Here is a 115,343-nt window from a genome sequence, read left to right on the forward strand (position 1 = left end):
TTTGCTACAAGAGGATTTGATGTGACATTAGATGTGATTTTCAGAATGTTCCAGAAAGAAGGGTTTATACCAACTATTGGTAAGAAATCTCAAGAAATAGAGAATAGATTTAGTTATAGTAGAAATCCAGAAGGAACACTTAGAAATAGTGGAGTATACTTACTACAGTATGATACAGACTTAAATGTAAAGGTGCTTAACTAATGATAGATAATGAAAAGTACTTAGTAGAACTCGCTCATACTAAAATGCCTTATGGCAAATATGAAGGAAGGTATTTGATTGATTTACCAGAACATTATATCGTTTGGTATCATAATAAAGGCTTCCCAAAGGGTAAACTAGGAGAACAATTAGGTCTAATCTATGAGTTAAAATTAAATGGATTAGAACCCTTAATACGAAATATTAGAAATAATTTTAAATAATCATTGATTATTACATAGTGAAAAGGCAAGTTGTGAATAACAGCTTGCCTTTTTTCATAAGCGTATACTTAGTAAAATTATAAAGTTCAGGTATTTGTCAAAAACGTATGAAAATTATTAAAATAATGTAATTGTTAGTTTTTTAGCATTAGAAGTAAAAGTTCTATAATTAGCGTAACTCAAATTATCAAATCAATAAAAATAGGGCTTTAAATCTTCTTTTGTCTTAAATTAGAACATAGATTAAGGGAAATTTAGAAAACTGAAATTTTTATCAATGCGAATTAATTATTGTAAATTTGCATTGTAAAAATCGAGTGATTATGATGAATATTCCTACTTCAAAGCGCCCACGTGTTGTTATTATTGGTGGAGGTTTTGGGGGTTTAGCACTTGCTAAAAAACTAAAGAACAAAAATTTTCAAGTTGTGCTTTTAGATAAGCATAATTATCATACGTTTCAACCACTGTTGTATCAAGTAGCGACAGGAGGATTGGAGTCAGGATCTATTGCATATCCTATTCGTAAAGTTGTACAAAATTATGAAGAGATTTACTTTAGATTAGCTAATGTTCAACGTATAGATACTGAAAATAAGAAGGTAGTTGCTGATATTGGTACGATTTTTTATGACTATGTTGTAATTGCTACAGGATCTAAGACAAATTTCTTTGGTAATGAAAACATTACTAAGAATAGTATGGCAATGAAGACTATCCCTGAATCATTAGATATCCGTAGTTTAGTATTAGAGAACTTTGAAGAGGCTTTACAGACTACAGATGATCAAGAGCAGAAAGCATTAATGAATTTTGTGATCGTTGGAGCAGGACCTACTGGGGTTGAACTTGCAGGTGCTTTAGCAGAAATGAAGAAGCATGTATTGCCTAAGGATTACCCGGACTTAGACTTTAATAAGATGGAAATCAACGTGATTCAAGGTGCTAATAAAGTACTTGATGCAATGAGTGAGAAATCATCTAGAAAAGCACAGGAATTCTTAGAGAACCTAGGTGTGAAAGTATACTTAGGTGAAATAGTAACAGATTATAAAGGTAAGAAAGTATATACAAAATCAGGTAAAGAGTTCACAGCAGAAACGGTGATTTGGACAGCAGGAGTAATGGGAGCTACTGTAGATGGTTTTGATGCCACTGTTATTCAAAGAGGAAATAGAATAAAAGTAAATGAATACAATCAAGTGGAAGGCTTTACAGATATCTTTGCTATCGGTGATGTCGCTACTATGATGACAGATAAGACTCCTATGGGACACCCTATGATGGCTCAGCCTGCTATACAGCAAGGAGAATTATTAGCGAATAACTTGATTAGATTAAGAGATGGTCAACCTTTAAAATCATTTGTATATAATGATAAAGGATCTATGGCAACCATTGGACGTAATAAAGCTGTGGTGGACTTACCTAAGTTCCAATTTAGCGGTTTCTTTGCTTGGTTTGTATGGATGTTTGTTCATTTGATGTCTTTAATTGGATTTAGAAACAAATTAGTTGTATTCTGGAACTGGATGTATAACTATATGATGTTTGACAGACAAGCTCGTTTAATCATTCGACCATTTAAAAACAAAGTGGATGAAAGAGAATAAAGTCTTATAGAATAGGATTTTTTAAATCATAATTTATCAGAAGGTCTACAAACTTATTATAAGATTGTAGGCCTTCTTTTTGATTATTAAGTTTTAAGAAGCCATTATAAAATACCTTAAAGAAAGAATCCGTGATATTCTTATACTCACTCCAGAATATAATATTCTCGTTTAGGTTATCTTTCACTCCTAGATGTATTGTCTCAAATAAAGCTTTGACTTCTACCGATTCTTTGTCATTGATATTGGATACACAGTATCTTAGGGCATAGATAATAGCTGCATATTGATAAGCAGTATCTTTTTGATTATATGCTGCCATAAAGCCTATAAAGTTAGCGTCACTTTCTTTTGCAAATCCTAACTGATGAGACATTTCATGAGATGCTGTGACAATCATGGTAAGGGTAGGTATTTTATTGTTTACCTGTGCTTCTAGTGTAAAAGGATTAATGTATCCAGAGAATCCCATATAAGTCAAAGGAAGGCTAAATAAAGACTCTTTGATAGTTAGTGATTGTGTATTATCTATCTGGTGTAAGAAAGTTATTTGTTCAATTCCTTTTTTAGCATCTACTAATATTGTATTGATATCTTGTTTTAGTTGTACAGCTGTTATACTATCATTAGTAATAGCTAGTTGTAATAAATTAGCTCTTTGTATTAATCTGGTCGTTAGATTTATTAATTTCTCCTGATCATAGCCACGTTCTATTCCTAATTGGCTTTCTAGAGTTGGTCTGAAGTTATTTAATCCCCAACCTATATTAAATAGAATATAAAAGATCACAACACATTTAAAAGCTAATGCCGCACAAGCCATTGTGATTTTCTTCCATCCTTTGTGTTTTTTAAAAATTTGGTAAAACTTATAGATAAGAAATAACCCTATAATCGTATATAGTATATCTCCTACAGAAAAAGGGAATAGACTGGTTATCGTATTGAAAACATTACATAAATAGAAATAAAAACCATTTGTATAAAAGGTTTCAATAGCATCAGGAAAACGTGTAACAATATTAAAAGTAAGAATAGAACAAACAAATAATATCAACCAATATCTTAATTTCATAAAAGTGTGCTAAATTTTATTTAGTTAATTTAGAATAGATAAAAATAAATATATTTGTATCAAATACTAAAACTATGAGTAAAGTTAAGAAAGGTGAGAGAACTATCTTCGTTTGTGATGGAAAAAAATGCTGTAGATATAATGAAGAGACTAAAAGTTGTTTTAAAGCTTTATTAGAAGAGAGTGGGCTTTCTAACGATTACTCTTTGTGTAAGATGAAATGTCAAGGAATGTGTAAGAGCGCTCCTGTAGTGTATATCTCCTCTCATGACAAGTACAAAAAAGAAGTAGGAGTAAAGAAAGCAAAGAAGATTTTTCAAGAATATATAATCGCTTAGATCTAGACACTATTGCTATTTATTTTATTACCGTAATATAAAGCGTGTCAGATCCAAACAAGAACAAGGCTATTTAGTATACTAAGTAGCCTTGTTTTTTTATATGCTTGATAGTAAATTGAATTTAAAATGTCTATGTTTGGAGCCAACTAATTAATTTATATTTATGAAGCGTGTTTTATTTACCCTTGTGATTTGTCTAATGACTATTACTTCTTTTGCACAGAAGACTATAGATAATCCTAAGAAATTCTTAGCGTCTCTCGCTGCTCACTGTGGAAAAGCATATGCAGGTCAAATCGTGTCTCCTAACGTACCTGCTGATTTTAAAGATAAAGAGTTATTGATGAAGGTAATCTCTTGTAAAGAGGAAGAGGTGAAGATTTCATTCTTTGTAGGTGAAGATTTATCTCGTACTTGGGTATTTACACTAGAGAATGGACTAGTAAAGCTAAAGCACGATCATAGACATCAAGATGGAACACCAGATGATATCACGATGTATGGAGGTACTGCTACCAATACAGGATTTGCTGATATGCAATTTTTTCCATCAGATCAAGAGACAGTAGATATGATGAGCACAATAGCAGGGAATGTATGGTGGGTGACAATTAAGGATAATACATATACTTATAATCTAAAGAGAGTAGATAGTACAGGCTATTTCAGTGCTTCTTTTGACCTGTCTAACGAGGTAAAAACAGATAAAATGCCATGGTAATACCACTGTGAATATCTTCTGTACTAATTGCTGATTTTCTTATTCGATTTTCTATCTTGCAGGCTCAATAAGGCTTTGAGGGAATCAAAGTAACAAGATAAGCATAGATGAAAATAAATAGAATAGCAAAAAGAGGATTATTTGAATATCAAAAAGACCGCAACGAAGAAGGGTTAATGTTATATGACTTTCTAGAAGAGCGAGTTATTCGCTTTGCAGATTATAAAGAATGGCGTATTAATGCCATTTCTCCAGACGGAAAGTATATCGCTATAAATAAAATATCAGAGACGACTAGAGCGTTTAAAACAGATTTTGCTATCCTACGTGTAGATACACAAGAACAAGTGTTTTTTACGAATACTTATTTTATATATGATGCAGAGTTCAGTTTAGACTCTGATAAAGTACTAATTGTTGCTCATAATAAAAAACCTTTTTGTTTAGACTTAGTGACCAAAGAGATTATAGCAGAGATGCCTAAAAATATCCGTACTTATCAAGGGAGTTTTAATAAAGAGAAGAATCAATTCATTGCTCCTTCAGAGACTTTTAAGGATACGCTTTATCTATTTGACTTTGCCTCAGGCGAAACAGAGAAGATAAAAACTAGCCTAAAAGAAAAGATAGGTAAGGTAGAGTATACTAATGATAGTCAACATTTAATTGCGTTGACAGAAAGTAGTATTGTTTATTGCCTTGATTTATCATATAGGGTGATTTGGTCTGTTGATTTTAATACGTTACTAGAATCATCTGTACGTATTAATTCGTCAAGTATGTTACTGTCAGAAGATAATCAATATCTAATGTTAGAAGCATCCTCTACTGAGACCAATAATTGGGGAGCAGAGTTTGTCTTGAATGTAAAAACAGGAGTACTGGTAAATACCATAGAAGGATACCAATATCGAGGTAGAATACAAGATGCGCTCTTTGGTAATGAAGTACTATTATATACTTATCATACCTTAGATATGTTGACAGGAGAGGTAAAGGAACTAGAATTAAAGAGATAAAATAAAAAAAGCCTCATTAGACATTCGTCTTTTGAGGCTTTTTTCTCATAGCAATTTAATTTATTTTCAATTGTGGGGCAATATATATTCAATTTAGGATAGATCTTTATTACCAACTTGTGTTTCGAACAAAGAAAATAAAGCTTTTTTATCGTTAAAAGCAGTGCAAATGTATGTGTATCTCATAATATATGCAATCCAATAGGAGCGGTATTAACATAAAGTATACCTTTAGTATACTAGTGAAAGTCAGGATACTAACAATAATAAAGATGTAATATTGTATTTTAGAGGATATAAGTGTCTTGTATTTAATTAGATAGTTGTTTTAAAGAGATATTGCGAGCTTGTTGTTGTGTAAATCGTATATTGGATTGTGTTTTTTATAAATGTTAAAATTTATTATTATGTTAAGGGTTACTTGTGCCATCATTGAGTTTAATCAGAAGGTTTTGATAGCTCAGCGAAATCAGAATATGCTATTACCTTATAAATGGGAGTTTCCTGGAGGTAAGGTTGAAAGAGGGGAGCAAGATGAAGTATGTATTGTAAGGGAGGTAAAAGAAGAACTCAATCTAAATATCGAAGTACAATCAAGGCTAACACCTGTAACTCATCACTATGATACATTTTCTCTAGAATTGTTTCCTTTTATTTGTAGTACAACTTCAAGAGAGTTTGAATTAAAAGAACACGCTCAAGTTTTATGGGTTGATTCTCAGGATTTATTAAACTACGATTGGGCTGAAGCTGATATTCCTATTGTGAAAGAATATTTGGAATTAAAGTTAGAGGAATAGGAAGTATATAAACGATAAGAGGCTGCCTAATAAGACAGCCTCTCCGAGGTCAACTACGATATGCATTATATAAGAATAGTGAAGAAGTTGAAAATAATACATACCTCATTGACCTATTGAAACATAATTATTTGATGGTCTATTTAATAATCTTGACAGGAGAATGTCCTTTGTTTATCGTTGTTTCCTCTTGTGGAACATCTCCTTTTTTGTTCTTTCCACCGAAATTATAAGTTATTCCTAATTTGAATACTCTCATATCATTCTTTACAGTGAAGTTGGTCAGTTGATCAGGATGTTCTAAAATTGTTGTTCTAATACCTCCTGTTTTGAACAGATCACTTACTGCAAGTGTAGCTGTAAATTTCTCATTTAAGAATTTCTTACTGACTCCCAAGTTTACTTCTCCTAATGAACGATATCTAAAGTTAGACTCTATTCCTCTGTTTTGGTACCAAGCAGTAAGCTCGATATTCATATTATAAGGCAACTTAAAGTTGTTATAGGTAAATACCCCAACACTATTTTTATTCTCATTGATTAAGTTATTGTCAAATCGAGTATTAAAAAAGTAAACTCCATGGTAGTTTTCCCACCAGTTGATACCTGGTATAGAAGCAGATAACGAAGCATACCATTCACTTCTACTTTTGCCATTAATACTTGTGAAATAGGACTTGTTTATTCCTTCGTTGAAATAGCTGTATAGCATAGGGGCTGTAATGCGACTATATCCGATAGATAAATCTATGAAACCTAAGAACTGCTGATCTAATTCTATATTATTAGAATATTCAGGTTGTAGATTAGGATTACCCATTGATGTTGTTGTACTATTTAGATAACGAATAGCAGGGTTTAATTTATCGAATTCAGGTTTTTCTATTCTTCTAGAATAAGAAGCCATTACAGAATAGTAATCACTAGCTGTATACGTTAGTTGTACAGTAGGGAATAATGAGAAATAATCTTGTTTTACTAACTTTTTATGAGCTAAGGTATCTCCATTGATATGTGTATATTCACCTCTTAAGCCTGCTGTTATAGCCCATTTATCGAATGTCATATCTACTGCACCATAGAAAGCATGTACACCCGTTTTATACTCAAATTGACTTTTGTGCAAAGAATTAATATTGTTTCCATTGGAGATGAATGTATATAAACGTTCATCTGTTTTCAGAATAGAATAATTACTCTTTACGCCAAACTCTACTTTTGCAGTTGTGTTTTCTTCATCCCACAGTTGTTTCTGATAATCAGATTTAAAATTGAACTCTTTTCTATCTGTAGGATATTTATTCTGCTGTTTGGTCAGTAAGGCGTGTGGTAGTAATAGTTGTCCATTATTACCATAGATTACATCATTGATATCTGATTTGACATACATGGTACCAATGGAAGTAGTCCAACTTTCCTTTTCTGCTATTTTCATTTTATAGATTACATCAGCTTTAAAACTAGTCAATTTACTCTTGCTTTCATTCTTCTGTACACTGTGATAGAGATCGTTATTGTTTCCTAACGCTGTGTTGGTATGTACTGTACTAGGAGTATCGTTATAATCCATAGACGTTTTTAAGCTTAGTATATGACCATTCTGGAATGTTCTATCTATATCTAGTCTGACTAAGTGAGATTTACTATTAAGAACCGAGAACTGAGACTGATTTGACCATGTATGATCTAATGAAGCCAGATCTTTTTTATCATATCTCTCTCTTAATCTATCAGGAGAATAGCTAAATGAATACAAGAAGTTATAGTTCCAATTGTCATTGCCATACCCTAAGTTTAAGGAGTGATCTGTGCTTACTTTATTACTAATACCGACTGTTGAATTAACTGTTCCATAAAAGCCCTGAACTAGCTTTTTCTTAGAGATAATATTAATTACTCCACCTGTACCAGAAGCATCTATATTAGCAGATGGTATATTCATAATTTCTATAGACTCTAAAGTAGAGCCAGGAGTCCCTTTAAGTATGGTCTTTAATTGTTCTGCAGATAGCTGAGTAGGCTGTCCGTCCATTAATACCGTGACACCTGATTTGCCTTTTATTTTTAACTCTCCGTTTTGACTAATAGTAACCCCAGGGAGTGTCTTTAGTACATCATAGGCAGACTGTGTTTGTGCTAAGTTACTCTGCTCTATATTTAATGTAGCTTTGCCAGGAGTTACTTTAAGAGCCTTTCTATGGCTGGTGATCATTACCTCATCTAAGATGTTTTCGTCACTTTGTATGATTAGATTGATCGGTGTTGTATGATCATTTATAGTGATAGTAGAGACTGTATCTTTATACCCTATAAAGCTAGCAGTTAGTTTAAAACTTCCTTTTGATTTTATATCTGTGAAAACAAAAGTTCCATCTTCCTCACTTGTGATAAAGTATTCCTCTTTAGGATTGTCCGTTGCTTGCAAGATTACAGTTGCCCATCCGATAGGATTGGCCTGTGTGTCTTTTATTACCCCTTTTAATTGAGATTGAGCCCATGATGGTAAACTAATTACCCCTAATAGAATTAATAATAGTTGCTTCATAATTAAAACGATCTTAGCATTTATTTCTGAGGCAAATGTATTAGGATGTTTTATGGCTTATTGGAACTTTTACATTAACTAACTCATTTCTATACTAAAGCCACCGAAACGATGATTATAGTGCAATTAAGCTTAAACCCACATTACGCATTAGCCAAATACTACAAAGCAATTCTACTTCATAGTTCTTTCATTAGCTCTAAAACCATACTATAGTATGCTTTAATCACTAATTCAGACCTATTTTGTATAATTACTTTTCGTTTATATGTCTATTGCATAATCTGGGTTAAATAGAAGTGAATAGGTTATTCAAGAGCAAAAAATGTCAATTGATGTATCTATACCCTATAAGAGCTGAATACCCCTGTATTTTTGTGTAAGAATAATTAGAGAAGATGAGAATAAATAGATATTTGGGCAGGGGATACCGCAGTACTGCTGCTCATGTTTTGCAACAGGCTTTTAATGAAAAACTAAAAGGAATACTAGGGGCAGAGGAAGAAATACATCAAGTTATTTTAGCATCTCTAGATGCTAAGCATATTATCGTGGCACGTTCTAGTGAAGGAGAATTAATAGGTGTAGCAGCTTATCAACACAATGGTCAATGTACTTTGAATATTTCTCTGAGTATTATGATTAAGGTATATGGGCTGATAAGAGGACTTTATAAGATGATGCAGCTCTCATTATGTACTTTCCTTCTAAGAGAGATAAGGATGTGGTCTATGTAGATGCTATTGCGGTAGATGAGAATTTTAGAGGATTAGGAGTCGGAAAAATGCTATTAGAAGAAGTAGAAAAGTTAGCTTTAGAACATCATGCAAGATATGTAAGTTTAGATGTAATTAAAGAGAACCCTCGTGCAAAAAAACTATATGAGCAAATAGGTTTTGTAGAAGTGAAATACAACGAATTAGACGAACGAACAAGTGATAAACTTGGCTTTTCAGGGTATTATTATATGATGAAAGTAATAGGTTAAATGCTATTCTGGTATTGTAATTGAGAGCTATTTCTTAACTTAAGACTAAGGAAGACAAGTTCAGTTATAAAAAATGTAAAACGAGCTTTGTTTTTTGTTACTTTAGGTATATAATCGAAAAAATCAGGAAAGAATAGCATAATTTTAATCTGTAATGAAAACACAAAAGCAAAAGAGGAGTAAGAAAGAATGGAGGTATAGAGTAGCTTTAACGCTCTTAGTAGCGTTGTTTTTTATTTTTTCGTTGTACATTATTAGTACTGCAGATCAGTATCAGATAGTTTCTTTTGAGAGTGGATATACCTTTACGGCAGATGTGATTTGGTTTATAGCTATCAGTTGGATTGTGACTACCCTAGGTATTTATCTGTCAGACCGATTGCCGATAAAGACGTATTCTATAAAAGAAGTAATTCGGTTTGGAGTATTGCATGTGATTATTTGTGTTGTAGTCTTCTTATTTTTAGTTATTGTGACAGATTACTATTTAATAGATCAAGATCATACAGCACGAGAAGACTGGTTAGGCGCTAGACAGATGTTTTTTATAGGCTTATGCCTTACTGTCTTTGTTATTGTTGTACACAATGGAAGAAAGCTAGTAAAGATGTGGAAAGAGTCTGTTTATGAAAATGCACAGATGAAAGAAATAGTATTACAGAGCCAACTAGCATCTTTAAAAGCTCAATTAGACCCACACTTTATGTTTAATAATTACAGTGTACTAAGAAGCCTAATCCAAGAAGATAAAGAGAAAGCAAGTGAATTCTTAGAGCGATTGTCTGATGTGCAACGCTATCTATTGGTAAACCTAGAGCATGACTTAGTCAGTCTAGCCAAGGAGATACAGTTCTTGATTGATTATTTATACTTGATTAAGATTCGCTTTGGCGAAAGTATACAAGTAGAGATCAATGTCAGACCAGAGCTGTTAGGAATGAAGATTCCACCCATGACTTTACAATTGTTATTAGAAAACGCAATAAAACACAATAAAGCAACCAAAAAAAGTCCCCTCTTTGTGAATATTTATGGGGAAGAAGAATATTTAATTATTGAGAATAACCTCCAATTATTGAACACTCTTCCTCATTCTTCTAAGTTAGGACTGACGAATATAAAGAAGAGATACTTACTGATCGAAGACAGAGAGGTCGTGATAGAACAGACCGTATCCGTTTTTAGAGTTAAAATCCCATTGTTATAAGCTATGATAAAAGTATTGATAGTAGAAGACGAACAGTATAATGCACAGCATCTGACTACCTTACTTCAGGATATAAAAGAAGATATTCAGGTCGTACAGGTTATAGAAGGTGTAGAGGACTGTATAGAATGGCTAGAACAGCATGATGATATTGACCTAATCTTTATGGATATAAGATTAGGAGATGGAGTATGCTTCGAAATATTTGATGCTATAGAAGTAAATGTACCGATTGTTTTTACGACAGCTTATGATCAGTATGCCTTACAAGTATTTCAGGTTAACAGTATAGATTATTTATTAAAACCAATCAAAAAATCTGCCTTAGAACAAAGCATAGCGAAGTATAAAAAACTGCATCAATTACAGGTCTTAGATAAAGAAATCTTAAGTAATCTAACCGAAGTTATACACGGAAAGAAACAGAGTTATAGAACACGTTTTTTACTGAGTAATAACGATAGGTATAAAGTTGTACAGACAAGTGATATTGCCTATATCTATACGGAATTTCGTTTGTCTAAAGCAGTTATGTTTGATAAATCTGTTCACGTATTACCATTCACTATGGAAGAACTAGAATCAGAATTAGATCCTAATCGATTCTTTAGAATATCTAGACAATATCTAATAAGCTACGAGAGCATCACTGCTATTCAGAATAATCTAAACAGTAAGGTAAGTGTAGTATTACAGGGTGATGTAGAGGTAGATCTAAGTAGAGAAAGAACACGAGCGATAAAGCAATGGCTTGACACATAGTCCTTAGGAGGTTAACGGTTCACAGTAATTAGTTTACAGTCTTGCCCTACGGGCTTAATACAGTTTACTCTAATATTATAGACTAAATGATTTTACTAGTTGTTGATATAGTGTAAGTTAAAAAAAGGGAACCTTATATTGAGGTTCCCTTTTTTAACATATATGATTACTCTTTTAGCTGTATTGCTAATAAGGCTTTACTACTTGTGCTGTCGCAGATATTTAATTCGTGGTGTGTATGCACCTCTATAATGTACTTAGAGGGTGTGATATACTATACATGGACAGCATAGACCAATCGATTTCACACCATCGCGATTTTATAAAAAAACGACATCACAAAAATACAAACCCTTACTCTTTTAATTGGATAGCTAAGATTTCACCCGTAGCACAGATTATTCCATTAGCCTCTAGGGTTAGATCTACCCATACCTTTCTGCCCTCTATGCTTCTTAGTTTACCCTTTAGCACTAGTTCTTCTCCCATAGGAGTAGAGGCTTTAAAATCAACTTTAAGAGAAGCTGTTACACATCTCACAGGTATAGTGTCTTCTAGTGGGATATTATTGTGCTTACACAAAAATGCCGCTGCTGATCCTGTACCATGACAGTCTAGTAGAGAAGCGATTAAACCACCATATACGCTTCCTGGTATAGCAGTGTATTTAGTATCTGGAGTAAAACGAGCGATTGTTTCTTCTCCGTCAAGATATGTTTTTAGTTGATGTCCATTAGGATTGTTTTTTCCACAGCCATAGCAGTGCGCTAAGCTCTCAGGATATAGATCTTGGATTGCTTGTGTCATAATATTTGTTTTGGTTGTTATTCGATAGAGGAATCCCTCTATTACAAATAAAGTTATTTTTATTGAAGTACAAAAATTTAACCTGATTAGAGTATGGATTATAACTGCTAAAAATGTAAAAAATTTTTTATCATTTGATAAAAAAAACCTTTTTCTATATCCTAATCTTTGTATCCCAAAAATAGCGTGATAAGGCTATATCATTATTAAATAATAATTTAATCAATACAAGTAAAATGGAAAATAGAGGACCTATTTCTCAATTTATGGCGCATAATTATCGCCACTTTAACTCAGCAACTGTAGTAGATGCTGCTCAAGGGTATGAAAAGTTTTTAGATGAAGGAGGGAAGATGCTTATTTCTCTTGCAGGTGCGATGAGTACTGCTGAGCTAGGAATCTCATTAGCAGAGATGATTAGACAGGACAAAGTAGCTATTATCTCATGTACAGGGGCTAACTTGGAAGAGGATATTATGAACTTAGTAGCGCATTCTCATTATAAAAGAATTCCTAACTATAGAGACTTAACTCCTGAGGATGAGTTGGCTCTGTTAGAGAATAAATATAACCGTGTTACGGATACGTGTATCCCTGAAGAGGAGGCATTTAGAAGAATACAAGGGCATATCGAGAAAATATGGAAAGATAGCGAAGCAGCAGGTGAGAGTTATTTTCCACATGAGTATATGTATAAGTTACTATTAAGCGGTGTGTTAGAAGAGCATTATGAGATAGATCCTAAAAACTCATGGATGCTAGCTGCTGCAGAAAAAAACTTACCAATCGTAGTACCAGGATGGGAAGACTCTACGATGGGGAATATCTTCGCTTCTTATGTAATCAAGGGGGAATTGAAGTCTAGAACAGTGAACAGTGGAATAGACTATATGGTGTGGTTAGCAGATTGGTATAAAAAGAATGCTGTAGATCAAGGAGTTGGTTTCTTCCAGATAGGGGGAGGTATTGCTGGAGATTTCGCTATGTGTGTAGCACCTATGTGGGCACAGGATTTAGAGGATGATTCAGTATTGAGATGGAGATACTACTGTCAGATTACAGATTCTACTACTTCTTTTGGATCTTACTCAGGATGTATTCCAAACGAGAAGATTACTTGGGGTAAACTAGACGTAGATACACCTAGTTATGTAATCGAATCAGATGCTACTATTGTAGCCCCATTGATTTTCTCATGGGTATTGAAACAATAAATTAGAAAGAGCCTTCGGGTAGTCATGGTCGGAAGATTAATCTTCCGACCATGACTAGTTTTAGAACCTCTTTTTTTATGTTTACAAATGTAGATATTTAAATTATTACATTAATTTAGATCTAAATAAAGTTTAGATTTAAGTGATGAAAAGATTAATACTATTGTTTGTTCTGCTTGTTTTGTATGGATGTACAGATAAAAGCGGTATTAATTTAGACAAGCATTTTTTGGAAAAATTAGCATTTGATTATCCGCTACAAGTAACTGATGATAGAGATACTCTACCATCAAATTATAATTTTATAAATCTATACGCTAGATGCTCTGAAAAACAAGTTACTGTAATTCGTTTGACTAGTTTAATGAGGCTTTATGATCAGTCTAGTAAATCGGTTACATTCTATGAGTTTATTGAAAAAACACTAAATCAACAGAGAGTATTGGATAATTCAAAAGAAACTTCTTGTTTTGATTTAGTAGATAGTGTAACAGGAGAATATGAGAGATTGAGTTTTGATGAATTTATTGATTTGTATTTTTCAAAATCTTTATCTGATCAATATATTTTAAAGCAGGATGTAGATCCTAAAACAATAGATACTATTGCTTACTATTGTTTTATAAATAATTACTTAGTAGAATTTGATTGTTATATTGGTTTATACCATTTATATAAGATTAGTGATATAATTGAGTAAACGATGAGTATATGTGGGTGGTGGATTATGTTTATCTTTTTTTAGCTCCTATTTTAAGAATCTATTTTTTAATATTTAGAGAATTATAATTTAACCTAGACACAGGAAAAATAATAGAGTGAAGAAGAATATTATAGTTAAAATAATCGTGGTAATTAGTGAAAAAAGAGCCTTCGGGCTCTTTTTTTTGTCTTAGAATAAAGGACTAAAAGCAACGTTCCTTTTCTTAGGAATGAAATGAAAGAATGGTGTAATCAAAGTTTTTCTATGGTATTATTAATTGATTATTAGACTGTTCAATAGATACTAAAGCCTATTAAAATTCTAAATATGAGAATATTTTAACCAATCTAAAATCTAAAAACAGGACAAATCACAGCTGTTAAAAATATTAACATTTAAGTGTTTTTTAGTGATTTACAGCACGCGATAAAGCCAGTGATATCAAGGCTTTTGGGAAGGTTGTTTGAGCGTTGTTCGGGAGTTCTTTGCAAAATGTTTGGAAAAAGGGGGTGTTTTCCGAACACCTTCCGAACAAATAGCAACTGAGACCGCATGAATACTCGATTTATGGCGAATTCATAATGTTAAAAAACTTGTTAAAATTTTAAAATTGAGATTTTGAAAGCTGTGGTTTGTGCTTTCTTTTTGGTGAGACGTACCAGACTTTGAATAGAAGAATATTCTCAATAATAACCATTGAGTCAAAGCCTTTACTGTAGGCAAAGGTAATAAAAAAATAGATAGGAGAAAAGAGGGTGTAGGAAGTAGGGTAGGAAAATTAATTGAGTATTGTAGAGAATTAAGCAATGGGAATTGTTTTATATAACTGTTTGAATTGTTGTATTTTGGTTTTATTATTTTGATTAATTTTATTCAAAGTGTGAGGAAATACTATTCATGTATTAATCCCCTTATAGTAGCGAATGATTTACCTAAATTTAAAAAAGTACTGCTTTATCCAGAACGATAATGTAGTTGTATAGTATAATGTAGATGTAATAATTAGATGAAACAATGAAGTTAGTGGACTTAGTGAAATATTTCAGAAAAGGAGGGACTTATCAGGACTTTTGTAAGTTGTATTCCCTAAATGTTGATTCAGAGGTTATCGAAATATACATGGAGACACCTTTTCAAATAGATAACGAACTTTTTTTTTTGAAATAGAACAGACAGAAGGAGTGTTAGAGTTTGAAGTTAATAATATAGTGTTGTCAAGTTTATTTGACTTCTATGTTTTTCTTGACATGATTGAAGACTCGAATCAAGAAAACTATGAGAATGTAAGCGATCTAGATATTGCTAAAAGGCTTTTTAGTTATGGTTTAAATAATGCTTGAGGAAAGCAATACTTAATAGATGTTATTTTTATGAGACAGGATATATGGGGAATATTTGTGATAAAAGGAAGATTAAGATGAATAAATAAAATGAGAGAAATTAGTGAAGAACAATTGTATAGCTATTTTTTAGAAACTCTTAATTGTTGTGGTACTTTTCTTCTAGATCGTAATGATGATGAAATAGAATATTTGATTTTTGAAGTATTCGATATTAATGTTCGTACATTTTTTTATTGTGATACGCTTATAAAGTTACTTACTAAAAAAAGAATATCAATAGAAATGTATGAAAAAGCAGAGAGGGTTAGATGCCTATATTTGAGTACTGAGGGGATGGACTTATGGAGTATTAAAGGTATAAGAGAAAGTGATATATGGAAAGAGATTTTTAATCTATGTGATGATATGAGAAGAAATGTAATTATAAAGGAATGAATAAGATACCGTTATTTGGGAATCCCAGTAAGGATATATTGTCAAGAGATGTGTTATCTGTATAGTATTAAAACATTTTTTCTAACATATAGGTAACTATAATTTAACTTGGGCTTATAGACTAAATATTTCAATACCTTTATTTTTACGCATTTTATAAGCTATAATAGTGCCGATGCGTTGGTTTTTTATATTTTTTCTGTTTTCTTGCCTTTCTTGGGGGCAAAGTGTCCACTTTAAAACAATCACTACAAAAGAAGGACTTTCTAATAATTCTATTAATTGTATAGCAAATCACCCTGATGGGGCAGTCTGGATAGGAACATGGGATGGGCTAAACCTATTCGATGGCAAACAAGTAAAGGTCTATAAACACGACCCTAAGAATCCTAATTCTATTGGAGGTAATGATATTTATGCATTACTAAGGGATAGAGAAGATCGCTTGTGGATCTTATCTGATGGGAAACAGATAAGTTTATGGATAAAGGATGATGTTTTTCAGAATTATAGTTTTTCTAGTGAACCTCGTGTACTGAGTTTAGATGAACAAGGCAATATTCTCGTACAGCTAGAATCAAAAAAGTGGTTCACTTTTAGAGGAGGTCAGTTTGTATCTGTAGATGCTCGTTATATTGGTGATATGGCAGACCACTTAGTAGAGGATGCTAGAAAGAAGTCTCCTCAGTATTATGTGCAAGCTAGTTTACTAGAGAATATACGAGAGCAATTTCCGGAGTTCATTATCAATGCTATTGCAACAGAGACTAATGGGAATACATGGATCGGTACTAAAAGCCAAGGTGTTTTTCTATTAAGAGCAATAGAGGGGGAATATAAGATTATCGAAAACCATAAAGTAGATCCACAGCATCCTTATAGCTTACTCAGTAATGAGGTGATGGTACTGCATATAGATAAGTTTGACAATATATGGGTAGGGACTAAAGATGGTGGAGTCTCTATTCTACCGACGAATAAGGCAAGTCTTGATTATGTGTTTTCTCATTCAGAGAGACAACCTCATCTACCACATGAGACCATTCGCGCTATTGCGGTAGATAAGCTAGGAGGTAGATGGATAGGATATTATACACAAGGGGTTTTTTATCAAAAGAAGCGTAATGAACCTTTTGTACCAGTTGTTATAGAAAAATACAAAGAGAATAAGGATTGGAACAGAATACGCAGTTTATACTCGGACTCTCATGGTAATATCTGGATAGGAACCTATGCAGGAGTAGTAAAGATAGAAGAGGGTAAACAAGAGTTTTTTCAAGAGGGAATTACCAAGCATTTTATCAGTAATAGAACGTATGCCTTTGCAGAAGATATCAATCATTATCTATGGATGGGTAGCTGGGGAGGTGTGAGCAAGTATAATGCACTGACTAAAAAGTTTGAACCTTTTATCAATCAAGATAAATTAAAGCAATACCATATTCGTCATATTTCTATTCAAGATAATTTATTGATTTTAGCTACTGAAGAACATGGGGTGGTATTCTACGATTGTCGATCTGGGGAGATTAATATCATTAATCAAGAAAAAGGATTGCTAGGCAATAGTGTATTCTCTACTTATGCAGATGCTTTTACAGGTGATCTATGGGTGGCTACTTTAGGAGGGATATCAGTATTTGATACTGACTATGAACTTAAGAAGCAAATTAGAGAAGAAGATGGTCTTCCTAGTCATTTGGTGTATAGTCTTACTCCTTCTCAGGATGATGTTTGGATTAGTACTACTAAAGGAATAGCTTCAATAGATAAACATACTTATAACGTCTTAAACTTTAGTAATTATATTGGTTGGCAAGGACTAGAATTTTCTGAAGGAGCATATAGTCAGAGTAAAAAAGGCTTTTTGCTTTATGGAGGAAATAAAGGCTTAAATATCATAGATCCAGGACATCTCAGAAATGATCAAAAAGCCCCAGAATTTAGAGTCTTACTCAATGAACGTATAGCAGAAGAGGGAAAGGTTAGTTTTTTTGAACCAGATGAGAATAAATTGCGTCTTACTTTATATCCTATAGGTTTTAATCAATATCCGATTAATCAATTTGAATATAGAATAGTAGGTCTTTTTGATGACTGGAGGGTTCTTCCTCAAAAAGAAGTTAATTTAGATGATTTAGACCATAAACGCTATCAGATAGAGATACGTGATACAGTACAAAAAGACAAGCGTATAGTATATATGATTGCTTTTGAAATCGAAAAGCCTTTTTTCTTACAGCCTTACTTTGTTATTTTATTTGTCATCGCTGGAGGGGTAATTGTTTTATGGCGTGTACGTATCAAGCAAAGAAAGATGAGAAAGAGAGAGATCGAGCTTAAAAAACAGGTAAGAGATCGAACAAAGGAAGTGGAAGCACAAAAGAGACATCTCGCTAATAAAAATGAACAACTTAGTATTTTAAATCAAGAAATAGAACAACAGAAAGGAGAATTACTGAATCTACATAGCAAATTAAAGAATGACGATATAGAGATGGAGAATTTCAGAATCTTCTTGTTATCTCGAATTAAGAAACCTATTGTTAATACATTGGGAATACTAGAAGAATTAAATGTTGAAGCAGCACAAAAAGAGGAACTAATTAAAGTTTATGATATGGTTCGGGAGTGGAACTATATAGAGCAAGTTAAGGATTTTGACACTATAGAATTAGTAAGTGTAGAGATGACTTCTTTTATAGAGCACCTAAAAGAGGAGTGGGGAGCGATAAAAGAGAAGTATGGCGTAGAGATAGTAGTGTGTAATGAAGTAGATGCTCAGTGGGTAGAAGTAGATTTATTGCGTTTTAAACTGTGTTTGCGTTATCTGCTATACGAATGTTATAAATACTTAGAAGATAATCAGCAGATAACGGTTCGCTTCTATATGAAGAACAATGTTTTACATATTGATTTAGACTCAGAGAGTCATACTTTATTTGCGTTTTGGAATGACAACAGAAATTTTAGTCCTTACTACAGAGCTTTTGAGACTTTATTACAGAATCTAAATGGTATACTGATCATTAATAGTGAGTCAGTGTTCTCTCTTGGCATATCTATTCCTCTAGTCCCATTAGAAGAAAATAGGAGAGTAGAGAAGGGGAATTGGGATGAATTCTTAGAAGAGCTACAAGTGCTCCCAAAGGATAAAACCAATATTCTAGTGTATGCTAAAGAAGAGGATAAAGCAATTGTCAAACAGTTATTAGCAGGACAAGAAGATACTAATTTGGTCTATAATCACAGTGTGAGTAGAGTGGTAGGGAATATAGAGCATTATAAGTATGATGCTTTAGTACTTTATAATATTGAGATGTCTGATCGCACCTTATCTCTATTTGCACAGATTAAAAAACTGGCTCAGAAACAAAGGTTACTTATCTTTTATATCGCAGAGACAGTAGATTATTTTGTACAAGAGCAATTGAGTCAATTGGGGGTTAGTGATTTTATTCACTTACCAGTTGGTAAAACTACATTAGATAATATGGTTTTTAAGCGTATTCGCTATGATAAAGAAAACAAGGAAAGCAATACACTCCTTTGGAAGACGAATCTAACAGAGGATGTTATAGTGAATCTCTCACCTAATGAGCGCTTGTTTAGAAAGGGAATGGAAATGATGAATGCAAGATTTAGTGATGCCTCTTTTGGTGTAGATCAATTGACAGTAGAATTAGGTATTTCTAAGATGAAGTGCTATCGTTTATTTAAAGAGTTTGTAGAGCAATCTCCTTTAGAAATATTAATTGAAATGCGCTTACAAAAAGCAAAAGTATTGATCGAGAAAGGTGACCTAACGATTTCAGAAGTCTGTTTTGAATGTGGTTTTAACGATCCAAAGTACTTCAGTAAATCTTTTAAAAAACGCTTTGAACACAGTCCTTCACACTTTAAAAATGACTAGAAGAACGTGTAGAATAGATTATCCTAGTGTTAACTAAAGGTTATTGTCCAAATAGTACACTACTCTGATATAGAATTAGCCTTTTACTGAAAGATTATTACACTTGACTGAAAGAAAATTACCCCTGTATTATACAAAGCAGAAGTACTTTCGAAAGTGAAATATCAATGTAATCAATCTTATGAAAAGACATTTCTTAGTATGGCTGTTATGTATAGGAGGTAGTACTTTCTTACATGCACAAGTGATAGTAAAAGGAAAGGTAGCAGGCAAAAGTGATGGCCTACCTGTTTCTTTTGCTACAGTAATCGCTAATAAGGATAATTCTACTTGGGTAACTACGGATGCCGATGGGAATTTTACGCTAGAATTAGCCAAAGAAGCGGGTACTCTTTCTGTGGAGTATTTAGGATACAAAACGAAAACGATCAACTATCAAGGCGCTCAATTAGTAAGTATCCTTTTAGAACAAGACAGCAATATCTTAGATGAGGTTGTTCTAATTGGATATGGAGCTTCAAAGAAAAAAGATATTACCACTTCGATTGCAACAGTGGACAATATTAAACAAGTTGCTTCTAGACCAGTGTCTAATTTAAGTGATTTCTTACAAGGACAAGTTGCTGGGGTAACTGTAACGCAGCAAGGAGGAGATCCTTCTGAGAGCAGTAAGATGGTTATTCGTGGTTCAGGTTCATTAGCTAATGAGGCTCCACTTACTGTAGTAGACGGTGTGCCTTATTACGGACCAGCAATTAGCCCAAATGATATTGAATCTGTATCTATCTTAAAAGATGCGGCTGCAGCTGCAATCTACGGAGCTCAAGCTGCTTCAGGAGTAATTGTAATTACAACTAAAAAAGGAGTAAAGGGAGATCCTAGTGTTTCTTTAAATGTGTATACAGGTTTTTCAAAAGCTACAAATCTACCAACACCATTAGATGCACAAGGGCAAGCTTCTGTATATAATATGGCAGCAGATAATGCAGGAGTTCCTAGACAGTCTGCGCATGATGCTCTACTTAATCCGTGGGGACAAGTGAATAGAACAAATTGGATGGATGAAATCTTTAGAACAGCAGCTATGCACAATGTAGATGCTAGTATCTCTGGAGCTTCTGACCATACGAATTATTTTGCTTCTCTTGGGTATAATAAAAAAGAAGGAACTTTAATAGGAACATTTTCTGAACGTTATAACTTTAGATTAAAGGCAGATACTAAGCTGACTGATAAAGTTACTATTGGAGAGAATGTATACTACTCAAATACAAATGCTATTGGTACTAATACTACAAGTTCTTATTCAGGAAGTGTTATCAGTGCTTTATATATGCCTTCTGCAGCGCCTGTATACGATGCTGATGGTAAATTTGGAGGAGTAGTCCCTCATGATTTAGCACAGTTTGCTGGAGCGTATGGAGATGTATATAACCCAGTAGCATTACTGCTAAGACCTACAACATCTAATCCAACGAATTTCTTAAATGCCAATGTGTATTTAAACTATGATATCGTTGATGGGTTATCCTTCAAGACTTCTTATAGTTATGATTATACAAGTAATAAGTATAAGAAATTTACGCCTAAGGCACCAGAGTTAGGAAGAACAAACTTAAATAACTACCTATTAGAAAATAACTACGAAAAAACCCATTGGATATGGGATAACCAGTTGACTTATCACAAGACATTTGGTAAGCATGATGTTAATTTAACAGCTATTCATTCAGCGCAAAAAACAAATTACGACTATATTTCTGTACAAGGAGAAGGTTTTGGAAGTGAAGAATCATTTAACCAATATATGGGTAATGCTTCTATCATCAGAAAGCCAGTTACAGAGGTGTATGAAGATGCCTTAACTTCTTTGATAGGACGTGTGATGTATAACTTCGATGATCGATATTTCGTATCGGGAAGTTTGCGTAAGGACACTACTTCACGTCTAGCTAAGAATAACCAATCAGAAGTATTCCCTTCTGCGTCTGTGGGATGGAGAATATCACAAGAGAACTTCTTTAATGTAAATGCAATAAGTGAATTAAAATTAAGAGCTTCTTGGGGGCAAATAGGAAACATTAATTCTGTAGGCTATTATTCTTTTGATGTACCACTTAGCAATAGTGATATTATTATGGGAGAGGATGGTATGCTTACAGGTAAAGGGACTTATGTAAACCGTCAGTCTAACCCTAACTTAAAATGGGAAACATCAGAATCTTTTGATATTGGGCTAGATGCTGCTTTCTTTAATGGACGTTTAAACGTAGTGGCTGATTACTTTAGTAAGCGTACTAAAGGGATGATCATTCCAGGATTAGAAGATGCTCACCATGGTACAGCAGCAGCAGATGTAAATGGTGGTGAAGTACTGAATAAAGGTATCGAATTGTCATTGAGTTACAATGATCATATAGGAGACTTAAACTATAAGATCTTTGGGAATGCAAGTTTCTTAGAAAATGAACTAGTAAACTTAAATGGATATAACCAAAGTGGAATAGATTATATCGCTCATGGAGATAATGTTCGTGGGGTGCTTTCTCCATATAGATCTGTAGTGGGTAGACCGCTTTATTCTACTTATTTAGTTCCTTATTTAGGAATCTTCCAGTCGCAATCAGAGATTGATGCGCACCGTTCTAATGAGGGTAAATTAATACAACCTAATGCTAAACCTGGTGACTTTAAGTTTGAAGATAGCAATGGAGATGGTAAGATAGATAATAATGATAAGCAGTTTATGAACGCTTACTTACCTAAGATTACTTATAGTTTTGGTTTAAACTTAGAATATAAAAACTTTGACCTAAGTATGTTCTTCCAAGGAGTAGGTGATGTGAAAGTATTCAACGGATATAAGTTCACAGCTTACAATGCTTCTTTACAAGGATATAATTTAGATAGTCGTGTGATGGGAGCATGGACTCCTGATAACCCGAATGCTAGTCTTCCTAGATTATCTACTAAGGATGATAATCAAAACTACGGAACGACTTCTAGTTGGTACTTAGAAGATGCTTCTTATTTACGATTAAAGAACTTAACAATCGGATATACTATGCCTAAGAGTGTAATGAATAGTCTATCCCCTAAATCTAGCTTAAGAATATTCATGTCTGGAGATAATTTATTTACGATTACTGGATATGATGGTATAGATCCAGAAGTAGGAGGTGTAGGAATGGACGTAGCAAGATATCCTGTGTCAAGAACAATATCAGGAGGTTTCTTATTTACTTTTTAATCACTTATAATTATGAAAAAATATAGTTTATCTAAATATAGCTTAGTATTAGGTTTATCAGCAATCTTATCACTAGGAGCTTGTAGTTCTGATTTTACAGAGTTAGATCCAAAAGGAAATACATCTTATGAGAACTTCTGGAAAACAGAACAGGATGCTACAGAGGCGGCTAATAGCTTGTATCAGATGATGATGGAAGATGAAATGTTCGGGAGAGGGTTCTTTTGGTATATTAATGCTTCTGACGATATGGTAACAGGACGTCTTAATGCAACAGCAGATAACATTAAAAACTTTAACCTAAATGGGGATGAGGGCTATATCAATGGTATTTATCAAAATGCTTATAAAGTAATCCGAAGAGCTAATGATATCATTGTTAATGTTCCTGGAATGAAAATCAGTGAATCATTAAAGAAGAGAGTACTAGGAGAGGCTTATTTTATGCGTGGTTTCTTCTATTTCTGGCTAGCGCATACGTATGGAGATAATGGAAATAATGGTGGTGTGCCTATTATTACAGAGGCTAATATGTCTCAACCAGCAGGAAGTTATACAAGACCAAAAAGCGTGATTGAGAACTATGACCATATCGTTCAGGATTTGACAAAAGCATCAGAGTTATTACCTCTTTTTACTTCTTATTCAGCTGATAATTATGGTAGAGCACATAAAGATGCTGCTTTAGCCTATATCGCAAAGACTTATTTATATTGGGCACAATATGACTCTTCTAAGTTTAATGAAGTAATTAAGTATGCAGACGCAGTTACAAATTCTGGATCAGGAAGAGCACTTGTCAATACAGGTAATCCTTCTAAAGATTACAGAGAATTACACAGTGCTTTAAACAACTGGAAGAGTGAGTATATCTGGTCTGTAAACTCTGGAATAGAAGGAGGAAGTATTCTTCCAGGCTGTATGTTAGAGAACAAAGGATGGGGAGCTTATAACGGATGGGGGTATTTTACACCTACTGAGGGGTTATACCAAGAGTTCGAAAAAGGGGATGCACGTAGAGCAGTAACGCTATTAGTCTTTGGAGATGAGTTCAGCTACTTTGGACAGACCAAAAGATACTCTTCAGAGAATTCGATGTCTGGACTTCAGTTTAACAAGTATATGTATGAGTATAGTACAGAAGATGCTTTAGGGAAGTTTATCAATATGAATGGAGATAAACCTACAACGAATTACAATGTTCCTCTAATGCGCTATGCTGAGATTTTACTAATGAAGGCAGAAGCTCAAATCATGTTAGGGCAGAATGGTGATCAGGCATTAAATCAGGTGCGTAAGCGCGCTGGATTAGCACCTAAGAATGGGGCGACAATGGCAGACTTAAAACATGAGAGAAGAGTAGAGTTAGCTGGAGAATTTGCAAATAGACATTTTGACTTAGTAAGATGGGGAGATGCAAAAGAGGCTTATGGAAAACCTCTTTATGGAAGAATTCATGAAGATCGTTCTAACCCTGATTCTCCTTATAAGGTATCAGAGGTATGGAAAGCTAGAAACTTTGATTCAAGTTATATGCATGTATGGCCAATACCAAATAGGGCTGTACAATCATCAGGAATACAACAAAACGTAGGATGGTAATTTAATTTCAAAACCAATTGAGGGCTACCTTTTTGGGGCTAGCCCTCTTTTTATGCAACACAATGAAACGACTTTTTTTATCTATAGCCTTTATTTCGAGTGTTTTAATGGCTAATGCTCAATCAAAAAATTATAAAATACACTCTCATAATGATTATCATCAATCTACTCCTTTCTGGACGGCTTACTCTAATGGAGCAGAGTCCATAGAGATAGATTTAGTCATAGAACAAGGCAAGTTATATGTAGCACACGAAGTAAGTTCTGTACAAGTAAATAGAACGATAGAAAGCTTGTATTTGGAATCATTAGAAAAAGCTATTCAATTAGGTATCGGTAAGGCAAAGGGACTTAGTTTTTTAATTGATTTAAAATCAAATGCAAATCAGTCTATGGAGCTATTATTACCAGTACTGAAGAAGTATGAACGATTAATTAAAGAACAAGATATCACTTTTGTTATTTCTGGGAATAAGCCAGATACAAAAGTTTTTGAACAATATCCAACCTATGTAAAATTAGATCACCAGAGTTTAACTCCTTTAAAAAATGCAACGCTATGGGAACGAGTAACCATGGTAAGTCTTAATTTTAAAGATTACTCTGTCTGGAATGGTAAGGGGCGCATGGTAGAAGAAGAAAGACAAAAGCTTCAAGAGGTAATAGACTTAGTCCACAAACAAGGTAAACAAGTTCGTTTTTGGGGAACTCCTGATGGGAAAACAGCATTTAAAGCATTTTATGATATGGGTATTGATGTTATCAATACTGATAATCCTTATCTAGCACAGACATACTTAAAAAACTTAGATCGTGCTGTATATCATAATAAAACAGTATCTGAGGTCTATAAGCCAACATTTGCAAATGACGATAAGGATTTACCCATTAAGAATGTTATTCTCTTAATAGGGGATGGAAATGGCTTGACACAGATATCTTCTGCTGCTTTAGCAAATGGAGGTGACTTAAGTTTACTTCAGCTGAAGAGTGTAGGCTTTATCAAAACGCAAGCAGGAGATGATTTTACAACAGACTCTGCAGCAGCAGGAACTGCTTTAGCAACAGGTCAGAAAACCTATAATCGCTCTATTGGGATGGGAATGGATAGAATGCCTTTAAAGAATATGACAGAGTACTTAGCGCCGTTTAATTATAAAACAGGAGTAATTACCACAGATGAGTTAACAGGGGCTACGCCTTCTGCTTTTTATGCACATCAAAAAGATAGAGATGATAGCTCACTAATAGCTCAAGATTTATTAAAAAGTCAACTTTCTCTCTTTGTAGGTGGAGGAAAGAAGTCTTTTAACAATGTGAATCTAAAGCAAGAGTTTACTTTACTAGAGCAAGTAGAACAGCTTAGTACCAGTAAGGATGCTCGTGTTGGTTATTTCTTAGGAGAAGGAGGATTAAAAGGTGTGATAGAAGGAAGAACAGACGTTTTAGCCCAATCTACTAAACACAGTTTAGACTTTTTGTCAAAAGGAAATCAACCTTTCTTTTTAATGGTAGAAGGAGCTAAAATAGATTCTTATGGTCATTTTAATAATACAGGGGGGATTGTAACAGAGGGAATTGACTTCGATAAAGCGATAACAGAAGCTTTAAAATTTGCAGATAAAGACGGGCAAACCTTAGTTATTATAACAGCAGATCACGAGACAGGTGGTTTTGCAATTCCACAAGGAGATGTAAAACAAGGTATTATTGAAGGGGATTTCATCTCTCATGATCATACAGGAACTATGGTGCCTATTTTTGCCTATGGACCTAAATCGGGTGAGTTTAGAGGAACTTATGAGAATAATGAAGTATACCATAAGATTATAAAACTCTTAAATCTAGATAACTAATGAAGCGCTTATTAGTAGGTATAAGTCTTATTATAACGAGTGGAGCTTGGGCACAACAGACACAAGTAAAAGGTAGAGTTTTTGAAGATAGCAATCAAAATAGGCAATACGATAAAGGAGAACCTCTGTTGAAAGATGTTTTGATCAGTAATGGCAAGGATTTAGTTGTGACTAATGCTAAAGGTGAATATAAGATCAACAGTTTAGAGCAAGGTCAAATCTTTTTAATCAAGCCTTCAGGATATCAGTCTCCTTTGTCAAAGTCTAATAAAGTTGAGTTTTATATCCCCTTTGGAGAAGAATATAAGAGTTATGATTTTCCTGTGTATAAGCAAGAGGAGGATAAATCTCTAAAGGCTGTTTTATTGGGAGATTTGCAGTCGGATGTAATGGATGATATTCATCACGTAGAAAAACTCGTGGTAAGCGAATTAGTTACCACACCTCCAGATTTAATCTTTCCGCTTGGAGATTTAGCTTTTGATCGTTTAGAAGTATTTGAGCCTTTATCACAAGCATTAGGTGTAATTGGTAGTCCTATATATTATGTAGTTGGAAATCATGATTTAAACTTTGGATCAGGTCTAACACTTCAAGATAGAGATAGTAGTTATAAGAAAGCTTTTGGCCCTTCTTATTATGCATTAGAATATGGAGAGGAGTTTATTTTAGTACTTAATAATATACTTCCTGTAAATGACAAAGAATATATAGGAACAATAGATGAGGTACAAAAAGCTTTTATACAAAATGTACTAGCTCGTTATGCTCTAAAGTATGATAAAGTAAAAGTGATGATGCATATTCCTATTGAGTTTATGGAAGATAAGCAGGAGTTTCTAGACTTGTTTAAGGACTATAAAGAAGTCTTTGTAGCTGTAGGACATACACATACACAGTATCATCAGTACTTTGAAAGAGATAATAAAAAACCTGTACATCAATTAGTAGCTGGAGCTGTTTGTGGTGCGTGGTGGCAAGGGCCTCATGATATCGAAGGTATCCCTTTTGCTATGATGTATGATGGTACTTGGAAGGGATACTGGACACTAGAGACACAAAAAGGAGATTATAACTTATCCTATAAAGTATCTGGTAGAGCTGAGGATAAACAGATTCAGATTTGGACTCCAGAAGTACAAGAGTGGGATAAGAGTTTAGAACACTTAAACGATGGATATGTTTATGCAAATGTATTTGCGGCAGATCTAAATACAGATGTTGAAATAAGCTTCGATGGTGTAAGTTGGCAAAAGATGGAGTACTATGAAGGAGTAGACCCTCATTATACCCGTTTAATAGAGCTACAGAATCAAGGGCGATATAAAAATATGAAAACCTCTCCTTTAGTAGACGCTAAAAGGAAGAGTAAACATTTATGGCGTATGCCAATACCTATGGGCTTAAAAGAAGGACCTCAGTTAATTAGAGTAAAAGCTATTGATCCTAGATACGGTCTTAATCATGTGGAGAATCGTGTCTTGTGGACCCCAAAATAGTTTTGTTGTAAGAAGTTGTTGTTTCAACTTTTTAGATTAGTAGTGTTTGTATTGGAAGGTGGCCTGGCGAGGTCACCTTTCTTTTTTTGAACCCTATTTAAAAGCACAAAGTAGGTTGTTTTAAAAAAGATTGTTTTTTTAACTTTTATAAAATAATAAAAATGAGAATTAGCTGTTATAATATACATACTAGTAAAAGTTGCGTAGGTATATGCTTAACTTTATCTTTGTATGCTTAGGAAATAAAGAGATTTGCATAAATTGCTTTTGGAATAATGTTTTAAAATGCTATAAATTCTTTATTTTAGATAATTTAATTGAGAACAGGAATGATAAAAAAAGGTTTATTATTAATTGCCTTATTATTGAGTAGTTCTTTTGTATTAGGACAGAAGAAATATTCGGAGTTGACGAAAGAAGATTATTTAAATGATTTTGATATACTTATTAATATTATAAAAAAGCAACATCCTAATCCATTTCGAACTATTAGTGAAAAGGACTTGGATACAAAAGTTGCAGAAATAAGAAAAAAACTAGAAGAGAATCCTTCTTATGCTAATTTCTTGTTATCTAATCCGATTCCTCTAATTCACGATGCTCATTCCTCTTTGAGTACAGATAGTACCGTTTTTGAGGATTTTACAAAGGAAACTTCTTTTTTCCCAATTAATACCATTGTTTATGATGGAAAGGTGTTTGTGAATCAACACAACCCTACTATACCTGTAGGAAGTATTATTACAAAAGTAAATGATGTAAAATCAGAAGATTACTTAAAGCGTATTAATGTAACAACGGATGGAAGTATAGAGGCTGATGATGCTAAAGACTTTTCGTTCTATGTGTCTTTAATGAGTCCTGAGCAAGAGTATAAAATCACTTATCTTGATAGTCTAAATGCTGTAGAGAGTAAAGAAGCTACACTAAAGGCAGTTAACTATGCACGAAACTATTACAATGTACAGAAAGCTATATTGCCAGTAGATATCATTAGTTATTCTTATGGAATCTATGGACAGAAGGTCAATGACGATACATACTGCCTAACGATTAAGACTTTTGCTTTTTCAGAAGAGTTCGCCTACCAGAAGTTAAGTTCTTTCTTTGAGAAGATTAATGAAGAAGGAGTGAAGAATTTAATTATTGATATCAGAGGTAATGGAGGAGGGTATCTAAGTAATATTCCTTTGTTTTACTCTTTTATATCACAAGAAAAAGTGTTTAAGAACAATTACAGATATGCAACTAAGGTAATAGACATCAATGTACGTGAGAATCTTATAGATGCTAGTGGTAGACAGTATTCTGATATGGATATTAAGAATATGAATAACTTTATGTTCCAGCGATATGATAAGAGTGAGGTAGAAGGAGATGAGTACTACTATGGTAATAATCGATTAGACGAGTCTTATGTAGAGAACTATCCTCGTGATCGTTATTTCTTTGAAGGGAATACGATGTTATTAATAGATAATAATACAGTGTCTGCAGCAGCGTATTTTGCTTCTTTATTTAAAGAGAATAAGAGAGGAATTATCATAGGACAAGAGACACGTACATGTAGTAACTTCACTACTGCATCATGGTTTATTAATTATAAACTACCTAATACTCAGACAATAGTTGATTTGCCTCGATCGGAAGTGTTTTTTAATAATTCAATTAGTACAGAGAAAGGCTGTAGAGGAGTATTACCAGATTATACTGTAGATGAAAAAGCCTTTTATAGAAGTATATTGAATGAAGAAGACCCTGAACTTACATTTGCTTTAGATCTACTAAAGAGACAAGCTCAGAATGAAGAACAGTAATTAAGAATACTCTAAATAAATATAGATATAAGATGTAGAAGGATGACTCAAGCAGTCATCCTTTTTATTATATGTTTTTTGTAAGTTTGATTATTAATAATATAAATGGAGAACCATGTTAGATCTAGTGATCGGAATGTCTATTACACAACTAGTCCTTTTTAGTATAGTATTGAATATACTGTTCTATGGTGTATCTATTGGTTTGTATTTGACTCTAAACAGATGTAAGAAGGGAGAGTATATTCAAGAAATAAAACAAGAGATTACTAGAAGAGATTTAATATTATCATTTGTTGTTTTACTGTGTAATGCAGGCGTTTTTGTATTAGGAGTAGGGTTGTATAATTATGGATATATTCATGTATTAGAAGGTAGCTCTATCACTGTTATAGCTCTACAAACATTAGGACTAGTGATTGGTATGGACTTTCTAATGTATGTATTTCACAGATTAGCTCATATCCCGATTTTTTATTCATTAGCGCATCTAAGACATCATGAGCACAACAGTGTTAATGCGATAAGTTTATTTGTATTACATCCACTAGAGGCTATTGGTTTTGGGCTACTGTTTATCTTGTTGTTGTGTATATATCCTTTTGACACTTTTTCGATAGGACTTTATTTACTTATTAATCTTATTTGGGGAACTATAGGTCATATAGACAAGGATGTGTTTAAGAATACTTACTTTGAACGTTGGACACGAGATATACTGTGTCTTACCTTGTTTCACAATATTCATCATCAAGATCCGAACTGTAATTATGGTTTTTACACTTTATTATGGGACAAACTTTTTAAAACGTATCGAAAAGTATAGTATATGCCTTGTAAACGTTTGAATATTAGTAGGGTACTAATTTTTTTGCTATCATTATAATGATGTGATTTACTTGTTTCTATTTGTAAGGTGTTGATATATAATGGTGTCTATATCTATATAGTGGTTTATAACTATCTATTTAATTGTTTTTGGAAACGTAATTTTATTTTTTTGTCATTTGAAATTTGTAAATTTGATATTCATGGTTTTAGACAAGGAGTTTAGGATTATGCATACTATGTTATTTAAAAAGAAAAATATGAAAAAGGGTATTGTATTATTGGCACTAAGTATAGGAGGAGTACTATATGCGCAAGATCATACTACAGTGACAGATTCTATACATAGAGATACTCTTAAGTTGAAGGATATTAGTTATCTAGTAGAGACTTCTACTGTTAATGATAGTTTGAAAGTTGTAGAGAAGACAGCATCATATCCTAATACATTATCTATGTTAACGGATCGATTAAAGTTTATTTCACTTTATGATCAGCAAGCTAAGGCATATATAGAGGTAGAGAATAAACAAGATACAATACAAGTAAATTCTATATATCAAGATGGGAAGATATATGAAGGATTATTAGTAGAAGAGAATGTCTCTAATGATCTTGATATTGTTTATTATGAAGATGCTATTCCGAGATATCGTTATACTACAGATCATGATTATCATTACTATACACTATTATCTAGTGAGTTAGATAAGAACGATTCTATACGTGGGCAGTTCTATGATTTACATGAAGGGAGCCTATTACCTTTAAAGCAAGACTATGTAGATGGACAATGGGTAACAACATGGCAGAAAGACTTAAAAAAAGAAGAAGTAGCTTTAAATGGATTAGCTACTCCTGCTACCTTGTACTCTTCATTAGATGATAAAAAAGAGCGCATGGTATGGAAAATCGAAAATGAAAATAAGGAGTTACATTATATATTCTTACAAAGAGAGGGAAATATGATTCTAATCTATGAACAAGCTTGCCCTGTAGTAGAAGGAGAAGAGGTGTATCTAAATGTTGCCTCAATGATAAACGTTGGTTTTGATAAAAAAAGGGTAACTGCTAGGACCAATAATAAGGAATCTATCTCAGATGTTTACTTTGAAAACTTTGGTAAGCGCGATTGGAAAAAGCCTAATCAGTATGTTTTTGATTATTATAGAAGATCTGATAAGAAGCTTGTACGAGCACGTGCTGTACTAGATCCAACAGTTATGAGTAATAAGGTGTTTTCAGACTTTATAATCGCTTTAGTGAATAATCCAGAGTTGTTTAGAAGAGACGTTCATTTAAAACACTTTTCTTTTGAAGATGTATTGAGTAGACAAATTCTACGATTAAATCCTACGATTAAGCCAACTCATATTTTAGACGAACAGAAATAAAATAAGAGAAGCCAACTAAATGTTGGCTTTTTTTGTGTTTAATAGTTTAAAAATTAAGCTACTATCTACAGAAGTAAAAACTATTCTAATTTAACAGATTTATCTTTTTGTAGTACTCGTCATTTTGTACCTTTAGCTTGAAAAATTTATTATCGTAATGACATATTTAGAAAAATTATCGAAGATACGTTCACTGATGAAGGAGAGAGGAATTGATGGATACATTATCCCTTCTTCAGATCCACATATCAGTGAATATTTACCAGATTATTATAAGTGTATAGTTTGGACATCTGGTTTTAGTGGTTCAGCAGGAACATTAGTGATTACACAAGACTTTGCTGGATTATGGACTGACTCTCGTTATTTTGTACAAGGACCAGCACAGTTAAAAGGATCTGGTTTTGAGTTAGTAAAATTAAAAGTTCAACATGCACCTGAGTATGTGTCATGGTTAGGAGATAAATTACAAGCAGGTAATACAGTTGCCTTTGATGGTAATTTAGCTTCATTAGCAGTAGCGAATGCTGTAAATACTATATTAGGACCTTTAAATATCAAGGTAGATGGTCATGTAGACTTATTAGATGTAATATGGAATGATAGACCAGCATTGCCAACAGAGCCAGCTTATACATTACCTATTTCTATTACAGGACAATCTACTCCAGATAAGATAGCAGCTGTACGCAAAGTTTTAAAACAAAAAAGAGCGACATGTCACCTAATTTCATCTTTAGATGATTTAGCTTGGATATTGAATATAAGAGGTACAGATGTAAAATGTAATCCTGTTACACTTGGTTTTGTATTTATCAGCCAGGATAAATCTATCTTATTCATTGATTCTAAGAAATTAGATAAAGGTACAGCTGAGGAGTTACAAGGATATGGTATCTTAATCAAACCTTATGAGGAAGTAAGAAATTACTTAAAATCACTAGGAACAAGCGAAACTATCTTATTAGATCCTAAGCGTACTTGTTTTGCTACTTATGATTCTGTTCCTGAGGGGGTAACTATCTTAGAGGATATGAATCCGTCTACTATGCTAAAAGCAGTGAAGAATGAAGTAGAGTTAAATCATGAGCGACATGCCATGATTAATGATGGTGTAGCACTGACCAAATTCTTTAAATGGATAGAAGAAAATGTAGCTTCAGGCGAATTATCTGAGATGAGTATTGCAGATCATTTAAGAGGATTACGCGCAGAACAGCCAGGTTTTAAAGATATTAGTTTTGACACTATTGCTGGATATAAAGATCACGGAGCTTTACCACACTATAAGGCAGAATTGGATAGCAACTATAAATTAGAGGCTAAAGGATTGCTATTAGTAGATTCTGGTGGACAATACGAGACAGGAACTACAGATATTACACGTGTGGTATCTTTAGGACAGTTGACTCAAGAAGAAAAAGAAGATTACACTATTGTTTTAAAAGGAACGATAGAAGGATCTATGGCTATCTTCACTAAAGGTACTAGAGGATATCAAATCGATGCTATAACACGTCGTCCTATCTGGGCTACTATGCGTAACTATGGACATGGTACAGGTCATGGAGTAGGATTCTTCTTGAACGTACACGAGGGGCCTCATACTTTTAATGGTGCTGCAGTAGATATTGCGATAGAGCCAGGAATGATCAGTTCTATAGAACCAGGATTATACAGAGAAGGTAAGCATGGTATCCGTATTGAAAACTTAGTAGTATCTAAGGATTTAGCTTCTAATCAATTCGGTGATTTTATGGATTTCGAAACAATCACCATCTGTTATATCGCAACAGATTTAGTAGAGAAGTCACTATTAGATCAAGTACATATTGATTGGTTAAATAACTATAATCAATGGGTGTATGAATCTTTAGAATCAAAATTATCAGCAGAAGAAGCTGCTTGGTTAAAAGAAAAGACAAAAGCAATTTAAGTTACATATAAAAAGGTTGATTCAAATGAATCAACCTTTTTTACTTTTATTACGCTTGTAATATGTTTGAGTAGCGAATAATAGGATTATATCCGTTACTTTCAAATTTTTTGTACTTTGTGATCAATGACTCAGTAGAGTTAAAACCACATACATCAGCAATCTCCTCGAATGAATTCTTTGTAAAGAATACAAGTTCTAAACTCTGTAAGTACTTTCTCTTATCATAAAAGGTAAGGTACCCTTCTCCAAAGAAATAGATAAAATCATTATTAAAGTCTACACTAGAGATATTCTTTTTATCTAGTACTTCTTTTAGAGCCTGTGGTGTGGTTACTTTACTTAATGCTAATTCTCTATACAGCTTTATATATTTAGCCTTGTCTTTCATATAGAAATCTACTTCTAATAAAGAATCAATACGTTCATTACGAATGTTTAAGTAGAATAAGTTTAGTATAAATTCTCCTGTCTTAGAATCTTTAAATAAAGTTCCTCCTAAGCCACATAATCTATTTTCTCTATTTAGACAGTTAAATCTAATGTAGTGATAAGTGTCTTCGCTTAACCCTTTATTTAAAAAAGGAAGATCACCTAGTACTACTTTTAAAATCTGCTGTTGAACTTTAGGTTCAAACTTGTCAAAGTTAATATCTCTTAGTGGTTTAAAATTTTTATCCAATACTAATGAGAAAGCTTCTGCATATTGAACATTGTCTTTCTCTTGTTGTATAGTCGCATAGTTTAAGTGAACTAATGACTTATACAGCGTAGTTGTCATTGAATCAAAATAGTTGTAGTGGAATCGTTGCCAAGCTAGAGAATGCTTGTTTGCTTTAATGTTGAGGTTAGTAAATTTCTCTACGAATACCCCCAGAACATCTGAGAGTTCTTCAAATAATTCAAGTGTCATAATAAGTTGTTTGATTAGTTAGGTTTTGTTAAGGACAATTTATATAATTTTTCTATAAAAACAAACAAGAATATTTTAATTTAAGCGTTTATTCTTGTGTTAAAATTATAAATAGCTAAATGTTTATGGTATACTATTGCATTATAGTTAATAGTGTGATATCGCTTAATGTCTGTATAACCGTGGTGTTTAGAAGATTTTAGTATGGAAATATAAAGTAAGAAAAACAGGTTATGAGGAATCTATATAAATTGACTTTAAATACTTAAATGGCTTAAAAAGAACTGTTTTTTCTTCTTTGAAAACTATATTTATCTATAAAAGCAGTGTTTTGTACTGCTATGAATGTATTCATCTTGCTTAAAGATGTCTTTTAAGTTTAATAAAATGTGATTTCTGTACAGAAAATAACCTTTATCAGCAGTAGTAAAGATGAAAATTAGAATCGAGCTGATCCCTGTTATCTATAAACTCAATTTTGACTGTAGGTAAGATTGCTTATAGGAGAGTAATTGTAAAAGAATAGAAGCAATATTATAAGACTGTACAGTACTAAGTAGGATTGTGAACTATAGTTGTACAGTTATAGAAGGACTAGACATTCGAGTCCTTAGTGAGTCCGTTAAAACAAATATTATAACGGAGTCACTAAGGAAATAATCTGTTGCAAATTTAGATCGACTAGCAACTTTGTCACTAGAAAATAGAAATATATATAATAGCTATCGTAAGTGGTTACTTTTTAGTATAGTCCATTTGTTTACTAAACCATTGTTCTCCATTTGGTAGATCAAAACTTCTCATAGGAACATCAGCAAAGGTAAAGCCTATTTTTTCATAACATTTAATAGCTCCAATATTCCAATCAAATACATTAAGGATAACAGAATCACTTTGGATATCATTTAGACAATAATCTACAAAGGCTTGCATCATCTTTTGTCCATAACCTTTTCCTCTATTATTTCGATCACCTACCACTATACGAGCTAGTTTAGTAGCATTATTCTCCATCAAAATAATTTCGCCAACTCCAATTACGGTGTCATTATCAGTGTCAATTGCTTTAAAGAATAAAGAGTTTTCTACTTTCATGAAAGCCAAGACTTGATCCTCTGTAAGAGGATGTGTAAATGCAGTTCCTCCAAACTGTAGTAGTTCTTCTTCTGTAAAATTCCAATCTATAATTATTGGGGCATCCGTTTTGGTAAATGGTTTTAGTATAATCATTTGTTTTATTTTGAATTACAAATATATCGATATCTGCTTAAAAAAGGAAGTGGTTAGGGAATATAGAAGGACTTTGGGAGTAAATAAGGTAAGGTCTAGAAAGTAACTTTGTCAAAAAATATCTAGAATAACAAGGTGCAAAACTTAGAAAAGTGGTAAACTTGTATAAAATACATGAATATGGCAGGTAATACTTATGGCAATAGATTTAGAGTAACTACTTTCGGTGAATCTCATGGAGTAGCGATCGGTGGTATTATAGACGGTTGTCCAGCAGGAATAGAGTTAGATTTAGAACAAATTCAGTTGGAATTAGACAGACGTAAACCAGGTCAATCTAAGATAGTTACACAGCGAAAAGAAGCGGATGAAGTAAAGTTTCTTTCAGGAATATTTGAAGGGAAGACAACAGGTACTCCTATAGGTTTTGTAATTGAAAATACAAATTCAAAATCAAAGGATTATGATCATATCAAAGATATTTATCGTCCGAGTCATGCAGATTATGTATATGATGAAAAATATGGACATCGTGACCACAGAGGAGGTGGGCGTAGTTCTGCTCGTGAGACTGCCAGTAGAGTAGTAGCGGGAGCAATAGCAAAGCAAGTATTAAAAGAAATAAAAATAACAGCTTATGTGTCTTCAGTAGGAGATATTGCTGTTGAGAAAAAATACAGTGAATTAGATTTTAACGAGATAGAGAACAATCCTGTTCGTTGTGCTGATCCTATTAAAGCAGTAGAAATGGAGACTTTAATTAAGGAAGTTAAAAAAGATGGGGATTCTATAGGAGGAACTATTATCTGCGTGGTACAGAACGTGCCTGTAGGATTAGGAGAACCTGTATTTGATCGACTTGATGCTGATTTGGCTAAAGCTATGCTTGGGATCAATGCTGTTAAAGGAGTAGAGTTTGGTCGTGGTTTTGAAGGGACAAAGATGAGAGGTAGTCAGCATAATGATTCTATCCTTCCTGATGGCTCTACAACAACCAATAATGCAGGAGGAATAGTAGGCGGTATAAGTAATGGAATGGATATTTACTTTAAAGTTGCTTTTAAACCAACTGCTACCTTAATGAAAGACCAACAGTCTATTAATACAGCACATGAGGTGGTGACTGTACAAGGGAAGGGGAGACACGATGCATGTGTATTACCACGTGCAGTGCCTATTGTGGAAGCTATGACCGCAATCACGATTCTAGATTTTTATATCGAACAGTTTGGTTTCAAAAGAAAATAGACTTTAAAAAATTAAAGAAATAACTGTTCCTTGTTCTAACTGAGAAGTAATATCAAATTGAATACGATGTTGCTCAAAGATGATAGTAGCAAGGGACAGTCCTATACCACTACCTTTAATTTCGCCTACATTCTTTCCTCTATAGAATGTTTGTTTTATAAAAGTAAGTTCTTCTTCTGAGATACCTTTTCCATGGTCTTTTACCTTTAGCTGTAGCCTATTGTTATATAGAGATAGCTCTACTGAAACAGGTTTACTATTAGAATATTTTACAGCATTTTCGATAATATTGTATAATGCTAGATGGATTAGAGTTTCGTTACCTTTATACTCTAGTTTAGTGAAGTCATCTACATTTATATTTATCTCTAAGGTAGTCTGTAGTTCTGTTAGCTTATCCTGTAATGCTTCATATATAGTCCAGATTATCTCATCTATTCTAAATAGACTAGCATCTTTCTCTGTGTTTTTTAATCCTGATAATAAAAGAAGATTACTTAAGATATTCTCTATTTTGTACACATTTTTTAAAGCCTCCTTGACGACTTGATTATATTCTTCTGGAGAACGTTCTTTCTGAGCAAAAACTTCTAGGTTACCACTGATAGCAGTAAGGGGAGTTTTAAACTCATGAGAGACATAGTTAATAAAGTTCTTTTGAATCAAGAATGTTTCAGATAGTCTGATTAGTAGGTTGTTATAAGTAGAGATTAATTCTTCTAATTCATCATTTGTTTTCGGTACTTCTATCCCGTTTTCTAGATTAGAGTAGTTTACCTCATTTACCTGCTGCACAATATTCTTAAGGGGCTTATAGGCGATATTAGAGATGTACTTACTTAAAAAATAAATAGCTAGTAAACCTCCTACAAGTACAATGCATAGGATAAGAATAAGGCTTTTCATCTGATTCATAAAGTCAGCTGTAGACTCTCTCGTATATACTACGAAGTCCCCTTGGTTATCAGGGTAGTATATTCCGTAATAAAAAAAGTCATTTGCTTTAAATCGATGTGATTTATCTGTTCTTGTTTTGTTTAAAATAGCATTTGTCAGTACAGGGTCATTAACTAGAGCTCCATAGGATAACTGATTACTAAAGTTATATACAGCTACATTTTTAGACTGAATAGTGGCTCTAAACTCTTCTTTTACAACAGAATGCTCTGTATGAGATAGCTCGTCTTGTTCTAAGTAATATATTGCAGATAGGAGGGTAGTATTCTTCAGATTGTTAAACACAGACTCTTGTGTCTTAGAGAAGTAAGCTAAGAATATAATAAGTGATGCAATAAAAAATACTATACCGAATACTATAGTACTGTAGGTGGTAAGACGAGTGCGTAAATTCATATCATTCTTGTAGCATATAGCCAGTTCCTTTTATGGTGTGTATTATTTTTCCTTTAGAATCATCTATTTTACTTCTTAGATAAGAAATATAGACATCTACTACATTGGTATTGGTATCAAATTGTATTCCCCATACTCGTTCTAGAATCTGCATCCTAGAGACTACGCGATCTTTATTTTCTAATAAGAAAAGTAATAATTTGTATTCTCTAGGTGACAGATCTATTGTTTTATCTCCTTGTGTGACTAGATGTTTTTCAGGGTCTAGTTTTAAATCACCACAGATATAGATATGGTCTTTTTTTTCGTAATTAAATTTAGTTCGTCTTGTTAAGGCATTAATTCTCGATAGTAATTCACTAAAGTGAAAAGGCTTTGTTAAGTAGTCATCAGCACCACTGTCTAGAGCAGATATCTTATCAGTGGTTTCGCTTAGAGCGCTTAACATCAGTATAGGGGTATAGTTCTTTTTAAAACGAATCATTTTGGTTAACTGAATACCATCTATACCTGGAAGCATTATATCCATTAAGATAAGATCCCAATCAGCACTGAGAATAAGATCTCTAGCTTCTTCTCCAGAAGCAGCAAGTTGTACTTGCATACCATTTTCCTTTAAACCTTTGACGATAAAGTCACTGATGCGAGAATCGTCTTCTACAAGTAATATATTCAAGACTAAATTTTTTCTGTATTTGATTTGATAAAATCTGTTACTAAATAAGTGATTAACTTCCCTACAAGATGACTGTTCTGCTCGAAATCTAAAGAAGGAGCCCCTTCACAGATGTGAATATATCCAACATTCTTAGATTTAGCAAAGTAGTGTATGAACTGTCTCAACCTCTCAGCAGAGAACCCTGTAGGCGTGATAGCACTACTAGCTACTAGTGGTACAGCATCTAAGTCTATTTCGATACCATAAGTATTGTTTTCAATATGTCGTTGAGCAGTTAGTAATTCGGTGTCAAAAGATTTCTCTTTGCGAATGCGTATTTGCTCATAAGTATTATACTTAACGCGGTCTGCATGAAGTTTTATATCCCCAAAAACAGTCTTAGAAGTATAGTTCTCATGAAGACCGAAGATAAAATAGTTCTTTAAAAAACCTTCTTCGAATGCATAAGAAAACCCGTTACCACTATGTCTTCCTTCTAGTGGTCTAAAATCTGTATGCGCATCAAAGTTGATTACATTAATGGCTTTGCCCTTGGCTAAGGCAAGTCCTTTAATATTACCATAAGCATTATTATGTCCACCACCTATAACAATAGGTATTTTGCCTGCCTTTACAATTTTAGCGATGGTATGTGATACTTCTTTATCTATACGAGACACTAATTCGAAGAGTCTTTTGCGATCTTCTCTATTATTGGGGTCTAGTTGTTCTGCTTCTTTTTGTTCTTCACTGAAATCTAAATGGCCAATTAACGTAGTCCAGCTTCCTTTACAGAATCTGTTGTGTTGAATATTTAAAAGGCTGTTTAAGAAATTTTGCCAAGCAGAAGAAGTACCTGTACGGCCTAGATTAGCTTTTACACCTATATCTTCAGGAATACCAATAATAGCATATTTAGCGTCTGTAGCGGCTAATTCATTATGCCAATTCTCTTCTGATTCTAAAGTGTGAACTCTTTCACCAAATTTGATTTCCCCACTTCTGAATTTGGTCAAGGCAACCAAATCAGTTTTCTTAAATAACACTAGTTTTTGTTTGTTCATAGCGATGTTGTTGTGATGCAATTGATACTAGGGTATCTTTTATTTTTGTATTTGTCCATTTAGAATTACCTGATCTATAAGGTTAGAACCAAAAGCATAAGGTAATTCATAAAATGAATTTAGTGGTTTTGTGATAATTAAACTAGCTTTTTTACCTTTTGTTATACTACCGTACTCTTGTTGTAGTCCCATTGCATAAGCTCCATTTATTGTAGCTGCATTAATCGCTTCTTCAGGAGTCATTTTCATTTTGATGCATGCTGTAGCTACGACAAAGTTCATATTCCCAGACGGTGTAGTACCAGGGTTAGAGTCAGAAGCTAAAGCTAGTGGTAAACCTGCTTCTAACATCTTTCTAGCAGGAGTATAAGGAATAGAGATAAAGAAAGAACATGTAGGTAAGGCTACAGGCATCGTTTTACTTCCTTTTAGAATTTCGATATCTTCGTCTGTTACTATTTCTAGATGATCTACTGATAGAGCACCGTTTTTTACACAAGTTTCGATTCCTCCAATAGCAGTAAACTGGTTAACATGTACTTTAGCAATAAGCCCGTGTTCTTGTCCTGCTTTAATGATACGCTCTGTCTCTTCACAAGAGAAATAACCTGTCTCTAAGAAAGCGTCTACATACTCAGCTAAGTTTTCTTTAGCAATAGCTGGAATCATTTCATTGACTATAAGGTCGATATATCCCTGGTGGTTATCTTTATATTCAGTAGGGAAGGCGTGAGCCCCTAAGAAAGTAGCTTTAATGGCTATAGGGTAGTTTTCTTTTAGTTTTTTAATCACGCGTAGCATCTTAAGCTCAGCTTCTACTGTTAATCCGTATCCTGATTTTATTTCAACAGCTCCAGTACCTTGACTGATTACTTCTTCTAAACGTTTGCGAGACTGTTCATATAAATCTTCTTCTGAAGTTTCTTGTAGCTTTTTTGCAGAGTTTAAGATTCCACCTCCTCTGTTGAAGATTTCTTCATAACTAAGCCCATTGATGCGGTCTACGAACTCTAATTCTCTATTACCAGCATAGACTAAGTGTGTGTGACTATCTACCCATGTAGGTAAGATGGTTTTCCCAGTAGCATCTATTACTTGATCCATTTCACTTTCATTAGGACAAGTATCCATCGTACCATAATCCGCTATCAAGTCGTGTTCTATAATTAGATATGCATTGTCTAGCTTAGGTAAAGTTGCCATATCAGCTCCAGATACTTTCTCTATAGCTTCATTTCTAACTTGTAGTATTTCTTTTATATTCTTAATTAGTGTTTTCATATTTGTTTGAGTTGTTTTTTTAGGCTTATAAATGAGATAAAAGTCTAAAAACTTTTATCTTTAAGCAAATTTACAAAATGTGAGACGAGTTAAATATAAGAAAACTAGAAAACTTCAGCCAAATTCTCTAGAATATGCAGGTTCTTTTCCAGAGGTACCTATTTCTATGCAATTGTTTATCTACGATGAGAATACATTCGAGGAGTACAATGATTTAAGTTTGAAGGAAATAGAAGAGATATTATTAGCAGCATCTCCTAATTCTATAAAGTGGTTTAATCTACATGGACTACATGATATAGATTTATTAAAAGAAGTTGGAAGTTTTTTTCATATAGAATCTTATATCATGGCAGAGATTCTAAATTTCTCTAGAAGAACAAGAGTAGAGGAGTTAGATAATACACTGTTCTTTAGTGTTAAGGCCATTTTGCCGTCTTCTAATGAAGATATTCTAGTAGGGATAGAACAGATAAGCTTTATCCTCCAAGAGAATGTACTGTTGTCATTTCAAGAGAAAAGAGGAGCCTTCTTTAATTTGATCAGAGAGCGTATTAGAACCAAAACAGGACAAATAAGAAGAAAAGATTCGGGCTATCTATTGTATGGCTTATTAGATTCTTTAATGGAGAGTTATTTTGTAACCTTAGACTTGATAGAAGATAATGTAGAACAGATTCTTTTAGAGGCTAGAACTAAATATCACAAGCAAATTCTGGTAAGTATAGAAGAATATACTCAACAACTACAAGAGGTAAAACGAGCTATTATACCGCTAAGAGAAGTGCTATACAACCTAAAAACACAGCATGATAAAAAGAATGTAGAGAGTCAAATCAGTAGAAATAGTATTGTTTTCTTTGACCGATTACAGTATAAAAGCTATGAAATGCTCGATCAGATAGATTATAATCTAAACAAACTAGATAGTGCTACCAACTATTATTTCTCTTCTCAGAGCAATCGAATGAATGAAATCATGAAGGTATTGACTATTGTATCTGTAGTCTTTATTCCGCTAACATTTATTGTTGGAGTGTATGGAATGAACTTTGAGAATATGCCAGAATTAAAAACAGAGAATGGTTATTTCTATACTTTATGGGTAATGTTAGGCTTGGTTGTTCTCATGATAAGTTATTTTAAATGGAGAAAATGGTTCTAATCAACTTCTAGTTATATTAGATTGACTGTAAAAGTCGAGAAGGAAAGTTTAACCCAGATTAAGCATTAGCCAAAGACTGCAAAGCAATTCTACTTCATATCTTTTTCATTTCTTCTAAAACCATACTACAGTATGCTTTTTTCTTAAATTCAGAGCTATTTTGTATAATTACTTTTCGTTTCTATGTCTATCGCTTAATCTGGGTTTAAAACAATATTTTTTTTTATGATGGATAGCAAAGAAATATTAAACTAATCTTGATAGAGTATTTGGTAGAGCTTTCAATATTTTAAGAGTTGAAGAAAGAAATAGTTGTTTAGCTATTTCTTTCGAAGAAAAAGTGCTTACTTCCACTTTTTTCCATTTTCTTCCATTCTTTTCCAAATATTTCTCAATATTTCCAAAAAAGTCTATTTATTTCCATTTATTAAATCATAAATACCTCATTACCAGTATTTATGAGTTTTTGATACACCCATTTATTCGGAAGCTCTTCGGAAGAGTTCAGTATTTGTTCGGACTGAGGGGCAGTTTTCCGAAGAGCATCCAAAGACTGCCCAATAAACTCCCGAAGAACATGCACTTAGTTTTCTAATTTTTAATGATCTTTAAGGATATATTACTTATTGATAATCAAAGTAATTTTGCTGTTTTAGTAACGTTTAAAAATTACTATAGGATACAATAAAAAAAAGCTCTATCAACAACAATAGAGCTTTCATAATAGGAAACAACATTATAACTTAAATAGAACGTTATGTTCTATGATAGTTCTTATTTAGCATTCAGCTTTATTGAAAAATAATAAAATACTGAATGATAGTGTCTTAATCAGATAAGACGTAAGATTTACTTGTAATAAGTAAGGAGTATTAAAGAATCTAGTATTTATACTTCTAAAACTTATTATTATCAATCTTGTAGGACAAAAGTATAAAAAAAGCACAGTATAATTTCCTAATTTGACGCTAAAACTTACTAAAAGTGTCCTTTTTGCGAATAAAACTTTTTGATTGTTAATCTATATCTCTTACAACTTCAAATTATACTAAAAGAGATTAAGTTCTTTAATTAAATGTAGAAAACTGTAATACTTTTATGTTTGAACAAGCTGTTTTTTTAACTTAAAATGCCTTTTTGGTCATTTTCTTTGAATAATATTAAGCTTTTATACAGGGCTAGAGCATTATTGACAATATCTGGCTGTGCATATCTTAATATAGATTAAGTATAATCCATATTAATAGGAGTAATTTTATAGTATAATAAAAAATGATAAAGATGGAAATAGGAATTAGCATGTTTGGGGATTTAAAATTCGACAAACAAAACAATAGTTATCAGTCAAGTACACAACGTATAAATGAGATTATAGAGGAAGTTAAGTTAATGGATGAAGTAGGATTGGATGTTTTCGGTATAGGAGAACATCACCGTAAAGATTACGCAGTCTCTACTCCAGATATTATATTAGCTGGTGCAGCTACAGTAACTAAGAATATCAAGTTGACGAGTGCTGTTACTGTATTGAGCTCTAATGATCCTGTACGTGTATATCAATCGTTCTCTACTATAAACGCTATGTCTAATGGTAGAGCAGAAATTACAGTAGGACGTGGAAGTTTTATAGAGTCATTCCCTTTGTTTGGATATGATCTTAATGATTACAATGAGTTGTTTACAGAAAAACTTAATTTATTGTTGAATATCAATGCAATAGATGGTCCATTGACCTGGACAGGAAAACACAGAGCTTCTCTAAAAGAACAGCAGGTTTTCCCAAGAAGTGAACAGCCAATGGATGTATGGATTGCAGCAGGAGGAACACCAGAGTCTGTATTAAGAGCGGCTAAATTAGGATTGCCACTTGTGTTCGCTATTATCGGTGGAATGCCAGAACAGTATAAACCATTCTTTGACTACTATAAACAAGAGTATATTAATGCAGGTCATGATATTAGTAAAATGCAGATCGCTACGCACTCACATGGATTAGTAGGATTAGACGGAAATGCTTTAGCTAAAGATTATTTCCCTGTATATAAAGAACAGATGGATAGAATAGGGGCATCACGTGGATGGCAACCTTACACTTATGAGCAGTATGAAGGAGGAAGAAGTAGAGACGGTGCTTTATTCATAGGAGATGTGGATCAAGTAGTAGATAAGATTTTATATCATCAAGAGATGTTTGGGTTAACACGTTGGTTAATGCACAGTGATTTAGGAGCGCCTGATCACTTAACACAGATGAAAAACATAGAGCTATTAGGTACTAAAATTGCTCCTGCAGTTAAAAAAGCATTGCGTAAATAATACCAATGATTATAACAAAAATAAATTCCTTTAGTAAAGTCTTTACTAAAGGAATTTATTTTTGTTATAAATGTCTTTTTAAGCATAGTATAGCTTCTTCTATTTGTCGTTCTGACAATGATCCAAAACTAAACCGTATTCCTTGTAACTTATCACTATAGGAGAACCTTTCAGGCCCCATAAAAGCAATTTTATCTAGGTCTAGTTTCTTTTTGAGTTTGTCCCAATCTGTATCTTTTTTAGGAACTAACCATATTGCTAACCCTCCATCAGCGATTGTATAATTTACTTGTTCTTTAAGGTTTTTATCTAGTAAATCGGCAGTTATATCTCTCTTGCTTTTATAGTAGTTATGTGCTTTTTTTAAATGTTTTCTTATGGTCCCGTCATCCATTAATTGTAAGATAGCTTGTTCCATGATATTGTCACCTTGTACATCGATGATACTTCTAAGTTCACCTATTTTTTGAATCAGATCATTGTTAGTCGCTATATAACCGATACGTAGAGAAGGAGCTACGACTTTACTTAATGTTCCTATATATACGTAGTTTAGTACATTCGGAAGACTACTAATCGGCATAACGGGTCTATGTCCGTAATGAAATTCATAGTCGTAATCATCTTCTATAATAGTAAAGTTATACAAGTTAGAGAGCTCTATCAGCTTATATCTCCTCTGTAAACTAAGGGTTGCTGTAGTTGGGTATTGGTGGTGAGGAGTAATATAAATAGCTTTAATTCTTTTGTTTTCTTTTAAAAGACTTTCGACTTGATTGATATCAATTCCTTGTTCATCTACATTAGCATATAACAATTTTGCTCCAGCATGCTCAAATGTGTGCCATGCTTTTCTATATCCAGGATGTTCTACTATAATATAGTCATCTTTCTTTAGTAGTACTTGAGCGATAAGGTACATTGCCATTTGACTTCCTCTAGAAATACATATTTCTTCGGCAGTTACTTGCATACCTCGCCAATGATTTAGCATTTTACTAATATGTTCTCTAAACTCAAATAATCCTAGAGGAGATGAGTATCCCATCATCTGCCACTTTCCTTTTCGCTTAAATATTTGGCGATAAGCTCTTGCTAATTCTTCAACAGGAGCAATAGAAGTATCAGGGTTTCCATCATCAACGGTGATATTGTATTGAATAGTTGATTTACTTTCTTTTTTTATAGGAATTTTATTGAGAGGAGTTATATTTATGTCAGCAAGTTTAGAGACGTAAGTTCCACTACGCGATTTGGACATAATCCAACCTTCACTTAATAAGACATCATAGGCTTCTATAACTGTATTTCTATTTACTCCTAAGATTTCTGCTAACTTTCTACTTCCTGGTAGGGCTTCTTCCTCTTTTAGTTGACCTGTTTTTATAGCTTCTATAATAGCGTCAGCTATTTGGAGATAGATAGCTTTTTTTTCAGTATTAATAATTTGAATTTGTAAGGGCCAAGGTCTAAGCATATTAATAAAGTGTATGAAATAAGTAAATGAATTTAAATCAATCTAAGGCTATTTAATACAAAATAGAGATTAGATATAAAATCAAATCAAAGGTACAATGAAAAAGAGAATTTTGTTTCTTTATTTATTAAAGTGAATGTAACCCATTAATCACTTTTCATCCAGATTCCTCATTAGCCAAATACTACAAAGCACTTCACTTCATATCTATTTCATTAGTTCTAAAACTATGCTTTACTCTCTAATTTAGCCCTATTTTGTATAATTACTTTTCATTTATATGTCTATGGTAGAATCTGAGTTTAATTTTTCTTCTTTATTAATTTTATACATGAGGGTTGTTTTTCTAGGCAAGAGGTCCCGTCTGAAGAAGGATAGCAGATAGGGCTATTATTAGGTATAATACAGTTATTACTACTGTATATAAGATACTCACCTTCTACACGTGGTATAGAAACTAAATGAGCAAGAGAAATAAGAGTATAATCCTTACTATTAGAAATAAAATAGTATAGATTATTATGCTTCAAGATAGTTAGTATAGGAGAAGTAATCTTTGAAAAATGAGGAGTAAAGTACTCTTCTATTTCAGCTTTAAGAGCTTTAGGTTTGATTAGGAATTGATAAGATTCATTACCTAAAGAATCTTTAATAATTCTAACAATATTTTTTTCTTGTAGAGTTTTCTTTTGATAGGCAGTGATTGTAGTCTTTTTATTCTGACCCAAACAGTAAAAAGAATATAGAAAAAAAATAAGTAAAAGTCTCATTATTAAAAATTGTATGTGTTTAATAATGAATGCACAAACACTATTCCAGTTTTAAGATAAGGTATGTGTAAAAGGTTAGTAAGGTGTGAAGATCTGTTATCTATAAAACAAGTTAAAACTGGATTAAAAAATATTTTATTCTCCTCTTTTTAAAGAGGAAGTAATTGTACCTATATTTATATATAGGAATGATGACAAAGCCTTTTTCTTTTAGTTTTTTCGATATAGAAGTCGGTAAATTCTTTATAATACATGAGTTCTTTCCTTTTATAGCAGATTCTTTTAGTTGATTTATTATTTTTTTGTATTGATCATTAAGAGCATTTTCTGCAATAATATTTAGTTCTTCCGCTGTCATTAGATTCTTAATTAAATATATTGTATCGCTGTAAAATTATACAAATGATTAAAATAATTCGCAAAAGGTGTTTTTTTTATATTATTTTCATTGATTGTAAGGGATTTTTTATTGAATTCATTATTTAGAAGTATAACTACTAATAATGTTTCTTTTTTGAAAGCGAAATCGATAACAATGACTTTGTAAATTAACAATAAGTGACAACTATGGTGTAATATTTGAGTTTTTTAATCTAAATTAGAATAAATAATGAAATTGTATTTTGTATACTCATTTATTGTTAGGTAAAAAGCAAAAACAAAACATATTGCTCTAAATAAAACAACTATAATGTTAAAAATTATAAAATAAAGTGTAGTTTTGTGTAAGGAGAATAATAATGTTTATTAGTCTATACTAGAATGATATGAAAAAATTACAATTAATAACTTTAGGACTTTCTTTATTTAGTTTTATTTCTGTATCTGCTCAGAAAATAGAGGGTAAGGTATTTGATAAAAAAACAAATAATCCGATAGGAGAAGGAGAAGTAACATTCTTTAATTCATCAGGAGATAGAATAGCTACAGTATATACTTCTGCAGATGGAGCTTATGTTTTCGAACCTAAAAGGATGACAGATATTCATAAGGTATCTACAGCTGCAAAGAATTATAGTAAAGCAGAGGTTCTTTTGAATCAAATGGATAATGGTGTAGTTGCTAATTTTGGATTAACAAGTGTAGTAAGTGAATCTCAAAATAGAGGTAATACAATAGCAAGTGGCGATTATAATACAACTAGAACTTCTAACGTAAACTATGATAGCTCTACATTGCCATCTTTTTATTACGATTTTAATAGTTCTTATTTAAATACAGATAATAAAGCATCAGTGGATGAGATAGTAGCTTATATGTATAATAATCCAGAAGCTAGAGTGAGAGTTCACGTTTATTTTGATACGAGAGGTAATGCTAAATATGATGAGTGGTTAGCTGATAGACGAGCAGATAGAGTTATTAATTATATGGTCATGAAAGGAATTTCTCCGTCTAGATTATTAAAATTAGTTGAAACTGTGTATCAGAATGTGCCTCCTAAAGAAGGTAGTTATAGAAGTGGAGGATCAGAAAGTAGAAGATGTGATTTCGACCTTATTTAAGGGATAAGTATAAATATAAAAGCTGGAAGTATTCATTACTTCCAGCTTTTTTTATGTTGTTTAGTTTTAGACATAGCTACTATAAATAAAGTTTCTGAAAAATCGTTGGAGTTGGGACATTTGTCTTATTTTTGAGCTTTAATAACAACACTAACACACAATGACATTAAAGTATCAAGGAAAGACTAAAGATGTATATAGTCTATCAAACAATCAAGTTCTTTTAAAGTTTAAAGATGATGTAACAGGAGAAGATGGTGTATTCGATCCAGGTGCAAATACAGTAGGTTTAACTATCGATGGAGCAGGTAAGAGTGGATTGAAAATGACAAAACACTTCTTCGAAGTTTTAGCACAAAAGAATGTTCCTACACATTATGTTTCGGCTGATATAGAAGATGTATCGATGATTGTAAAAGAAGCTATACCATTTGGTAAAGGATTAGAAGTAATCTGTCGTTACAGAGCAGTAGGAAGTTTCTTTAGAAGATATGGCGCTTATTGTACAGAAGGACAACAACTAGATAGCTTCGTAGAAGTAACCATTAAAGATGATGAAAGAGCTGATCCAACTATTTCTGACGATGCATTAGAAATGTTAGGTATATTGTCAAAAGAAGAATATGCAATTTTAAAATCTCGTACTAAAGAGATTTGCCAAATTATAAAGGATGAATTAGCTACTAAGAATCTAGAGTTATATGATATCAAATTAGAGTTTGGAAGAGATAAAGCTACTAATGATATTATCTTAATAGACGAGATTTCTGGTGGTAATATGAGAGTGTATAAGGACAATGTCTACATCGCTCCATTAGATTTAGAAAAAGAGTTTTTAAAATAAGAGAAAATAAAAGAGGGATATTATTATAATATCCCTCTTTCTGCTTAAAACCTTTATTTAATAGGTTCATTTGTCGATTCAACATTGCTTTTTTGCTCTTGAGCATTCTCATTTGCAATAGCATTAGTTGTATTTGTTTCTCTTGTAGCTTGTTTGAATTCTTTAATTCCTGTTCCAAGTCCCTTCATTAATTCTGGAATTTTCTTTCCACCAAAAAGTAATAAAGCTATTGCAACAACAACTATTAATTCAGATGGAGCTACTCCGCCTAATGGTATAATTGTTGAAACCATATTGTAAAGATGTTTTGATTGAGGAAAACAAATGTAATTAAGAGAATTCTTAATAAATTTTTTTTAACACGAATTTAATTTAAGAATAATGGAATTACTCCTTGGTGATTACTCTTTTATCAACATAATTAGAATTCATAATTCTAAGAATTCCCATATAGCTCATATGAAATGAGATTGTGTCACCCACTTTTAAGTTCTCTGGGTTATCTCCTAGGTCCATGACCATCATATCAGAACTAGACCCAACGAATTGCTGTTTAGCATTGATAGGTGTAATGTGGTCTTCTTCTATATCTAATAATCCTAAGTCTATAATCGCTCTATAATTCACACTATTTTCCCATTCTGGTGCTAACTCTACTTTCTCTCCTGTCATTTTCAATCCGATTTCTCCTTCAGGCATCATCGGCTTTTCATATAGCTCAATAATTTCTGCATGAAGCATAAAGATATTTTGTTCAAAATCAGAATAAGCTACATTGTCATAGGCATTGGTTCCCATAAATAAGGTCTCTCCAATTCTAAAGTGATTAATAGCTGTAGGGATCGTGTCATTTAAGATTAAAGGAAGCGTTACAGATGCACCACCAGATAGATAGGGGATCCTTTTTTTAAATTTGAGTTCCAGGAGGTCTCTAAATAGCGTTAGCTGTATTAGTTTATCATTATTAGGCAATACGCCGTACATGCAGGTAAGATTAGTACCTAGCCCAATAATATCTATGTTAGGTAGTTCAAAGACTTGGCTGTAGAAGTCTATTAGTTCTTCTCTCAGAACACCTTCTCTTAGCTCTCCAAGTTCTACCATAATAACAATTTTATGTACAATATTTTGACGCTTGGCTTCTTCAGAAAGAAGTTTTATCGTCTCTAGCTCTGTATTAAAACTGATATCTGCGTACTCAATAATCTCTTCAATACTACCGTTAGGGGCAGGTTTTATATAAATGGTTTCAACTGTAGGATCAATTTGTTTGATCATTCTTAAGTTAGAAACTCTAGAATCACATATTTGTTGAGGGTTTAATGCTAAAACCTCTCTGAGGAAGGTCTCATCACCACAAAGTAATTTACCTACAACAGCCCAGTGTATTTCTTTCTCCTGAAATAGAGCATCTAGCTTGTTGTAATTATGTTTTAACTTACTTTGATTTAATGTTATATAAGCCATCTTCCTATTTTGTTAATCTCATTTCTATATATTTTTTCTCAAAGCCTTTTCGTTCATATAAGTTTTGAGCAGGATTATCTTTATCTACATGTAGTGCAATAGAGCCATGAGCTTCCTGTTTTAATCTATCTATTAATTGTCCGCCTAGACCTTGACCACGTACACTAGAGTCTATCGCGATATAAACAAGAATATGTTCAGGGATAAATCCTCCCATTAAGGTGTCTAATAAGACTGTAATACCAACAATCTTTTCTTCTTGATTTTTGGCAACTAATACAAATCCTCCTGGTTTATTGTCATAAGAAAGAGCGTAGTGAATTGCTTTTTCTATATCTTGTTTCTCGTCTCCATATTGTTCTAAATGAAGGTATAGAAAATCAACATATTCTTTGATTTGTGATTCGTTTGTAGAGGTGTGTTTGTCTATTTTATGAATTGAAAGCATAAAAAAATGTTTATATGCTTATTTAGGCTTTACAGAAAAGATGAAGACAAAATAGAAAAGGTAAAAACCTTTGATTTGAAAGTAAAAAAATAGAAACAAATATTGTGTTTCTATGGAATATCTCTTTTAATAAAATAGCTAAATAAGCTTGATTAAATAAATTTGATTTTTGTAAAAATACAAAAAGTTTGATGTTTTGACAAGTTTAAATAGAGTTTGTTGAGAAAAAGTAATTTTAATTGAATGTAATTGCGCTTTGTTTTTATAAATAAAAGTAGGGGCAATACCTTTATTATAAAGGGTTTAGTAATGATTTAGTAAGAGAGATAAATAATAAAACAAATGATGCTGATTATCAGACGATTTTAAAGTTAATTAATAAAAAAAGACTAATAGTGAGTTCTATTAGCCTTGTATATTTATTGAATATCTAGTCGATATGTTTTGCGTTCTTTGTGAATCTCTGGGTTTAACTGTTTCCAAAGTTGTTGAATTTTATTGTTTTCAACCAATAGAGGATTAGTCTCGACAAATGTGATATTGTGTTTTGAAAAACACTTGTATATCTCTTCAAAAATTATTGCAGTAACTCCTTTATTTCTATATTCAGGATCTACACCAATTAAATAAAACTCTGCGTGACTGTTTTTCTTAATAGCTTGTAACAGATGCCAAAAACCAAAAGGGAAGAGTTTTCCGTTAGCCTTTTGGAATGCTCTAGAGAAAGAAGGCATTGTAATGGCAAAAGCAATCATTTTATTATTTTCATCCATAATACAAGAGATATAGTCTGGATGAATAAACTGTAGGTATTTCTTTTTATAGTGCTCTACTTGAAAAGGCTCTATAGGTACAAAGCTTTGTAAGTCTGCATAAGTCTTGTTTAATAGAGCAAACATTTCATCAACATAAGGCATTAGTTCTTTAATCGTTTTGAACTCTAGTACTTTTACATTGTATCTCGTTTTTATAAGAGAAGACATTTTGTCTATTTTCGGTTTATCAAATTTAGAGATATCGAGTTTGTATTCAATCCATTCAGCCTCAGGTTTAAAACCAAGTTGTTGCATATGTTGTGGATAATACTCGAAGTTGTATAATCCTATCATGGTTGCTATATAATCAAACCCTTTAGTCAGCATTCCTGCTTTATCCATATTAGAGAATCCCATAGGGCCTTCTATATATTCCATATTTTGGCTTTTACCGAATGCGATAACAGTGTCTATTAAAGCTTTTGTCACTTCAATATCATCAATCATTTCTAACCATCCGAAGCGCACTTTAGGCTTGTGTAAATCTTTTACTTCTGTCCAATTGATACAGCAAGCAACTCGTCCTACAATTTCATTGTTTTTATAAGCTAGGTAAAAGTGAACGTCTACAGTCTTGAAGATATCATTGTTTCTATCAAAACTTTTGATCTCTTCTTTAATCATAGAAGGAACCCAGTACTTATTGTCTTTATATAGTTTAAAAGGGAACTTAACGAATTCTTTAATTTCTTGATTCGTTTTAGCTTCTCTAATTTCAATCATTTTGTTTCGTTTTTTAAACTCAGGATTACAAAGATACTTATTTGTAATATTAGAAAAACAAGGTTTGTCTAATTAAAAGTACAGTTGTTATAGTAGTTTCTTGATAGTAAGGAGTTCGTTATACTTTTGTTGTTTAGGATAAGACCGAATAGAATAGTTTTCTTTAGGAAATAAAGTGTAAAAATGCTCATTACGAGTCTCATCTTCTTTTGTCAGTACTATGGTATTGAATAATATGAAACCTTTTGGGTTTAGTAATTCTTGTAGCCTCTCAACAAAATAACGTTCAAATAAGAAGTCGGGCATTCTTGCATCTTGGAAGATATCTATGATGATTAGATCATACTGTTCTTTAGAACGCAAGACAAATTCAAAAGCATCTATGTTGTGAATAACGTGGTTAGTGTTGTACTTTTCGATATCAAAGTACTTTTTACCAATAAATAGAATAGCTTCATCTAGCTCAACACTATCAATGGCATTTTGGTATTTTACTTCATCTCTTAATGTTTTGAGAACTCCACCTGCTCCAAGACCAAGGATAAGCACCTTGTTCATTTTTTTGATTTTCTCAAAACCTATAAAACTAAGCCCATTCTTTAGTACTTTTTCTAGATTACCGTAAGAGTAGTTGGTGTGTTTAGTATCTACTACTAGATGTCCATCAATCCAAGTTACTTCTAATTGTTGACTAACTTTTGAGGGAATTTTCTTTTCTATAACTGGGGTAAAATAACTTAGGATTTTCTTTATCATTTTTTTCTAGCTCAACTTTCCTTCAAAGATAAATCAAATATTAGATACCTAAAACGGCAATTTTTACTAGGTGATATGGATTAGAATTATCGCGGTTTAAATTGACTAAATGTTCCATCTTTATAAAAAATAATCACCTGTTCAATCTCTCCTTTATTAGATCCTAAAGCAAAATGAGGGAGAATATTTTCAGTACTATTTTCTTCTTTTTGGTCGTGAATAGAGGTGGTTTTTTCCGTTGTTATTTCTTCTTTTTTCTCTACAAAACTTGGAGCTAATTCTTCTTCTTTTTCAGCCGAAAAAAGATCAGTTGAGTAAGGAGTGGTCATTGGAGTAGAAGGAGGAGTTTGGATAATTTTAGTGATAGTAGTGGTATTGTCTTTCTCTAAATAGTTACCCGTTCCTTTGATTAACCATTCCAAACTTAGCTCAGGAAAAGCTTCGTTTACTTTTAAAATAAAGTCTAAACTAGGTTTATTTCTACCTGACAAAAGGTGAGATAAACTAGACCTTTGAACACCAACTTTGTCTGCAAAAGAAGAGGCAGAGTAGTCATAGTTGTGAAGTATAAATTCAAGTCTGTTTACAAAGTTATCCATAGCATTTTGTTTATAGAAGTAAATAGTTATAGTGTTTACAAATGTAATATTGTTTATAATATTACAAATGTATACATATTTAGAATTGTAAACAACACTAAAGTTTATGTTTAAGTAATAATATATAAAGTACTTATAAATAATTAAGTAGCTAGCATTGTTTAATTTTGTAAACTTCTAAAGTGTTGCTGATGGTAGTTATGGTTTAAGTATGTTACTTTTGTAAACAAAGAGTTACTTTAAATTGTTTACAGATGTAAAAGATAAGTTATTTACATTTGTAACATCATATAATAATAGAGGGATGAACTATAACTTTTTAGTAGATAACTATACCAATAAATGTGTGTCAGGTAGATATGTGACAGCTGACATGATTGTTGATTTTTTAAATGACTTAAACCTAAACTTCAAGGTTGAGGAGAAAGGAAAATCAGTAGAAGGAAGATTGATAAAAACGATAACATGGGGTGTTGGTAGCACGCGTATTTTTATGTGGTCTCAGATGCACGGAAATGAATCTACAACAACAAAAGCAGTATTAGATTTTCTTCTTTTACTCCATCAAGAAAAAGAGAGTTTCATTAAAGAATGGTATGCTAAATTTACCTTTTATATAGTGCCTATTCTGAACCCTGATGGAGCACATTATTATACTCGAGTAAATGCAAATCAGGTAGACCTTAATAGAGACTCTATTGACCTTAGTCAACCAGAAAGTAAATTGCTTAGAACTTTATTAGAAGAGTATAAACCAGACTATGCATTTAACCTACATGATCAGCGAACAATATTTGGGGTAGGAGAGACTGGGAAACCTGCTACAGTTTCTTTTTTAGCTCCTTCTTATAATATGGAAAGAGAGATTAACGATAATCGCTTAAAAGCAATTAAATTAATCGTGTCAATGAACAAAGAACTTCAAAAGGTAATTCCAGGACAAGTAGGAAGGTTTGATGATGGGTTTAATATAAATTGTATTGGAGATTATTGTCAATCACTAGGTATACCAACCATATTATTTGAAGCAGGACATTATCCTGAGGATTATATAAGAGAAGAAAGCAGAAAGATTATATTTAGAAGCTTACTAGTGGTAGTTTCTGAGATATTTTCTTCAAATTATGAGAATAATACAGTAGATTCCTATTTTAGTATTCCAGAAAACAGTAAAAACTTCAATGATATAGCTATTGAATTTGTCAAACTTAAAGAAACTGACGAGGATTATATTGTGAAAATCCAATATTTAGAGCAATTAGAAGAAGATAATGTTAAACTTTATCCTATAATTGTTGATATTATTAAAAAAGAGAGTAAATTTGTCCATCATCGTATAAAAGAAAATCTCTTTTTTAAAGAAAGTATTGAAAATATTGATGAAGTACTAGATAAAAGATTAACTGAGGTTATTGATTTAAAGGCTGAAGAGGTTAATTATTTATTAAAAAAATAATAAAATTTATTTTTTTTTCAGAAAATCCAAATTTTATTTAGTATTATTGTACAGAATTATAGATTATAATAAGATAAATAATTGATTTATGAGTAAATTTCGTTTAGATGAAATCGATCACCAAATCCTAGATATGTTGATTGACAATACGAGAGTTCCTTTTGCAGATATAGCAAAAAAACTATTAATCTCTGCAGGTACTGTTCACGTTCGTGTTAAGAAAATGGAAGATGCAGGAATTATCCAAGGTTCTTCTTTAACATTAGATTATGAAAAATTAGGATATGCTTTCATCGCATATATTGGAATCTTCTTACATAACACGTCACAAACTAAGTTTGTATTAGAGCGTATTAATGAAATTCCTTTCGTAACTGTAGCGCACGTAACTACAGGTAAGTTTAACGTGTTCTGCAAAATTAGAGCGAAAAACACACGTCATGCAAAAGAAGTTATTTACATGATTGATGATATCGAAGGAGTTTACAGAACTGAATCAATGATTTCTCTAGAAGAAAGCATCAATGATAAAAAACGTTTAATGCATACAATCTTTAAAGAACTTTAAGATTAGAATGTATATCACATATAAAAGAGAGTATCTACTAGATACTCTCTTTTTTTGTATTTATATGGGATAGAGAGTATAAAAATGTCAAGCTGTGATTAGGTTTATAGGGTATCTTTTCTTTTTATTTGTATTTTTGAAAAAAAACCATGGACTCATTAACACAAATCATACTAGGTGGTGCGGTTGGAAATGCTATTGTAGGTCGTAAGATAGGCAATAGGGCAATTCTTTATGGAGCAATAGCAGGTACTATACCTGATTTAGATATTTTGTCTGTTTTTTTTACTGATCCTATCACAGCTGTAGAAGTACATCGTGGGTTCACACATTCTATTCTATTTGCTTTTTTGGGAGCTATTTTGTTCGGTTATTTACTCTATTTTATAGAGAAAAAGAATAAAGTAACTTACGAAGAGGGGTTTTGGCTTTTCTTTTGGGGGTTCTTTACACATGCTCTCTTAGATATGTTTACCACATGGGGCACTAGGCTGTTTTGGCCTCTTGATTACTCTTTTGCATTCAAGTCTATCTTTGTGATAGATCCTTTATACACTTTACCGTTTGCATACTTTTTGGTGCGTTCAATGCGAGAGAAGTCAAATTTAGACAAAAGAATGTTTTATAATAGAATGGGGTTCTATGTAAGTTCATTCTATCTATTTATTACATTAATGCTTAAGGCATTCGCTTTTTACAGTTTTACCGACGCATTAGATCGCCAAGGAATTAAGTACACAGAAATGTCTGTAAAACCTACAGTGATGAATACTATCCTTTGGAATGCTATTGTAGAAACAAAAGATTCTTTTTTAATAGGAGAGTACTCTTTCTTTGATAAGTCTCCTATTACCTTTCAGGAGTTTCCTAAAAACCACACTCTTATAAAGTCTTTAGAGAGTCACCCACTAATTGTACGCTTAGTAAAGATTAGTGAAGGATATTATACTTTTTCTGAAAAGAAAGATGAAGTCTATTTCAATGATTTGCGCTTTGGTCTGTTGAAAAATGAAGGAGAAGAAGTGCAGTTTGCTTTTAGTTATAGATTCTACTTAGATGATAAAGGAGAGCTACAAGTAGAAGAAGTGAAAAAAGAGAGAAAAGATGGTTTTAAATTATTGAAAAAGCTATGGTTTAGACTCCAAGGAGTATAACTAAATGATAAAAACTTATTATTCTTTTACCTATGTCAGCTTATCAAAAACATTTTATTCATATTATTTCAGAACAACTGCCGGAGGGAATAAAGCTAGTTGATTTTATCTCTGAGCTAATTCATTTAGGTAAGGAAGCTTGTTATAGAAGAATCAGAGGAGAAGTGGAGTTTACCTTGACAGAGGTAGTTACGATAGCAAAAGCAATGAACATTAATCTTACTTCTTTAATTATTAGAGAAGGAGGAGATAAGATTACTTGTAACTTAAGAGTATTAAAGGAGGATACTTTAGAACAAGTTTACATCAGGATGATAGAGGCTGAATTAAACGTTTTAGAGGGGTTTGAACAAAAAAGTAGACATACACTTCACATGGTGTGTAAAGAGCTTCCAGAGCTTCTGTATTTAGCTTCAGATAACCTGATGAAGTTGCGTTTAATGAAAATAGAATTAAACCAAGGGGTTTTAATACCGACAGCGTTTAAAAAAATTGAGATAACCTCAGCTATCAAAAGAATTCAACAACGATATTGGCAAGCTTTACATGACTTTAAACTCACTGTGTACTTAGGTCCTGATATATTAAATACATTGGTATACGATATCTTGTATTTTTATAAGATCAATACACTAACAGAAGAGGATAAAACACTAATACAAAATGAACTTAATGAAGTAATAGATCTACTTAGCTTGATAGGAAGCACAGGGAAGTATAAGAATAAAGAGATAGAGCTTTATCTGTCTTATTTAGGATTAGATATTTCTCATAACTATTTAAAATCTGATGGATTAGAAGCAAGTGTAGTACATCTAAGTAGTCCAAATAGTATTTTATCATTTGATCCTGCATTTAATAACGCACAAGAACATCGCATTAACATGATAAAACGGACTTCTACTTTGATTAGTTTGTCAGGAGAACCCGAGAAAGTAGCTTATCTAAACAAGCAGAGAGAGGTTTTAAAAAATATAAAGAGCAAGTAATTGCTCTTTTTTTGTGGGAATAGACATAGATGTTATTCTTTGTTTCGCTATTAGACACAGATTGAAAAGTTCCTTTTCATTTATAGTTGTTATTTGCAGCTAATAAAAATGATGGATCAATGGCAAATAAAGATTTTAAACCAGGCATAGAACAAGCGAAAGCACTTGATAAGGCAGATGTATTATATAGATTTAGAGAAAGATTCTTCCCTTTAGCAGATAATAAGATCTATATGGATGGTAATTCTCTAGGGTTAGCGTCTAAGGATGCAGAGCAAGCTTTGTTACAAGTGATGGAGGTATGGAAAAGTGAAGGTATTCTAATTTGGAATGTAGAGAGTGGACATTACTTTAACTATGGTAAGAATCTAGGAAATAGAGTAGGTCGTTTGATTAATGCACAGGAGAATGAGGTAATGATTACAGCTAATACAACGCTTAATATACACCAGGTTATAGCGACATTCTGGAAACCTACTAAGCAGCGTTATAAGATACTTGTAGATGATTTAAACTTCCCGACAGATAGATATGCTGTAGATAGTCAGATAGCATTAAAGGGGATGAAGGTAGAAGAAGTTTTAAAAGTAGTAGAGAGTAGTGATGGAGTGTTCATTGATGAGGATGCGGTGATAGAGGCGATGACCCCAGATGTAGCAGTGATTTTATTGCCTTCTGTATTGTACAGAAGTGCTCAACTCCTAGATATGCAACGCCTAACGAATGAAGCGCATAAACGCGGTATATACATTGGTTTTGACTTATGTCACTCTATTGGAGCAGTAGCACATGATTTTGACTTAATTAATCCAGATTTTGCTATCTGGTGCAATTATAAGTATCTATCAGCAGGTCCTGGTTCTACAGCAGGTCTTTATATCAATAAAAAACATTTTAATAAATCAGTGGGACTTGCAGGTTGGTTTGGAAATAAAGACGAAACACAGTTCCAACTAAAGCATGAGTTCGAACAAGCTTCTGATATAACAGCCTTTCAGACAGGTACACCGAATATCTTCTCGATGGCTCCTCTGGAAGGAGTATTAAATATATATGAAGAAGCGGGAATGGAGCATATTAGAGCAAAGTCATTAAACTTGACAGCTTATATGATGTATCTCATCGATACCCGACTAAGACTGTATGGATATTCGTATAACAATGAAACAGAGGATTATAAGCGTGGAGGACATGTGGCATTAGTCCATGATGAAGCTTATAGAATTTGTTTAGCCTTAAAACATCATAATATTATTCCTGATTATAGAGAGCCTAATGTTATTCGTCTTGCTCCTATAGCATTGTATAATTCTTATCAGGAAGTCTATAAGTTAATCGAAGTATTAGAAGTAATTGGTCAAGAACAGCAATGGAATAATTTTAGCAATCAAAGAGCAATAGTTATTTAATTTAATATAAAGAAAGACGTTTCAATAGTATTTGGAGCGTCTTTTCTTTTTACTTTTACAATAGAATTAGAAATTGTTTACTGAATGATTATTGATATTAATCAACATAAAATCTCTATTGGGAGTCATTATGACATATTTATTGATGGAGAAAAGATGTATTATGGAAAGCAAAAGCTTTTTAAGTTGTTTGCAGAAGTGAATTTGTTTGCAGAAACAACCAATGAACAAGCCTTTAAGGTCAAAAAGAAGTTCTTTCTGTTGTATCCTACCTATGTATTAACTGATAGTCAAGGAAAAGAAGCTACATTAGAGATGAAGTCCTATTGGAAGACTCATTATCAATGTACTTACCAACATAAAGTATATGATATCTATGCACATCGAGGGCGCAAGTGTTCTGTTTTTATAAATGGAAAGCAAGTAGCATGGTGGGATAAGCAGGCAGTGTCTTGGTTTGATGGAGATAATTATCAAATTATAGCGGATGATGATGTGAATGCAGAAGTGCTGATTGCTTGTTGTTTAGCTTATGATAACTATACTTATAAATCTCAAGATAAAGGTGTGTTTAATTATGATCTAGGTAACTTAATCTTTCAAAACAGAAGTTTTGATAAACAGTGGAAACCTAACAATAAAAATAAATAAAGCATTTTAGGATAAAAAGGCTCTTTAACACTAGTGTTGAGAGCCTTTTTATCTTTAGTTTTATAGAGTCAAACACAAAGATGAATAATGGTTATAGAAGTAGATCAATTGATAGATTACCATTTGATTAAGTACAAAGGGTTTATCAATAAAGAGAAAAGGTTTTATGCAGAACAGAATGCAGATAGCGATTTTGTAGATATTAATTTGTTTTCGACGAGTAGTGATATTCCTGTTTTTAATATTAGAAGAGGAGAAGGTACAGGTCTATTTAAGCCTGCAAAATATGTTTTAACAGATCAGTATGGGAATACAGCAAGGTTAGAAATGCTTTCTTTTTGGAAAACTCACTATCAATGTCATTATAACTATAAGGTATATGATATTTATGCTCATCGTGGACTAAAGTGCTCTATTTTTGAAAACAGGAAACAAATCGCTTGGTGGGATAAGGAAAGAATAAGTATTAGTTATGCTGATAATTATTTTATGATTGCCAATAATGATGTTAATCAAGAATTACTTATTGCTTTTTGTCTAGCGTATGATGATTATCATTTTGAACCAGCAGAATATAGAAGGCATTTCATAAGAGATAAAATAAAACTAAGTATAGGAAATATCTTTTTTGAGAAAAGAAAATTTGATAAAAACTGGAAGGCAAATAAATATTGAGTAAAATAAAATCCAATAGATAATATTATCTAAATTTATAAAGAGAACAAGAACCTTAAAAATATACAGAAATGAGTATTCTAAAAGCAACACAACAAGAACAAGATAACTTCTTTTGGAAGATTATAGATGAATCTAATGATGTAAAAGATTTTGATTGGGAGGAATATGATCAAGATCAACACATTGATCAAATGATTGATTTATTAAGTAAAACAGACAAAGATCATTTAATCGTTTTCGAGAAAGTAATGCAACAACAATTACATAGATTGTACACTGCGGAGATAGCAGAGCTGTACATCGTCTTGAATAATGATTTTGATGTAGAAGACGATGTGATAGACTTTGATGATACGATTTCTGATGATGCATTTATCTATTTCAGATGTTGGTTATTACTTAAAGGTAAAGATTTTGTAGAAGAAATTAGTAGTGATATTCAGAACTTTGTAAATGGAGAATATAGTTTTGATATCGGAGAGTGTGATGCAGAAGAGTTATTGTATGTAGCAGACTTAGCTAATGAAGAGATGACGGGTATCGAAGAGTCAGAAGAAATAAGAGATGCTATTTATGAGTCTTTTCCAGACGTAGTGAACTATGATGATGTAGATGTGAAGATGAATAGAGAGGTAAAAGGAGGAACAGCGCTACAAAAGGCTTACCCAGAATTGGTAGAAGAAATATGTGATGTACGCTCTGACGTAGAAGAATAAGATAAAAAGAAGTTTAAAGCATCTATGCTCTAAACTTCTTTTTTTAATCCAGATTACGATAGACATCTAAACGAAAAGTAATTATATAAAAATAGGCCTGAGTAAGTGAGTATAGCATACTATAGTATGGTTTTAGAGCTAATGAAAGAGCTACGAAGTAGAATTGCTTTGTAGTATTTGGCTAATGCGGAATCTGGGTTTAAATACTAAAAGGTAAATATGAAAGGAAAGACATTGTTTAGGAGTTTGTTGATAGCAGGTTTGTTATTTGTAGCTACAGAAGCACAAGCTCAAAAAATAGAGAAAAATTATAGAGAAGATTGGACTTACTCACATAATAGATATGATGCTCAGTTAGAAAAATCCTTCTTTGGAGGTTTAGATTTCTCAGATAATAATAGAAATAAATTAGAATTTTCAAAAGAGTACCTAAACTTAGAATATAGCGGGATTCTGGAGGATGACGAGTTGCAGCAGTTGTTCTTAATGGACTTAGTTAAGAAGTATAAGTATACTAATCGTTATACAGCAACTTATGAGGTGGATATGTTTGGAAAAGTGACGATAAAAGATAACCAAGGAAACAGGATTGAGTACGGTACAGATTTGTTTGGGAATAAAATTTATGAAGACAAGAAAAGAGGGATTAAGTATTCTATTGGAAAAGATTTAATGGGAGACTATAACTATAAGTCTGGTAGAGAAAGCGCTAGTTTAAAGAAAGATATCTTTGACAGATGGAAGTATACAGATAGTTTTGGTAATAAATTAGAGATAGGACAAGAGACTTGGGGACGCTGGATTACACAGTTTAGAGACGAAGAGGGAGTATTATTTTATTTGATAACCGTATTCTTTAGACCAAATGACAACATTATGTATAGATAAGAAGGAAGATATCATCATTCCTTTTATTAGAATAGGTGATCCTTTATGGGAAGATAAGACTAGGCTGATCATTGAGTCCTTAGCTGATAATTGGTCAAATGATTTAGCTGATCCCAAATCAGAAGAGGAAATACGACTATTAGAAGCAAGAATAGCAACAAGTTTACCAAATTCTTTAAAGGAATTCTATAAAGTGTTTGGGGTAGCTGATATAGGCGAACAGTTAATCAGCTTTGATGAAATAGATTATCTTGGTAAAATATGGGAACCTCACCCAGAATACGGTCCTAGCTTCACACAAGAGGACTTATCAGTGTTACCTTACTTAATTACTTTTAGTGATTATCTAGGTAATGGTAATATGTTCTGTTTTCATAAAGAGACTAAAGAAATCTATTATTTTGACCACGATAGTCAGCCTTATTTGACGAAGATGTTTAGTCATTTTGATGATTATTTAAAAGGGTGTTTGGTTTTTGCACAAGCAGATTTGTTTGGAGAGGTAGGCCAGGATCAAGTTGATCAATGGACAGAACAAATAGTTGATGAGCTGATAGGAGAAGACCTAGTTCGTAAATGGAGATATTAAAATAAAACAATTGGAATGATAGAAATAGCTAATTGGAAAACTTTCGAAAAACAGTATAACTTCGAAGAGTCTGTATATAATTATGTAAGAAAATCACTTGAACTAATCAGCCAATCTACTTTAAAAGAAGAAGTGTTTTGTTCTTTTGCTTTTAACTGTAGTGCATATAATGGATATGTATTATTGAGTTTAGACACCGATATGCTGAATAGAGAGAGAAAGTATTACCCACCAGATTGGACTTATGAAGTTGTAGAAGATTATGTTTTAGAACTTAGAAGCCTTGGTAGTCGCCTTTATGAACCTATAGAAGATGCATATCACAATATTGTAAAGGATTTAGAAGATCAGTATAAGTTCGATGATTTTACTAATGGCTTTTTGACTAGTTTGAGAAGAGTAATGGTAAGGATAGAAAGAGAGAATCTACTATCACAGTATTTAAAAGTAACACCTGAGCTATGGACATTGGTTACTGAAATAGATGCCGATGAAGAGGAAGAAGAAAGCTTGTTACAAGAAGAGCGTACTCGCAGTATGGAAGTATAAAACTAAACAAGGGAAGTAAGTTACTTCCCTTGTTTAGTTTTATAAAGTTCGTTTGCGTACTAACTTATTAACTCTACTCATTAAGATAATACTAATAGTAGATACAACAACAAGTACATAAGCTACGATATTGTAATTAACAAGTGGGCTGTTATCATGCTCTTGGTAGACAATTAGTCCCGCGATAGCAGCAGCAATACCTCCTGATATCTGTTGAAGTGAAGAAGTAATACTCATATAAGCTCCTCTGTCAGCTGTATCAGGCACAGCACTGTTTAAGGCTGATGAAGGAACCATACGACTCATGATACCGATCATCATTAAGATATTTGTTCCAACTACTAGAGCAAAAGGGATTTGAGAAAAATTAGTATAGACCACACTAACTATCATTAACCAAATAGATGCAATGGTAAATAATTTGTATTTACTCACTCTATCACTTAAACGACCTATAAAAGGCATTAATGTTAATGAGGTAACTCCAGATATCATAAATAGGATAGGTAACTGATCTGGATGAACACCTAAGTTATTCACAGCAAAGATAGTTCCGAATGGCATCATCATAAATCCTCCTACAGATAGCATGGTGATAGACATAAATCCTATTCTATAATCCTTGTTTTTCACAGTATTCCACAGATGCGTAAGTACCTTTTTTTGAGGTTGTAGACTTAAGTGATCTCTGACAGGTTTTAAATAGAACCCAATAGCAATAGCGATAAGTATTGACAATCCTACAATCATAAAGAAAGGAGCTTCCCAAAACCATTTGTTAGCAATATATAAGCCTATAGGAATACCAAGTACCTGGCTTGCTCCAAATCCCATTTGTATAAACCCCATTACTCTTCCTCGTTGTTTTAGTGAAAAGATATCCGTGATAATAGCCATAGAGATAGAGCCTATTACTCCTCCAAATAGTCCTGTAAAGATGCGAGCAAATACGAGTGTCTCATAAGAGTTTGCTAAACCACAGAATAGGGTTCCAATGATAAAGCCAATGTAGAAGAACAATAATAGTTTCTTTCTATCAAACTTATCTGCAAAGCCTGCTGTGAGTAGTCCTGCAGCTCCTGCGCTAAATGCATAAGCAGATACAGCTATCCCAAAATCCTGTGTAGACATAGATAAGCTTTTTAGTAAGAGATCTCCTAGTGGAGCCATAACCATAAAGTCTAAGATAACAGTGAATTGTGTGATGGCTAATATGAAAATAACGAATTTCTCGTATTTGGTAAACTTTTGATCTAGCGTCTGTGTCATAGTAATATATAGAGATATCTCTTTAATTTACATCTAAATAAATTGAAAAGAGTGAAATGCAAATATAAGTCATTATTCTTTTCTTTATCTTTAGCTAGTGAGTACTAAAATAATTAACTTTATTAGTTAGATATTTACTGTATATAGTATCTACTATATTACTTGTTTATAGTGTTTTTAATTCTCTACGATGAATAAGAATAGTTTTAGTATCTAAGTTTTATCAAGTAGTACAAATAGAGAACTTTAGTGACTTAATCGTGAAAGAGGTGTCCTAAGAGAATGTTCTTGTGGAGCATATATAAAAGTATATAATATATAAAAGAGGATAGACGTAATTAAAAAGGTGATGAGTATAAGTTTATATAAAAAAAAGTACAATGAACTTTCTAAAATGTTTAGAGAGAGTTATAGCATTAAGGACTTAGCGTCTGATTTATTTGATTTATTGTATGCATTGCAAGCAGATGAACAAACGAGTGAGAATTTATTGTTGCAGAGTCATATTTATGCATTATTAGAGTATTGGGAGACTGCATATAGATTGTTACTTGAAGTAGAAAGTAGTAAAACTCATAAAATCCAAGATAAGCTTTTTGTTTTTTCAGAGAAAGCAAAGACTCATAAAGATATTTTTGGTGTAAAAGATCTTCGAAAGTTAAGAGAAAGAAAGACAATAGACCTTCTGTTTCCAGAAGATATCACCCTTGTAGAGGGGACTAATAATCAATATGGTATAAAAGAGAAGAGAGTAGTTATTTTTAATAAGTACTGTCCACTTGATCGGTTTTTGATTATTAGCGATATTCCTTTTGATAGCAGAGCACAGTCTAAGGTGATAGATTATCTATATTGGCTTACAGACTTGCGTGAAGAGCTAATAGGATTCTATAATAGTGAGAATAACGCTTTCCTTCCTTTCTTAGACGGAAAAGCAGATGATGATTGGTATGATACCTTAGATGTATATAGTGTTACAATCTGTTTACATAATTTAGCACATATTACAGCGTCTATTGCGATAGGAGACGAGCTTATCGCTGATCATATTATAGATATAGAAATTTCTAATAAAGAATGTATCGAAATGAGTATAGATGGATAATAGAATATCTTGACTCTTTCTATGTATATGAAGCCTGTATGAGTTAGAAGTGTGTTCTAATAAATACAGGCTTCTTGTTTATAGATGATGAAGTGGTCTAACGTCAGATAGTTGTTTATATTCTTCTACTAACTTATCTAAGAATGTATATAAGGCTTGATTCATTGTAGTATAGTCGTATTTCATTAGTTGTTGAGCAGACTGTACAAAGCGATGATTAGCATATCTCACTAAGCTTTCTTGGTCATTAGCAATAATTAATTCTATTACTTCTGGTGTAAATTCCATATGACACTGCAATCCATACACTAGATTAGAATATTCTATTATTTGTCTAGGACATCCTTCGCTAGTAGCTAGTACTATAGCATCTGGTGTAAGTCCTGGCATATCATTGTGCCAGTGGCCTACTGGAAGTTCATTTTCTATATGTTTAAACTTTGGATGGGTCTTTCCTTCATCAGTAAGGTGAATAGGCCATACACCAAACTCTTTTTCTGGGCTGTGACTATAAGCGTTACACAGAGCTTCTCCTATAAGTTGTGCCCCTAGACAAACACCAATAACCGCTTTATGAGCAAGTATACACTTTAGTATCAATTCTTTTTCTTTTTGTGCATCAAAATAAGGGCATTCATCTGTTGTCGTAATAGGATCTTGAGGTCCTCCTAATACGATTAGTAAATCAATGTGTTCTGCTGAGGTAGGCAAAATATTGTTTTCATATAGTTTAGTCATACTTACACTATAATTATGATTTTTTACCCAATCTAAAAAGGCACCAGGTCCTTCATACTCCTCGTGAATTACAAAATGTATATGCATTATATCTATTGTTTGATTAGCAACAAAGGTAAATGCCTAGATAATGAAGGGGATAGTCCAGAATAATCAAAAGCTTCCTAGTCCAAGTAAATAAGGCGAAATTAGAAAGTATGGGGTATATGGTTGCTTATATTTTATTAAAATATACTAAATAGTTATGGTTTGTTTGTTTTTGTTGTTTTTAAAATAATTTTTAATATATAAATAGTTGTAAAGTAGTTGTTATGTGGTATTATTGTAGGCGTAACCTCTGTTTTGTTGTGTTTTTGACAATACTTAATGTAGTTTTGTATTAGGTGATTAACCCCACATTCCCAATCTAACGTATGAGAAAACAATTACTAAAAACAGGTTTATTAAGTATTGCTTTATTTGCGCTAAGTACTAGTGTACAAGCTCAGCGTGTAGCTGAGAAGAAAGCCGACAAAGAGTATGAAAAACTAGCTTATATAGATGCTATAAAAATCTATGAACGCATGGCTAAAAAAGGGTATATTAATGGAGATATATTAATGAAATTAGCTGATTCATATTATTTTAATGGGAAGCTACTTGATGCTAATAAATGGTATACAGAGCTGTTTAATGGAGAGTATGATGATAAGGATACAGTGAAGATTCCTTCAGAGTACTACTATCGCTATGCACAAACCTTAAAAGCTGCTGAACAATATGATGCTTCTAAGAAGGTAATGGAGCAGTTCGTTGTATTAGAAAAGGAAGACTCTAGGGCAAAATTATACCTAGCGAATAAGGACTATTTAAAAACAATAGAGGAAGGTACAGCTCGTTATGAATTGACACATACATCTATTAATACTCCTTATTCTGATTATGGAGCAGCAGTGATAGGAGATCAACTTATTTTTACTTCTGCACGTCCTTCTAGTGAATTATCAAGTAAGAAATTACACGAGTGGACGAATGAGAGTTTTACTACACTATACAGTAGTACGATCTTAGCAGATGGTAAGTTAGGAGAGCCTGTTGTTTACGCTCCTGAGTTGAGTTCTAAGGTTAATGATGCTACTGCTGTATTTACGAAGGATGGAAAGACCATGTTCTTTACTCGTAATAATTCTAATTTAAAAGGAAAGCGTAAAAACAATAAGAAAAACTCGTCTCTATTAAAGATATTTAGTGCTACTAAACAAGCTAATGGTACTTGGGGAGATATAAAAGAATTACCAATCAACTCAGATAACTTTAATACTGCGCACCCAGCGTTGACACCAGATAATGAATGGTTATATTTCTCTTCTGATAGAGAGGGAAGCGAAGGGCAGTCAGATATTTTTAGAGTAGCTTTATATCCTAATGATGTGTATGGAGGTGTAGAGAATATCGGGAAGAAAGTAAATACAGCAGGGCGTGAGACATTCCCATTTATTTCTTCTGATAATTATTTATTCTTTGCCTCTGATGGTCATCCAGGTTTAGGAGGATTAGATATCTTTTCGGCTAAGTTAGAGAAAAATGGAGTGATAGGAGAAGTAGTTAATTTAGGAGCGCCTATTAATAGTCCGTTTGATGATTTTTCTATTTATATCAATAGAGACACAAATGCAGGATATGTGAGTTCAAACCGACCAGAAGGGTTAGGAGGAGATGATATCTATTCTTTTATTCAGAAAGCATGTCTACAGCATATAATAGGTACTGTATATGATATTAAAACAAAGAAAGGTATTCCTAATGCAACTGTTGTGATATCAGATGGATTATATGAAAAGTCTAAAACCATTCAGACAGATGAGCAAGGTAAGTATAGTTCTGAGACATTAGATTGTAGTGAGAAGTATCGTATTAAGGCAGAAGCACCAGAGTATAGTACAGTAGAGTTAGTATTTGCTGCAGCTGATGTGGCAGGTGATAAAGAAGTGAATATCGGTTTAGATAAGGCATATGAGACAGTAGGTATAAACGATGATTTATTTAAGAAGCTAAAATTACAACCTATCTATTTTGACTTTGATCAATCATTTATCCGTAGAGATGCATCGATAGAGTTGATGAAAGTTGTTGAGGTAATGAGAGAGTACCCAGCTATGATCATAGATGTGCGTTCACATACAGATAGTAGAGGAAATGACAATTATAATTTAGCCTTATCAGATAGACGTGTGAAAGCAACTATTAAATGGATGATTTCGCAAGGTATAGAACCAAATCGTCTGACAGGTAGAGGATATGGAGAAAGTCAACTACAGAACAGATGTTCTAATGGAGTACCATGTAGTGAAGCGGATCATCAGCTAAACAGAAGAAGTGAATTTATCATTATAAAAATGTAACAAAAAAGAGGCGAGAGCCTCTTTTTTTAATTAGGAATTAGGAGTTAAGAATTAGGAATTATCTGCCTTGCGGGCAATATGCACACACAGAGTATCAATGTAGAGATGCAATATTTTGCGTGTCACACAATACATACATATACATACATACCATTTTCGTCTCCACACAGTAGTCATAAGTCATCTCCATAATCGTAGGGACTATTTCATACATCTGTACATCGTAACCACAAACTTTGTCTAGTTATAGAAATAGTCTTTTAATGTTTGAATACTATATATTTATCTAAATTATAAGTTTTAAAATTGTTATGCTGATTTTAAATATATTAAGATGAAAAAGATAGTACTTTTTATGAGTCTATTACTTATAATAGCTTGTAGTAGTGACGATGAATTTAGTCCAACAGTTGTTGATACTAATTATAGCATCATGTTAAAGGATATTAAAGGACATAATCTATTAGACCCTACGTATGAGGGATCCTTTTCTCATCAAAAAATAGTATTATATGAAGCAGATACAAATGGTCAAAACACATCTATTATTTATAGAAAAGGATCAGAAATAATAAAGTCTGTATCTATTGAAGGAAAGACGGAATATTATCTAGAAATACAAGGAGGTTCTTATATTGCACCTGATAGATATATTGTGTATTTATCTTTGCCAAATGGGGATTTAGATAAACTGGAAATGAAGTTTAAGAAGAAAGGTCATAGTACATTGAAATATGAAGTGTACTATAACTCTAAATTAATATGGCGTGAGGGAGATATTGATTTAGGGTTTGTTATCATTAAATAGATAAATATAAATAGTTGATAATTCTATCTTTTAGAATACCAACTATTTATATTATCGGTTTATAATTTCTCTATTTTCTGTGTTTTAAAGACGTATTTATCTCCCTACAGTAATCATAAGTATGTCATCATAAGATGAAATACTTCTCACACACTCTGCTTTTACTGACTTTCTTAGGAGGACATAGTATGAGTAAGTCCATTGTTTAATGTAGAGATGTCAATATTTTGCGTCTCCACACAATACATACACAACGTTTGTGGACGCGATATATGTACATATTGTCCGTAGGCAAAAGATGCCCTACGGACAATATGTACATACCGTACCACAATCATTATCCGCAATTGTAGGGATGTATTACATACATCCACATAAAACATCAAATGATGTTTTCCTACATGCAGGTATAACGTATTGGGTTATACAGAATATTTACGTCTCCATCAACGTATATCACGCCCTATTTTAATTAGGAATTACCTGCTCTGCGGGTAATAGGTACACACAGAGTATTAATGTAGAGACGTCAATATTTTGCGTGTCACACCATACATACACAATATGTGTAGATGTGTAGTGTGGTTACGGTGTGTAGACAGAAGATGTTCCGTCTGTACCTTATATTTGTTGTGTTCTTTTTGCAAAGACTTATCACATAATTATCCCCTAATGCCTGAAAGACAACAATTCTAAATTCCTAATTGAATTATAGTATTTCTCTTCTCAGATCTTCTGCAGACTTAGGAGATAATGCACCTAGAGGAATATCATATACAGTCATAGCACCAGCTTCTCCCTTTTGAGCTAATTTATATACAGCACGCGAGAAGGCTACTAATACACTAGCAGTAAACTCAGGGTTACTCTCAAGAGTTAGTCCAAATTCTATATTTTGTTTAGTGTCTGTACCTGTGATACCAGATCTAAACACTTTACCACCATGAGGCATAGCAGAGTGGTTTGCTTTAAGTTCTTCCTCAGATATAAAGTGTACTGTAGTGTTATAATCAGCGAAGTAGTTAGGCATTGTTTTGATAGTATGTTCTATGATAGAAGTATCAGCTCCATCTTCTGCTACTACATAACAGATACGCTCATGCTTCTCAGCTGTAGTTAACACAGGATTCTCACCTTGGCGAACTCTATCTAAAGCACTTTCTATAGGGATAGTATATTGTACACCACCTTTAACTCCAGAGATACGTCTAATCGCATCAGAGTGTCCTTGGCTTAGTCCTTTTCCCCAGAATGTATATGTTTCCCCTTGAGGTAAGATACTTTCCCCTAATAATCTAAGCATAGAGAACAGCCCTGGATCCCATCCTGTAGAGATAAGGCTCAACTTATTGTGATCTTTAGCTGCTTTGTTTACCGTATTAAAGAATTCAGGAATCTTAGCATGGGTATCAAAGCTATCAACTGTATTAAACCACTGTGCGATATAAGGCACTTGTTCTGGCAGGTCAGTAGAAGACCCACCACAGATAATCATTACATCGATGATATCTCTATATTCTGTGATTTGATCGATATGTATCGCTTTGGCTTCAGTAGGAATGCTTTGAGGATCTCTTCTAGTGAAGACAGCTACTAATTCTAAATCAGTATTTTGACGAATAGCAAGTTCTACACCTTTTCCTAAGTTACCATAACCTACAATACCTATTTTGATAGGCTGATTAGAAGTATTCATATTTTTATTTTAAAAGTCTGTACAGTCCCTTTAGTTGTAGGGAGTTTCGTTTATAAGGGAGCTAATTTAGCTAAAACTTTAGACTTACTGTACACTAAATAGATTATCATTAGTTGTTTCCACGTATCTTTCCTTGGTTCACTATGAGTAAAATAAGCTCTTTAAGTCATTTCCTTATTAGCTAGAAGGGATTTGATATGTAATCTCAAAAGGAGTTAAAGTTTTTTTGTATATTTGCAGAGTATTTTGCTTTAAATCAGAACCTTGTCTGAATACTTTTTAACTTGAAAGTATATAAATCAAAGCAAAAATACTTCTTCGTTTAGTTTTAAAAAGTACTATATTTTTTAAGGCTAAAAACTCTCATTTAGTACTATCGGTTTAAAATTACTAAAAAACACTTGTCACTTTTTTCGAGTGTTTATGCGGTATTCATCGGTGTTTCTTCGGAAAAGCCCCCTTTTTTGCAATACTTTTCCGAACAACTTCCAAACCATGCCCGAACAAAGTGCTTTTTTTAGCTGTTAAACCCTTGGTGTTATTGGGGTTGGGCGTAGTTCGATAACTTCAGAACTAACATTTTGAGAATAAGTGTAGGTGCATTATGAGAACGGTAAAAAGTACTATTTGTGTTTCAATAGCAACCTAAGTATTGAGGGGAGTTATATAAATAAAATAATTTATAATCAAGATTGAGTGTTCAGCAATATGTTTTATACACTAGATAAAATATAAATTCCCTAATTTTAGCCTTGAAAAATAAAAATAGTATGGAAGAGGCACAAGTGGTAATAGATCGTATATATAGTTATCTAGACAGGTATGGTTTAAAAACGAATACAGATACTGTAGAGGATTTGATTGCTTTTATAGAGGCGCAATGGAACTTAGCTGATGAAAGTAAGTATTGTATATATGATGCCTCTATCATTATAGGACGTATGACTACTGAATATATAAGATTAAGAGAGTTTGAGAAGATGATGTTTTGGCTTGATGAAGGTGATAAGCATAGTAATAAAGATAGAAATCCTGAGTATGTACGCAATTATTATAAAGGAGAGTGTTGTTTAGAGTGTGGAAATGAAGAAGCTGCTCTGCATTATTTAAATTTGTGTTATGCTGTAGAGCCAGAGTATATCTTCACAAGAGCTCCTTTCTGCTATGAGTTTTTTAATCAACATTTAGAAAATCCTGTACAGTTGTCAGAGCCTATAGAAGGGGATGAGGTAGAAATAGAAATGGAGCTAGAATTGCCTTTGTGGAAAGCCTTTTTTAAGATGGAAGAAGCTATCCGATGTGAAGTACTACTAGATTATATAGAAGATGAGGTAGATGAGAAGGAAGCAACAGAATTAATGAATCGAATAGTAAAGGACGTTCAAGAGAATGAACAGACTATTCTAGAAGAGTTATTGAGTAAGCTAGTTTCTAAATACGAGAAGTGGCAAGTGCAGTATGGATATAAAGGAGAGGATAAAGAAACTTTTATGCCTGATATTGTAGATAAGAATCAGTTCGGAATGTTGATTACACCGATGACTATCTATATTATACCAGAATCATGGACAGAACCTCCTCATATAGGATATCTCTTTGATTGTTCATGGGATAGAGAACATGCATTAGGATTCATGACTTATGACCATAAGGTAGAGCATATTGGTGGAGCAGATAGTGCTTTTTGTTTGTAGAGGAGTTGAATTATGTAAATTAATACACACCCTTCAAGGTATATACCTTGAAGGGTTTTTTGTTGTTAATCTATATTTATCCAAAAGGATTAGGTTCTATCATTGTGAAAAGTTAATAAACAAAACAGATTGTTAGTCATAGCTTATTTTTTGTTTGATTTTTTAATTAATTATTAACATTTTAGTAATTGATGCGTAATGTTAAGGTTAACTAGTGAAGGTAGCTTTGCCTCAACAAAAAATGATAAACTAATGAAAATTAACTACAAATTACCAACTTGGATTTTAGGTCTAGTTATGACTGCGTCTGTAGTAGGGTGCCATGATGATAATAATTCAGGTAGTGGCGAAGGGGAAAACAATGGCGACAAAATTGTTTTAAAGAATCATTCAAAAACACTAGCTTTTGTTTACGCGATGCCTGGTTTTGAAAAATTAGAGATTTTTTCTCTTATTTCGAGTGAAGATAAATTAAGTGAATCTCCTGATTTCGTGTTTGGAGGACAACCTGATGGGGCTGGTTTTATGAAAGATCCTAAAGGAGATGGATATTTGATGATTACAAATCATGAGATTATGAAATCTGTTTCTCGTGTTTATTTAGATAAAACATTTAAACCTGTTAAAGGAGAGTATATTGTAGATGGAATAGGAGGGATTACAAGGCTTTGTTCTGCTACTTTAGCAAAACCAGAGATACATGGTTTTGGACCTGTATTCTTGACAGCTGGAGAGTCGGGAGAAGAAAGTATGGTACATGCTATTGATCCTATGGGATCTACTGATCTTAAATCTAATCGAGATAGAGTATTGCCAGCGTTGGGTAAAGCAAGTATGGAGAATGCAGTTCCTCTTCCTTTGGATGTTTCTAATGGGAAAACGATTGTTTTAATTGGGGAAGATCAAGGGTATTCTTCTAATCATCAAAGTGCAGGGCAATTAATCATGTATGTTGGAAATAAAGGTGATCTTCAAGGAGGAAAATTATATGCATTAAAACGTAAGTCAGGAGGATATACTGAGATGGATATGAAAAAAGGAATGGAGTATGATGTAGAGTTTGTAGAGATACCAGGCGCTAAAGATATGACTGGAGCTCAGATTAATCAAAAGAATATGGAGCTAGGAGTTATTCGCTTTTCTCGAGTAGAAGATGTTGATTATAGAAAAGGTGCAGGAAAAGGAAATGAAATTTACTTTACTGCAACAGGGCAAGCAAGCGGAGGTAATCCTGTAAATGGTTTTACGATGTGGGGAAGAGTATATAAACTAGTATTAGATAAAAACGGTATGATGACAGGTAAATTATCTGTTGCTGCAGAGGGAGATAGTGATCCTGGTAAGAACCTAATCAATCCTGATAACCTATGTGTGACTGAGAATTATGTATATATTCAAGAAGATGGAGATTCTTATTATGCCGATGCAAAACATGATTCTTATATCTGGCAATATAAAATAGCTGATGGTTCTTATAAACCATGGTTGAATATGAAGCACAATAGAGAAGATGCGGAGTGGCAAAAGAATTATAATCAATCTGGAAATCTTCAGAAATTTGGTTCTTGGGAGTTTGGAGCAATGGAAGATATCTCTGAGTTGATAGGTGTTCCAAATACTTTTTCTGTTAATATTCACTCGCATACTTGGCAAAAAAATGAATTTGTTGATGCAGATAAAGCGGGTGTGAACAAGAATAAAGAAGGAGGTCAGGTAGTGATTATTCGCAACGTAGAAAAATAGTTTAAGTTCTAATGTTTTGTAACCTCTAGTAGTATCTTATTTACTACTAGAGGTCTTTTTTTAGATTTTATGAAAACAATTAAATACACTTTTTTGATTGTTTTGGTTTGTTGTTTATTTAGTTGTTCTAACAAAACCAAAATATATGAAAATATTACTTATAATAACTATTTATTGACTCAAGTAGATAGTTTAGAAACGACAATAAATAATTTAGTAGATGCAGTAGAACAAGGTAAAGATAGTACTGTTGTTAGAAATGCGTTCGTAGAGAGTAGAAAGGCTTATAAAAAAATAGAGTGGGCAGTTGCCTATTTTTTACCTCATACAAGTAAATCAATTAATGGACCTGCACTAGATCAACTAGATTTAGATGAGAATAAATATGTACCTGCAGAAGGGTATCAGGTTGTAGAAGAATATCTATATCCTGTCTATGATCTAGAAAATTATGGCGAACTACTTATTGATACAAAGAGGTTAAAAAACTTTGTACTGAGTATACGCAAGAATTTTGAAGTAATTACCATTTCGGAAGATGTAGTTTTAGAGGCATTAAAGATGGAGTTGTTTCAGATTACAGCTTTAGGGATTACAGGTTTTGATACTCCAGCAAGTAAATTGTTATTTGTGGAAGCTGCAGCTAGTCTATCAGGAGTTAAACAAGTATTGGAGTTATCGAAGAATTGGCAGAATACAGCTTCTTATCCAGAAGTGAAATTATTATTAGATAAAGCTATAACTATCTGTCAAAAAAATCCTAACAAGGACAGTTTTGATTATCTAGATTTTATTACTTCGTATTTAGATCCCATAGCAAAAGGAATTGTAAGGATACAAAGGGACTTAGAGATTCCTTTTAAGGATGGTAATCAAGTGGTAAAAGGTAGTGTGAACTCACTTTTTGATAAGGATTTGATTAATTTAAATGCTTTTTTACCAGATTCTACTTACTATTTAACGCCAGCAAAGGTTGCTCTAGGTAAAGAATTGTTTTTTGATAAAAAGCTTTCTAAAGATAGTTTTAGAAGTTGTGCTGATTGTCATCATCCAGATAAAGCGTTTAGTGAGCCTTTTAAAACAGCATTAGGCCTAAAAGGTCAACCACTTCTGCGCAATACGCCTTCTCTGAATTACTCAGCATATTATCACGGGCAGTTTTGGGATATGCGAAGTGTTACTTTAGAGAGTCAGTCTTCTGATGTAATCACAAATAAAGATGAGATGCATGGAGATTTAAAACAAATAGTAGCTCATCTTAACGAAGAAGAAAAATACAAAAAACAGTTTAAAACAGTATACCAAACGGAAAAGGAAATAGAAGTATGGCAATTAGAAAATGTGTTAGCTTCTTATATTCGTTCTCTTTCTGTTTTTAACTCTCGTTTTGATCAGTATATGAGAGGTAATAAACAAGCTTTAACTTCTCGTGAAAAGAAAGGGTTCAATTTATTTGTAGGTAAAGCACAATGTGCAACTTGTCATTTTATGCCGGTGTTTAATGGGACAGTTCCTCCGTTTTTTGTGAATTCGGAACAAGAAGTATTAGGAGTACCAGCAGATAAACAAGGTAAGGTCTTAGATGGTGATTTAGGGAGATATGTATTTAATACAGATCTACCACAATTAAAACATTCGTTTAAGACACCTACTGTTAGGAATATAGGAGAAAGCGGTCCTTATATGCATAATGGTGTGTATGAGACTTTAGAAGAAGTAATGGATTTTTACAATAAAGGAGGAGGATTAGGTATGGGACTAGAAGTAGAAAGCCAAACCTTACCAGAAGACCCTTTACAGTTAACAGAGAGTGAAATTTCTGATATAGTATTATTTATGAAGGCATTAAGTGACCAATAATAAAAGTTAAATTCGTTTTAAAGCTCATGGTGTAGAACAATACATTGTGAGCTTTTTTAGTTATAGAAGTAGAGTAGAAGAGTTTCTTGTGATTTATTGAAAAAAGAGTACTTTTAGCACTCAAGTTTAAAAGAAATGTTATGGGGTTTTTTGATAAATTATTTGGGAAAGGCGTTAAGGAGGCAAATACTGTTGAATTAGAGACACAATATCAACAGTTTTGGGATTGGTTTATTGCTAATGAATCGAAATTCTATAAGACAATAGAAAATCATGAACGTGTAGTGGAGGATTTTATTGACATTGTCAGCCCTAAGTTAAAGGCTATTAATCCAGACTTTAATATGCTAACAGGGATGGGAAAAGATGGGATAGGAGAACTAATTATTTCTCCTGATGGTAGACTAAAGTCATTGCCTTTTGTAGATGATTTTATTGAAGCAGCTCCAGAGCATGAAAGATGGCGTTTTATCAGTTGTAAACCGAGTGTAAAAGGGATAGGGTTAAATATGAATGGTTTTTTACTAGATGAAGAGACAGTTTCATTTGTACCTATTCACGACGATGAGTATCCAGATTATATTCATTTACGTTTTATAATTAAAGAATGTACTCCTGAGAATGAAGAAGAAATAGGGAATGCTCTTTATATGTTTTTAGACAATTACCTAGGTGAGATTAAGACAATGACTATGATAGATTACTTAGAGGTAAAAGGAGAGGAAGGTGTTGAGGGAGAGTTGATTACTGTGTCTAAGTTAAGTGATTATTTAAGTTATAGGGAAACGGAGTTTGTGGAGAAGTATGATAGTGTGATTCGCAATAGTGAGGAGGATACTTATTCTATATTAGAAAGTAATACTGATCATGAGCCCTTAATAGTGGTAGTGAATACTAGTTTTTTAAACTGGGACCAGAAGATGTCTTACCCATGGGTAGTGAAGGTATCTATAAAGTATAAAGGACGTGAGGATGGGCTACCAAATAAACAAGATGTCACGACAATGGATGAGATAGAAGATCTAATTCTCGAATCAGGAATCTTGCATAGTGTGGCCAGAGAGACAGGTTCTGGAGAACGCACTTTATTCTTTGCAACAAAAGATTATAGAAGCGCATCTAGAGATGTATTCAAAACAATCGGCTTATTTACAGATCGCTTTGATATTGACTATACTATTTATAGAGATAAATATTGGATGGGGCTAGAAGTCTATACAAGAGCGATTAATAGAGGATAATGAATGCAAAGCAATGTATGCGACAGTTATATTTTTTATTTAAATCATTTTAGTTATTATCTATTTAGTAATGAGAATGATTAGTTGGAATTTAGGGATTTATTTAGTTGATAAAGCTGTTAGAAAAAGTGTTAAAACAAGGATAAAACCTAAAAACACAGGGATAGTAAATATGAAAATCTAAATAGTTATCCTATATTTGGGATGCTAAAAAAAGAAATCATGAAAATTTTAATATCGCCTGCTAAGAGTTTAGATTATACAACAGCGGTGCCTGTAGAAAAAGCTACAAAAGCTTCATTCATCAAAGAATCAAAAGTAATCAATGAAGTTTTACAATCTAAAACTCCTATGGACTTAGAGGCTCTAATGAAGATATCTAACAATCTAGCAGAACTAAATTGGAAGAGAAATCAAGAGAGAGCTTTTGTGAAGAAAGCTGGAAGGGAAAAAGATTTTAGACAAGCAGTTTTTGCTTTTAATGGAGATGTATACGCTGGTTTAGACCCTTATAGTCTAACAGCAGAGAAAATAGAGATATTACAAGATAAATTAAGAATATTATCAGGTCTTTATGGCTTGTTAAAACCTTTAGATGAAATAGAACCGTATCGCTTAGAAATGGGAACTAAAATGGCTGTAGGAGCAAATGCAAACTTATATGAGTTTTGGAAACCAATTTTAGCAGAAGCTTTAAATAAAGAAATGAAACAAGGTGAGTTACTAATTAACTTAGCTAGTAATGAATATTTTAGTGCTATTGATAAAAAAGCGATTAAAGGAACTCTTGTTACTCCAGATTTTAAAGAATTGAGAGAGGGAAAACTGAAGACAATCAGTTTCTATGCTAAAAAAGCAAGAGGAATGATGGTGCGTTATATCATAGATAATAATGTCAATGATATAGAGGGTTTAAAAAAGTTTAATGTAGATGGGTATGCATGGAGTGAAGCTGATTCTAAGGGTAATAATTTAGTGTTTACAAGATAAAATTTTATATACCACCAATATACAAATATGGAATTAGTACATTATATTACTTCAGATGTATTTACAATCGAGAAGTTAAATGAGATTTTAACTCAAGGTCAAAAAATACAGCTTTCTGAAGAGGCAAGAGCGAATATTGTGAATTGTCGTATGTATTTAGACGATAAAATGGCTAAACAAGCAGATCCTATTTATGGGATTAATACAGGGTTTGGTTCATTGTGTAACGTCAAAATAGACAGTGATAACTTATCTCAATTGCAAGAAAACTTAATGATGTCTCACGCTTGTGGAACAGGAGAGATTGTTCCTGAAGAGATCGTTAAGATTATGTTGTTGTTAAAAGTGAAGTCTCTTAGTTACGGTAACTCAGGGGTTCAGTTAGAAACAGTAGAGAGATTAATTGATTTCTTTAATAATGATATTCTTCCTGTAGTTTATAACCAAGGGTCTTTAGGGGCTTCAGGGGATTTATCTCCACTAGCACACTTGACATTGCCATTAATCGGTGAAGGAGAAGTGTTCTGTGATGGATTTAGACAACCGGCCAATAAAGTGCTAGCTAATCACAATTGGCAGCCTATAAAATTAAAATCAAAAGAAGGATTAGCCTTGTTGAATGGAACTCAGTTTATGAGTGCTTATGGGTGCTATATTCTTTTGAAATCAAAGAAATTATCTTATTTAGCTGATGTTATAGGGGCTATTTCTTTAGAAGGTTTTGATGGTAGAATTGAACCGTTTAATGAATTAATTCATTATGTAAGACCTCATAAAGGACAGATAGAGACAGCACAGTTCTTTAATGAAATTTTAGAAGGGTCTGAATTGATTAGTCGTCCAAAAGAGCACGTTCAAGATCCATACTCATTCAGATGTATTCCACAGGTACATGGAGCATCAAAAGACGCTATCGATTATGTGAATCGCGTGTTTAAAACAGAGATTAACTCTGTAACAGATAACCCAAATGTGTTTTATAAAGACGATATTATCGTTTCTGGAGGTAATTTCCATGGACAACCATTGGCATTAGCGTTAGATTTCTTAGGAATTGCTTTAGCTGAATTGGGAAGTATATCAGAACGTAGAACTTATCAATTGATTTCAGGGCTAAGAGGCTTACCAGCATTCTTGGTTTCTAATCCAGGTTTAAACTCAGGGTTTATGATTCCTCAATATACAGCTGCGAGTATTGTAAGTCAGAACAAACAATTAGCAACTCCTGCGAGTGTGGATAGTATCGTGTCAAGTAATGGACAAGAAGATCACGTAAGTATGGGGGCTAATGGGGCTACGAAGACGCTACGCATAGTAGATAATTTAGAGCGCATTCTAGCTATAGAATTGATGAATGCAGCACAAGCATTAGAGTTCAGAAGACCTGCGAAATCAAGTGAGTTCATTGAATCTTTCTTGAAAATTTATAGAGAAGAGGTTTCTTTTGTAGATGTTGATCGCATTTTACATTATGATATAGAAAAGTCAATAGCATTCTTAAATTCATTTCAGATAGATTTAGAAGCTTAAGACTTATAAAATTATAGAAATATTAGGATTAACCGCATCTTTCTTTCTAAAAGGGGTGCGGTTTTTTTAATATATATGCTATATTTGTATACGTTTATAAAAATGATTCTCATTGGCCAACATTAATAAACTTAAAATCCTAAATGATCCTATTTATGGATTCATTTCTATACCAAACTCTTTGGTATATGACTTAATTGAACACCCTTATTTTCAACGATTGAGAAGAATCTCTCAAATGGGAGTATCTTATCTAGTATACCCTGGTGCTCATCACACTCGTTTTCATCATGCTTTAGGCTGTATGCATTTAATGCAAAAAGCGGTACAAGTTTTGCGCTTTAAGAATGTAGAGATTTCTGAAGAAGAAGAAAATGCTTTATACGTAGCTATTTTACTTCATGATATAGGGCATGGACCTTTCTCTCATGCGATGGAAGAAAGTATCGTAGAGGGAGTTCATCACGAAGAGATTTCAATCTTGTTTATGAATCGTTTAAATAAAGAGTTTGAAGGGAAGTTAGACTTAGCAATCAAGATATTTAAAGGTGAATATCACCGTAAGTTTATGTTACAATTGATCTCAGGTCAGTTAGACATGGATCGTATGGATTATCTAAAGAGAGATAGTTTCTATAGTGGAGTAGCAGAAGGTAATATTAACTCAGAGCGATTAATTCAGATGTTGAATGTAGTGAATGATGAGTTAGTCGTGGAAAAGAAGGGGATTTACTCTGTAGAGATGTTTTTGATCGCACGTAGATTAATGTATTGGCAAGCATATCTACACAAGACAAGTGTATGTGCAGAATTAATTTTAGTGCGTGTATTAAAACGAGCAAAAGAATTAACTCATAAAGGAGTAGAGTTATGGTGTAGTGAGTCTTTACAATTCTTTCTAAAGAATCAGATAGAAGAAGGAGATTTCGATCAAGTAGGGTTAGAGAAATTCGCTTTATTAGACGATTCAGATATTCTAGGAGCTCTTAAATCATGGCAATTCCATAATGACTTTATTTTGTCAGAATTGAGTAAAATGATTATTAATCGCGAGCTATTACGCATTGAATTTGTCTCAGATAAAGAGGAAACAAAGTTAAAGTTAAATAATATGCTTGATAAAGTATCTAAGAAATATTCTATTTCTAATGAGGCTTCAAAATACTTTGTATTTAAAGGAAAAATGGAGAATCAAGCGTATAGTAAAGATAAAGAGCCTATTATGATACTTAAAAAAGATGGGACAACAAAAGATGTGTTATCGGTATCAGATGAACTAAACCTTAAATCATTGACGAAAGTGGTGACAAAGTATTTTGTTTGTTATCCAAAAAACGTTTTTGAAAGTTAAATTTCAATTATATTTTATATTTTTGCCTCGATGAAAATAGCAGCAGAACAAATAGCGTCAGTATTAGAAGGAGAAATTGTAGGGAATCCTATGATAGAAGTAAGTACATTGGCTAAGATAGAGGAAGGAACAGCAGGTTCGATTTCTTTTTTAGCGAATCCTAAATACGTACACCATATATATACAACAAATGCCTCTGTGGTTATCGTAAATAAAACTTTCGAACCAGAGCATCCAATAACAGCAACTTTAATTAAAGTAGATGATGCGTATAAAGCATTCTCTAAATTATTAGAGTATTACAATCAAGTGAAATTAATGAAATCTGGAATCGAACAGCCTTCAGTTTTATCAGAAGGGGTAGAGTACGGAGATGATTTATATTTAGGTAGTTTTGCCTATATTGGTAAAAATGTTAAAATAGGAAATAACGTAAAAATATACCCTAATACATTCGTAGGAGACAATGTACGTATTGGGGATAATACAGTTTTATTTGCAGGAGTTCGTATTTACTCAGAATCTGTAATAGGAGCTAATTGTACTTTTCATGCAGGAGTAATTATTGGATCTGATGGATTTGGTTTTGCACCTAATCCTGATGGGACATTTAATAAAGTTCCTCAGATAGGTAATGTTATCATTGAGGATAATGTAGAAATAGGTGCAGCGTCTACTATAGATAGAGCTACCTTAGGATCTACAATTATTCGCAAAGGAGTAAAGTTAGATAATCAAATTCAGATAGCTCACAATGTGGAGATAGGAGAGAATACAGTAATCGCTTCTCAAACAGGAGTGGCGGGATCTACAAAGATTGGAAAAAACTGTATGATAGGAGGGCAAGTAGGTATAGTAGGACATTTGACAATAGGTGATAATGTTCGTATTCAGGCTCAGTCAGGAGTAACTAAGAATTTAGAGAATGGTGCGGCAGTACAAGGTAGTCCAGCATTACCTCATAGTGATTTTTTAAAGTCATATAGTTACTTTAAAAACTTTTCTAAGATTGTTAGTGACATAGAGTCAATTAAAAAGAATATAAAATAAGAGCCTTTCAAAATATTTAAAGAGATTTAATTATGGTTAAACAAAAAACCATCCAAAGCGAAGTAACACTTAGTGGTGTAGGTTTACATACAGGTCAATTGGTGACAATGACTTTAAAACCTGCTCCAATCAATAATGGTTTTACTTTTGTACGTATGGATTTAGAGGGACATCCAATTATAGAAGCGGATGCTAATTATGTTGTAAATACACAACGTGGTACAAACCTTGAAAAAAAGGGAGTAAAAATACAAACAACAGAGCATGTATTAGCAGCTTTTGTAGGATGTGATTTAGATAATGTTATCATTGAGTTAAACGCATCTGAGCCTCCTATTATGGATGGGTCTTCTAAATACTTTGTTGAAGCAGTTGAAAAAGCAGGTATTGTAGAACAAGATGCTGAACGTGAGGAGTACATCGTAAAAGAAGTTATTTCTTTTGTAGATGAACAAACGGGAAGTGAGATAATCGTTATGCCTTCTGATAGTTACCAAGTGACTGCAATGGTTGATTTTGGTACTAAAGTATTGGGTACACAGAATGCTACATTGAAATCAATGTCTGACTTTAAAGAAGAGATTTCTGAAGCACGTACTTTTAGTTTCTTACACGAGCTAGAAGCATTACTTGCTAACGGATTGATTAAAGGAGGAGATTTAAATAATGCTATTGTTTATGTAGATAAGGATATATCTCCAGAAACAATGGAACACCTTAAAAAAGCATTTGGCAAAGAAGAGATTGCTGTTAAGCCAAATGGGGTTTTAGATAACTTAACATTACATTATCCTAATGAAGCTGCACGTCATAAATTACTTGATGTAATCGGAGATTTAGCTTTAATAGGAACAAGAATTAGAGGTAAAGTTATTGCAAATAAACCAGGACATTCAGTGAATACTAATTTTGCTAAGAAAATGTCTAAGATTATTCGCAATGAAAAGCGTAACCAAGTTCCATCTTATGATTTACATGCAGAACCATTAATGGATGTAAATAAAATTATGGCTTTATTACCTCACAGACCTCCATTCTTATTAGTAGATAAGATTTTAGAGATGTCTGATAAGCACGTAGTAGGACTTAAGAATGTAACGATGAATGAACCATTCTTCGTTGGACACTTCCCTGGTGCACCAGTTATGCCAGGAGTTCTTATCTGTGAAGCAATGGCTCAATCAGGAGGAATTCTTATCTTGAGTACTGTACCAGATCCAGAAAACTATCTTACTTATTTTATGAAAATGGATAATGTGAAGTTTAAAAACAAAGTACACCCTGGTGATACTTTAGTTTTTAAATTAGAGCTTATTACACCAATAAGAAGAGGGATATGTCATATGCAGGGATATGCGTATGCCAATGGAAAATTAGTAGCTGAGGCTGAATTAATGGCTCAGATTTCAAAAATAACAAATAACTAAGAATATGAATCAGCCTTTAGCATATGTACATCCTGGAGCTAAAATAGCTAGAAATGTTGTCATAGAACCTTTTACAACCATTCATAATAATGTTGAAATAGGGGAAGGAACATGGATAGGATCAAATGTTACTATCATGGAAGGAGCTCGCATCGGAAAGAATTGTAAGATTTTTCCTGGAGCAGTTATTTCAGCAGAACCACAAGATTTAAAATTCGAAGGAGAAGTTACAACAGTAGAGATAGGGGATAATACAACTATTAGAGAATGTGTAACAATCAATAGAGGAACAAAAGATAGATATAAAACTGTTATCGGTGATAACTGTTTAATTCAGGCGTATAGTCATATTGCACACGATTGTATCGTTGGTAATAACTGTATTTTTTCTAACTCTAGTACTTTAGCTGGACACGTTACTATAGGAGATTATGTTGTATTAGCAGGATTAGTTGCTGTACATCAATTCTGTACTATCGGATCACATTCATTTGTGACTGGAGGTACATTAGTACGTAAAGACGTTCCTCCTTATATTAAGGCAGCACGTGAACCTATTTCTTATGCTGGTATTAACTCAGTAGGATTGAGAAGAAGAGGATATTCTCCAGAAAAAATCAGAGAGATTCAAGAGATCTATCGTATTTTATATCAAAAGAACTATAATACAAGTCAAGCACTTGAAATTATAGAGGCAGATATGGAAGCAACTCCAGAAAGAGATGAAGTTTTAATGTTTATCCGTAATTCATCAAGAGGAATTATGAGAGGATATTCAGGAATATATTAGTAATACTAAATAAAATAAAAGAATGGCAACAACAGCTGATATTAGAAATGGTTTATGTATCCAATACAACAATGATATTTATAAAATTGTTGAGTTTTTACACGTTAAACCTGGAAAAGGGCCTGCATTTGTTAGAACTAAAATGAGAAGCGTTACTAATGGAAGAGTATTAGAGAATACTTTTTCTGCTGGTCACAAAATCGATACTGTAAGAGTAGAAACACATAAATTCCAATATTTATACCCAGAGGGAGATCAGTTCCACTTTATGAATGTTGAGACTTATGAGCAAATTACGCTTTTAAAAGACGTATTAGATGCTCCAGGCTTATTAAAAGAAGGAGAAACTGTAATGGTTCAAATTAATTCAGAGACTGAATTACCGTTAGCAGTAGATATGCCTGCTTCTGTAATTCTAGAAGTAACTTATACTGAGCCAGGAGTAAAAGGAAATACAGCTACAAATGCTACAAAACCTGCTACTGTTGAAACAGGTGCTATTGTCAATGTACCTTTATTCATCAACGAAGGTGATAAAATCAAGATTGATACATCAAACAGCGCTTATATGGAGCGTATCAAGGAGTAATCACTTTTTAGAAGAAGAGAGATGCGTTTTGCAAAAGTTCAAGATTTACAGACTATAGCAGAGATTATTGGATGTAAGTTTGTAGGTGATGCTAATTTTCCAGTTTATGGAATGAACGAAATTCACGTTGTACAAGAAGGTGAAATCGTTTTTGTGGATCATCCTAAATATTATGATAAAGCGTTAAACTCTAATGCGACAATCATTTTAATTAATAAAGATGTAGAGTGCCCAGAGGGTAAGGCTTTATTAATATCTGATGATCCGTTTAGAGATTTTAATAAATTATCTAAGTTCTTTAACCCGTTTAAACCAGCAACTGAGGTACAAGCTAAAGATGCTATTATCGGGGAAGGAACAATCATTCAACCTAATGTATTCATTGGTCATAATGTAGTGATTGGTAAAAATTGTGTTATTCACCCTAATGTAGTTTTATATGATGGAACTATTATAGGGGATAATGTAGTTATTCATGCTGGAGCTATACTAGGTGCTGATGCGTTCTACTATAAAAAGAGACCAGAAGGATTTGATCCATTAGTATCTTGTGGTAGAGTAGTTATCGAAGATAACGTAGGTATCGGTGCTGCATGTACTATAGATAGAGGTGTGACAGGAGATACTACTATTAAAGAGGGAGCTAAAATAGATAATCAAGTTCATATCGGACATGATACTGTGGTAGGTGTACGTTCTTTAATTGCGGCTCAATGTGGTATAGCTGGTTGTGTGGTCATAGAAGATGAAGTAACGCTATGGGGACAAGTAGGTACTACAAGTGGTATTACTATTGGAACTAAAGCTGTTGTTTTAGCTCAATCTGGAGTATCTAAATCGTTAGTTGGAGGTAAAGTTTATTTTGGGTATCCTGCAGAGGAATCAAGAGATAAATTAAAGCAATTAGCTAGTATTAAGAGAATACCAGAATTAGTAGAGAAAACTAAGCATTTATAGTATTTGACATTCGTGTCTGACATAAATCAGGTTTCTTGAGATTGAAAACAAAGAATGTTATTAATTAATCAATTAATCTTACTTATAAGGGGGTAAAAAGTTTTAATAGTAATTAGAATTGTTTATTTTTGTGTAAGTAAGTTTAAATAAATAAAAACAAGATCATGAGTGTTTTAGTAAATAAAGATTCAAAAATAATCGTTCAGGGGTTTACTGGAAGTGAAGGTACATTCCACGCTTCACAAATGATTGAGTACGGAACAAACGTAGTAGGTGGTGTAACTCCAGGAAAAGGGGGAACTACTCACTTAGATCGTCCAGTATTCAACACAGTTTCAGAAGCTGTAGAAAAAGCAGGTGCTGATACATCTATTATTTTCGTACCACCAGCATTTGCTGCTGACGCTATAATGGAAGCTGCTGATGCAGGTATCAAAGTTATTATTTGTATTACAGAAGGTATTCCAGTAGCTGAAATGATCAAAGCTTACGACTACATCAAAGGTAGAGATTGTAGATTAGTTGGACCTAACTGTCCAGGAGTAATCACTCCAGGTGAAGCTAAAGTTGGTATTATGCCAGGTTTCGTTTTCAAAAAAGGAACAGTTGGAATCGTTTCTAAATCAGGAACTTTAACTTATGAGGCTGCTGATCAAGTTGTAAAACAAGGTTTAGGTATTACAACAGCTATCGGAATTGGTGGAGACCCAATCATTGGAACAACTACTAAAGAAGCTGTACAATTATTAATGGCTGATCCAGAAACTGAAGCAATCATTATGATTGGTGAGATTGGTGGTCAATTAGAAGCTGATGCTGCTCGTTGGATTAAAGAAAATGGTAATAAAAAACCTGTTATCGGATTCATCGCTGGAGAGACTGCTCCTAAAGGAAGAACAATGGGACACGCTGGTGCTATCGTAGGTGGAGCTGATGATACAGCTGCTGCTAAGAAACGTATCATGAGCGAATGTGGAATCCATGTTGTTGATTCTCCTGCTGAGATCGGTAAAAAAGTAAAAGAAGTTTTAGGATAATTCTATTCTAAAATAAAACAAATAAGGAAGGCCTATACATCATGTATAGGCCTTTTTGTTTAAAAATATTTTTGCTGTATTTTCAATATTCTTGATTACTCATCAGCTTTTTTTAAATATCGCTTTTATAAGAGATCTTCTGTTTAGTATATTTAGGTTTGATATCATAATTTATACTTAATTGAAGGTTAAAAATTAAGTATGTTCTTAATGAATAATTTATTAGCTTGTGTTTAATAATGGAAATTAACAGAATAAAAAAATAATCCATTTTAATGATAGGAGTATTTGTGCTAATAAAAATCTTATGTATATTGTAATGCACTTACAAAATAAGTAATAGTTATGTCTTTTTACTAGTAAGTATTGATTTAGAACCCTAACCAAACTATAACTATAGCAATTGAAAAATTGTTTTATTTCAAAAAGAGACTCTTTATTAAGAGTCTCTTTTTTTATTCTTTATCTAATAAGTATAAGTAAGCAGGAGGTAAGTGGTGTGACATTATATTTTCAGGTTTATGAAACTTGATTTGATATTCTGTATCCTTGAGTCCATCTAATATAATTGGGTTACTACATCTCGCATAGTTACTATTTAGAACATATTTAGGCTCTACTAATTCTGGTAATTGTTTTTGAATTAGGTTAAAGACAAAGGAACCTAGATATTTGTTATATTTCTTGACACTTTTTTCGGTAGGCTTTTTTATACCATTAAAAATACTAGTAGCAACCATTCTCTTAGGCCAAGTTACTTTTTTTAATGCTTTTTTTACCTCGTGATCTGCTAAAGGGCTAATTTCGTTAAAGTCTCTAAAAGTCTGTGTTGTTGGTGGAAGTTCAGGAACCCAGTCTTGGGTATTAATAACAGAGTAACTCCAACTTTTAGCTAGTTTCTCATATTGATAACTAAAGTAAAGATTTCCAGGTTTAGGAGGAGCAATTGCATAAGTCTTAAACTGTAAATCTTTAGGTAATTTTCCTTCTAGTTGTTGATTCATTAGATTAGCTGTTATTAGATAAGCTATAGCAGCACCTTGACTATGTCCAGAGATAATAAAATCTTTATGATTTTTCTGGACTAGACTATCCAACTTAGGTTTAATATCTTCCATTAAATATAGAGATGCTATAGTCCATCCTGCATGAACAGTTGCTCGTTCATCTTGAGATAGTTTGTAACTAACTTTTTTAGTATTATCTAATTGTATTTCTCCTGATGAAGGAATCATAGCTGCATAGTAATTAGCTAACCAACTAGCTCCCTTGTTTACAGATCCTCTAATAACTATTTCTACAGTATTTGTTTTATCATTGTGGTATAATGCCCACATATTGGTTAACCCCATTTCTGGTGATCTATACGTATTCTTATAACCAGTAAGATTATAAAGTGAATCTGTGGGGAAAGCTTTGTGTATATCAGTAGCTAGTTGTAAGCTATTGTATATTTCTTGTTTATCAGCTATAGGCTTTAAGTTTTGTGCAAAACTGATAGAAGTAGAACAAAGTAAAAGGAGATAAATTCTTTTTATCATAGAAAAGGACTTTACTAGTGTTATTTAGTTAAATATTTACACGATTCAAATCAAAGTTACACTTTTAAATTTTTGAATGCCGTTAAAAATGTATAAATTAGATGTAAACTTTAAAAAAAGAGATATGGCTAATTCATTTGTAAAAACTGTAAAAGATCGAATTAAGAACTGGTATATACCTGTAATCATTGGTATACTTTTTATAATAGGAGGAATATATATGTTTAGTACTCCTATTACAGCATATGCTTCACTAACTATTATCTTTAGTTGTATGTTTTTAATTGCTGGTATTTCAGAGATTATCTTTGCTTTTTCTAATCATGATCAACTTGATGGTTGGGGATGGTTGCTTTTTTCAGGAATTATAGATGTGGTATTAGGTGTTATTTTAATTGGAACGCCTACGTTATCGGCAGTAGTTCTTCCTATTTATGTTGGTTTTGGATTAATGTTTAGATCTATTAGAGGAATGGGAACAGCTTTTGACCTTAAAAACTACGGTGTAAAATCATGGACTAGCTTATTTGTTTTTGCTTTACTTGGGTTAGTATTTTCATTCTGTATGTTATGGAATCTTGAGTTTGGTGCATTTACCATTGTATATTGGACAGCATTCTCATTCATATTATTAGGAGTTTACAGTTTATTGTTTGGTTTCTTCTTGAGAAGGATAAAAAAATATTCAGGAAAGGTTGATCAAGAGCTGTTAGAGCAATATGAAAGGATTCAAGAAGAAGTTCGAAAGAGATTACACGATAAATAAGTATAATTATTTGATAAAGTTTATTGGGTGTTGTAAAAAATGCATATTTTGCAAGTAATAAATAAAAGAGATTATGAAAAAAATTGCAATGCTATTTGCCTTTGTAGCTACATCACTATTAGTTGGGTGTGAAGGGTCTACTGGACCACAAGGGCCTCCAGGACCAACTATGTATCCTTATGTAGAAGAAATTAAATTAAGTTTTACAAAAGACTTGACTAGTACTATTCAAGGACAACTTATTAAACATCCAAACGGATTTGTAGATGGTGACTTGGTGTTCGTGTTTATAGCTGATAAATTTAGTAATGATGGTAAGCCTCTTTTTTCACCTTTACCTACCAGATACTTTGTAGATGTAGATAAAGTAGAAAAAGAACTTGAATATAGTTATAATTATTCTCCATATGATACAGAAATCGTTGCAAGAGCTAATGCTCCTCTAGGTTTTTTTAATGGAGATGGAGATAAACATGAAGGCTTTATAAAGAATATGATTTTTAGAATAGTATACATTCCTGGAAGTACACCTGTAATAGGTACTAAGTCTGATAATAGTAAAGAAAGTGAGAAGACTAGTTTATCATACGAAGAAGTTGTACGCAAGTATAACTTAGAAGATGTAAAAGTAGTTAAGAAGTACTAGATAATAATATTTAAAAGGTAGAGGCGCTAAGTTTCTACCTTTTTTTGTTTCTATAGGTAAAAATATAAGGGGGGGAGTGCTCTTGAATATACTTTTTTAAAAAATATTACAAAAATATAGGGGGTGTGTGTTGTTTTTAATGACTTTTATTTAAATTTGTACTCATAAAACAGGGGGTGTCCCTTCAAAAACTATTAATTATGTCAACATTTCGTTTTCGAGCAATTGAAAAAGCAGCATCTAGAGAAGCTGTAAAGGTAGAAGAACTGGGTAGAAAATCATTGATCTTTGGTGATCACGTATTTAATGACAAGTCAATGCGACAATTTTTAACTCCAGAAGCTTATCAGGCTGTTAAGAATGCACAACTAGGAATTAAAATAGATCGTCGATTAGCTGAGTACATTGCATTGGGAATGAAAGAATGGGCGCTATCGAAAGGAGTAAGTCACTATACGCACTGGTTTCAACCACTGACAGGAACGACAGCAGAGAAGCATGATGCTTTCTTTGAGACGTCTTTTGATGGTGATCCTGTTGAAAAATTTAATGGTAGTCAATTAGTACAACAAGAGTCAGATGCATCTAGTTTCCCTAACGGAGGAATTAGAAATACATTTGAAGCAAGAGGGTACACAGCTTGGGATCCTACATCTCCTGCCTTTATCTTTGGTTCTACATTATGTATTCCTACTGTATTTATCTCTTATACTGGTGAGGCTTTAGATAATAAAACTCCTTTATTAAAAGCGCTTAATGCAATAGATGATGCTGCAACTGAAGTAGCTAAATTCTTTGATAAAAATGTAAAGAAAGTAACGACTACTTTAGGGTGGGAGCAAGAGTACTTTTTAGTAGATAGTGCTTTAGCTGCTTCTAGACCTGATATTCTTACTACAGGAAGAACATTATTAGGGCATACAGCTGCTAAAGGACAACAATTAGATGACCACTATTTCGGTTCTATTCCAACTAGAGTACTGAATTATATGCATGATTTAGAGAATCACTGTATCTTATTAGGTATTCCTGTTAAGACTAGACATAATGAAGTAGCTCCTAATCAGTTTGAATTAGCACCTATATTTGAGGAAGCTAATTTAGCAGTGGATCACAACTCTTTATTAATGGATGTAATGAAAAAGGTAGCTGAGAAGCATCACTTTAAAGTATTATTCCATGAGAAACCATTTAAAGGAGTTAATGGTTCTGGTAAACACAATAACTGGTCATTGGCTACTGATACTGGTGTGAACTTGTTGAGTCCTAGTAAAACACCTAAGAGTAATTTACAGTTCTTAACTTTCTTTATCAATACGATTAAAGCTGTAAATGATAATGAAGAGCTTTTAAGATCAGCTATTGCTTCTGCAAGTAATGATCACCGTCTTGGAGCGAATGAAGCACCACCGGCAATTATGTCTGTATTTATTGGACAACAATTGACTAAGGTTCTTAATGAATTGAAAGAGGTAACAGATGGAAAGTTGTCACCAGAAGAAAAAACAGATCTTAAATTAAATGTAGTTGGAAAAATTCCAGATGTATTATTAGATAATACAGATAGAAATAGAACTTCTCCATTCGCTTTTACAGGTAATAAATGGGAATTTAGAGCAGTAGGATCTACAGCTAACTGTGCTGGACCGATGACTGTATTAAATACAATAGTAGCTAAACAGCTTAGAGACTTTAAAAATGAAGTGGATGCACTAGTAGAAAAAGACGGATTAAAAAGAGATGAGGCAATCTTCAATGTATTAAGAGAATATATTAAAGATAGCGAGAGAATTCTTTTTGAAGGTGATGGATACGGTGATGAATGGGAAAAAGAAGCAGTAAAAAGAGGATTGAGTAATAATAAGACAACTCCTTCTGCTTTAAGAATTAAGAAAGACCCTAAAGTGATTTCAATCTTTGAAGAGATGGGAGTGATGACTAGTATAGAGATGCATGCTAGATATGAGATCGAGCTAGAAGAATATGTAAAACGTATTCAGATAGAAGGACGTGTGTTAGGAGATATCGCAAGAAATCATGTAATACCAACGGCTATCAAGTATCAAAACTTAGTAATTGATAATGTGAAAGGTCTTAAAGAGATATTCGGTGCTGAAGATTTCGGAACGATTGCAGCAGAGCAATTACAAATGATTAAAAAGATATCTCATCATATAGAGCAAATTAATGCTAAGGTTACTGAGATGACAAATGAGCGTAAAAAAGCGAATCTAATAGAGGATGTTGAACAACAAGCTCATGCATACTGTGATGTTGTAAAACCTTATTTTGATATTATCCGTTACCACAGTGATAAATTAGAATTAATGGTAGATAATGAGCTTTGGACATTAACGAAGTACAGAGAATTGTTATTTACGAACTAAAAATAGTGATAAATTGAAAAAAAGACGACTTATGCTTCTTAGCTAAGTCGTCTTTTTGTTGGTATATATAAAGAGTTTTATGGTATTATGTATAGTATTACCGCTATTTGAGGATGGTGTTTATTGTATTTTTTGTGATTAAAGTATATTTTATTTATTTTGTTAATTAGTATGTAAAAATATATTACTTTAGAAAATTCTTAAGAATTACGAAATTGACAGTTGTTGTGAAAAAGTAGAGTAGGAATGCTCTATTTTGGAAGACATAATTGTGACACTATGGAACAAAATACATCAATAAAATTATCAGTACAGAAGTATAGTTACTTCAATTATACTTTTTGTATTCAGAAATATCACTTTATACAACGTATCCTAATAGATAATCTAGAAGAAAGTTATGAAGGGGTTAAAGTTCACATCTCATCGCAACTAGGTTTTTTTGAGGATAATGTTGTGCCTATTGAACGCTTAGAGTCTAATACGGCTTATACCATAACGAAGTTTGATTTTAAATATAATCTACATTTTATACGTAATGTAGTAGAGAAAGATATTGATACGGTTCAGATAGCTTTAAAGTTAGATGACGAAGTATTAGCAGAGACTTTCTTCCAAATAGAGGTGTTACCTATAGATTACTTTGGAGGAGTGGAGCTTTTTCCACAATTACTAGCGTCGTATATCTTACCTAATCATGATGCTATTTACCCTATTAAGTCTAATGCTGTTAGAATATTAGAGAAGAATAAACTAGTTCCTTCCTTCGAAGGATATCAGTCAGGTAGTCGTGAACGCGTATTACAGATGGTATCTGCTATTTATCGATCTATACAAAGTATGGATTTAGTATATAGTGCTTTGCCACCAAGTTATGAGCGAACAGGCCAGCGTATTCGATTATTAGATCAAGTGATAGAGACCAAGTTTGGTAACTGTATGGATATAACATTGCTCTTTGCAGCATGTTTAGAAGCAATAGATTTAAATCCTATTCTTATTCTGACACGAGGGCATATATTTGTCGGTGTTTGGTTAGTAGATGATAGATTTGATTCTATGGTTAATTATGACCAGACAGCGATTACTAAACGTGCAGCAACGAGTATCAGCGAACTTATCGTTATAGAATCTACCATGGTCTGTAAGGGGGCTACTTTTACACTTAAAGAAGCAATGGCATCTGCAGAAACTCAGCTGTTACAAGCTTCTGATTTTATCTTGTCTATTGACGTTAAGACTGCTCGTATCAATAATGTATTACCTTTACCAGTATATAGAAAGAGTAGTGGAGAGTTTATTGAGAACCACGATTTTGAAATTAGTAGAAAAAAAGATAGTATAGATAAGCGATTTGCTCAGTCTAATGCTTTTAGTGATTTAGAACTAGGAGAAGGAACTGTTTTATCTAAACAACGTATTTGGGAGAGGAAGCTATTAGATTTATCCCTTAGAAACAATCTTTTAAACACTCGATTTACTAAGAGTATTCTACAGTTAATCGATGTAAATGTAAGTGATTTAGAAGATTCTTTAGCGGAAGGTAAAGCGTATACTATACAAGGAAGTAGCCAGCAAGAGATATTAAATAAGTACAATCTATATTATCCACCATTACATTCATCAGAAGAGCTATTCGAAGTAGTAAATTCAGAGTTTAAGAATAATAGACTATATAGTTACTACAATGAGTATGACTTAGATAATATCTTAGTTAATCTATATCGAAATTCTAAACTAGCTGAAGAAGAAAATGGTAAGAGTACCCTATATCTAGGGATAGGATTGCTTAAGTGGTATGAACCCAAATCTGAGAAAACAGTAAGATATGCCCCTATATTATTAGTGCCTGTGGAGCTTAATAGGAGGTCTATTAACTCTAAGTTTGTACTAAGAGGGAGAGACGAGGAGACGATGATTAATATCACGTTGTTAGAGTATTTACGTCAAGAGTTTAAACTTGATATGACTGCCCTAGAAGATTTGCCGATGGATGATTTAGGTGTCGATGTACCTAAGGTTCTTGCCTTAGTTAGAAAGACGATAATAGATTTAAAAGGTTGGGATGTATTAGATCAGATTATCTTAGGGACTTTTTCGTTTAATAAATTGATTTTATGGCAAGATATTTCTAAGTATGCAGATGAGATTCAAAAGAGCTCTATTGTTAATAGTTTATTGAATGGTAGCTTGTCAGAATCAATAGAAGTACTCGATAGTAATGATGATGAGTTAGAACAATTGACATCATCAGAATTGACATTACCTATCTCTACTGATAATTCTCAATTAGAAGCAGTTAGAAATGCACATGCTAATAAAAGTTTTGTTTTACACGGGCCTCCAGGTACTGGTAAGTCTCAGACGATCACTAATATCATTGCAGATGCATTAGCAAATGGTAAAAAGGTCTTATTTGTAGCAGCTAAAAAAGCTGCACTAGATGTAGTACACCATCGATTAGAAAAGATAGGACTAGGACCATTCTGTTTGGAATTGCATTCTAATAAAACACGTAAATCTGATGTATTAGCGCAGTTCGAAGCTACATTAGAAGTGCCAAAATATAAGGGAAACTATGACTTCAAGGAAGCTTCGAATAGAATAGATCAACGCAAAGCAGAGTTGAGAAAGTATATAACTCAGCTACATCAACGTTTTAGTATTGGATGGAGTTTATATGATACCATAGCCTATTTAGAGCTTAACCATGTGGCTGTTAATAGCGATTTACTTGTAGATATTGATTTAAATGAGATTACACAGTCTACTTATACAAGTTGGAAGGATTGGATAGTACAATTTGCCTCTATATGTCAGCGCATAGAGAGCCCTTTGTCACATCCTTTGCGTTCTTTAACGATAAAAGAACATAAATACGATATCCAGAGTACGGTTAAGACCGTACTGTCTGATTATAAATATACAGCTCGTGAATATGAGCAAATCAGTGCAGAGTTTAACTTTAAACTTCTATCTGATAAAAGGATCGATGCTAATAGTTTACAGACGATGTTTGAATTATTAGCTAAGAGCAATTTGTCTTATGAATTAATCGATTTATACTTTGATGCTAATCAATTCTCTCTGTTACACAAGTGGATGGAGTTACATCAGAAATGCATACGTATAGAGGATTCAATTACTCAACAATTTAATAAGAAAATACTTGAAGTAGATCTATCACTTCAAGAACAAGAGTGGAATAAATCTAAACATCTTTGGTTCTTGCCTAAATGGCTTAAGCAGAGAAAAGTAAAGTCTTTCTTGAATGGATATTCTAAAGCAAAGATCAAATCAGAGCATGATGTTAATCTTCTGTTTAATCAATTAGATGACTTCAAGAGGTTAAAACTAAGCTGTGAGGACTCTAATTACAGGGATATTAATAGACTGTCTAAAATCTACTATACTAATGATAGATTAGACTTTGAAGCTATTTATACAGAAATAGAGAACCTAAGCGGACTTTCTAAACTGGCTCAACAGCATGGTTATTATGGAATAGATAAATGGTTATTAGATTTTTATAGAAACCAAAATGTAAGAAGAGGAATCTCCGAGATTACGACATTCTTAAAGACATTTATGGTAAAATACCACGATGTTCAGGCATTCTCTTCGACAACACCTTTAAGTGATGAAGTTGACGGTATCTTAGCTAACCTTGATAAGTTAAGTGATTGGATTAACTATAATGTCTATAGAGAAGAGGGAACTAAGCTTGAACTAGATTGGTTTATTGACTTATTAGAACAAGGTAGAATAGAAAAAGACAATCTAGAAGTAGAGCTAGAGCGAATATTGCACATCAATTTATTTATTAAAACAGTAAGTAACTCTTTTGCACTTAGTGGTTTTGATGCTAAGATATATGAGACTCTAATCAAACAGTATCACGATATTCACAATGAGTATACCGAATTAAATAAGAGTCAATTAGTATTAAAATTAAGTAGTCGTATTCCGAGATCATTCTTTGACTCTATTCAGAGTTCCGAATTAGGAATGCTAAAACGTGCTATTCGCAGTAGAGGACGAGGGTTGAGTTTGAGAAAACTATTCGATCAGATGCCTAATTTACTTTCTCGCTTAAAGCCGTGTATGCTGATGAGTCCTATTTCGGTAGCACAGTACTTTGATGTTAGTACAGAGCATTTCGACTTGGTTATTTTTGATGAGGCTTCTCAGTTACCTACAGCCGAGGCTATTAGTGCCTTAGCTAGAGCTAAGCAGGCTATTATCGTAGGAGATCCTAAGCAGATGCCTCCGACTAGTTTCTTTGCTTCTAATAAGGTAGATGAAGATAATTTAGAATTAGAAGATTTAGAAAGTATTCTAGATGATTGTTTGGCTCTGTCATTGCCGTCTAAGTATTTGTTAAGACACTATAGAAGTAAGCACGAGAGTTTGATATCGTTTAGTAATGCTAATTTCTATGACAATAAGTTATTGACTTTCCCGTCTAAGGATGACTTGGATAAGAAAGTAACTTTTGAATTTATAGAAGGGGGGATGTATGAGAAAGGAAAGTCTCGTACAAATAAAAAAGAAGCTATAGCTATCGTCGAATATATAAAACAGCACTATAGTCAAATAAAACCTAAGTCTCTAGGTGTAGTGACTTTTAGTCAAACTCAACAGACCTTGATAGAAGATATGTTGTCGGATATGCTGATAAAGAATCCTGCTGTAGAGGAGAAAATGCTAGGAGCTTCAGAATCGCTTTTTATCAAAAACTTAGAGAATGTACAAGGAGATGAGCGTGATATTATATTGTTTTCTATAGGGTATGGCCCTGATGAAGAAGGTAAGGTATCAATGAATTTCGGACCGTTAAATAGAGATGGAGGATGGAGACGTCTTAATGTAGCTGTGACTAGAGCGAGGTATGAGATGAAGATATTCTCTTCGCTTAGAGGGGATCAGATAGATCTTAGACGTACTAATGCAGAAGGAGTGAAGGGATTGAAGAATTTCTTAGACTTTGCAGAAAAAGGATATGTAAATATTGCTGAGAGTGAATCTGTTAAACAAAGTGATAAATTGATTCAATCCATTGCTACTTATCTTAAAGAGAATGGATTTGATGTTAAAACGAATATTGGTACTTCTAGTTATCGATTAGATATAGGTGTCGTTGATAAGAATAATCCGAATGAGTATGTAATGGGAATCCTAGTAGATGGATTAAATTACTACAACGCAAAAACAACCAATGATAGAGAATTATTAATTCCTGGTGTATTAAAAGGACTTGGATGGAATATATACCGCATATGGACGATTGATTGGTTTAAGAATAAGGAGTTAATTCTACAAGATTTACAAGCTAAGATAGATGAGACCTATCAGAAGGCTGAAGAAGTGGAGATGGAGACAGGATCAAGTGATTTTATTAGCAAACATTTAATCGAAGTGACTGATAAGGCGGCTGTATCTAGACAAAGGCCTTATGAATCTGCTAACTTTAATGCTATAGCGGATGGTAACTCTGAGACAATATACCTTCAAAACAATAGAAATCTAGTACAGAATCAATTGTATCAAATTATTCAGACGGAAGGACCTATTAGTCAGAACTACTTGTTAAAAAAAATGATGACTATATGGAATATTTCTCGTACTGGTACGAAGTTGCAGGCATATTTAGTCGAATTGATTAATGAGATTCCTAATTGTACTAGTGTGCTCTCTTATCAAGAGTTTTATTGGAATGAAGATCTTTATAAAAGAGGGTTGACTCATTATAGAGAAAATACTATAGAAAAGAGAAATATAGAAGACATCTGTCCTGAGGAGATAGAGGTAGCGATAATAGAGTTACTAGAAACTAACTTTAGTGTGCCACATGAAGATTTAACTAAAGCTATCGGAAGAGTTTTTGATTTTACTAAATTAGGAAGTCAGATGGATCAAGTGATTCAACATGTGATTCAGAAGATGATGGTAGAGGACAAAATTATTAATCAATTTGGCAAAATAATATTAAAAGAATAATCACATGATAGAGAGAGTTTATAGGATATGCCTTGATAGTTCTTATAAATTCTCCTATTTTTACGTAATCAATTAAATTAGGAAGAAGATGAAGACATTAGAAGTAGGGCAAAAAGCTCCAGTGTTTAAAGCATTAGACCAATCAGGAAAAGTACATCAGTTAAGTGATTATAAAGGAAAGAAATTAGTAGTATTCTTCTACCCAAAAGCAAGTACACCAGGATGTACTTGGGAAGCTTGTAACTTGCGTGACAATTACGCAGAGTTAAAAGCAAAGGGATTTGAATTACTAGGTGTTAGTGCTGACTCAGCTGCTAAACAACAGAAATTTATTGAGAAGAATAACTTGCCATTTCCATTACTGGCTGATGAAGAGAAAGAAGTATTAAATGCTTTCGGTGTATGGGGACCTAAGAAATTTATGGGACGCACGTATGACGGTATTCATAGAATGACGTTTGTGATTAATGAAGAGGGAGTTATATCTGATGTGATTAGTAAAGTGAAAACTAAAGATCACGCTGCTCAGATTCTAGAGACAGTATAAGTTTTTAAAAGAAATTATAAAAAAGACAGTATCTAATCGGTTAGATACTGTCTTTTTTTCGTTTTCGACTTAGAATACCATGTGATAGTATCTCCCTTTTTTCAGCTAATCTATGAGCAATCTAGGGTGTATTCTAAGGTGAAGTAATACAACTTTCAATAAATTGTATTACGTTTGAGAAAATAAAAAAGAAGCATGAAAGAAAAGATTGATAAGGGAGATTTATATCTTCTAAAAGAGCATAGCTCACTCTCAGATTCTCAGTTAGGAGAATTGTTAGAGCAGAAGAGTTATGCTAATATCACAGATTGGCAGAAGTTTGTCAAGTATTTGACACTAGCCTTAGGAGCAGGGTTTTTACTGTCAGGTATAGTATTTTTCTTTGCATACAATTGGGCAGATCTACATAAAAACATCAAGTTTTTACTTGTATTCATTCTTTTAACTATCAGTGTTATAGGAGCCGTGTACCCTAAATTGAATACTGTGGTAAGACAAGTTAGTTTGTTAAGTGCGAGTATATTAGTGGGGGTGTTATTCGCTGTATATGGTCAAGTGTATCAGACAGGAGCTAATGCTTACGATCTCTTCTTTATGTGGGTATTAGCTATTACACTATGGACAGTATTGAGCAGATTCTCTCCTCAGTGGTTATTTTATGCTGTACTAGCTAACACAACTTTGATTCTTTATTTCTTACAAGTAACGAGTGATGATCTATTGTTCTATAGTGGATTATTTCTTTTACTATTGAATGTAGTATTATATTTAACACCTATATATTTAGCCAAAAAAACGAATTATAAATTGGATAGATATTATACGGGACTACTTTCTTTAGCCTGTTTTTCAGTTGCAACTAGTGGTATTATTACTTTTATTTTTGTAAGTACAGACCGCTATATTAAAGCTGATTTAAGAGGGTTATATATGCTAGTAATAGCTTCTATCGCTTGGTTTATTGGAAGTTTCTTATGGAGTAGAAAAGCTAAGGATTTATTGTTGTATAGTTATTTTTTACTTTCTGTATTTGCTATTGTATTTGCTTTAATTATCAAGATTGCTGATATCAATGAGGCTTCGTTATTATTATATGCATTATACTGTATAGGAGGAACTTTTGGAATTGTGAAGTTGATTATAAACCAGAAAAAAGTGTGGAGCAATGAACAGTAATCAATTTAAAGATATAGTTACTTCTTTAATCCAAAAAGGAGTAGAAGTAGAGCAAGATGCCCTACAAGTGGCACAAAGCAAATTAGCGCTTAAGTCAATTATAATTAGAGTAATATCAGTAATAGGAAGTCTTATAGGTTTAGGACTATTTATGGGGTTTATTGCTTTGATATCGAGTGATTTGTTTTCTAATAATACCTTTTTAAGTATTATGGGATTACTGTTTTTAGTAGGCTCATTTGCATTGAATAGAAGTAAAGACAGCGCTGTAACAGATAGTATTGCTGTTTCTTTATTTATTATAGGATATGCTTTTTTAGTCTTTGGACTAGCAGAAGCTACAGATTTAGCAGGTCTGATTATGTTAATTACTGGCGGAATCACATTGCTACTTTATAATAATCAGATTATAGCATTTTTGAGTAGCTTATGTGTATTAGTCTCTATTCACGTAATATTATTTCAATTAGAAATAGAAACTTTCTATCATATTTATTTAGCTATTGTACTATTGTTCACTGTTTATTTATTTTGGCAAGAACAAGGATTAAGAACAATAAATAAACTGATAAGAGATAGATATTTAGCTGTTTTTACTGCTTCTTTTTGCTATACACTTGTAATGGGGATTATTGCTTCTACTATGAAGTATGGTTATTATTATTTTAGTGAATATAGAGGAGTTCACCTTTTTTTAGTTATTACCATATTAGCCCTAGTAGTAGCAACGGTTTATTTAGTACTAAATAAAATGAAAGTAACTCAAGTCAGCATTAAAGTGATGGCTTATGGCTTAGTCCTTATCTTTAATGTACTAGTAGCATTTAATTATCCAGCATTTGGTATTGCATTTTTATTGATGCTTTGGAGCTTTAAAAGGCAATATAAAGTAGGTTTTGCTTTAAGTATTGCAACTCTAATTTGGGCAATGGGCATGTTTTATTATGACTTAGGCATCTCTTTATTAGAGAAATCTCTATCTATGATGGGCATAGGAGTGTTATTCTTAGGTATCTATTATTTAATTCAAAAAGGTGAGGGACAGACAAATGAAAAATAAGAAGAACATAATTATCCTAGTTGTATTTGTACTTATTGGTATCTTCTTTGTAAAAGCAGTATTACAAAAGGAAAAGACAATAAAAGAGGGGCAATTCGTATTGCTAGAATTAGCTCCTGTAGATCCTAGATCCTTAATGCAAGGAGATTATATGAGTCTTAACTATGCGATATCAACTAGAACAAGTACTTTTGATCAAAGTATTCTAGATTCAATAACACCTGTTAGTGAGAATGAGATTCTTACAACTACAGAAGAAGAACTATCAGCTAGAGCTGTGAACGATATTGAGGAGGCTGTAGAAAAGAGCAAATTGAATAAGCGTGGATATGTCTTACTGTCTTTAGATAAGGATAATGTAGGGAGTCTGGTGAAGATGGTCAATGAATTGGGAGAGAAGAAAGCTAATCAAGTTTACATCAAATACTTTAACTATGAAGGCTGGAGATTTAATATTGGGGCAGAGAGTTTCTTCTTTCAAGAGGGGGATGCAGAGAAGTATGAACAAGCTAAATATGGTGGACTACGCGTAGATGAAGACGGGAATAGCGTTTTGGTAGGGATGTACGATAAAGACCGCAAATTAATTGGGAATTAGGAATTTAAAATTAAGAATTATTTGCCTACGGCATTTAGTATAAACAAACAGGGAGTTTATCCTGATGATAACCTCCCTGTTTGTTTTACCTATTTCGCTTCGAAAGTTAGCGTATGTGTTTCTTCTGAAATTTCTTCTAAATAATTGTAATTACTACTGATGGTAATCTCAGTAAAACCAACAGCTCTTAAGGCTAGTTTAAATTCTTTTACTCCCCAAAAGCGAAGGGAGAACAAATCTATTTCAGAGTTAACTAATCCTTTCTCATTATCCCAATGCTCATACCTCAATTGAGATATAGTAGTCTGCTTAAGATAAGATGTTTCTACTCTAGATTCTGTTAGTGTAAGCATTCCATTTTCTACATTCCACTGTCTAGCTAGCATAGGAGCTTCTGCTAATGCAGATAAAGGAGATAAGTCTATTATTAATCGGCCACCTTCTTTTAGAGCTGATTTAAAGCGTCTTAATACCTCAATAGCTTCATCAGTATCCGTTATAAGCTGAAATGACCCTGCAGGGATTATAATTGCTTCATAAGAGGTAGTAGAGGTGAAGGTATTAAACATTTCTTGTCTAAAGATACCATTGAGACCTCTTTGTTTACATTCTTGCTCACAGTAAGAAAGCATTGCTGCAGAAGCGTCAAACCCTTCTATTTTTAATCCTTTTTCTAATAGAGGGATTAGTATTCTTCCATTTCCAGATGCAGGTTCTAGGATTACTCCTTCTGTGTTTTTTAATCTTTCACTATAGTATTCTACATCTCCAAAGGATCTTCCAATAGGTTTATCGATATGATACACCCATGAAGCTAGTGATCCATATCTATTTGTTAATTCTTTATTACTCATATTTTTTGATTATAGGACTGTAAACATAGAATAAAAAAAACTTTTAATCTGATTTTGATTAAAGAAAAGACAGTTTTGTTCTGACCTGCTAGAGGATTGCTTGAGGGGTTCTTGCACCTTTCTTCGAGAAAACCACCTTCTAGGCAAGCAAAGTGCTAGAAAACTGCAAGGAATCCCCTAGAAAGTGCAAGCTACGTACAGGTACTTACATCATTCTAAAACAACATTATTATACAATTAGGTATAAGACCTTTTTAGTCAAACAGCCTTTTTTAATAAAAATATCGTTCAAATAATTGTTTAAAACTAAAAGTAGATATACATTTGCATCAGTATTAACGAATAATAGTCTAAATGTACACAACTAAGTAAAGATTGGTTATATATAACCAATAGATAAAAGGACAAACTTCAGTCCGACGAGTGGTTATCATCTTTATAAATTGACAACAGTCTTGTGTTGTCATAATACTTAGTATCGTGTAAATACATATTTTTTGACCGTGAGGAGTGGTGTACGGGCCACGTATGGATTATTCACAGCAGTAAACCAAGAATCAGCCTCAGCCAAATACTATAAAGCAGTTCTACTTCATAGCTCTTTCATTAGTTCTAAAACCATACTACAGTATGATTGTATCGCTAATTCAGACCTATTTTGTATACTTACTTTTCGTTTATTGGTCTATTACTTATTCTGGGTTAAATTTTAAAAGACTATGAGCATAGTTATATCAAATTTATCTTATTATCACGCAGATAAGACACCTTTATTTACAAATATTAGTTTATCTATTAATGCAGGAGAGAAGGTTAGTATCATCGGTCAAAATGGTACTGGCAAAACAACATTACTTAAACTAATCGCTAGAGAATTAGAGTTAGCGGAACCTGCTATTCATATTAATGGGACAGTATTCTACTTGCCACAAAATAAACAATTAGTTGAATCTCAAACTATTTATGAAGCAGTAGGGGTAGTTGATAAGGTTAGGGCACTCCGTGCTATACTAGCGGGTTCTGTAGAAGAACAGGACTACGAAGTACTTAATGATCAATGGGACATAGAAGAACAGATCGCTAAGGTATTAGCGTATTGGGGATTAGAGACGATATCACCAGATACTACGATGGATTGTCTGAGTGGAGGACAGCAGACGAAGGTTTTATTTGCGAAGATGATGCTAAGTCAGGCAGACACACTGTTATTAGACGAACCTACTAATCACTTAGACTTAGAAACCAAGGAATTATTCTATAAGTATATACAAGAGTTTAAAGGTACTATCGTTATTGTCAGCCATGATAGGGTATTACTTGAGTTAATGCCTATTACTTTTGAGCTAACACCTAATGGAGTGTTTAAGTATGGAGGGAATTACAGCCTATACAAAGAACAAAAAGAACTGCGTCTACAAGGTATCCAGAGTAAAGTAGATCATCTGTCTAAAGAAATGAAAGATGCTAAAAAAGCGGATATTAAACGTACAGAGCAAATAAGTAAAGATAAGGCTCAGAACAAAAAAGCAGAGAAAAAAGCAGGTCTTCCAAAGATTGTTATTAATGCGATGCGCAATAAAACAGAGAACAGCGTAGCTAAGCTACAGGATGTTCACCAACAAAAGAAAGAGGGAATACAATCTGAATTATTAGAATTAAGAACCCAATTAGAACGAGATAAACTGTTTGCTATTCGTTTTCCCCAATCTACTTTGCATAAAGGGAAGTTGTTATGGGAAGCTAAAGAAATGAACTATCGTTATTCTCCTGCATTTGCTCCAATATTTAAGACGAATCTTGACTTTAAAATCATGAGCGGAGATAGAATCTTGCTCAAAGGAAAGAATGGTTCTGGTAAGTCTACGCTGTTTAAATTGTTACAAGGAATTTATCTACCTACTACAGGAGAATTATACCGTGCAGATGCTAAGGTGGTCTATTTGGATCAATTTTACTCTTTACTAGATCATAGTTTAACGCCTATAGATCAGTTAGAACTGGCTAATAAAGGGAAACACTCTCTGGCGGATCTTCGCAATCTATTATTTCAGTACGGAATAGGGGTAGGCTTATGGACAAATAAGATAAGTACATTTAGTGGAGGAGAGAAACTGAAGCTCGTGTTGTGTTATCTGACTATTTTAGCTTCAGAGATAGATGTGTTACTATTAGATGAACCTACGAATAACTTAGATATTATTAGTATTGAGAGTTTAACTAAAGCTTTAAGTGAGTTTAATGGAACCTTAGTAGTTGTTAGCCATGATGAGAGTTTTATTAAGGAATTGGGAATAGTAGACGTGATAAATTTAAATTAAGTCAAAAGTAAAGCTTGTTTTTGACTTAATTCTAACAAATATTAATTTTAGATTTCACTAAAAAAGATTTAAATTGCGAGAACAAAAACAATACAAAAACAATTATAATGTCGAACAAAATGACTTCAGCTCATGCTATTGAGCTAGAAAATAAATACGGAGCACATAATTACCACCCACTACCAGTAGTATTATCTAAAGGAGAAGGAGTATATGTATGGGACGTAGAAGGTAAGAAATATTATGATTTTTTATCAGCATATTCTGCTGTAAACCAAGGACACTGCCACCCAGCTATCGTTAAAGCGATCGCTGATCAAGCGGGTACACTAGCATTGACTTCTAGAGCATTCTACAATGATAAATTAGGATTATACGAAGAGAAAATCACTAAGCTTTTTGGTTTTGATAAAGTTCTTCCGATGAACTCTGGGGCAGAAGCTGTAGAGACTGCTTTAAAAATCTGTAGAAAATGGGCTTATGAAGTAAAAGGTATTGCTGAGAATCAAGCGAAAATCATCGTATGTGAGAACAACTTCCACGGAAGAACGACTACGATTATTTCTTTCTCTAACGATCCTGATGCTCGTAAAAACTACGGACCTTATACAGACGGATTTATCCGTGTAGCTTATAATGATGTAGAAGCTTTAAAAGCAGCTTTAGAAGCTAACAAAGGAACTATTGCAGGTTTCTTAGTTGAGCCTATTCAAGGTGAGGCTGGAGTTTATGTACCAGACGCAGGTTATTTAACTGCTGCTAAAGCGTTATGTGAGGAGCACAATGCTTTATTCATTGCAGATGAAGTACAAACAGGTATCGCTCGTACAGGTAAAATGTTAGCTATCGACCACGAAAATATCAAAGCTGATATCATCGTATTAGGTAAAGCATTATCAGGAGGAGCATATCCTATCTCTGCTGTGTTAGCAAATGATGAGATTATGAATGTAATCAAACCTGGACAACACGGTTCTACTTTTGGAGGTAACCCTACTGCTGCTGCTGTAGCTATGGCTGCTCTAGATGTAGTATTAGACGAGAAATTAGCGGATAACGCTGAGAAACTTGGACAATTATTCAGAGCGGAGCTTAACAAGTATATTGCTACTAGTAATATCTGTACTTTAGTACGTGGTAAAGGTTTATTAAACGCTATTATCATCAACGATACTGAAGAAAGTGATACAGCTTGGAACATCTGTCTTAAATTAAGAGACAACGGATTATTAGCAAAACCAACGCATGGTAACATCATCCGTTTCGCTCCGCCATTAGTAATGAACGAAGAGCAGTTATTAGACTGTGTAAGTATTATTACTAAAACATTAAAAGAATTCGAGAAATAGTATATCTCTTTATAAATATAAAAGCTCACGTTAATTCGTGGGCTTTTTTTAGTTTAGGAAGGTTGTAAATAGATTGAGACAATTTGTGATTTATTTATAAGAATAAGGCTATTTTTGTTGTTGAGAACAATAGATTCTCCGATGTGATTTTTAAGAAAGTAAGTATGAAAAGAGTTTTGTGTATTTTATTTATTTCAGTTTTATTCATAAACTGTGCTAAAAAAGAAGTTCATATCAATGATCTTCAAGAGCGTAATGGCTTGATGTATGAAGTGAATTCAAAAGAGGTATTTACAGGAAGTGCAAAGAGCTATTATGCCAATGGAGAAGTAGATTTAGAAGAAAACTATACGCAAGGAAAGTTAGATGGGATAACTAAACGCTATTATGAGGATGGACGCGTAAAAGCGGAGGCAAACTATAAGAATGGAGTATTGGATGGCAGTTTTAAGGAATATTATAAAAGTGGAAAGCTAGAGCTAGAGAAAACGTATAAGGATGGAAAGCTAGAGGGAAGTAAGAGAAGCTATTTTGAGGATGGACAAGCTGCAATTGAAATGACGTATAAGCATGGGAAGCTGGAGGGAATGACTAAGAAGTATTATGAAGATGGGCAACTAGAGATAGAAATGACGTATAAGAATGGGGTAGAACACGGTATTACCAAAGGATACTATGAGCATGGTCAAGTAAAAGTAGAAGCGAGTTATAAGAATGGAGAATTGGATGGAGTGAGTAAGGAGTATTATAAAAACGGACAATTACAAGGCGAAACAAGCTATAAGGATGGTGTCTTAGACGGAGCGATGAAAGGATATTATGAGGATGGAAGATTAAAAGGAGAGGTAAATTATAAAAATGGAGTAATAGACGGAGAAATAAAGAGGTATTAATCAAGAGGGGTATCTTAAATCTTCTTTATTTGAAGTTATTTAATACTGAGACTATCTTCTAGATATTTATTCTATACTAGAAGAAGAGTTCATGACTTTTTAGAGTTAAGATATTATAAAAAATAAAACATGTTAAAAGACACTGCTACATTAGAAGCAAAGTATAAGAGATTTCTAAAGAGAATCTGTGAGACCGAAATAATCTATGCTTTAAAAGAACCTCGTGGTTTTGCTTTCTTATATTCTAATGATTTTGAAGACGAAGAGGGGGAAGAGGCTTTATTATTATGCTTTTGGTCGGCGAATGCTTATGCAAATGCATGTAGACAAGAAGGATGGGCTAATCATGAAATAGTCGAAATACCATTAGATTTATTCTTAAAGAATTGGGCGATAGGTATGAAAAGAGACTCTAATTATGCAGGAATAGAATGCGATAGTAACCTATTTTGTATTGAGAAAGATCCTATTCGGTTAGCCCTAGATATCTTAGATGAATTGGTTAACCAAGAGAAACTAGAAGGATTTGTTGAATATACCAAAATGTATAATGAATACTTATCTTAAAGATTAGGATAAAATAAAATGTCTGCCGATATCGGCAGACATTTTATTTTATTCAATACAGAGGTCAGACTCTTATTCTTAGTTCGATGAAGTTTCTTGACTTTGAGGTATTCGAAGTGCTTAATGAAAAAGCCCGTCTGTGAAGATGGGCTTTTTCTTGTTTTTGAGGGTAGTAAGAAAAGTGGTATATTTAAAATCAATGTATTAGGTGATTTAGGTAACAACTATGTGGCTATGAATAACTATAAGATGAATAACTATCAACAAAGGGGATCTATACGCTTAAAAGGGTATGATTATGCATCTGAGGGATTATACTTTATCACGCTATGTGTACAGGATAGGGAGAATATCTTCGGATCTATCCAAGACGGGGTGTTAACATTGAATGAGATAGGTGAGATTGCAAGGGATGAATGGCTGAATACAGCAAATGTGAGAGATAATGTGATTTTGCATGAGTTTATCATTATGCCTAATCATATGCATGCGATAATCGAGATTGCGAAGAATAAAACAAAGGCAGGTGATAATAAAGGGTTTAAATCTCCGTCTCAAACGATCGGGGCTATCGTCAGAGGTTATAAAATAGCCACAATAAAAAGAATAAAGGCAGCGACGAATTGTAATTCGTTTTGTGTGGGCGAATTGCAATTCGCCCCAACGCCCCCAACCGCCCGTACCATCTGGCAGAGAAATTACTATGAGCATATTATAAGAGACGAGAGAAGTTATCAGTATATATCGAATTATATCATTACCAATCCTGAACGATGGCACGATGATAAATTTCACAGGTAGGGGCGAATTGCAATTCGCCCGTTTATAATTGGAAAAATAATATACCATATAATGTTTGGGACAAACAATTCACGATGTGGGTATTCGTTGTGTGGGCGAATTGCAATTCGCCCCTACGACGCACAATTGGTAATACGTTGTGTCTGTAAATTACCTGATATTGGGGTGGGCATTCACGCTGTGGGCGAATTGCAATTCGTTTTGTGTGGTTTTTTCTGTTTTACTTAATTATTCGTAGCCTTTATGGTTTTCCTCTTGTATGGTCAAGGGGGAGGTGGTATATTTACAGTTACTTACCAAATTTAGTATGAATAAAAAAGCTTTATCAGAAAGAAAAGGAGATATTAGATGTTGTCTCTAAGAAAGAGAATAAAAACTTCGTTATGGCTATAAATAACTTGTTACAGATCTATAGTTTGCCTTTCATTAATAAGGAGACTGATAAAATAGAGTTGTTTAATACTGTATTGAAGATTTATGCAGACTTAAAAACAACTAATGTTGATTTTGTGTATCAAGCAATGAAAGATTGGAAGATTAAGCAAGCTGGTTTTAAGTCAAAAACAGAGAAGTTTAGCAAGGAAGATACAGAGAAGATGATAGAATTATTACTTAATAAAGGAGTGATAAAATAGATAATAGCAAAGCCCACTCATCGAGTGGGCTTTTTCATTTATAATTCTAGATATAGGAAATTTCTCATATCTGGTGAAATCTGCTAAGGAGCAGACATTTTTACCTCAACACAAAGATTAGAAAGAAGTTAATCACTAAACATTTTAAGGATAGGAAGGTAAAGGATTGTATTGAGAACTTTCTATTAATCATGGTTGCTACTACTAAGACTGGTAGGATAAATAAGGCATATAGCATCGGGGTATATGCTTCTTCATAGATCCATTGGAAGGTCTCAGAAGTATTCGTCCTGATAACGTATAAGCCACGCATGATCCATAGAATCAGATTAATGGTGCACAATAGAAATAAACTTATATCTATAGTTTTGATCCAAATCATTTTCATATCTAAAAGAGATTTAGCGTTATATTTAGTCTAAACGAGGTTTGTGCTCTGCATTTAGAATAGTCCACGCTGTAGCAAAAGCTAATTGTGTACGCTTTTTCATTAATTCAAACTCTATTTTGTCATAGGTATCCGTAGGTTGATGATAGTCAGCATGTGTTCCATTAAAGTAGAACATAGCAGGAATATTGTGCTTTGCGAAACTGTAATGGTCAGAACGATAGTAAATTTGTTCAGGATGATTGACATCATTATAAGTATAATCAAGATCGATATTGACTGAGTTTGCATTTGATTGCTCAGACATTTGATGTAATTCTTTACTTAACCTATCAGCGCCTACTACATAAATATAGTCCCCATCTTTCTTATATTTATCACTTGTACGCCCGATCATATCAATATTAATATTCGCTACGATATTTTCTAATGGTATAATAGGGTTTTGAACATAGTACTCAGATCCAAATAGTCCAAATTCTTCTCCTGTTACATGTAAGAAAAGAATAGATCTTTTAGGTTTTATTCCTTTGCTTTCAAGGTCTTTAAATACACGAGCTAACTCCATTACAGCTACTGTGCCAGAGCCATTGTCATCAGCACCATAGTAGATTTTGTCAAGCAATATTCCCATATGGTCAAAGTGAGCTGAGATGACTAGTACTTCTTCAGGTTTTTCACTTCCTTCTATAAAAGCCATAATATTCTCGCTATCCTTTAATCTCATCATGCTATTTCTCATAAAAGCACTAGGAACAGGTTGTAGGTAGCCATCTGCTTGTTTAGGATACGCTATATTTCTCTTCTTATAGAAGTTGGTAATATATTCAGTCGCTTTTTTTTGTCCAGGTTCTCCCGTTCTTCTTCCTTCAAATTCTTCTGAGGCTAATACTTTTAGGTTTACAGCCATAGAGTCAGCAGATATTTCTTGCCAATAAGTAGAAGAAACTGTATGGTTGTTAGAAATAGAACTAGTTGTTTTACAGCTAGTCATTGACATACTAAGTGCTAATAGGCTAGCAGCTAATATAATTTTATTCATGAGTGAGTCTTAATGTGTTTGGGGTAAAGATAAGAAGAATTAGTATGTTTTGCTTGGTTGACGGTTTATAGGGAACAGGGAACAGGGAACGGGGAACGGGGAACGGGGAACGGGGAACGGGGAACGGGGAACAGGAAACGGGGAACAGGAAACGGGGAACGGGAAACGGGGAACAGGGAACAGGAACAGGGAACAGGGAACAGGGAACAGGGAACAGGGAACAGGAGGTGTGGTGGTTCTTGGGAAAATAGAAAAAGAAAACAACAAAGTGACAGTAAGCATTCTTCATTGAATATTTTTATCTTTGTTCTAAATCAAGAAATACAATGAGTAAAATCGTTTTTATTACAGGAGGATCTTCTGGTATAGGTAGGAGTGTAGGAGAATATTTGACACAGCATGGGTGTAAAGTATATGGAACAAGTAGAAATCCTGAGAGAGTAGTAGATTCAACAATTCCTTTAGTACGCTTAGATGTACGCGATACGGCTAGTATTCAATCTGCTATAGAAGAAGTCATTGCGATAGAAGGAAAAATAGATGTATTAATCAATAATGCTGGTGTAGGAATCACGGGACCAATTGAAGAAATCCCTGCTGATCAAATCTTAAATAACTTCCAAACGAATGTATTCGGACCGATTGAAGTTATGAAGGCTGTATTACCTCATATGCGTGCTAGAAAAGAAGGTTTAATCATTAATGTTACTTCGATAGCAGGATATATGGGATTGCCCTTTAGAGGGATCTATTCTTCTTCTAAAGGTGCTCTTGAGTTAATTACAGAAGCTATGCGAATGGAGTTAAAGCCCTTTAATGTAGAAGTGACTAATGTAGCACCAGGTGATTTTGCAACCAATATTGCGGCAGGGCGCTATCATGCTCCTGTATTAGACCATTCGGCTTATAAAGAAGTTTACCAAATGTCATTAGACATGATGGATGAGCATGTAGACAGTGGTGGAGATCCAATAGAGATGGCTAAAGCTATTCACAAAGTGATCAATACATCTAAGCCAAAAGTGAGGTATAAAGTAGGGGAGCCTTTGCAGAAGTTCTCATTAATCCTCAAAAAAATACTACCTGGGAAGGTGTATGAGAAGATGCTGATGAATCACTACAAGATTAAAGGCTAATAAAGGGGAAAAATCATTACTATTTGGGACTCAGTGAATAGGGATTAGAGGTGTAAGTATTGTTATAAAAACTCTCTAAGAATCGCTCTAGTGATGAATATATATCGTACTTTTGGGTTACAACATAACATAATATAATAATATAGATTATGAAGTTTTTTATTGACACAGCTAATTTGGATCAAATTAGAGAAGCTGAGGCACTGGGGGTATTAGATGGTGTTACCACTAACCCTTCTTTAATGGCTAAAGAAGGAATCACAGGAGCTGAAAACATTTTAAATCACTACAAAGCTATCTGTGAGATAGTAGAAGGTGATGTAAGTGCAGAGGTTATTTCTGTAGATTACGAAGGGATGATTAAAGAAGGTGAGCAACTAGCTGCACTTAATCCTCAGATCGTAGTAAAATTACCAATGACTAAAGAAGGAGTAAAAGCATGTAAGTACTTTTCTTCTAAAGGAATCAAAACTAATGTAACATTAGTATTCTCTGCAGGGCAAGCTTTATTAGCGGCTAAAGCAGGTGCTACTTATGTATCTCCATTCATTGGAAGATTAGATGATATCTCTACTGATGGTCTAACATTAATCGAAGATATCCGTCTTATCTATGATAACTACGGATTTGAAACACAAATCTTAGCTGCGTCTGTACGCCATACTATGCACATCGTAAACTGTGCTAAGTTAGGTGCGGATGTAATGACAGGACCTTTAAGTGCTATCACAGGTCTTTTAAAACACCCATTAACTGATAATGGATTAGCTCAGTTCTTAGCTGACTACGCTAAAGGAAATAAATAAGAAGAAAATTCTTATACACATATTACAAACTACAAACAAAGAAAAAGGTTACCGTAAGGTAGCCTTTTTTGATTCAATCAAGTAAGTCTTCTTCTATTCTAGTAAATATAAAACAATAGTTATGCTATAGGAATTGAAAAACATCCCCACTAATAGGGATTGTCTCCTTTTGCTTATCTCTTTAATATTGTTGCTTATCCAATACAAAAATGAAAAGTATGAAAGTAGCTGTATTAAGTACCCTTTTGATATTGATATCTATCATAACTTATGCTCAATTGAGAAAAGACAAATCCTCTTTAAATATACCTCAAGTAGAACCTACTCAACTTATTCCGTTTTTAACTAAACAGAATGATTTTATCTATGTAAATAAGGATAATTTAAAGCCTTTTAACGGGATAAAGTATAACAGCGCATCTGCTTATACTTCGACAGGTTATGCGATGGTTATAAATAATAAAGGAGCTTCTGTTGTTATAGATACCACTGGAAAAGAAGTACTTGAAGTAGGAGAGAGTGAGATAGAGATAGAAGTGGTGAATGGACTGACATTCTATAAGAAACAGAGGGAATATGAGAGAAAGATGCCTATCTGGAATTGGGAGTGGAATATCTTAGGTGGAGCTATTAAAAAAGAACAAACCTATCATAGTATAGAGATTGGGGTAATTGAAACCAAACAGATCTTACTGCACAAAGAAGTCCCTTATTTAGAAGATAGTTACACTCTAAATCCTGAAGCAGTAGATGGTGAGCATATTTATTGGAATGAGACACTTTATGCAATTAAGAATCAATATTTAAAGAAAAAGGAGTCTGATATCATTACAACTTTAGTTGATAAGCGATTTATAAAAGGTTCTAATAACTCTTTTTCTATTTATGATGTACAGCAGAAGAAAGCAATACATCAAGGCTTAAAAGGTATTAATACGCTTACTATAAAGTGTGGTAATGAAGACCTTGTACTTGATCAATTGATGCAAGAACGATTTGAACCAATCGTTTCTAAGTTATTAAAAGATAGAAATACAGGAAGTGTCTACTCGTATCCGCAATATGATAAAGCCTTTCCAAAAGAAATTACAAAGGCTACAAAAAAACAAATAGCCTTTATAAAGAACGCCACCCTTGTATATTCTATTCATAATTCTCCTTATTTTTTAATAGGTGTTTTTAATTATGATCACGATATTTGG

General features: G+C 33.1%; 97 protein-coding genes (2 of these 97 running past the window's edge). 72 read left to right on the forward strand and 25 right to left on the reverse strand.

Annotated elements, in window-relative coordinates:
- From MODO_RS03985 to MODO_RS03995, 3 genes are all read left to right on the forward strand, one after another.
- Positions 1–204: the final stretch of a LysM peptidoglycan-binding domain-containing protein gene (locus MODO_RS03985; protein ID WP_059050672.1), read on the forward strand. 1,854 nt of this gene lie to the left of the window's left edge; only the last 204 of its 2,058 coding nucleotides appear in the window; its start codon lies off the left edge, out of view; the stop codon is at positions 202–204.
- Entirely contained in the window at positions 204–428 is a 225-nt protein-coding gene (locus MODO_RS03990; protein WP_006259000.1) for a DUF3820 family protein, read from the forward strand. Before MODO_RS03985 ends, MODO_RS03990 begins: the two co-directional genes overlap by 1 nt.
- Before the next feature lie 323 nt (positions 429–751).
- Complete coding sequence (locus MODO_RS03995; protein ID WP_006258999.1) at positions 752–2,041, forward strand: NAD(P)/FAD-dependent oxidoreductase; 1,290 nt, start codon at positions 752–754, stop codon at positions 2,039–2,041.
- 4 nt (positions 2,042–2,045) lie between these two features.
- On the opposite strand, the gene MODO_RS04000 is transcribed toward MODO_RS03995, so the two are convergent.
- Entirely contained in the window at positions 2,046–3,116 is a 1,071-nt protein-coding gene (locus MODO_RS04000; RefSeq protein ID WP_006258998.1) for a DUF3810 domain-containing protein, read from the reverse strand.
- Between the two features lie 74 nt (positions 3,117–3,190).
- Between MODO_RS04000 and MODO_RS04005 the strand changes: the two genes are divergently transcribed.
- From MODO_RS04005 to MODO_RS04020, 4 genes are all read left to right on the forward strand, one after another.
- Positions 3,191–3,454, forward strand: a complete 264-nt coding sequence (locus MODO_RS04005; protein WP_006258997.1) for a (2Fe-2S) ferredoxin domain-containing protein — start codon at positions 3,191–3,193, stop codon at positions 3,452–3,454.
- Positions 3,455–3,620: 166 nt separating this feature from the next.
- A complete protein-coding gene (locus MODO_RS04010) occupies positions 3,621–4,178 on the forward strand; it encodes a hypothetical protein (RefSeq protein ID WP_006258996.1) in 558 nt (185 codons plus the stop codon).
- Between the two features lie 107 nt (positions 4,179–4,285).
- Complete coding sequence (locus MODO_RS04015; RefSeq protein WP_006258995.1) at positions 4,286–5,197, forward strand: hypothetical protein; 912 nt, start codon at positions 4,286–4,288, stop codon at positions 5,195–5,197.
- Between the two features lie 407 nt (positions 5,198–5,604).
- Positions 5,605–5,997, forward strand: coding sequence for a (deoxy)nucleoside triphosphate pyrophosphohydrolase (locus MODO_RS04020; RefSeq protein WP_006258993.1), 393 nt, complete (start codon positions 5,605–5,607; stop codon positions 5,995–5,997).
- A gap of 139 nt (positions 5,998–6,136) precedes the next feature.
- Here the strand turns inward: MODO_RS04020 and MODO_RS04025 are convergent, their stop codons facing one another.
- Positions 6,137–8,542, reverse strand: a complete 2,406-nt coding sequence (locus MODO_RS04025; RefSeq protein WP_059050674.1) for a TonB-dependent receptor — start codon at positions 8,540–8,542, stop codon at positions 6,137–6,139.
- Between the two features lie 398 nt (positions 8,543–8,940).
- On the opposite strand from MODO_RS04025, the gene MODO_RS19550 reads away from it, so the two are divergent.
- From MODO_RS19550 to MODO_RS04040, 4 genes are all read left to right on the forward strand, one after another.
- Positions 8,941–9,279 carry a hypothetical protein gene (locus tag MODO_RS19550; protein WP_235811647.1) on the forward strand — a complete coding sequence of 113 codons (339 nt, stop codon included), beginning with the start codon at positions 8,941–8,943 and terminating at the stop codon, positions 9,277–9,279.
- Entirely contained in the window at positions 9,237–9,530 is a 294-nt protein-coding gene (locus MODO_RS19555; RefSeq protein WP_235811648.1) for a GNAT family N-acetyltransferase, read from the forward strand. Before MODO_RS19550 ends, MODO_RS19555 begins: the two co-directional genes overlap by 43 nt.
- 154 nt (positions 9,531–9,684) lie before the next feature.
- Complete coding sequence (locus MODO_RS04035) at positions 9,685–10,737, forward strand: sensor histidine kinase (RefSeq protein WP_006258989.1); 1,053 nt, start codon at positions 9,685–9,687, stop codon at positions 10,735–10,737.
- A 3-nt stretch (positions 10,738–10,740) separates the two neighbouring features.
- On the forward strand, positions 10,741–11,499 hold the full coding sequence (locus tag MODO_RS04040) for a LytR/AlgR family response regulator transcription factor (RefSeq protein WP_006258988.1): 759 nt from the start codon (positions 10,741–10,743) through the stop codon (positions 11,497–11,499).
- Between the two features lie 354 nt (positions 11,500–11,853).
- On the opposite strand, the gene MODO_RS04045 is transcribed toward MODO_RS04040, so the two are convergent.
- Complete coding sequence (locus MODO_RS04045; RefSeq protein ID WP_006258987.1) at positions 11,854–12,306, reverse strand: PaaI family thioesterase; 453 nt, start codon at positions 12,304–12,306, stop codon at positions 11,854–11,856.
- A 236-nt stretch (positions 12,307–12,542) separates the two neighbouring features.
- On the opposite strand from MODO_RS04045, the gene MODO_RS04050 reads away from it, so the two are divergent.
- The 12 genes from MODO_RS04050 (at position 12,543) to MODO_RS04110 (ending at position 34,096) form a co-directional block, all read left to right on the forward strand.
- Positions 12,543–13,520, forward strand: a complete 978-nt coding sequence (locus tag MODO_RS04050; RefSeq protein ID WP_006258986.1) for a deoxyhypusine synthase family protein — start codon at positions 12,543–12,545, stop codon at positions 13,518–13,520.
- A 145-nt stretch (positions 13,521–13,665) separates the two neighbouring features.
- Positions 13,666–14,220 (forward strand): hypothetical protein, encoded by a 555-nt coding sequence (locus MODO_RS04055; protein WP_006258985.1) that lies wholly within the window; start codon positions 13,666–13,668, stop codon positions 14,218–14,220.
- 1,433 nt (positions 14,221–15,653) lie between these two features.
- Positions 15,654–16,001: a hypothetical protein gene (locus tag MODO_RS04065; protein ID WP_006258983.1), complete on the forward strand. Its 348-nt coding sequence runs from the start codon at positions 15,654–15,656 to the stop codon at positions 15,999–16,001.
- Positions 16,002–16,176: 175 nt separating this feature from the next.
- Positions 16,177–19,914: an AraC family transcriptional regulator gene (locus tag MODO_RS04070; protein WP_006258982.1), complete on the forward strand. Its 3,738-nt coding sequence runs from the start codon at positions 16,177–16,179 to the stop codon at positions 19,912–19,914.
- Between the two features lie 181 nt (positions 19,915–20,095).
- Positions 20,096–23,164, forward strand: coding sequence for a SusC/RagA family TonB-linked outer membrane protein (locus MODO_RS04075; RefSeq protein WP_006258981.1), 3,069 nt, complete (start codon positions 20,096–20,098; stop codon positions 23,162–23,164).
- Positions 23,165–23,176: 12 nt separating this feature from the next.
- Positions 23,177–24,766: a RagB/SusD family nutrient uptake outer membrane protein gene (locus MODO_RS04080; RefSeq protein WP_039329436.1), complete on the forward strand. Its 1,590-nt coding sequence runs from the start codon at positions 23,177–23,179 to the stop codon at positions 24,764–24,766.
- Between the two features lie 62 nt (positions 24,767–24,828).
- A complete protein-coding gene (locus MODO_RS04085) occupies positions 24,829–26,622 on the forward strand; it encodes an alkaline phosphatase (RefSeq protein WP_235811649.1) in 1,794 nt (597 codons plus the stop codon).
- Positions 26,622–28,121, forward strand: a complete 1,500-nt coding sequence (locus MODO_RS04090; protein ID WP_059050678.1) for a calcineurin-like phosphoesterase C-terminal domain-containing protein — start codon at positions 26,622–26,624, stop codon at positions 28,119–28,121. Before MODO_RS04085 ends, MODO_RS04090 begins: the two co-directional genes overlap by 1 nt.
- 329 nt (positions 28,122–28,450) lie before the next feature.
- The gene (locus MODO_RS04095) at positions 28,451–29,938 is read left to right on the forward strand and encodes a S41 family peptidase (RefSeq protein WP_059050680.1); all 1,488 of its coding nucleotides are present in this window, start codon (positions 28,451–28,453) and stop codon (positions 29,936–29,938) included.
- Positions 29,939–30,053: 115 nt separating this feature from the next.
- Complete coding sequence (locus MODO_RS04100) at positions 30,054–30,764, forward strand: sterol desaturase family protein (protein WP_006258976.1); 711 nt, start codon at positions 30,054–30,056, stop codon at positions 30,762–30,764.
- Between the two features lie 262 nt (positions 30,765–31,026).
- Positions 31,027–32,160: a hypothetical protein gene (locus MODO_RS04105; RefSeq protein WP_230486155.1), complete on the forward strand. Its 1,134-nt coding sequence runs from the start codon at positions 31,027–31,029 to the stop codon at positions 32,158–32,160.
- Positions 32,161–32,317: 157 nt separating this feature from the next.
- The gene (locus MODO_RS04110; protein WP_006265216.1) at positions 32,318–34,096 is read left to right on the forward strand and encodes an aminopeptidase P family protein; all 1,779 of its coding nucleotides are present in this window, start codon (positions 32,318–32,320) and stop codon (positions 34,094–34,096) included.
- Positions 34,097–34,145: 49 nt separating this feature from the next.
- Here the strand turns inward: MODO_RS04110 and MODO_RS04115 are convergent, their stop codons facing one another.
- Together MODO_RS04115 and MODO_RS04120 are read right to left on the reverse strand one after the other, a co-directional pair.
- Positions 34,146–35,009: a hypothetical protein gene (locus tag MODO_RS04115; protein WP_006258972.1), complete on the reverse strand. Its 864-nt coding sequence runs from the start codon at positions 35,007–35,009 to the stop codon at positions 34,146–34,148.
- Between the two features lie 735 nt (positions 35,010–35,744).
- Positions 35,745–36,239, reverse strand: a complete 495-nt coding sequence (locus MODO_RS04120) for a GNAT family N-acetyltransferase (protein ID WP_006258971.1) — start codon at positions 36,237–36,239, stop codon at positions 35,745–35,747.
- A gap of 180 nt (positions 36,240–36,419) precedes the next feature.
- Between MODO_RS04120 and aroC the strand changes: the two genes are divergently transcribed.
- Positions 36,420–37,487, forward strand: a complete 1,068-nt coding sequence (gene aroC / locus MODO_RS04125) for a chorismate synthase (RefSeq protein WP_059050681.1) — start codon at positions 36,420–36,422, stop codon at positions 37,485–37,487.
- Positions 37,488–37,490: 3 nt separating this feature from the next.
- Here the strand turns inward: aroC and MODO_RS04130 are convergent, their stop codons facing one another.
- Genes MODO_RS04130 through hutI form a run of 4 tightly spaced genes read right to left on the reverse strand, consistent with a single transcriptional unit; the run spans position 37,491 to position 41,843 of the window.
- The gene (locus tag MODO_RS04130; RefSeq protein ID WP_059050683.1) at positions 37,491–38,840 is read right to left on the reverse strand and encodes a HAMP domain-containing sensor histidine kinase; all 1,350 of its coding nucleotides are present in this window, start codon (positions 38,838–38,840) and stop codon (positions 37,491–37,493) included.
- A 1-nt stretch (position 38,841) separates the two neighbouring features.
- A complete protein-coding gene (locus MODO_RS04135; RefSeq protein WP_006265222.1) occupies positions 38,842–39,516 on the reverse strand; it encodes a response regulator transcription factor in 675 nt (224 codons plus the stop codon).
- A 2-nt stretch (positions 39,517–39,518) separates the two neighbouring features.
- Positions 39,519–40,562, reverse strand: a complete 1,044-nt coding sequence (locus MODO_RS04140) for a formimidoylglutamase (protein WP_006261131.1) — start codon at positions 40,560–40,562, stop codon at positions 39,519–39,521.
- Between the two features lie 39 nt (positions 40,563–40,601).
- On the reverse strand, positions 40,602–41,843 hold the full coding sequence (gene hutI, locus MODO_RS04145) for an imidazolonepropionase (protein ID WP_006263512.1): 1,242 nt from the start codon (positions 41,841–41,843) through the stop codon (positions 40,602–40,604).
- Positions 41,844–41,922: 79 nt separating this feature from the next.
- Between hutI and corA the strand changes: the two genes are divergently transcribed.
- Positions 41,923–43,008: a magnesium/cobalt transporter CorA gene (gene corA / locus MODO_RS04150; RefSeq protein WP_006261133.1), complete on the forward strand. Its 1,086-nt coding sequence runs from the start codon at positions 41,923–41,925 to the stop codon at positions 43,006–43,008.
- 1,281 nt (positions 43,009–44,289) lie between these two features.
- Positions 44,290–45,324 (forward strand): LLM class flavin-dependent oxidoreductase, encoded by a 1,035-nt coding sequence (locus MODO_RS04155; RefSeq protein WP_059050685.1) that lies wholly within the window; start codon positions 44,290–44,292, stop codon positions 45,322–45,324.
- A gap of 64 nt (positions 45,325–45,388) precedes the next feature.
- Here the strand turns inward: MODO_RS04155 and pdxR are convergent, their stop codons facing one another.
- From pdxR to MODO_RS04170, 3 genes are all read right to left on the reverse strand, one after another.
- The gene (gene pdxR / locus MODO_RS04160) at positions 45,389–46,801 is read right to left on the reverse strand and encodes a MocR-like pyridoxine biosynthesis transcription factor PdxR (protein ID WP_059050687.1); all 1,413 of its coding nucleotides are present in this window, start codon (positions 46,799–46,801) and stop codon (positions 45,389–45,391) included.
- Positions 46,802–47,103: 302 nt separating this feature from the next.
- Entirely contained in the window at positions 47,104–47,529 is a 426-nt protein-coding gene (locus MODO_RS04165; RefSeq protein WP_235811650.1) for a hypothetical protein, read from the reverse strand.
- Between the two features lie 154 nt (positions 47,530–47,683).
- Entirely contained in the window at positions 47,684–47,929 is a 246-nt protein-coding gene (locus MODO_RS04170) for a hypothetical protein (RefSeq protein WP_006258960.1), read from the reverse strand.
- Positions 47,930–48,338: 409 nt separating this feature from the next.
- Here MODO_RS04170 and MODO_RS04175 point away from each other — a divergent pair, with 409 nt between their 5' ends.
- Together MODO_RS04175 and MODO_RS04180 are read left to right on the forward strand one after the other, a co-directional pair.
- The gene (locus tag MODO_RS04175) at positions 48,339–49,076 is read left to right on the forward strand and encodes an OmpA family protein (protein WP_006265225.1); all 738 of its coding nucleotides are present in this window, start codon (positions 48,339–48,341) and stop codon (positions 49,074–49,076) included.
- Between the two features lie 160 nt (positions 49,077–49,236).
- Positions 49,237–49,920, forward strand: a complete 684-nt coding sequence (locus tag MODO_RS04180) for a phosphoribosylaminoimidazolesuccinocarboxamide synthase (protein WP_059050692.1) — start codon at positions 49,237–49,239, stop codon at positions 49,918–49,920.
- A gap of 53 nt (positions 49,921–49,973) precedes the next feature.
- On the opposite strand, the gene MODO_RS04185 is transcribed toward MODO_RS04180, so the two are convergent.
- The 6 genes from MODO_RS04185 to MODO_RS04210 form a co-directional block, all read right to left on the reverse strand.
- Positions 49,974–50,213: a Sec-independent protein translocase subunit TatA/TatB gene (locus MODO_RS04185; protein WP_006258957.1), complete on the reverse strand. Its 240-nt coding sequence runs from the start codon at positions 50,211–50,213 to the stop codon at positions 49,974–49,976.
- Between the two features lie 94 nt (positions 50,214–50,307).
- Positions 50,308–51,387 (reverse strand): alanine racemase, encoded by a 1,080-nt coding sequence (locus MODO_RS04190; RefSeq protein ID WP_059050694.1) that lies wholly within the window; start codon positions 51,385–51,387, stop codon positions 50,308–50,310.
- 4 nt (positions 51,388–51,391) lie between these two features.
- Positions 51,392–51,835: a GNAT family N-acetyltransferase gene (locus MODO_RS04195; protein ID WP_059050696.1), complete on the reverse strand. Its 444-nt coding sequence runs from the start codon at positions 51,833–51,835 to the stop codon at positions 51,392–51,394.
- Positions 51,836–52,254: 419 nt separating this feature from the next.
- Complete coding sequence (locus MODO_RS04200; RefSeq protein WP_059050698.1) at positions 52,255–53,373, reverse strand: GNAT family N-acetyltransferase; 1,119 nt, start codon at positions 53,371–53,373, stop codon at positions 52,255–52,257.
- A gap of 87 nt (positions 53,374–53,460) precedes the next feature.
- Positions 53,461–54,129 carry a spermidine synthase gene (locus MODO_RS04205; RefSeq protein WP_059050700.1) on the reverse strand — a complete coding sequence of 223 codons (669 nt, stop codon included), beginning with the start codon at positions 54,127–54,129 and terminating at the stop codon, positions 53,461–53,463.
- Between the two features lie 86 nt (positions 54,130–54,215).
- Positions 54,216–54,728, reverse strand: coding sequence for a helix-turn-helix domain-containing protein (locus tag MODO_RS04210; protein ID WP_039329463.1), 513 nt, complete (start codon positions 54,726–54,728; stop codon positions 54,216–54,218).
- A gap of 304 nt (positions 54,729–55,032) precedes the next feature.
- Between MODO_RS04210 and MODO_RS04215 the strand changes: the two genes are divergently transcribed.
- The 11 genes from MODO_RS04215 to MODO_RS04265 all read left to right on the forward strand — a co-directional run bounded on the left by MODO_RS04215 (position 55,033) and on the right by MODO_RS04265 (position 64,375).
- Positions 55,033–56,184 (forward strand): M14 family metallopeptidase, encoded by a 1,152-nt coding sequence (locus MODO_RS04215; protein ID WP_069190337.1) that lies wholly within the window; start codon positions 55,033–55,035, stop codon positions 56,182–56,184.
- Positions 56,185–56,272: 88 nt separating this feature from the next.
- Positions 56,273–56,752: an Lrp/AsnC family transcriptional regulator gene (locus MODO_RS04220; protein WP_059050702.1), complete on the forward strand. Its 480-nt coding sequence runs from the start codon at positions 56,273–56,275 to the stop codon at positions 56,750–56,752.
- A 149-nt stretch (positions 56,753–56,901) separates the two neighbouring features.
- Positions 56,902–57,906: a metal-dependent hydrolase gene (locus MODO_RS04225; RefSeq protein WP_006258947.1), complete on the forward strand. Its 1,005-nt coding sequence runs from the start codon at positions 56,902–56,904 to the stop codon at positions 57,904–57,906.
- A 32-nt stretch (positions 57,907–57,938) separates the two neighbouring features.
- A complete protein-coding gene (locus MODO_RS04230; RefSeq protein WP_039329467.1) occupies positions 57,939–58,895 on the forward strand; it encodes a hypothetical protein in 957 nt (318 codons plus the stop codon).
- Between the two features lie 119 nt (positions 58,896–59,014).
- The gene (gene kynU / locus MODO_RS04235; RefSeq protein WP_039329470.1) at positions 59,015–60,304 is read left to right on the forward strand and encodes a kynureninase; all 1,290 of its coding nucleotides are present in this window, start codon (positions 59,015–59,017) and stop codon (positions 60,302–60,304) included.
- A gap of 84 nt (positions 60,305–60,388) precedes the next feature.
- Positions 60,389–60,955 (forward strand): LURP-one-related family protein, encoded by a 567-nt coding sequence (locus MODO_RS04240; RefSeq protein WP_039329472.1) that lies wholly within the window; start codon positions 60,389–60,391, stop codon positions 60,953–60,955.
- An 87-nt stretch (positions 60,956–61,042) separates the two neighbouring features.
- Positions 61,043–61,630 (forward strand): hypothetical protein, encoded by a 588-nt coding sequence (locus tag MODO_RS04245; protein WP_016649471.1) that lies wholly within the window; start codon positions 61,043–61,045, stop codon positions 61,628–61,630.
- Between the two features lie 71 nt (positions 61,631–61,701).
- On the forward strand, positions 61,702–62,349 hold the full coding sequence (locus MODO_RS04250; protein ID WP_006258941.1) for a DUF4240 domain-containing protein: 648 nt from the start codon (positions 61,702–61,704) through the stop codon (positions 62,347–62,349).
- Positions 62,350–62,568: 219 nt separating this feature from the next.
- Complete coding sequence (locus MODO_RS04255) at positions 62,569–63,237, forward strand: hypothetical protein (RefSeq protein ID WP_006263526.1); 669 nt, start codon at positions 62,569–62,571, stop codon at positions 63,235–63,237.
- Positions 63,215–63,826: an SMI1/KNR4 family protein gene (locus tag MODO_RS04260; protein WP_006258939.1), complete on the forward strand. Its 612-nt coding sequence runs from the start codon at positions 63,215–63,217 to the stop codon at positions 63,824–63,826. The genes MODO_RS04255 and MODO_RS04260 overlap by 23 nt, the downstream gene beginning before the upstream one ends.
- Positions 63,827–63,841: 15 nt before the next feature.
- Positions 63,842–64,375: a hypothetical protein gene (locus tag MODO_RS04265; protein WP_016649470.1), complete on the forward strand. Its 534-nt coding sequence runs from the start codon at positions 63,842–63,844 to the stop codon at positions 64,373–64,375.
- Between the two features lie 39 nt (positions 64,376–64,414).
- On the opposite strand, the gene MODO_RS04270 is transcribed toward MODO_RS04265, so the two are convergent.
- Positions 64,415–65,644 carry an MFS transporter gene (locus MODO_RS04270; RefSeq protein WP_016649469.1) on the reverse strand — a complete coding sequence of 410 codons (1,230 nt, stop codon included), beginning with the start codon at positions 65,642–65,644 and terminating at the stop codon, positions 64,415–64,417.
- A 349-nt stretch (positions 65,645–65,993) separates the two neighbouring features.
- On the opposite strand from MODO_RS04270, the gene MODO_RS04275 reads away from it, so the two are divergent.
- Positions 65,994–66,749 (forward strand): hypothetical protein, encoded by a 756-nt coding sequence (locus MODO_RS04275; protein WP_059050705.1) that lies wholly within the window; start codon positions 65,994–65,996, stop codon positions 66,747–66,749.
- Between the two features lie 78 nt (positions 66,750–66,827).
- On the opposite strand, the gene MODO_RS04280 is transcribed toward MODO_RS04275, so the two are convergent.
- Positions 66,828–67,574: a glutamine amidotransferase-related protein gene (locus MODO_RS04280; protein WP_006261154.1), complete on the reverse strand. Its 747-nt coding sequence runs from the start codon at positions 67,572–67,574 to the stop codon at positions 66,828–66,830.
- Between the two features lie 326 nt (positions 67,575–67,900).
- On the opposite strand from MODO_RS04280, the gene MODO_RS04285 reads away from it, so the two are divergent.
- Complete coding sequence (locus MODO_RS04285; RefSeq protein WP_006258934.1) at positions 67,901–69,868, forward strand: OmpA family protein; 1,968 nt, start codon at positions 67,901–67,903, stop codon at positions 69,866–69,868.
- Between the two features lie 334 nt (positions 69,869–70,202).
- Positions 70,203–70,676 carry a hypothetical protein gene (locus MODO_RS04290; RefSeq protein ID WP_006258933.1) on the forward strand — a complete coding sequence of 158 codons (474 nt, stop codon included), beginning with the start codon at positions 70,203–70,205 and terminating at the stop codon, positions 70,674–70,676.
- A 709-nt stretch (positions 70,677–71,385) separates the two neighbouring features.
- On the opposite strand, the gene MODO_RS04295 is transcribed toward MODO_RS04290, so the two are convergent.
- Entirely contained in the window at positions 71,386–72,372 is a 987-nt protein-coding gene (locus tag MODO_RS04295; protein WP_059050708.1) for a diaminopimelate dehydrogenase, read from the reverse strand.
- A gap of 770 nt (positions 72,373–73,142) precedes the next feature.
- On the opposite strand from MODO_RS04295, the gene MODO_RS04300 reads away from it, so the two are divergent.
- The 13 genes from MODO_RS04300 to sucD all read left to right on the forward strand — a co-directional run bounded on the left by MODO_RS04300 (position 73,143) and on the right by sucD (position 88,631).
- Positions 73,143–74,066 carry a DUF6985 domain-containing protein gene (locus MODO_RS04300; RefSeq protein ID WP_059050709.1) on the forward strand — a complete coding sequence of 308 codons (924 nt, stop codon included), beginning with the start codon at positions 73,143–73,145 and terminating at the stop codon, positions 74,064–74,066.
- A gap of 198 nt (positions 74,067–74,264) precedes the next feature.
- Complete coding sequence (locus tag MODO_RS04305) at positions 74,265–75,809, forward strand: hypothetical protein (RefSeq protein WP_059050711.1); 1,545 nt, start codon at positions 74,265–74,267, stop codon at positions 75,807–75,809.
- 69 nt (positions 75,810–75,878) lie between these two features.
- Positions 75,879–77,669: a cytochrome c peroxidase gene (locus MODO_RS04310; protein ID WP_059050713.1), complete on the forward strand. Its 1,791-nt coding sequence runs from the start codon at positions 75,879–75,881 to the stop codon at positions 77,667–77,669.
- Positions 77,670–77,809: 140 nt separating this feature from the next.
- Positions 77,810–78,910, forward strand: a complete 1,101-nt coding sequence (locus MODO_RS04315; protein WP_059050715.1) for a DUF695 domain-containing protein — start codon at positions 77,810–77,812, stop codon at positions 78,908–78,910.
- A 222-nt stretch (positions 78,911–79,132) separates the two neighbouring features.
- Complete coding sequence (gene yaaA / locus MODO_RS04320; protein WP_006258926.1) at positions 79,133–79,900, forward strand: peroxide stress protein YaaA; 768 nt, start codon at positions 79,133–79,135, stop codon at positions 79,898–79,900.
- Between the two features lie 27 nt (positions 79,901–79,927).
- Positions 79,928–81,430 (forward strand): histidine ammonia-lyase, encoded by a 1,503-nt coding sequence (gene hutH, locus MODO_RS04325; protein ID WP_059050717.1) that lies wholly within the window; start codon positions 79,928–79,930, stop codon positions 81,428–81,430.
- A 112-nt stretch (positions 81,431–81,542) separates the two neighbouring features.
- Positions 81,543–82,781 carry an HD domain-containing protein gene (locus tag MODO_RS04330; RefSeq protein ID WP_006258924.1) on the forward strand — a complete coding sequence of 413 codons (1,239 nt, stop codon included), beginning with the start codon at positions 81,543–81,545 and terminating at the stop codon, positions 82,779–82,781.
- Between the two features lie 30 nt (positions 82,782–82,811).
- Positions 82,812–83,831 (forward strand): UDP-3-O-(3-hydroxymyristoyl)glucosamine N-acyltransferase, encoded by a 1,020-nt coding sequence (gene lpxD, locus MODO_RS04335; protein ID WP_059050720.1) that lies wholly within the window; start codon positions 82,812–82,814, stop codon positions 83,829–83,831.
- Between the two features lie 32 nt (positions 83,832–83,863).
- Positions 83,864–85,258: a bifunctional UDP-3-O-[3-hydroxymyristoyl] N-acetylglucosamine deacetylase/3-hydroxyacyl-ACP dehydratase gene (locus MODO_RS04340; RefSeq protein ID WP_006258922.1), complete on the forward strand. Its 1,395-nt coding sequence runs from the start codon at positions 83,864–83,866 to the stop codon at positions 85,256–85,258.
- A gap of 4 nt (positions 85,259–85,262) precedes the next feature.
- The gene (lpxA, locus tag MODO_RS04345) at positions 85,263–86,048 is read left to right on the forward strand and encodes an acyl-ACP--UDP-N-acetylglucosamine O-acyltransferase (RefSeq protein ID WP_006258921.1); all 786 of its coding nucleotides are present in this window, start codon (positions 85,263–85,265) and stop codon (positions 86,046–86,048) included.
- Between the two features lie 22 nt (positions 86,049–86,070).
- Positions 86,071–86,637 (forward strand): elongation factor P, encoded by a 567-nt coding sequence (efp, locus tag MODO_RS04350; protein ID WP_006258920.1) that lies wholly within the window; start codon positions 86,071–86,073, stop codon positions 86,635–86,637.
- Between the two features lie 21 nt (positions 86,638–86,658).
- Complete coding sequence (locus MODO_RS04355) at positions 86,659–87,594, forward strand: UDP-3-O-(3-hydroxymyristoyl)glucosamine N-acyltransferase (RefSeq protein ID WP_006258919.1); 936 nt, start codon at positions 86,659–86,661, stop codon at positions 87,592–87,594.
- 164 nt (positions 87,595–87,758) lie between these two features.
- Complete coding sequence (gene sucD, locus MODO_RS04360) at positions 87,759–88,631, forward strand: succinate--CoA ligase subunit alpha (RefSeq protein ID WP_006258918.1); 873 nt, start codon at positions 87,759–87,761, stop codon at positions 88,629–88,631.
- 455 nt (positions 88,632–89,086) lie between these two features.
- On the opposite strand, the gene MODO_RS04365 is transcribed toward sucD, so the two are convergent.
- Positions 89,087–90,172, reverse strand: coding sequence for a lipase family protein (locus MODO_RS04365; protein ID WP_006258917.1), 1,086 nt, complete (start codon positions 90,170–90,172; stop codon positions 89,087–89,089).
- 124 nt (positions 90,173–90,296) lie between these two features.
- On the opposite strand from MODO_RS04365, the gene MODO_RS04370 reads away from it, so the two are divergent.
- The 8 genes from MODO_RS04370 to MODO_RS04405 all read left to right on the forward strand — a co-directional run bounded on the left by MODO_RS04370 (position 90,297) and on the right by MODO_RS04405 (position 103,352).
- Positions 90,297–90,938, forward strand: coding sequence for an HdeD family acid-resistance protein (locus MODO_RS04370; protein ID WP_225581548.1), 642 nt, complete (start codon positions 90,297–90,299; stop codon positions 90,936–90,938).
- Positions 90,939–91,011: 73 nt separating this feature from the next.
- Positions 91,012–91,584, forward strand: a complete 573-nt coding sequence (locus tag MODO_RS04375) for a hypothetical protein (protein ID WP_006258915.1) — start codon at positions 91,012–91,014, stop codon at positions 91,582–91,584.
- A 200-nt stretch (positions 91,585–91,784) separates the two neighbouring features.
- Positions 91,785–93,971 (forward strand): glutamine synthetase III family protein, encoded by a 2,187-nt coding sequence (locus MODO_RS04380; RefSeq protein ID WP_006258914.1) that lies wholly within the window; start codon positions 91,785–91,787, stop codon positions 93,969–93,971.
- Between the two features lie 279 nt (positions 93,972–94,250).
- Positions 94,251–99,971 carry an anti-phage protein ProA gene (gene proA / locus MODO_RS04385; RefSeq protein ID WP_230486157.1) on the forward strand — a complete coding sequence of 1,907 codons (5,721 nt, stop codon included), beginning with the start codon at positions 94,251–94,253 and terminating at the stop codon, positions 99,969–99,971.
- Between the two features lie 88 nt (positions 99,972–100,059).
- Positions 100,060–100,518, forward strand: a complete 459-nt coding sequence (bcp, locus tag MODO_RS04390) for a thioredoxin-dependent thiol peroxidase (RefSeq protein ID WP_006258912.1) — start codon at positions 100,060–100,062, stop codon at positions 100,516–100,518.
- 195 nt (positions 100,519–100,713) lie between these two features.
- Positions 100,714–101,694: a DUF2157 domain-containing protein gene (locus tag MODO_RS04395; RefSeq protein WP_006265249.1), complete on the forward strand. Its 981-nt coding sequence runs from the start codon at positions 100,714–100,716 to the stop codon at positions 101,692–101,694.
- Positions 101,684–102,754: a DUF4401 domain-containing protein gene (locus MODO_RS04400; protein WP_006258910.1), complete on the forward strand. Its 1,071-nt coding sequence runs from the start codon at positions 101,684–101,686 to the stop codon at positions 102,752–102,754. The genes MODO_RS04395 and MODO_RS04400 overlap by 11 nt, the downstream gene beginning before the upstream one ends.
- Positions 102,744–103,352 (forward strand): GDYXXLXY domain-containing protein, encoded by a 609-nt coding sequence (locus MODO_RS04405; RefSeq protein ID WP_039329488.1) that lies wholly within the window; start codon positions 102,744–102,746, stop codon positions 103,350–103,352. The genes MODO_RS04400 and MODO_RS04405 overlap by 11 nt, the downstream gene beginning before the upstream one ends.
- Positions 103,353–103,441: 89 nt before the next feature.
- Here MODO_RS04405 and MODO_RS04410 read toward each other — a convergent pair whose 3' ends face one another.
- Positions 103,442–104,206 (reverse strand): class I SAM-dependent methyltransferase, encoded by a 765-nt coding sequence (locus MODO_RS04410; protein ID WP_039329490.1) that lies wholly within the window; start codon positions 104,204–104,206, stop codon positions 103,442–103,444.
- A gap of 719 nt (positions 104,207–104,925) precedes the next feature.
- On the opposite strand from MODO_RS04410, the gene MODO_RS04415 reads away from it, so the two are divergent.
- The 6 genes from MODO_RS04415 to MODO_RS04440 all read left to right on the forward strand — a co-directional run bounded on the left by MODO_RS04415 (position 104,926) and on the right by MODO_RS04440 (position 110,769).
- Complete coding sequence (locus MODO_RS04415) at positions 104,926–106,524, forward strand: ABC-F family ATP-binding cassette domain-containing protein (RefSeq protein ID WP_016649457.1); 1,599 nt, start codon at positions 104,926–104,928, stop codon at positions 106,522–106,524.
- 107 nt (positions 106,525–106,631) lie between these two features.
- Positions 106,632–107,873, forward strand: coding sequence for an ornithine--oxo-acid transaminase (rocD, locus tag MODO_RS04420; RefSeq protein WP_006258906.1), 1,242 nt, complete (start codon positions 106,632–106,634; stop codon positions 107,871–107,873).
- 164 nt (positions 107,874–108,037) lie between these two features.
- Entirely contained in the window at positions 108,038–108,766 is a 729-nt protein-coding gene (locus MODO_RS04425; RefSeq protein WP_225600748.1) for a toxin-antitoxin system YwqK family antitoxin, read from the forward strand.
- 129 nt (positions 108,767–108,895) lie between these two features.
- The gene (locus MODO_RS04430) at positions 108,896–109,333 is read left to right on the forward strand and encodes a DUF2750 domain-containing protein (RefSeq protein ID WP_006265256.1); all 438 of its coding nucleotides are present in this window, start codon (positions 108,896–108,898) and stop codon (positions 109,331–109,333) included.
- Between the two features lie 123 nt (positions 109,334–109,456).
- Entirely contained in the window at positions 109,457–110,134 is a 678-nt protein-coding gene (locus MODO_RS04435; protein ID WP_006263541.1) for a transposase, read from the forward strand.
- A gap of 383 nt (positions 110,135–110,517) precedes the next feature.
- On the forward strand, positions 110,518–110,769 hold the full coding sequence (locus MODO_RS04440) for a hypothetical protein (protein WP_039329494.1): 252 nt from the start codon (positions 110,518–110,520) through the stop codon (positions 110,767–110,769).
- A 100-nt stretch (positions 110,770–110,869) separates the two neighbouring features.
- On the opposite strand, the gene MODO_RS18955 is transcribed toward MODO_RS04440, so the two are convergent.
- Both MODO_RS18955 and MODO_RS04445 read right to left on the reverse strand, forming a co-directional pair.
- Entirely contained in the window at positions 110,870–111,157 is a 288-nt protein-coding gene (locus MODO_RS18955) for a hypothetical protein (protein WP_081316880.1), read from the reverse strand.
- 25 nt (positions 111,158–111,182) lie between these two features.
- A complete protein-coding gene (locus MODO_RS04445; protein WP_059050723.1) occupies positions 111,183–112,199 on the reverse strand; it encodes a M28 family metallopeptidase in 1,017 nt (338 codons plus the stop codon).
- A gap of 326 nt (positions 112,200–112,525) precedes the next feature.
- Between MODO_RS04445 and MODO_RS04455 the strand changes: the two genes are divergently transcribed.
- The 3 genes from MODO_RS04455 to MODO_RS04465 all read left to right on the forward strand — a co-directional run.
- Complete coding sequence (locus tag MODO_RS04455) at positions 112,526–113,335, forward strand: SDR family oxidoreductase (RefSeq protein WP_039329500.1); 810 nt, start codon at positions 112,526–112,528, stop codon at positions 113,333–113,335.
- A 149-nt stretch (positions 113,336–113,484) separates the two neighbouring features.
- Entirely contained in the window at positions 113,485–114,141 is a 657-nt protein-coding gene (gene fsa, locus MODO_RS04460) for a fructose-6-phosphate aldolase (protein ID WP_006258898.1), read from the forward strand.
- A 218-nt stretch (positions 114,142–114,359) separates the two neighbouring features.
- On the forward strand, positions 114,360–115,343 hold the 5' portion of the coding sequence (locus MODO_RS04465) for a hypothetical protein (RefSeq protein ID WP_039330444.1). Its footprint extends 480 nt past the window's final position; only the first 984 of its 1,464 coding nucleotides appear in the window; the start codon lies at positions 114,360–114,362; its stop codon lies beyond the right edge, outside the window.

This window comes from Myroides odoratimimus, from assembly GCF_001485415.1.
Lineage (GTDB): Bacteria > Bacteroidota > Bacteroidia > Flavobacteriales > Flavobacteriaceae > Flavobacterium > Flavobacterium odoratimimum.

What these genes read in the sequence shown, in the direction of transcription:
- MODO_RS03990 (WP_006259000.1), top strand. Translation starts at nt 204, where the DNA reads ATGATAGATAATGAAAAGTACTTAGTAGAACTCGCTCATACTAAAATG.
- MODO_RS03995 (WP_006258999.1), top strand. Translation starts at nt 752, where the DNA reads ATGATGAATATTCCTACTTCAAAGCGCCCACGTGTTGTTATTATTGGT.
- MODO_RS04000 (WP_006258998.1), bottom strand. Translation starts at nt 3,116, where the DNA reads ATGAAATTAAGATATTGGTTGATATTATTTGTTTGTTCTATTCTTACT.
- MODO_RS04005 (WP_006258997.1), top strand. Translation starts at nt 3,191, where the DNA reads ATGAGTAAAGTTAAGAAAGGTGAGAGAACTATCTTCGTTTGTGATGGA.
- MODO_RS04010 (WP_006258996.1), top strand. Translation starts at nt 3,621, where the DNA reads ATGAAGCGTGTTTTATTTACCCTTGTGATTTGTCTAATGACTATTACT.
- MODO_RS04015 (WP_006258995.1), top strand. Translation starts at nt 4,286, where the DNA reads ATGAAAATAAATAGAATAGCAAAAAGAGGATTATTTGAATATCAAAAA.
- MODO_RS04020 (WP_006258993.1), top strand. Translation starts at nt 5,605, where the DNA reads ATGTTAAGGGTTACTTGTGCCATCATTGAGTTTAATCAGAAGGTTTTG.
- MODO_RS04025 (WP_059050674.1), bottom strand. Translation starts at nt 8,542, where the DNA reads ATGAAGCAACTATTATTAATTCTATTAGGGGTAATTAGTTTACCATCA.
- MODO_RS19550 (WP_235811647.1), top strand. Translation starts at nt 8,941, where the DNA reads ATGAGAATAAATAGATATTTGGGCAGGGGATACCGCAGTACTGCTGCT.
- MODO_RS19555 (WP_235811648.1), top strand. Translation starts at nt 9,237, where the DNA reads ATGTACTTTCCTTCTAAGAGAGATAAGGATGTGGTCTATGTAGATGCT.
- MODO_RS04035 (WP_006258989.1), top strand. Translation starts at nt 9,685, where the DNA reads ATGAAAACACAAAAGCAAAAGAGGAGTAAGAAAGAATGGAGGTATAGA.
- MODO_RS04040 (WP_006258988.1), top strand. Translation starts at nt 10,741, where the DNA reads ATGATAAAAGTATTGATAGTAGAAGACGAACAGTATAATGCACAGCAT.
- MODO_RS04045 (WP_006258987.1), bottom strand. Translation starts at nt 12,306, where the DNA reads ATGACACAAGCAATCCAAGATCTATATCCTGAGAGCTTAGCGCACTGC.
- MODO_RS04050 (WP_006258986.1), top strand. Translation starts at nt 12,543, where the DNA reads ATGGAAAATAGAGGACCTATTTCTCAATTTATGGCGCATAATTATCGC.
- MODO_RS04055 (WP_006258985.1), top strand. Translation starts at nt 13,666, where the DNA reads ATGAAAAGATTAATACTATTGTTTGTTCTGCTTGTTTTGTATGGATGT.
- MODO_RS04065 (WP_006258983.1), top strand. Translation starts at nt 15,654, where the DNA reads ATGAGAGAAATTAGTGAAGAACAATTGTATAGCTATTTTTTAGAAACT.
- MODO_RS04070 (WP_006258982.1), top strand. Translation starts at nt 16,177, where the DNA reads ATGCGTTGGTTTTTTATATTTTTTCTGTTTTCTTGCCTTTCTTGGGGG.
- MODO_RS04075 (WP_006258981.1), top strand. Translation starts at nt 20,096, where the DNA reads ATGAAAAGACATTTCTTAGTATGGCTGTTATGTATAGGAGGTAGTACT.
- MODO_RS04080 (WP_039329436.1), top strand. Translation starts at nt 23,177, where the DNA reads ATGAAAAAATATAGTTTATCTAAATATAGCTTAGTATTAGGTTTATCA.
- MODO_RS04085 (WP_235811649.1), top strand. Translation starts at nt 24,829, where the DNA reads ATGAAACGACTTTTTTTATCTATAGCCTTTATTTCGAGTGTTTTAATG.
- MODO_RS04090 (WP_059050678.1), top strand. Translation starts at nt 26,622, where the DNA reads ATGAAGCGCTTATTAGTAGGTATAAGTCTTATTATAACGAGTGGAGCT.
- MODO_RS04095 (WP_059050680.1), top strand. Translation starts at nt 28,451, where the DNA reads ATGATAAAAAAAGGTTTATTATTAATTGCCTTATTATTGAGTAGTTCT.
- MODO_RS04100 (WP_006258976.1), top strand. Translation starts at nt 30,054, where the DNA reads ATGTTAGATCTAGTGATCGGAATGTCTATTACACAACTAGTCCTTTTT.
- MODO_RS04105 (WP_230486155.1), top strand. Translation starts at nt 31,027, where the DNA reads ATGAAAAAGGGTATTGTATTATTGGCACTAAGTATAGGAGGAGTACTA.
- MODO_RS04110 (WP_006265216.1), top strand. Translation starts at nt 32,318, where the DNA reads ATGACATATTTAGAAAAATTATCGAAGATACGTTCACTGATGAAGGAG.
- MODO_RS04115 (WP_006258972.1), bottom strand. Translation starts at nt 35,009, where the DNA reads ATGACACTTGAATTATTTGAAGAACTCTCAGATGTTCTGGGGGTATTC.
- MODO_RS04120 (WP_006258971.1), bottom strand. Translation starts at nt 36,239, where the DNA reads ATGATTATACTAAAACCATTTACCAAAACGGATGCCCCAATAATTATA.
- aroC (WP_059050681.1), top strand. Translation starts at nt 36,420, where the DNA reads ATGGCAGGTAATACTTATGGCAATAGATTTAGAGTAACTACTTTCGGT.
- MODO_RS04130 (WP_059050683.1), bottom strand. Translation starts at nt 38,840, where the DNA reads ATGAATTTACGCACTCGTCTTACCACCTACAGTACTATAGTATTCGGT.
- MODO_RS04140 (WP_006261131.1), bottom strand. Translation starts at nt 40,562, where the DNA reads ATGAACAAACAAAAACTAGTGTTATTTAAGAAAACTGATTTGGTTGCC.
- hutI (WP_006263512.1), bottom strand. Translation starts at nt 41,843, where the DNA reads ATGAAAACACTAATTAAGAATATAAAAGAAATACTACAAGTTAGAAAT.
- MODO_RS04155 (WP_059050685.1), top strand. Translation starts at nt 44,290, where the DNA reads ATGGAAATAGGAATTAGCATGTTTGGGGATTTAAAATTCGACAAACAA.
- pdxR (WP_059050687.1), bottom strand. Translation starts at nt 46,801, where the DNA reads ATGCTTAGACCTTGGCCCTTACAAATTCAAATTATTAATACTGAAAAA.
- MODO_RS04170 (WP_006258960.1), bottom strand. Translation starts at nt 47,929, where the DNA reads ATGACAGCGGAAGAACTAAATATTATTGCAGAAAATGCTCTTAATGAT.
- MODO_RS04175 (WP_006265225.1), top strand. Translation starts at nt 48,339, where the DNA reads ATGAAAAAATTACAATTAATAACTTTAGGACTTTCTTTATTTAGTTTT.
- MODO_RS04180 (WP_059050692.1), top strand. Translation starts at nt 49,237, where the DNA reads ATGACATTAAAGTATCAAGGAAAGACTAAAGATGTATATAGTCTATCA.
- MODO_RS04185 (WP_006258957.1), bottom strand. Translation starts at nt 50,213, where the DNA reads ATGGTTTCAACAATTATACCATTAGGCGGAGTAGCTCCATCTGAATTA.
- MODO_RS04190 (WP_059050694.1), bottom strand. Translation starts at nt 51,387, where the DNA reads ATGGCTTATATAACATTAAATCAAAGTAAGTTAAAACATAATTACAAC.
- MODO_RS04195 (WP_059050696.1), bottom strand. Translation starts at nt 51,835, where the DNA reads ATGCTTTCAATTCATAAAATAGACAAACACACCTCTACAAACGAATCA.
- MODO_RS04200 (WP_059050698.1), bottom strand. Translation starts at nt 53,373, where the DNA reads ATGATTGAAATTAGAGAAGCTAAAACGAATCAAGAAATTAAAGAATTC.
- MODO_RS04205 (WP_059050700.1), bottom strand. Translation starts at nt 54,129, where the DNA reads ATGATAAAGAAAATCCTAAGTTATTTTACCCCAGTTATAGAAAAGAAA.
- MODO_RS04210 (WP_039329463.1), bottom strand. Translation starts at nt 54,728, where the DNA reads ATGGATAACTTTGTAAACAGACTTGAATTTATACTTCACAACTATGAC.
- MODO_RS04215 (WP_069190337.1), top strand. Translation starts at nt 55,033, where the DNA reads ATGAACTATAACTTTTTAGTAGATAACTATACCAATAAATGTGTGTCA.
- MODO_RS04220 (WP_059050702.1), top strand. Translation starts at nt 56,273, where the DNA reads ATGAGTAAATTTCGTTTAGATGAAATCGATCACCAAATCCTAGATATG.
- MODO_RS04225 (WP_006258947.1), top strand. Translation starts at nt 56,902, where the DNA reads ATGGACTCATTAACACAAATCATACTAGGTGGTGCGGTTGGAAATGCT.
- MODO_RS04230 (WP_039329467.1), top strand. Translation starts at nt 57,939, where the DNA reads ATGTCAGCTTATCAAAAACATTTTATTCATATTATTTCAGAACAACTG.
- kynU (WP_039329470.1), top strand. Translation starts at nt 59,015, where the DNA reads ATGGCAAATAAAGATTTTAAACCAGGCATAGAACAAGCGAAAGCACTT.
- MODO_RS04240 (WP_039329472.1), top strand. Translation starts at nt 60,389, where the DNA reads ATGATTATTGATATTAATCAACATAAAATCTCTATTGGGAGTCATTAT.
- MODO_RS04245 (WP_016649471.1), top strand. Translation starts at nt 61,043, where the DNA reads ATGGTTATAGAAGTAGATCAATTGATAGATTACCATTTGATTAAGTAC.
- MODO_RS04250 (WP_006258941.1), top strand. Translation starts at nt 61,702, where the DNA reads ATGAGTATTCTAAAAGCAACACAACAAGAACAAGATAACTTCTTTTGG.
- MODO_RS04255 (WP_006263526.1), top strand. Translation starts at nt 62,569, where the DNA reads ATGAAAGGAAAGACATTGTTTAGGAGTTTGTTGATAGCAGGTTTGTTA.
- MODO_RS04260 (WP_006258939.1), top strand. Translation starts at nt 63,215, where the DNA reads ATGACAACATTATGTATAGATAAGAAGGAAGATATCATCATTCCTTTT.
- MODO_RS04265 (WP_016649470.1), top strand. Translation starts at nt 63,842, where the DNA reads ATGATAGAAATAGCTAATTGGAAAACTTTCGAAAAACAGTATAACTTC.
- MODO_RS04270 (WP_016649469.1), bottom strand. Translation starts at nt 65,644, where the DNA reads ATGACACAGACGCTAGATCAAAAGTTTACCAAATACGAGAAATTCGTT.
- MODO_RS04275 (WP_059050705.1), top strand. Translation starts at nt 65,994, where the DNA reads ATGAGTATAAGTTTATATAAAAAAAAGTACAATGAACTTTCTAAAATG.
- MODO_RS04280 (WP_006261154.1), bottom strand. Translation starts at nt 67,574, where the DNA reads ATGCATATACATTTTGTAATTCACGAGGAGTATGAAGGACCTGGTGCC.
- MODO_RS04285 (WP_006258934.1), top strand. Translation starts at nt 67,901, where the DNA reads ATGAGAAAACAATTACTAAAAACAGGTTTATTAAGTATTGCTTTATTT.
- MODO_RS04290 (WP_006258933.1), top strand. Translation starts at nt 70,203, where the DNA reads ATGAAAAAGATAGTACTTTTTATGAGTCTATTACTTATAATAGCTTGT.
- MODO_RS04295 (WP_059050708.1), bottom strand. Translation starts at nt 72,372, where the DNA reads ATGAATACTTCTAATCAGCCTATCAAAATAGGTATTGTAGGTTATGGT.
- MODO_RS04300 (WP_059050709.1), top strand. Translation starts at nt 73,143, where the DNA reads ATGGAAGAGGCACAAGTGGTAATAGATCGTATATATAGTTATCTAGAC.
- MODO_RS04305 (WP_059050711.1), top strand. Translation starts at nt 74,265, where the DNA reads ATGTTAAGGTTAACTAGTGAAGGTAGCTTTGCCTCAACAAAAAATGAT.
- MODO_RS04310 (WP_059050713.1), top strand. Translation starts at nt 75,879, where the DNA reads ATGAAAACAATTAAATACACTTTTTTGATTGTTTTGGTTTGTTGTTTA.
- MODO_RS04315 (WP_059050715.1), top strand. Translation starts at nt 77,810, where the DNA reads ATGGGGTTTTTTGATAAATTATTTGGGAAAGGCGTTAAGGAGGCAAAT.
- yaaA (WP_006258926.1), top strand. Translation starts at nt 79,133, where the DNA reads ATGAAAATTTTAATATCGCCTGCTAAGAGTTTAGATTATACAACAGCG.
- hutH (WP_059050717.1), top strand. Translation starts at nt 79,928, where the DNA reads ATGGAATTAGTACATTATATTACTTCAGATGTATTTACAATCGAGAAG.
- lpxD (WP_059050720.1), top strand. Translation starts at nt 82,812, where the DNA reads ATGAAAATAGCAGCAGAACAAATAGCGTCAGTATTAGAAGGAGAAATT.
- MODO_RS04340 (WP_006258922.1), top strand. Translation starts at nt 83,864, where the DNA reads ATGGTTAAACAAAAAACCATCCAAAGCGAAGTAACACTTAGTGGTGTA.
- lpxA (WP_006258921.1), top strand. Translation starts at nt 85,263, where the DNA reads ATGAATCAGCCTTTAGCATATGTACATCCTGGAGCTAAAATAGCTAGA.
- efp (WP_006258920.1), top strand. Translation starts at nt 86,071, where the DNA reads ATGGCAACAACAGCTGATATTAGAAATGGTTTATGTATCCAATACAAC.
- MODO_RS04355 (WP_006258919.1), top strand. Translation starts at nt 86,659, where the DNA reads ATGCGTTTTGCAAAAGTTCAAGATTTACAGACTATAGCAGAGATTATT.
- sucD (WP_006258918.1), top strand. Translation starts at nt 87,759, where the DNA reads ATGAGTGTTTTAGTAAATAAAGATTCAAAAATAATCGTTCAGGGGTTT.
- MODO_RS04365 (WP_006258917.1), bottom strand. Translation starts at nt 90,172, where the DNA reads ATGATAAAAAGAATTTATCTCCTTTTACTTTGTTCTACTTCTATCAGT.
- MODO_RS04370 (WP_225581548.1), top strand. Translation starts at nt 90,297, where the DNA reads ATGGCTAATTCATTTGTAAAAACTGTAAAAGATCGAATTAAGAACTGG.
- MODO_RS04375 (WP_006258915.1), top strand. Translation starts at nt 91,012, where the DNA reads ATGAAAAAAATTGCAATGCTATTTGCCTTTGTAGCTACATCACTATTA.
- MODO_RS04380 (WP_006258914.1), top strand. Translation starts at nt 91,785, where the DNA reads ATGTCAACATTTCGTTTTCGAGCAATTGAAAAAGCAGCATCTAGAGAA.
- proA (WP_230486157.1), top strand. Translation starts at nt 94,251, where the DNA reads ATGGAACAAAATACATCAATAAAATTATCAGTACAGAAGTATAGTTAC.
- bcp (WP_006258912.1), top strand. Translation starts at nt 100,060, where the DNA reads ATGAAGACATTAGAAGTAGGGCAAAAAGCTCCAGTGTTTAAAGCATTA.
- MODO_RS04395 (WP_006265249.1), top strand. Translation starts at nt 100,714, where the DNA reads ATGAAAGAAAAGATTGATAAGGGAGATTTATATCTTCTAAAAGAGCAT.
- MODO_RS04400 (WP_006258910.1), top strand. Translation starts at nt 101,684, where the DNA reads ATGAACAGTAATCAATTTAAAGATATAGTTACTTCTTTAATCCAAAAA.
- MODO_RS04405 (WP_039329488.1), top strand. Translation starts at nt 102,744, where the DNA reads ATGAAAAATAAGAAGAACATAATTATCCTAGTTGTATTTGTACTTATT.
- MODO_RS04410 (WP_039329490.1), bottom strand. Translation starts at nt 104,206, where the DNA reads ATGAGTAATAAAGAATTAACAAATAGATATGGATCACTAGCTTCATGG.
- MODO_RS04415 (WP_016649457.1), top strand. Translation starts at nt 104,926, where the DNA reads ATGAGCATAGTTATATCAAATTTATCTTATTATCACGCAGATAAGACA.
- rocD (WP_006258906.1), top strand. Translation starts at nt 106,632, where the DNA reads ATGTCGAACAAAATGACTTCAGCTCATGCTATTGAGCTAGAAAATAAA.
- MODO_RS04425 (WP_225600748.1), top strand. Translation starts at nt 108,038, where the DNA reads ATGAAAAGAGTTTTGTGTATTTTATTTATTTCAGTTTTATTCATAAAC.
- MODO_RS04430 (WP_006265256.1), top strand. Translation starts at nt 108,896, where the DNA reads ATGTTAAAAGACACTGCTACATTAGAAGCAAAGTATAAGAGATTTCTA.
- MODO_RS04435 (WP_006263541.1), top strand. Translation starts at nt 109,457, where the DNA reads ATGAAAAAGCCCGTCTGTGAAGATGGGCTTTTTCTTGTTTTTGAGGGT.
- MODO_RS04440 (WP_039329494.1), top strand. Translation starts at nt 110,518, where the DNA reads ATGGCTATAAATAACTTGTTACAGATCTATAGTTTGCCTTTCATTAAT.
- MODO_RS18955 (WP_081316880.1), bottom strand. Translation starts at nt 111,157, where the DNA reads ATGAAAATGATTTGGATCAAAACTATAGATATAAGTTTATTTCTATTG.
- MODO_RS04445 (WP_059050723.1), bottom strand. Translation starts at nt 112,199, where the DNA reads ATGAATAAAATTATATTAGCTGCTAGCCTATTAGCACTTAGTATGTCA.
- MODO_RS04455 (WP_039329500.1), top strand. Translation starts at nt 112,526, where the DNA reads ATGAGTAAAATCGTTTTTATTACAGGAGGATCTTCTGGTATAGGTAGG.
- fsa (WP_006258898.1), top strand. Translation starts at nt 113,485, where the DNA reads ATGAAGTTTTTTATTGACACAGCTAATTTGGATCAAATTAGAGAAGCT.